Source organism: Salipaludibacillus sp. HK11, assembly GCF_047795645.1.
Classification (GTDB): domain Bacteria; phylum Bacillota; class Bacilli; order Bacillales; family Salisediminibacteriaceae; genus Salipaludibacillus.
In genome coordinates this window covers 4,498,377-4,613,719 of sequence record NZ_CP181045.1, presented here as the reverse complement: position 1 = coordinate 4,613,719, position 115,343 = coordinate 4,498,377, and the positions used below count along the sequence as shown (strand labels likewise).

96 protein-coding genes and 4 riboswitches (1 of these 100 only partly in view) are annotated in these 115,343 nt (G+C 37.8%); of the genes, 21 read left to right on the top strand and 75 right to left on the bottom strand.

The genetic code is table 11. The features are described from left to right. On the top strand, positions 1 to 1,042 hold the 3' portion of the coding sequence (gene ytvI / locus ACM26V_RS21790; RefSeq protein ID WP_416148869.1) for a sporulation integral membrane protein YtvI. Its footprint begins 116 nt before the window's first position; only the last 1,042 of its 1,158 coding nucleotides appear in the window; its start codon lies off the left edge, out of view; it ends in the stop codon at positions 1,040 to 1,042. Between the two features lie 87 nt (positions 1,043 to 1,129). Here the strand turns inward: ytvI and ACM26V_RS21785 are convergent, their stop codons facing one another. Together ACM26V_RS21785 and ACM26V_RS21780 are read right to left on the bottom strand one after the other, a co-directional pair. Then, positions 1,130 to 1,282 carry a hypothetical protein gene (locus tag ACM26V_RS21785; RefSeq protein ID WP_416148868.1) on the bottom strand — a complete coding sequence of 51 codons (153 nt, stop codon included), beginning with the start codon at positions 1,280 to 1,282 and terminating at the stop codon, positions 1,130 to 1,132. A gap of 258 nt (positions 1,283 to 1,540) precedes the next feature. Continuing rightward, entirely contained in the window at positions 1,541 to 3,490 is a 1,950-nt protein-coding gene (locus ACM26V_RS21780; protein ID WP_416148867.1) for an ABC-F family ATP-binding cassette domain-containing protein, read from the bottom strand. A 185-nt stretch (positions 3,491 to 3,675) separates the two neighbouring features. Between ACM26V_RS21780 and ACM26V_RS21775 the strand changes: the two genes are divergently transcribed. Beyond that, positions 3,676 to 5,367: a hypothetical protein gene (locus ACM26V_RS21775; protein WP_416148866.1), complete on the top strand. Its 1,692-nt coding sequence runs from the start codon at positions 3,676 to 3,678 to the stop codon at positions 5,365 to 5,367. Positions 5,368 to 5,625: 258 nt separating this feature from the next. On the opposite strand, the gene ACM26V_RS21770 is transcribed toward ACM26V_RS21775, so the two are convergent. Together ACM26V_RS21770 and ACM26V_RS21765 are read right to left on the bottom strand one after the other, a co-directional pair. Then, positions 5,626 to 7,146: a DEAD/DEAH box helicase gene (locus ACM26V_RS21770; RefSeq protein WP_416148865.1), complete on the bottom strand. Its 1,521-nt coding sequence runs from the start codon at positions 7,144 to 7,146 to the stop codon at positions 5,626 to 5,628. A 232-nt stretch (positions 7,147 to 7,378) separates the two neighbouring features. After that, positions 7,379 to 10,663: an SNF2 helicase associated domain-containing protein gene (locus ACM26V_RS21765; RefSeq protein WP_416148864.1), complete on the bottom strand. Its 3,285-nt coding sequence runs from the start codon at positions 10,661 to 10,663 to the stop codon at positions 7,379 to 7,381. Between the two features lie 194 nt (positions 10,664 to 10,857). Here ACM26V_RS21765 and ACM26V_RS21760 point away from each other — a divergent pair, with 194 nt between their 5' ends. Continuing rightward, complete coding sequence (locus tag ACM26V_RS21760) at positions 10,858 to 12,111, top strand: TraB/GumN family protein (protein ID WP_416148863.1); 1,254 nt, start codon at positions 10,858 to 10,860, stop codon at positions 12,109 to 12,111. Positions 12,112 to 12,863: 752 nt separating this feature from the next. Here ACM26V_RS21760 and ACM26V_RS21755 read toward each other — a convergent pair. Continuing rightward, on the bottom strand, positions 12,864 to 14,000 hold the full coding sequence (locus tag ACM26V_RS21755; RefSeq protein ID WP_416148862.1) for a DEAD/DEAH box helicase: 1,137 nt from the start codon (positions 13,998 to 14,000) through the stop codon (positions 12,864 to 12,866). A gap of 121 nt (positions 14,001 to 14,121) precedes the next feature. On the opposite strand from ACM26V_RS21755, the gene ACM26V_RS21750 reads away from it, so the two are divergent. Then, the gene (locus ACM26V_RS21750) at positions 14,122 to 15,678 is read left to right on the top strand and encodes an ABC-F family ATP-binding cassette domain-containing protein (protein ID WP_416148861.1); all 1,557 of its coding nucleotides are present in this window, start codon (positions 14,122 to 14,124) and stop codon (positions 15,676 to 15,678) included. Between the two features lie 54 nt (positions 15,679 to 15,732). On the opposite strand, the gene ACM26V_RS21745 is transcribed toward ACM26V_RS21750, so the two are convergent. The 3 genes from ACM26V_RS21745 to ACM26V_RS21735 all read right to left on the bottom strand — a co-directional run bounded on the left by ACM26V_RS21745 (position 15,733) and on the right by ACM26V_RS21735 (position 18,147). Further along, positions 15,733 to 16,686: a diguanylate cyclase gene (locus ACM26V_RS21745; RefSeq protein ID WP_416148860.1), complete on the bottom strand. Its 954-nt coding sequence runs from the start codon at positions 16,684 to 16,686 to the stop codon at positions 15,733 to 15,735. 232 nt (positions 16,687 to 16,918) lie between these two features. After that, positions 16,919 to 17,521, bottom strand: coding sequence for a flavin reductase family protein (locus ACM26V_RS21740; RefSeq protein WP_416148859.1), 603 nt, complete (start codon positions 17,519 to 17,521; stop codon positions 16,919 to 16,921). 17 nt (positions 17,522 to 17,538) lie between these two features. Then, positions 17,539 to 18,147 carry an alpha/beta hydrolase gene (locus tag ACM26V_RS21735; protein WP_416148858.1) on the bottom strand — a complete coding sequence of 203 codons (609 nt, stop codon included), beginning with the start codon at positions 18,145 to 18,147 and terminating at the stop codon, positions 17,539 to 17,541. 334 nt (positions 18,148 to 18,481) lie between these two features. Between ACM26V_RS21735 and recQ the strand changes: the two genes are divergently transcribed. The 4 genes from recQ to thiE all read left to right on the top strand — a co-directional run bounded on the left by recQ (position 18,482) and on the right by thiE (position 23,260). Then, the gene (gene recQ, locus ACM26V_RS21730) at positions 18,482 to 20,641 is read left to right on the top strand and encodes a DNA helicase RecQ (protein WP_416148857.1); all 2,160 of its coding nucleotides are present in this window, start codon (positions 18,482 to 18,484) and stop codon (positions 20,639 to 20,641) included. 113 nt (positions 20,642 to 20,754) lie between these two features. Next, positions 20,755 to 20,855: riboswitch (TPP riboswitch) on the top strand. 94 nt (positions 20,856 to 20,949) lie between these two features. After that, positions 20,950 to 21,765 carry a hydroxyethylthiazole kinase gene (gene thiM / locus ACM26V_RS21725; RefSeq protein ID WP_416148856.1) on the top strand — a complete coding sequence of 272 codons (816 nt, stop codon included), beginning with the start codon at positions 20,950 to 20,952 and terminating at the stop codon, positions 21,763 to 21,765. Positions 21,766 to 21,767: 2 nt separating this feature from the next. Next, on the top strand, positions 21,768 to 22,607 hold the full coding sequence (gene thiD / locus ACM26V_RS21720; RefSeq protein ID WP_416148855.1) for a bifunctional hydroxymethylpyrimidine kinase/phosphomethylpyrimidine kinase: 840 nt from the start codon (positions 21,768 to 21,770) through the stop codon (positions 22,605 to 22,607). Next, positions 22,601 to 23,260, top strand: a complete 660-nt coding sequence (thiE, locus tag ACM26V_RS21715) for a thiamine phosphate synthase (protein ID WP_416148854.1) — start codon at positions 22,601 to 22,603, stop codon at positions 23,258 to 23,260. The genes thiD and thiE overlap by 7 nt, the downstream gene beginning before the upstream one ends. A 114-nt stretch (positions 23,261 to 23,374) precedes the next feature. Here thiE and ade read toward each other — a convergent pair whose 3' ends face one another. From ade to ACM26V_RS21690, 5 genes are all read right to left on the bottom strand, one after another. Beyond that, positions 23,375 to 25,117, bottom strand: coding sequence for an adenine deaminase (gene ade, locus ACM26V_RS21710; protein WP_416148853.1), 1,743 nt, complete (start codon positions 25,115 to 25,117; stop codon positions 23,375 to 23,377). A 148-nt stretch (positions 25,118 to 25,265) separates the two neighbouring features. Then, on the bottom strand, positions 25,266 to 27,107 hold the full coding sequence (locus tag ACM26V_RS21705) for an ABC transporter ATP-binding protein (RefSeq protein WP_416148852.1): 1,842 nt from the start codon (positions 27,105 to 27,107) through the stop codon (positions 25,266 to 25,268). Further along, positions 27,097 to 28,833, bottom strand: coding sequence for an ABC transporter ATP-binding protein (locus ACM26V_RS21700; protein WP_416148851.1), 1,737 nt, complete (start codon positions 28,831 to 28,833; stop codon positions 27,097 to 27,099). Before ACM26V_RS21700 ends, ACM26V_RS21705 begins: the two co-directional genes overlap by 11 nt. A 202-nt stretch (positions 28,834 to 29,035) precedes the next feature. Next, positions 29,036 to 30,040: a DoxX family membrane protein gene (locus ACM26V_RS21695; RefSeq protein WP_416148850.1), complete on the bottom strand. Its 1,005-nt coding sequence runs from the start codon at positions 30,038 to 30,040 to the stop codon at positions 29,036 to 29,038. Between the two features lie 232 nt (positions 30,041 to 30,272). Then, complete coding sequence (locus ACM26V_RS21690) at positions 30,273 to 31,466, bottom strand: PLP-dependent aminotransferase family protein (RefSeq protein ID WP_416148849.1); 1,194 nt, start codon at positions 31,464 to 31,466, stop codon at positions 30,273 to 30,275. A 392-nt stretch (positions 31,467 to 31,858) separates the two neighbouring features. Between ACM26V_RS21690 and ACM26V_RS21685 the strand changes: the two genes are divergently transcribed. Beyond that, positions 31,859 to 32,800: a nuclease-related domain-containing protein gene (locus tag ACM26V_RS21685; protein WP_416151943.1), complete on the top strand. Its 942-nt coding sequence runs from the start codon at positions 31,859 to 31,861 to the stop codon at positions 32,798 to 32,800. 37 nt (positions 32,801 to 32,837) lie between these two features. On the opposite strand, the gene ACM26V_RS21680 is transcribed toward ACM26V_RS21685, so the two are convergent. The 16 genes from ACM26V_RS21680 to ACM26V_RS21605 form a co-directional block, all read right to left on the bottom strand. Further along, entirely contained in the window at positions 32,838 to 33,062 is a 225-nt protein-coding gene (locus ACM26V_RS21680; RefSeq protein WP_416148848.1) for a hypothetical protein, read from the bottom strand. Between the two features lie 225 nt (positions 33,063 to 33,287). Then, a complete protein-coding gene (locus ACM26V_RS21675; protein ID WP_416148847.1) occupies positions 33,288 to 33,623 on the bottom strand; it encodes a hypothetical protein in 336 nt (111 codons plus the stop codon). Between the two features lie 338 nt (positions 33,624 to 33,961). Continuing rightward, positions 33,962 to 34,408 (bottom strand): bifunctional adenosylcobinamide kinase/adenosylcobinamide-phosphate guanylyltransferase, encoded by a 447-nt coding sequence (locus tag ACM26V_RS21670; protein WP_416148846.1) that lies wholly within the window; start codon positions 34,406 to 34,408, stop codon positions 33,962 to 33,964. Then, positions 34,360 to 35,133, bottom strand: coding sequence for a histidine phosphatase family protein (locus tag ACM26V_RS21665; protein ID WP_416148845.1), 774 nt, complete (start codon positions 35,131 to 35,133; stop codon positions 34,360 to 34,362). The genes ACM26V_RS21670 and ACM26V_RS21665 overlap by 49 nt, the downstream gene beginning before the upstream one ends. Continuing rightward, positions 35,085 to 35,726, bottom strand: coding sequence for a histidine phosphatase family protein (locus tag ACM26V_RS21660; protein WP_416148844.1), 642 nt, complete (start codon positions 35,724 to 35,726; stop codon positions 35,085 to 35,087). The genes ACM26V_RS21665 and ACM26V_RS21660 overlap by 49 nt, the downstream gene beginning before the upstream one ends. After that, positions 35,678 to 36,442, bottom strand: a complete 765-nt coding sequence (gene cobS, locus ACM26V_RS21655; protein ID WP_416148843.1) for an adenosylcobinamide-GDP ribazoletransferase — start codon at positions 36,440 to 36,442, stop codon at positions 35,678 to 35,680. Before cobS ends, ACM26V_RS21660 begins: the two co-directional genes overlap by 49 nt. Next, on the bottom strand, positions 36,439 to 37,032 hold the full coding sequence (locus ACM26V_RS21650; RefSeq protein WP_416148842.1) for a bifunctional adenosylcobinamide kinase/adenosylcobinamide-phosphate guanylyltransferase: 594 nt from the start codon (positions 37,030 to 37,032) through the stop codon (positions 36,439 to 36,441). The genes cobS and ACM26V_RS21650 overlap by 4 nt, the downstream gene beginning before the upstream one ends. Continuing rightward, the gene (cobD, locus tag ACM26V_RS21645; protein WP_416148841.1) at positions 37,029 to 38,120 is read right to left on the bottom strand and encodes a threonine-phosphate decarboxylase CobD; all 1,092 of its coding nucleotides are present in this window, start codon (positions 38,118 to 38,120) and stop codon (positions 37,029 to 37,031) included. The genes ACM26V_RS21650 and cobD overlap by 4 nt, the downstream gene beginning before the upstream one ends. A 15-nt stretch (positions 38,121 to 38,135) precedes the next feature. Beyond that, the gene (gene cbiB, locus ACM26V_RS21640) at positions 38,136 to 39,104 is read right to left on the bottom strand and encodes an adenosylcobinamide-phosphate synthase CbiB (RefSeq protein ID WP_416148840.1); all 969 of its coding nucleotides are present in this window, start codon (positions 39,102 to 39,104) and stop codon (positions 38,136 to 38,138) included. Beyond that, on the bottom strand, positions 39,101 to 40,573 hold the full coding sequence (locus ACM26V_RS21635; RefSeq protein ID WP_416148839.1) for an adenosylcobinamide amidohydrolase: 1,473 nt from the start codon (positions 40,571 to 40,573) through the stop codon (positions 39,101 to 39,103). Before ACM26V_RS21635 ends, cbiB begins: the two co-directional genes overlap by 4 nt. A 4-nt stretch (positions 40,574 to 40,577) precedes the next feature. Then, positions 40,578 to 41,639, bottom strand: coding sequence for a FecCD family ABC transporter permease (locus tag ACM26V_RS21630; protein ID WP_416148838.1), 1,062 nt, complete (start codon positions 41,637 to 41,639; stop codon positions 40,578 to 40,580). Continuing rightward, positions 41,605 to 42,660: an ABC transporter substrate-binding protein gene (locus ACM26V_RS21625; RefSeq protein WP_416148837.1), complete on the bottom strand. Its 1,056-nt coding sequence runs from the start codon at positions 42,658 to 42,660 to the stop codon at positions 41,605 to 41,607. The genes ACM26V_RS21630 and ACM26V_RS21625 overlap by 35 nt, the downstream gene beginning before the upstream one ends. 172 nt (positions 42,661 to 42,832) lie before the next feature. Next, a riboswitch (cobalamin riboswitch) is annotated at positions 42,833 to 43,044 on the bottom strand. Positions 43,045 to 43,119: 75 nt separating this feature from the next. Beyond that, complete coding sequence (gene cobT / locus ACM26V_RS21620; protein ID WP_416148836.1) at positions 43,120 to 44,157, bottom strand: nicotinate-nucleotide--dimethylbenzimidazole phosphoribosyltransferase; 1,038 nt, start codon at positions 44,155 to 44,157, stop codon at positions 43,120 to 43,122. Positions 44,158 to 44,180: 23 nt separating this feature from the next. Next, on the bottom strand, positions 44,181 to 45,695 hold the full coding sequence (locus tag ACM26V_RS21615) for a cobyric acid synthase (protein WP_416148835.1): 1,515 nt from the start codon (positions 45,693 to 45,695) through the stop codon (positions 44,181 to 44,183). After that, positions 45,688 to 47,061 carry a cobyrinate a,c-diamide synthase gene (locus tag ACM26V_RS21610; RefSeq protein WP_416151942.1) on the bottom strand — a complete coding sequence of 458 codons (1,374 nt, stop codon included), beginning with the start codon at positions 47,059 to 47,061 and terminating at the stop codon, positions 45,688 to 45,690. The genes ACM26V_RS21615 and ACM26V_RS21610 overlap by 8 nt, the downstream gene beginning before the upstream one ends. Positions 47,062 to 47,084: 23 nt before the next feature. Further along, complete coding sequence (locus ACM26V_RS21605) at positions 47,085 to 47,630, bottom strand: cob(I)yrinic acid a,c-diamide adenosyltransferase (RefSeq protein WP_416148834.1); 546 nt, start codon at positions 47,628 to 47,630, stop codon at positions 47,085 to 47,087. Positions 47,631 to 47,793: 163 nt separating this feature from the next. Further along, positions 47,794 to 48,006: riboswitch (cobalamin riboswitch) on the bottom strand. Between the two features lie 227 nt (positions 48,007 to 48,233). On the opposite strand from ACM26V_RS21605, the gene ACM26V_RS21600 reads away from it, so the two are divergent. Further along, positions 48,234 to 49,904, top strand: a complete 1,671-nt coding sequence (locus tag ACM26V_RS21600) for an alpha-glucosidase (protein WP_416148833.1) — start codon at positions 48,234 to 48,236, stop codon at positions 49,902 to 49,904. Positions 49,905 to 50,151: 247 nt separating this feature from the next. Here ACM26V_RS21600 and ACM26V_RS21595 read toward each other — a convergent pair whose 3' ends face one another. The 3 genes from ACM26V_RS21595 to ACM26V_RS21585 form a co-directional block, all read right to left on the bottom strand. Then, the gene (locus ACM26V_RS21595) at positions 50,152 to 50,598 is read right to left on the bottom strand and encodes a GNAT family N-acetyltransferase (protein WP_416148832.1); all 447 of its coding nucleotides are present in this window, start codon (positions 50,596 to 50,598) and stop codon (positions 50,152 to 50,154) included. A 94-nt stretch (positions 50,599 to 50,692) separates the two neighbouring features. Next, complete coding sequence (locus ACM26V_RS21590; protein WP_416148831.1) at positions 50,693 to 51,658, bottom strand: calcium/sodium antiporter; 966 nt, start codon at positions 51,656 to 51,658, stop codon at positions 50,693 to 50,695. A 117-nt stretch (positions 51,659 to 51,775) separates the two neighbouring features. After that, entirely contained in the window at positions 51,776 to 53,461 is a 1,686-nt protein-coding gene (locus ACM26V_RS21585) for an aspartate:alanine exchanger family transporter (protein WP_416148830.1), read from the bottom strand. Between the two features lie 195 nt (positions 53,462 to 53,656). Here ACM26V_RS21585 and ACM26V_RS21580 point away from each other — a divergent pair, with 195 nt between their 5' ends. Both ACM26V_RS21580 and ACM26V_RS21575 read left to right on the top strand, forming a co-directional pair. Then, on the top strand, positions 53,657 to 54,286 hold the full coding sequence (locus ACM26V_RS21580) for a spore coat protein (protein WP_416148829.1): 630 nt from the start codon (positions 53,657 to 53,659) through the stop codon (positions 54,284 to 54,286). Positions 54,287 to 54,395: 109 nt separating this feature from the next. Next, on the top strand, positions 54,396 to 54,566 hold the full coding sequence (locus tag ACM26V_RS21575; protein WP_416148828.1) for a hypothetical protein: 171 nt from the start codon (positions 54,396 to 54,398) through the stop codon (positions 54,564 to 54,566). Between the two features lie 161 nt (positions 54,567 to 54,727). Here the strand turns inward: ACM26V_RS21575 and ilvA are convergent, their stop codons facing one another. The 5 genes from ilvA to ACM26V_RS21550 all read right to left on the bottom strand — a co-directional run bounded on the left by ilvA (position 54,728) and on the right by ACM26V_RS21550 (position 59,467). Then, entirely contained in the window at positions 54,728 to 55,936 is a 1,209-nt protein-coding gene (gene ilvA / locus ACM26V_RS21570) for a threonine ammonia-lyase (protein WP_416148827.1), read from the bottom strand. Positions 55,937 to 56,160: 224 nt separating this feature from the next. Beyond that, positions 56,161 to 56,574 carry a DUF3052 domain-containing protein gene (locus tag ACM26V_RS21565; RefSeq protein ID WP_416148826.1) on the bottom strand — a complete coding sequence of 138 codons (414 nt, stop codon included), beginning with the start codon at positions 56,572 to 56,574 and terminating at the stop codon, positions 56,161 to 56,163. 5 nt (positions 56,575 to 56,579) lie between these two features. Continuing rightward, positions 56,580 to 58,580: a PAS domain S-box protein gene (locus ACM26V_RS21560; protein ID WP_416148825.1), complete on the bottom strand. Its 2,001-nt coding sequence runs from the start codon at positions 58,578 to 58,580 to the stop codon at positions 56,580 to 56,582. Between the two features lie 308 nt (positions 58,581 to 58,888). After that, positions 58,889 to 59,056 carry a hypothetical protein gene (locus ACM26V_RS21555; protein ID WP_416148824.1) on the bottom strand — a complete coding sequence of 56 codons (168 nt, stop codon included), beginning with the start codon at positions 59,054 to 59,056 and terminating at the stop codon, positions 58,889 to 58,891. A gap of 72 nt (positions 59,057 to 59,128) precedes the next feature. Further along, on the bottom strand, positions 59,129 to 59,467 hold the full coding sequence (locus ACM26V_RS21550; protein WP_416148823.1) for a winged helix-turn-helix transcriptional regulator: 339 nt from the start codon (positions 59,465 to 59,467) through the stop codon (positions 59,129 to 59,131). Positions 59,468 to 59,636: 169 nt separating this feature from the next. Here ACM26V_RS21550 and ACM26V_RS21545 point away from each other — a divergent pair, with 169 nt between their 5' ends. Continuing rightward, on the top strand, positions 59,637 to 60,479 hold the full coding sequence (locus ACM26V_RS21545; protein ID WP_416148822.1) for an NAD-dependent epimerase/dehydratase family protein: 843 nt from the start codon (positions 59,637 to 59,639) through the stop codon (positions 60,477 to 60,479). 120 nt (positions 60,480 to 60,599) lie between these two features. Here the strand turns inward: ACM26V_RS21545 and ACM26V_RS21540 are convergent, their stop codons facing one another. The 10 genes from ACM26V_RS21540 to ACM26V_RS21495 form a co-directional block, all read right to left on the bottom strand. Beyond that, complete coding sequence (locus tag ACM26V_RS21540; RefSeq protein WP_416148821.1) at positions 60,600 to 61,160, bottom strand: hypothetical protein; 561 nt, start codon at positions 61,158 to 61,160, stop codon at positions 60,600 to 60,602. A 3-nt stretch (positions 61,161 to 61,163) separates the two neighbouring features. Next, positions 61,164 to 61,796: an SCO family protein gene (locus ACM26V_RS21535; protein ID WP_416148820.1), complete on the bottom strand. Its 633-nt coding sequence runs from the start codon at positions 61,794 to 61,796 to the stop codon at positions 61,164 to 61,166. Positions 61,797 to 61,854: 58 nt separating this feature from the next. Then, positions 61,855 to 63,534: a cbb3-type cytochrome c oxidase subunit I gene (locus ACM26V_RS21530; protein WP_416148819.1), complete on the bottom strand. Its 1,680-nt coding sequence runs from the start codon at positions 63,532 to 63,534 to the stop codon at positions 61,855 to 61,857. 13 nt (positions 63,535 to 63,547) lie between these two features. Further along, a complete protein-coding gene (locus ACM26V_RS21525; RefSeq protein ID WP_416148818.1) occupies positions 63,548 to 64,015 on the bottom strand; it encodes a cytochrome c oxidase subunit II in 468 nt (155 codons plus the stop codon). A gap of 12 nt (positions 64,016 to 64,027) precedes the next feature. Continuing rightward, positions 64,028 to 64,180 carry a hypothetical protein gene (locus ACM26V_RS21520; RefSeq protein WP_416148817.1) on the bottom strand — a complete coding sequence of 51 codons (153 nt, stop codon included), beginning with the start codon at positions 64,178 to 64,180 and terminating at the stop codon, positions 64,028 to 64,030. Positions 64,181 to 64,502: 322 nt separating this feature from the next. Beyond that, positions 64,503 to 65,444, bottom strand: coding sequence for a heme o synthase (gene cyoE, locus ACM26V_RS21515; RefSeq protein WP_416148816.1), 942 nt, complete (start codon positions 65,442 to 65,444; stop codon positions 64,503 to 64,505). Between the two features lie 304 nt (positions 65,445 to 65,748). Continuing rightward, entirely contained in the window at positions 65,749 to 66,333 is a 585-nt protein-coding gene (locus ACM26V_RS21510; protein ID WP_416148815.1) for a nitroreductase, read from the bottom strand. Positions 66,334 to 66,411: 78 nt separating this feature from the next. Further along, positions 66,412 to 67,431 carry a FecCD family ABC transporter permease gene (locus ACM26V_RS21505; RefSeq protein ID WP_416148814.1) on the bottom strand — a complete coding sequence of 340 codons (1,020 nt, stop codon included), beginning with the start codon at positions 67,429 to 67,431 and terminating at the stop codon, positions 66,412 to 66,414. Then, on the bottom strand, positions 67,431 to 68,417 hold the full coding sequence (locus tag ACM26V_RS21500) for a FecCD family ABC transporter permease (protein ID WP_416151941.1): 987 nt from the start codon (positions 68,415 to 68,417) through the stop codon (positions 67,431 to 67,433). The genes ACM26V_RS21505 and ACM26V_RS21500 overlap by 1 nt, the downstream gene beginning before the upstream one ends. A 273-nt stretch (positions 68,418 to 68,690) precedes the next feature. Beyond that, positions 68,691 to 70,694 carry an AraC family transcriptional regulator gene (locus ACM26V_RS21495; protein ID WP_416148813.1) on the bottom strand — a complete coding sequence of 668 codons (2,004 nt, stop codon included), beginning with the start codon at positions 70,692 to 70,694 and terminating at the stop codon, positions 68,691 to 68,693. A gap of 230 nt (positions 70,695 to 70,924) precedes the next feature. Between ACM26V_RS21495 and ACM26V_RS21490 the strand changes: the two genes are divergently transcribed. Next, the gene (locus ACM26V_RS21490; protein ID WP_416148812.1) at positions 70,925 to 71,935 is read left to right on the top strand and encodes an ABC transporter substrate-binding protein; all 1,011 of its coding nucleotides are present in this window, start codon (positions 70,925 to 70,927) and stop codon (positions 71,933 to 71,935) included. A 98-nt stretch (positions 71,936 to 72,033) separates the two neighbouring features. Here the strand turns inward: ACM26V_RS21490 and ACM26V_RS21485 are convergent, their stop codons facing one another. The 4 genes from ACM26V_RS21485 to ACM26V_RS21470 all read right to left on the bottom strand — a co-directional run bounded on the left by ACM26V_RS21485 (position 72,034) and on the right by ACM26V_RS21470 (position 76,010). Then, positions 72,034 to 72,858: an ABC transporter ATP-binding protein gene (locus ACM26V_RS21485; RefSeq protein ID WP_416148811.1), complete on the bottom strand. Its 825-nt coding sequence runs from the start codon at positions 72,856 to 72,858 to the stop codon at positions 72,034 to 72,036. 17 nt (positions 72,859 to 72,875) lie between these two features. After that, positions 72,876 to 73,919, bottom strand: a complete 1,044-nt coding sequence (locus tag ACM26V_RS21480) for a FecCD family ABC transporter permease (protein WP_416148810.1) — start codon at positions 73,917 to 73,919, stop codon at positions 72,876 to 72,878. Further along, complete coding sequence (locus ACM26V_RS21475; RefSeq protein ID WP_416148809.1) at positions 73,916 to 74,929, bottom strand: FecCD family ABC transporter permease; 1,014 nt, start codon at positions 74,927 to 74,929, stop codon at positions 73,916 to 73,918. Before ACM26V_RS21475 ends, ACM26V_RS21480 begins: the two co-directional genes overlap by 4 nt. A 76-nt stretch (positions 74,930 to 75,005) precedes the next feature. After that, positions 75,006 to 76,010 (bottom strand): ABC transporter substrate-binding protein, encoded by a 1,005-nt coding sequence (locus tag ACM26V_RS21470; protein ID WP_416148808.1) that lies wholly within the window; start codon positions 76,008 to 76,010, stop codon positions 75,006 to 75,008. Between the two features lie 256 nt (positions 76,011 to 76,266). Between ACM26V_RS21470 and ACM26V_RS21465 the strand changes: the two genes are divergently transcribed. Next, on the top strand, positions 76,267 to 77,259 hold the full coding sequence (locus ACM26V_RS21465; RefSeq protein WP_416148807.1) for an ABC transporter substrate-binding protein: 993 nt from the start codon (positions 76,267 to 76,269) through the stop codon (positions 77,257 to 77,259). Positions 77,260 to 77,377: 118 nt separating this feature from the next. Here the strand turns inward: ACM26V_RS21465 and ACM26V_RS21460 are convergent, their stop codons facing one another. The 8 genes from ACM26V_RS21460 to ACM26V_RS21425 all read right to left on the bottom strand — a co-directional run bounded on the left by ACM26V_RS21460 (position 77,378) and on the right by ACM26V_RS21425 (position 88,029). Next, on the bottom strand, positions 77,378 to 79,684 hold the full coding sequence (locus ACM26V_RS21460) for a putative bifunctional diguanylate cyclase/phosphodiesterase (protein WP_416148806.1): 2,307 nt from the start codon (positions 79,682 to 79,684) through the stop codon (positions 77,378 to 77,380). Positions 79,685 to 79,781: 97 nt separating this feature from the next. Continuing rightward, a riboswitch (cyclic di-GMP riboswitch) is annotated at positions 79,782 to 79,863 on the bottom strand. Positions 79,864 to 80,022: 159 nt separating this feature from the next. Further along, complete coding sequence (locus ACM26V_RS21455) at positions 80,023 to 81,396, bottom strand: MATE family efflux transporter (protein WP_416148805.1); 1,374 nt, start codon at positions 81,394 to 81,396, stop codon at positions 80,023 to 80,025. 247 nt (positions 81,397 to 81,643) lie between these two features. Next, complete coding sequence (locus ACM26V_RS21450; protein WP_416148804.1) at positions 81,644 to 82,288, bottom strand: SDR family oxidoreductase; 645 nt, start codon at positions 82,286 to 82,288, stop codon at positions 81,644 to 81,646. A gap of 225 nt (positions 82,289 to 82,513) precedes the next feature. Further along, positions 82,514 to 84,565, bottom strand: a complete 2,052-nt coding sequence (locus tag ACM26V_RS21445; protein WP_416148803.1) for a CocE/NonD family hydrolase — start codon at positions 84,563 to 84,565, stop codon at positions 82,514 to 82,516. 86 nt (positions 84,566 to 84,651) lie between these two features. Beyond that, positions 84,652 to 85,293 (bottom strand): ABC transporter permease, encoded by a 642-nt coding sequence (locus tag ACM26V_RS21440; protein ID WP_416148802.1) that lies wholly within the window; start codon positions 85,291 to 85,293, stop codon positions 84,652 to 84,654. 14 nt (positions 85,294 to 85,307) lie between these two features. After that, complete coding sequence (locus ACM26V_RS21435; RefSeq protein ID WP_416148801.1) at positions 85,308 to 86,219, bottom strand: glycine betaine ABC transporter substrate-binding protein; 912 nt, start codon at positions 86,217 to 86,219, stop codon at positions 85,308 to 85,310. A gap of 37 nt (positions 86,220 to 86,256) precedes the next feature. Further along, complete coding sequence (locus ACM26V_RS21430; RefSeq protein ID WP_416148800.1) at positions 86,257 to 86,898, bottom strand: ABC transporter permease; 642 nt, start codon at positions 86,896 to 86,898, stop codon at positions 86,257 to 86,259. Next, entirely contained in the window at positions 86,899 to 88,029 is a 1,131-nt protein-coding gene (locus tag ACM26V_RS21425; RefSeq protein ID WP_416148799.1) for a betaine/proline/choline family ABC transporter ATP-binding protein, read from the bottom strand. Between the two features lie 261 nt (positions 88,030 to 88,290). On the opposite strand from ACM26V_RS21425, the gene ACM26V_RS21420 reads away from it, so the two are divergent. After that, the gene (locus ACM26V_RS21420; protein WP_416148798.1) at positions 88,291 to 88,839 is read left to right on the top strand and encodes a GbsR/MarR family transcriptional regulator; all 549 of its coding nucleotides are present in this window, start codon (positions 88,291 to 88,293) and stop codon (positions 88,837 to 88,839) included. 213 nt (positions 88,840 to 89,052) lie between these two features. Here ACM26V_RS21420 and ACM26V_RS21415 read toward each other — a convergent pair whose 3' ends face one another. From ACM26V_RS21415 to ACM26V_RS21375, 9 genes are all read right to left on the bottom strand, one after another. After that, complete coding sequence (locus ACM26V_RS21415; protein WP_416148797.1) at positions 89,053 to 90,276, bottom strand: MFS transporter; 1,224 nt, start codon at positions 90,274 to 90,276, stop codon at positions 89,053 to 89,055. 162 nt (positions 90,277 to 90,438) lie between these two features. After that, positions 90,439 to 92,298, bottom strand: a complete 1,860-nt coding sequence (locus ACM26V_RS21410; RefSeq protein ID WP_416148796.1) for a DUF2264 domain-containing protein — start codon at positions 92,296 to 92,298, stop codon at positions 90,439 to 90,441. A 118-nt stretch (positions 92,299 to 92,416) separates the two neighbouring features. Next, positions 92,417 to 94,141, bottom strand: coding sequence for a glycoside hydrolase family 35 protein (locus tag ACM26V_RS21405; RefSeq protein WP_416148795.1), 1,725 nt, complete (start codon positions 94,139 to 94,141; stop codon positions 92,417 to 92,419). A gap of 45 nt (positions 94,142 to 94,186) precedes the next feature. Continuing rightward, a complete protein-coding gene (locus ACM26V_RS21400) occupies positions 94,187 to 95,320 on the bottom strand; it encodes a glycosyl hydrolase (RefSeq protein ID WP_416148794.1) in 1,134 nt (377 codons plus the stop codon). Positions 95,321 to 95,334: 14 nt separating this feature from the next. Next, entirely contained in the window at positions 95,335 to 97,176 is a 1,842-nt protein-coding gene (locus tag ACM26V_RS21395) for a hypothetical protein (RefSeq protein ID WP_416148793.1), read from the bottom strand. Positions 97,177 to 97,285: 109 nt separating this feature from the next. Then, positions 97,286 to 97,921 (bottom strand): YesL family protein, encoded by a 636-nt coding sequence (locus tag ACM26V_RS21390; RefSeq protein WP_416148792.1) that lies wholly within the window; start codon positions 97,919 to 97,921, stop codon positions 97,286 to 97,288. A 190-nt stretch (positions 97,922 to 98,111) separates the two neighbouring features. After that, a complete protein-coding gene (locus tag ACM26V_RS21385) occupies positions 98,112 to 98,942 on the bottom strand; it encodes a carbohydrate ABC transporter permease (RefSeq protein ID WP_416148791.1) in 831 nt (276 codons plus the stop codon). A 2-nt stretch (positions 98,943 to 98,944) separates the two neighbouring features. Beyond that, positions 98,945 to 99,967: a carbohydrate ABC transporter permease gene (locus tag ACM26V_RS21380; RefSeq protein WP_416148790.1), complete on the bottom strand. Its 1,023-nt coding sequence runs from the start codon at positions 99,965 to 99,967 to the stop codon at positions 98,945 to 98,947. Between the two features lie 85 nt (positions 99,968 to 100,052). Further along, entirely contained in the window at positions 100,053 to 101,492 is a 1,440-nt protein-coding gene (locus ACM26V_RS21375; protein ID WP_416148789.1) for an ABC transporter substrate-binding protein, read from the bottom strand. Positions 101,493 to 102,097: 605 nt separating this feature from the next. Between ACM26V_RS21375 and ACM26V_RS21370 the strand changes: the two genes are divergently transcribed. Together ACM26V_RS21370 and ACM26V_RS21365 are read left to right on the top strand one after the other, a co-directional pair. After that, entirely contained in the window at positions 102,098 to 103,087 is a 990-nt protein-coding gene (locus ACM26V_RS21370; RefSeq protein ID WP_416148788.1) for a LacI family DNA-binding transcriptional regulator, read from the top strand. Positions 103,088 to 103,175: 88 nt separating this feature from the next. Further along, positions 103,176 to 104,036, top strand: coding sequence for a hypothetical protein (locus ACM26V_RS21365; protein WP_416148787.1), 861 nt, complete (start codon positions 103,176 to 103,178; stop codon positions 104,034 to 104,036). Between the two features lie 52 nt (positions 104,037 to 104,088). Here ACM26V_RS21365 and ACM26V_RS21360 read toward each other — a convergent pair whose 3' ends face one another. The 3 genes from ACM26V_RS21360 to rlmD all read right to left on the bottom strand — a co-directional run bounded on the left by ACM26V_RS21360 (position 104,089) and on the right by rlmD (position 108,744). Then, positions 104,089 to 105,546, bottom strand: a complete 1,458-nt coding sequence (locus ACM26V_RS21360; protein WP_416148786.1) for a family 43 glycosylhydrolase — start codon at positions 105,544 to 105,546, stop codon at positions 104,089 to 104,091. Between the two features lie 113 nt (positions 105,547 to 105,659). Next, positions 105,660 to 107,063: a prolyl oligopeptidase family serine peptidase gene (locus ACM26V_RS21355; protein WP_416148785.1), complete on the bottom strand. Its 1,404-nt coding sequence runs from the start codon at positions 107,061 to 107,063 to the stop codon at positions 105,660 to 105,662. Between the two features lie 304 nt (positions 107,064 to 107,367). Beyond that, positions 107,368 to 108,744 carry a 23S rRNA (uracil(1939)-C(5))-methyltransferase RlmD gene (gene rlmD / locus ACM26V_RS21350; RefSeq protein ID WP_416151940.1) on the bottom strand — a complete coding sequence of 459 codons (1,377 nt, stop codon included), beginning with the start codon at positions 108,742 to 108,744 and terminating at the stop codon, positions 107,368 to 107,370. A 123-nt stretch (positions 108,745 to 108,867) separates the two neighbouring features. On the opposite strand from rlmD, the gene ACM26V_RS21345 reads away from it, so the two are divergent. Next, positions 108,868 to 109,899, top strand: a complete 1,032-nt coding sequence (locus tag ACM26V_RS21345; protein ID WP_416148784.1) for an SEC-C domain-containing protein — start codon at positions 108,868 to 108,870, stop codon at positions 109,897 to 109,899. 47 nt (positions 109,900 to 109,946) lie between these two features. On the opposite strand, the gene deoC is transcribed toward ACM26V_RS21345, so the two are convergent. Both deoC and ACM26V_RS21335 read right to left on the bottom strand, forming a co-directional pair. Then, a complete protein-coding gene (gene deoC, locus ACM26V_RS21340) occupies positions 109,947 to 110,618 on the bottom strand; it encodes a deoxyribose-phosphate aldolase (RefSeq protein ID WP_416148783.1) in 672 nt (223 codons plus the stop codon). 91 nt (positions 110,619 to 110,709) lie between these two features. Then, a complete protein-coding gene (locus ACM26V_RS21335; RefSeq protein ID WP_416151939.1) occupies positions 110,710 to 111,981 on the bottom strand; it encodes a NupC/NupG family nucleoside CNT transporter in 1,272 nt (423 codons plus the stop codon). Positions 111,982 to 112,251: 270 nt separating this feature from the next. Between ACM26V_RS21335 and ACM26V_RS21330 the strand changes: the two genes are divergently transcribed. Both ACM26V_RS21330 and ACM26V_RS21325 read left to right on the top strand, forming a co-directional pair. Further along, positions 112,252 to 112,593: a DUF5665 domain-containing protein gene (locus ACM26V_RS21330; RefSeq protein ID WP_416148782.1), complete on the top strand. Its 342-nt coding sequence runs from the start codon at positions 112,252 to 112,254 to the stop codon at positions 112,591 to 112,593. Between the two features lie 151 nt (positions 112,594 to 112,744). Further along, positions 112,745 to 113,176 (top strand): DUF948 domain-containing protein, encoded by a 432-nt coding sequence (locus ACM26V_RS21325; protein ID WP_416148781.1) that lies wholly within the window; start codon positions 112,745 to 112,747, stop codon positions 113,174 to 113,176. An 85-nt stretch (positions 113,177 to 113,261) separates the two neighbouring features. On the opposite strand, the gene ACM26V_RS21320 is transcribed toward ACM26V_RS21325, so the two are convergent. Beyond that, a complete protein-coding gene (locus tag ACM26V_RS21320; protein ID WP_416148780.1) occupies positions 113,262 to 114,227 on the bottom strand; it encodes an ABC transporter permease in 966 nt (321 codons plus the stop codon). Positions 114,228 to 114,230: 3 nt separating this feature from the next. Further along, positions 114,231 to 115,190, bottom strand: a complete 960-nt coding sequence (locus ACM26V_RS21315) for an ABC transporter ATP-binding protein (protein WP_416148779.1) — start codon at positions 115,188 to 115,190, stop codon at positions 114,231 to 114,233. Between the last annotated feature and the right edge of the window lie 153 nt (positions 115,191 to 115,343).

Sequence of the window (115,343 nt, the reverse complement as noted above, 5' to 3'; positions counted from 1 at the left end):
TGCTGTACTAGTATGGATGTTTTATCCACTGATTCGATTTTTTAGATATAAAGCTAAATTCCCTAACCCTTTAGCTGTTCTCGTCACCCTTCTTCTCGGGTTAAGTACATTAGCAGGGGCCATCACTGGACTTGTTTTTTTAATCATTTTTGGGGTCAGAAGAATTGCAGATTTTGTTCCCCAGTGGATTCAAACAACATCGATCCAAATGCAAGATTTCTTTAATAATTCTATTTTTCCAATTTGGCACACAGTCACGGGTGCCATGGACTCTCTCACACCAGAACAACAGGTTACGTTACAGGATGGTATTGCGACTCTAGGTAACCGATTAGCTGAAAGTCTGACAGATGTTGGACAAGGAGTCGCTGATGGGTTAACAAATGTAATCATCTTTGTGCCAACATTTTTGCTTGTTTTTTTACTTGTTTTTATTGCCTTTTACTTTATCGGGAAAGATTGGGAGAAACTGTTTAAATCGATGTATCAAGCAGTACCTGCGCCAGTTATGAAGAAAGCAAAAGCCTTTAAGACGATGTTTCAATTTCGAGTAATAGGTTTTATACAAGCTCAGTTAATTTTAATGTTAGTAGCCTCTATCGTTGTCCTTGTCGGATTATCCATATTACGTGTTGAATATGCATTGACGATTGCCATGATCGTTGGTATCGCTGAGATATTACCTTATTTAGGCTCTGGAACAATCTTAATTCCATGGTTTATTTATATGTTTTTCACTGGAAATGTTAGCATGGGGATTGGCCTAGCAATTGTTTATGGAGTCACTGTTGGAATTCGACAAGCCCTTGAACCGAAAATTTTATCTTCAAGTATGAATTTAAATGCTCTCGCTGTGTTAGTTTCTCTTTTCGTTGGCTTTCAAATTTTTGGTGTTATCGGTGTTTTCTTAGGTCCACTCATTCTCGTTATCCTCGTTATTTTTAAAGACATCGGAGTCGCACAAGACCTTTTCACGTTTATACGAGATGGCTTTAAAGGGGATGATGATAAGGTAAACAAAATATATTTCAAAAACAAATAAACATGACACTTTGATTAAGCTTAAAAAGCACATTTCTAGTAATAAAGAAATGTGCTTTAGTGCCTATATTATGAACTGTACTAGTAATTACCTTGGATATTGATCCGAATAGAAATCCACATGAGAGTTTCTTTCCGCTTCTGCTATTCGAAACTCCTCAATAAATGTATAGATAATTCTAAGTTCAGTTTCTGATAAATCATCAATTTTTCGAAGGACATCTTGTTTTGTAATTGTCATTGATGCAACCTCCTTCTACTACTTATTTCTGTAACTATTATAACTTTACCCACTCTCAGGACTTTTCAACCTTCTTTCCGCAAAAAAACTCTTAGTGTACACATGTTATCTCAAACAAAAATCACCATTATTTTTTCAAGAAATAATTATCCGTCTATAAGCACAAAGTAGCAGTTCTGAATATATCCCAAAAAACTAAAAAAAAGTGTGTCTTTTTTGCAACCAGTTTAATTGGCTACAATTAGACACACTTTTCTTTTACTTGTTTCTTTCCGCTTCAATTTCTTCAACAATAACAGATAACTCTGTCCATCTGTCCATTGCTTTTTCCAAAGCTTGTTGTACTAGTTTTTGCTCTTCCAAAAATTCTTTCGCTTTCGCAAAATCACTTCCCGAATCTGCAATACTTTTCTCTATCTGTTCTTGTTTTTCTTCAAGTTCTGCAATTCGGTCTTCGATTGTATCCCACTCTTGTTGATCTTTGTAGGATAACTTTTTCGCTGTAGATTTTGCTGATTTAGCTGGTTCTTTCGTTTGTTTACTTTTCTGTTTAAATGCAAGATTTTGCTGTTTGTTTTCTTCATTTTTTACCTGCTGTAATTTTGCTTCTTTCGCTTTTGCTTCGTCAAGCCATTCAGAATAAGAACCGTAATAGCGTTCAATAGGGCCGTCTTTTTGGAAAACCAACAATTTCTCAACGACTCGGTCAAGGAAGTATCTATCATGGGATACAGTGATAACAACACCAGGAAATTGATATAAGTAATCTTCAAGTATTGATAACGTCTGTGTATCGAGGTCATTTGTCGGTTCATCTAAAAACAAGACATTGGGTTCTTCCATCAATACTTTTAATAAATATAAACGGCGTCGTTCACCACCAGATAATCTTCGGATATGTGTCCACTGCATCGCACGTGAAAATAAGAACCGCTCCAGCATTTGCTCCGCAGTGATCATTTGACCATCTGAAGTGTGCACTACCTGCGCTGTATTTTTTATATATTCGATCATCCGAAGGTTTTCATCCATTTCTTCATGATTCTGCGTATAGTAGCCAATCTTAACTGTCTCTCCGACATGAATTGTTCCTTCATCTGGCTCAATTCGACGAGCCATCATGTTTAATAACGTCGTCTTTCCGACACCATTCGGTCCAATGATACCTAATCGTTCACCAGGAATAATTAAATAATCAAGTTTCTCAATAAAGGTTTGCCCTTCAAATGATTTTGACACTTGTTCTAACTCGATTACTTTTTTTCCTAAACGAGACGAACCAATTGCAAAATCTACATTGCCTAATTTTTCTTGTGGTGTATCATCCTGAATCGCTTCTACGCGTTGTTTTCTCGCCTTCTGTTTCGTCGTTCTAGCCTTTGCACCTCGTCTTAACCAAGCGAGTTCACGGCGAAGTAAATTTTGTCTTTTATCTTCTTGTTGGTCTTGTTCTATTTCTCGCTCTGCTTTTTTCTCTAAAAACAATTCGTAATTTCCATTATATTGATGCAATTTCCCATGATCCAACTCAAAAATTCGCTGTGTTACTCGATTCAAGAAATAGCGATCATGTGTTATCAACATAATTGCCCCGCGATATTGTGCTAAGAAACCTTCTAACCATTCAATCGTTATATTATCCAAATGGTTCGTAGGCTCATCCAGCAATAACAAGTCAACAGGTTGAATTAGTGATTTTGCAATCGATACTCGCTTTCTTTGTCCTCCGGATAAATGATTCACTTTTTTAGAGAAATCTGTTACCCCTAATTTAGTAAGAACCGTTTGTGCCATTGTATTTGCTTCCCATGCATTGTGATCATCCATTTTTTCTTGTGCATCGGATAATTTTTTCTGACAAGCTTCATTTAAATAGTCTGCTTCTAGTTCCAAAAGAGCCTGTTCATAAGCTCTCATCGTCCTCATCACAGGGGAATTCCCATAGTACACTTGCTCAAGTACTGTGAGATCTTCTTCTAATTCTGGATCCTGCGGCAAATATTCTATCGTAAAATCATTTGCATGAATTAACTCGCCAGATTCTTTCCCATCTATTTGAGCGATAACTTTTAGCAACGTCGATTTTCCCGTTCCGTTCACTCCGATAAGACCAATCCGTTCTTTCTTTTCAATCGAGAACGAAATATGATCAAATAACGTCTTTTCTCCAAACGTTTTGTGTAATTCTTCTACGCGAAACATACTCATATATCATCATCCTTCATTTTGATACTCTAATTCCTTATTGTATCTGAAAAAATCAAGCAAGGATAGCCCCGATCTCTTCTTTAGTGTGATAAAATGAACTTGTCAATTAGTGAAACATTTTGTTGACTCTATTCGTAAAGAAAGATAGGACAATATGCTCCTATATCATTTAATGAGGTGAAGACATGTTACAGATGGTTTTAGCAAGTGCATTATTAGCTCTTTTATTCCTTCCTTTACAATTAAGTTGGTGGAAAATGGCTTACTTTCGTAAATGGATTCCAGTAAGATACATACTTGGATTTGTTTACGGATTACTACTTTTTTATATAGGTTTATTAGATCAAAGTATTACTGCTTTTATTTCCGCTTATTTACCGGTTATCGGTATTGGATTAATTGTCGATAATACGTTAGTTTTCATGTTTATGAAAACCTTCAGAAAGAAACAAGCAACAACAGGTGCAGGAATTGGCGTCATCCTATTAGTGACTTTCGCTGTATTTTGGATAGTCCAACCGCTTTTCTTAGCAGATGCGAAGTTTAACATCGCTGATGGAGAAGAATTAACAGTTGATGATCTCGATCCAGTCAATGAGGAACATATTCCAGTAGTCCCTCGCGACTATGCTGAATACCGATCCAACATTATGATGGGTCAATTGGATAATCCTGCTTTTTATAATTTAGGAAATACTCGTATCCAGCGAGTTAACGATTCTCTTTACTGGATATCCCCAATTGAATATGACGGAATTTTCCGTTGGTATCGAAGTAATAATGCCCCTGGATATATTATGGTCAGTGCCGAGAATCCTAGGGAAGATCCAGAACTTGTATTAACAGAAATGAATTATGTACCTTCTGCGTTTTTTCATGAAAACTTAGAACGTCATGTTCGATCACAACACCCTGAAGTGATCATGCTTGATACGACTTTTGAAATTGACGGAGAAGGTAATCCATACTACATTGTCAGTTATGGTCATTTCACTGAATTCCGTCGAGTGGCTGAAGTAGACGGAGTAATTATCGTAGATCCTGCTTCAGGTGAAACGACGAAATACGATAAAGAAGAAGTTCCAGAGTGGGTGAATCGTATTTATCCTCCTCATATTGCTACAGAACGAAATGATTGGTTTGGTATTTATAAACAAGGGCTGATAAACCGATTCTTTGGACGTGAGGGTTTAACTCAAACTACACAGTGGGGACAAACAGATCCAGTAACCGGGGTTGTTAACCAAGACCTTCAGTTAAGCTGGTTCACTGATCATATGCGTTTGCAAAGTGAAGGACAAGAAGCTGCTAATTCAATGGTAGGATTTACATTATTTGATGCAAGAAGTGGTGAGTTAAGTTATTTCCGTGACGCTAGTGGATCTTTAAATGGACGAACGGCAATGGATTTAGCTGAGCGAACATTCCGCCGCGATGATTATGTTGCAGGTACACCATCGCTCTATAACATATATGGACAATACACATGGGTCATCCCTGTAATGGATAGAGATAGTGTACTTCGACAAATAATGCTTGTTAGCGCACGTGACGAAAATATCTACGGTTATGGTGATACAAAACGAGATGCTTTTGGTGCTTATCAGCTAGAACTCGCTTCTAGAACAGATGATGATGTTGTTCCAGGAGAATTTACCGATATGGTTGAAATAACTGCCACCGTTGACAGAGTTTATCAATGGGACCGCGAAGAAAATGTTACCGTAAGAATTTTAATAGAAGGCGATGATCGAATTTTCACCGTAAATGCTACCTCTTTTCCAAGGGCTGTGTTTATTGAATCTGGTGATGAGATAACTATTTCGTTTATGGATTCTGGTGAAGACGTTCAGCCGATTGAAGAATTGGATTTTTAGACTTAAGTAGAGCCGGCCTATTTTCATGGGCCGGCTTTTTTTGGTGTTCTGAATCTACTTTGGTGGTCTTGTGCGCCCTCTTCGTCTTGCTCCTTCTCTGGTATAAACTCGGGCTCCTTCCCTTCATCTTCTGCCCTCTATCCAAACGTCGCTCATCTCACCATCAGCAAACCCAATTGTTTTCATTTGCTATCTTAACCGCCAAAAAAAGACTGACCCTGGATCTTCAGGAATCAGTCTTTTTCTATCAATTACTACTTAGTTGTTTTTAAACGCAAGTGATTTAACTTTCGCAGCTGGCTTTCCACCACGACTACGATCTTGACTAGGTCGTCCTCTGCCGCCACGATCATTTTCAGGACGCTTTCTTGCTGATGAGGAATTTCGGTTTGATGAACCTTTACCTTTTTTACCGGCATAACCGCCACCATAGCCACCGCCGCCTCCGCGACGTTTACCATGAGTAGGTGATTCTCCAGTTAGACGAATCGGAGTAGTGTCAGGTTCTTTAGTCATTGTTTTCAAAGCAGCAGCAACTAAAGTTTCTGGATCATGTTCTGCTAACATCGATTTTGCTGCTCCCATTAGGTGCTCAAAGTTACCGTCTCTTAGTGATTTCATCAAGTGGTTCACTGAACGGTCTTGGCGACCAGCTAGTGCTTCTTCATATGTTGGAATAGATTGTTGTTTCATTGGTTTCTTAGTTGTTTTTTCGATCATTTTTAAATGATCGCGTTCTTTTGGTGTTACAAAGCTAAACGCAATTCCGCTTTTACCAGCTCGACCTGTTCGACCAATACGGTGAACATAACTCTCAGAATCCTGAGGTAAGTCAAAGTTGAAAACATGCGTTACGTCGTTCACATCTAAACCACGTGCAGCAACGTCTGTAGCTACAAGAATGTCGATAGCACCACGCTTGAATTTACGAATAACCGCATCTCTGCGCTCCTGTTTCATATCTCCATGTAAGCCTTCTGCTGCAAAACCACGAATACCAAGTGATTCAGTAACTTCGTCTACACGGCGCTTTGTACGACCAAAAACAATCGCAAGTTCAGGAGGATCAATGTCAAGTGTATGACATAGAGCATCAAATTTTTGCTTTTCATGAACTTCAATATAACGTTGTTCGATATTTTCGACAGTTATTCCCTTTGTTTTAACCGCAATCGTTACCGGATTTGTCATAAACGATGAAATAACAGATTTCAAACGTTTCGGCATTGTTGCAGAAAATAACATCGTACGTCGATCTTCAGGAACTTCCTTCAAAATCGTTTCTATATCTTCAATGAAACCCATGCTGAGCATTTCATCAGCTTCGTCTAACACGATTGTGTTCATATATTCAGGTTTAATTGTTTTACGACGCATATGGTCCATAAAACGACCTGGAGTTCCGACAATAATTTGTGGGTTCTTTTTTAAACCGCGAATTTGCTTCGAAATATCTTGTCCTCCATAAATTGCAAGGCAAGTAACTCCTTTTTCACGACCTAATTTATTTAATTCTTCAGCAACTTGCATCGCCAGTTCGCGTGTTGGTGCAAGTACTAAACCTTGTGGATGACGAGCATTCTTGTCAACAGACTCTAATAACGGAATACCAAACGCAACTGTTTTTCCAGTTCCTGTCTGTGCTTGTCCAATAACATCTTGTCCATCTTTTGCTGCCGGTATTACTTGCTCTTGAATCGGTGTTGCTTCAGTGAATCCCATTTTCTCAATTGCCTTAAAAATAGGTTCCTCAATGTTTAAATCTTTAAAAAGTGCCAAATTTAATATCTCCTTTTGATTCATACTTTCCAGGTGACGTGAGCCACTTGCTCTACGTCAAAATCATATATAAAGAAAACAGCCCATTCCATTAAAAGTATCAGGGAACAAGCTGCTTAGTGTATCCTTGTTCTGAAGGGCTTCCTCTTTATCTTACACGAAAAGGATGAAACTCATATTTTAGTGTTTGATTTTTAAATCAACTTATTTACTTTACCATAGTTTACCCTCATTAGCTATGATTATTACGTTTTTTTTCCTTTTTATTTTCTAAATCGAGTAAATCTGCAATATCATCTTTCCCTAAAGAAGTTATCATAGTCTCCCCCGGTTGAATAACTCGATCTAATAAATTTCGCTTCTTTTCTTGGAGTTTATGAATTTTCTCTTCAATCGTACCTGTTGTAATCATTTTTGTTACATGAACGACACGCTTTTGTCCAAAACGATAAACACGATCTGCTGCCTGTTCTTCTACAGCTGGATTCCACCATGAATCAAATAAAATCACGGTATCACCACCAGTTAAATTTAAACCAGTGCCACCAGCTTTTAAAGAAACGAGAAATAAATTTTTCTCTCCTGCATTAAATCGCTCTGACATTGCCAATCGGTCTCTCCCAGGTGTCGACCCATCTAAATAGTGATACTCCCAACCGCCTTCATATAACCGTTCTTTAATTATAGATAGCATTTGCGTAAACTGACTGAATAAGACAATTCGTTTACCAGCACTGCGAGCTTCCTCTAAGTACTCGATAAGGCGGTCTAATTTACCTGATCCGCCGTCATACTCCTTCATGAACATTCCGGGATGACAACAGATTTGTCGTAGTCTTGTTATCCCGGCGAGGATTTTTATCCGATTTTGTTGAAGTGTATCGGTTTCAATTGCTGTATTTGCCTCATTTTGCAGTAATTGAAGTTGTGCAAGGTAAACTGTTTTTTGTTTATCTGTTAACGGTGTGTACTCGATAGACTCAATTTTATCTGGAAGTTCTTTCAGTACATCTTGCTTCATTCTCCTCATAACAAAAGGTTTCACTCGCTTTGCGATTTTTTCTTCTCCCATATTTTTATACACTTGCTTATTTTTAAACATACCTGGTTGAACGAGAGAGAATATCGAGTACAATTCTTCTAATGAATTCTCAATTGGCGTTCCACTTAAAGCAAAGCTACGAACAGAAGAAATCAACCGCACTGCCTTCGCAGTTAACGTACCTTCATTTTTCACATACTGCGCTTCATCTAAAATCATCGTCGAAAACATTCGATCCTTATAATGGGTGATATCTCTTCGAATAAGCGGGTAAGACGTAATCCACACATCATGCTTTTCAGCAGCTACGATAGTTTCGGATCTCTCAACAGACGGTCCTGAAATTATTGCCGTAGATAAATTTGGAGCAAACCGTTCAATTTCTTTTTCCCAGTTGTATACTACGCTCGATGGGCAAATGATTAGTGACGGACCTTGATCTGGTTGATTCAGTTTCATCGCCTGCAAATAAGTAATCGTCTGCAATGTTTTCCCTAATCCCATGTCATCCGCTAATATCCCACCAAAACCGTAGTAAGATAGCGACATTAACCATTGAAACCCTCGCTTTTGATAATCTCTTAGCACATCATCAAGGTGTTCTGGAATCGGGAAATCCATCTCTTCTGGATCGGTTAACCTTTCGACCAATTTTCTAAATGCGCGATCTTTTTTCACTTGCACGTCTGTAGCGTCATTAAGCTGAAAAGCACGATAAAGCGGAAGTGTCGAATGTTGTTTCGTTTCAGCAGAAGACATATCCAATTCTTCCATCATCTTTTTCATTCCGGTGAATTCTTCATTTTGCAAATGAATATATTGACCAGAAGCTAATCGATAATATTTTTTATTATCAAGCAGACTCGCTAGTACTTGAGCTAATTCTTCATCTGACACACCATCTACTTCAAATGCAACATCAAGCAAGTTCAACTTTTCATTCGTTTCCACTTTCATGGACGGACGTTCGACTGGCTCATGGACGATATTTCTCAAGGAAGAGGTTGCATATAAATGGAACAATTCTGAAAGTTTCGGTACATCTTCTGAAACAAAATCCAAAATATCCTCTACCTCTTCCAAATATAATTCTGTTCCATTAAATTTAAATGGCACATCCTCGATAAACGACAGCAAATAATATTCCTTTTCCATATCACGGACTACTAACTGACTACCCTCTGTTGCCTCCTGACGAAATGGCGATAGTTTCGTCTCTCCGTATTGGAAAATCACTTCCGCGGTAACCCTATCTTCCTGGTAATCGACATACAGTTGTGGAACAAGCGGCGACATTTGTATATTTTCTCGGATTGACTCGCTCAATTCCACTTCGCCGATTTTGTTTAATTGTGGTAAAACAATGGAAGCAAACGATTCAAGTTGTCGTTCCTCTAACAGCATTTCCGATGGGTCTTCCATAGCTAATTGAAAAAATAACGAATCAAATGCCTGTAATTGATCTCCATCAAGGACATAAAAGATCCCTTGTAAAAATAAAAGACCATATTTTTTCCCGAAATAAGTCGCATGTCCTGCGTTCTCCCATGATAGTCGATACACACCAGCTTGATCTAAATGGTCTTCAATTTGAAAAGATAATGGTGGCTTCCCTTTAAGAATATCGAATCCTTCGAACTCACGCGAGTGATCATCAACAATCACATCTCTCCCCTTTAGTTGAGAGAGGAATTCATGAGCATAGGCAGGTGGAACGTCGAAACTTCGGTCATCGTCTTTTGACCGACGTAAATATTGATAAGAAAAAGAAAAAGTCTCTGTGTATTTGATATCCAATAATATTCCCATCAACTTGAAAATTTCAATGTCTTCTTCTTCGAAATAATAATCTGATGGATGATAAGTGAATAATTTGGAAAATTTCAAAGCTTGCTCCTCTTCAACTGCGTGAAGTAATTCTGATACATTTTTCACGACATACAGTCTTTTCCTCCCTACTCTCATCTCCAATTCAATCGAACCTCTCATCCGTTCACTGAAAGTGGAAGAAACTTTCAGTAAATATTGCACTTTAAGTGGTTCTCTTTCATGGTACGTTTCCTGTTTTTTTACATATAGCTGTTCAAAAGATTTCATTAATTTATTCGTTCGTTCCCTTTCATTCCAAGGGATTTGTTTCTTTTTATCTATCGTGCCCTCATCGGTCTTTTTTTGATGCTTCTGTTGATCGCCTACAGATAATAATGTAGCGACAATATGCTTGCAATAGCCTATATATGATTCGAATGCGGGACAAGTACAGGTCATGTTGACCACGTCAACGTTATCTGTTGGGTCAGCAATGACTAAATAATCTTCCTCACCATGAACGACCGCACGAAAACTTCGATCTTTTTTACTCCAGATAATATCCTGAACATGATTCTCAAGATAGTAATCCATCCCTTTTTGAAAGGTTTTTGATGACGCACTACTGTTTCGAATATCTTTTTCTGTTAAATGATTCAGGTTCACTTTGACTCACCTGCTTTTCTATGTTTGGCTAACCAATTTAATTTAATCATACTCAATCTTCTATTTTAACAAACTTTTCAGCTGAAATCGAAAAATGCTTGTAAATTTTATTCCAAATCAAGGAACTTTTCTTTAGGACACTCGTAAATACACTATAGAATGCCTATAAATGCTGTAGAAAAGAGGTCTTTACTTTGCTTAAAAAATTAATATTTTCAGGAGTCATATTAAGTTTATTTACAGCTTGTTCTTCCGATAATGAACAGAGCTATTTTGAAGATGAAGCACTTGAATTAGCTGTTCTTGAAGAAATGGATAACGCAGGTGGGAATTTAACAGAAGAAGAATTAGAGAAAATTGAGTCATTAGATGTATCCGATGCTGAAATTTCCAGTCTGGAGGGAATCGATGTTTTAAGCGAACTCCAGTACTTAAATATTAGTGGCAATGACATTGAGGATTTTTCGCCATTACAATCGCTAGATGAACTATCTGAAGTTCACTTAGGTGATATTTATTTCACAGGTGATATCGACGCACCTGTGTTGACAACAATTGAAGACTTTGAAGAAAGAGGCGTGGATGTCCATGCTAGAACAAGGCTATCGTTCGATGAGCATGACGGTCCATCAGAAGGTGTGTTTTATCGTGTCCAAGAAGAAGATCAAACCGTCTATCTACTCGGTTCCGTTCACGTTGGTGATGAAACGATGTATCCACTTCACGGTCAAATTGATGAAGCATTTGAAGAGGCAGATCACCTAGCCGTTGAAATTGATATGACTGAAATTAATGAAATGGAATCCGCACAGATGATGATGCAACATGCCATGAATGCGGACGGTCCAGCTTTATCTGACGTCCTTGATGAAGATGTATTTACCGAAATGGTAAATCAATTGTCCCCTCTAGGTTTGAATGGGGAAATGCTCGATCAATTTCAACCATGGTTTATCTCTATGCTCCTATCTGAAGCTGCAATAGGAGGAACGAACTTCACCGCAGATGATGGCATTGACTTGCACTTTCTTGAGCGAGCAAATGAAAAAGATCTACCGATCATTAGTCTCGAATCAATTGAAAGTCAGATTGAAACACTTAGTTCTTCTCCAGAGGAAGAGCAAATAGCTAGTCTTGAAAGTGCGATTGATTCACTAGATATTTATGAAGAAGAATTGACGCAAATGATTCGTATTTGGCGATCTGGGGATACTGACGTATTTGCGCAACTGCGGGAAATGGAACAAGACTCTGATGATTTAGCTATGGATGAAAGAGACTTGGCAATGACTGATCAAATTGAAGAGTTTTTAACTACTGATGATGGTGAGACATATTTCGTCGTTGTCGGCGCTCTTCATTTAGCTGGGGAAAATAGTATTGTCGATCTACTAGACAATCGGGGATACAATGTTGAACCGCATGATGATTTTAGGGCGGATGAGTAGTTTTCTAGAGTTAAGTTTAGATTAGTGATAATTTGAGTGGGCTCTTCATAAGACGCTTTGAGTCATTTTGAGAATTTTATAGATAAATAATGAAATTGACTAGAATAGATTCATCTTGTTTGGTATCTTGTAGCCTTTGGCGAGTTGATTTCGAATGGTAAGGGCACAAGTGCTTGCGACTTGTGCCCTTTAGCTTGTTCATTTGGGAAAGTTAGGGCTCAAGATGATTGCTCTTGTTACCTATGGCAAGCCGATTTCGATTCTTAAGGGCACAAGTGATGACGGCTTGTGCCCTTAAGCTTGTTGATTTGGGACGGATGGGGCGCAAGATGATTGCTCTTGTTACCTTTGCCGAGTTGATTTTGATTCTTAAGGGCACAAGCTATGGTAGCTTGTGCCCTTTAACTTGTTCATTTGGGAAAGATGGGGCTCAAGATGATTGCTCTTGTTACCTTTGACGAGTCAATTTCGATTCTTAAGGGCACAAGTGATGACGACTTGTGCCCTTTAGCTTGTTCATTTGGGAAAGATGGGGCGCAAGATGATTGCTCTTGTTACCTTTGACGAGTCAATTTCGATTCTTAAGGGCACAAGTGATGACGACTTGTGCCCTTTAGCTTGTTCATTTGGGAAAGTTAGGGCTCAAGATGATTGCTCTTGTTACCTTTGCCGAGTTGATTTCGAAGTTAAACATTCTTAAAGTATAAAAAAGTAGTACAAACCCTGGCCTGGGTCTGCACTACTAAGTATGTTTAATTCAATTCAACTAACTCTCCATGCGAAAGTGTTCGCTCAGTCATTTGTAGTCCTAGCTTTTTTGCAATTTGTATCAATCTTTCTTTTTCACCTTCCGTGACAATAGATACGACGGTTCCTGACTTACCTGCTCGTCCCGTTCGGCCAGAACGATGCACATATTGTTGAATATCATTTGGCAAGTCCAACTGAATAACGTGAGTTAACCCTTCAATATCAAGTCCTCTTGAAGCGACATCCGTTGCAATTAATACTGGAACGTCCCCACTTCTAAACTGATTAATCGCTTTTTCTCGCGCTTGTTTCGTTGTCGTTCCATGAAGAACGCCGACATGTTTCCCCCTAAATTCAAGACGCTCAGCAAACGTTTCTAACTCGTGAATGTCGTTTGAAAAAGCTAATCCATATAGTCCCTCAACGTTAACGAGCTTCCTAAGAATTTTTACCTTGTCTCGTCGTTCTGCGACAAGGTACGTATGATCAACACGCTCTAAATGATCAAGATCCATATTAATTCGAATTACTGATGGTGATTCGATTCTATCCTTTGCCTGTTTTTCTATATGCTTTGGAATGGTAGCAGAACATACAATAAGTTGAGTATCTTTCAAGACTGCTTTGATGAGATCATCAACTTCTCTAATATGCTCCTTAGCAAAAAGTTGGTCAGCTTCGTCTAGCACAACGGTCTTTACTTCATGGAGTTTTAATTTCTTACTTTTTACAAGTTCAATTAAGCGCCCTGGAGTCCCGACAATGATTTGCGGTTTTTTCTTTAATTTTTCTTGTTGACGTTTCACGTTTGCTCCACCGATAAGGGCAGCACCTAAGATACCGCTACCTTGCGACCACTTTTGAACTTCATCTAAGATTTGCATGACGAGTTCTCGTGATGATGCGACGATAACGATTTGCGCCTGCTTTATATCCATATTTACTTTTTGTAAGGCTGGTAGTAAGTAAGCCAATGTTTTTCCAGATCCTGTTGGTGCTTCCGCTATGATATTTCTACCTTCTATAGCTACTGGAACCATCTTTGTCTGAATCTCTGTTAAATCTGTAAAACCCGATTTTTCCCATGCCTCTTGTAAGAAGGGAGGTAAAGTCGGTATGATAGATGTTGAATTGCTCATTGATTTCTCCTTTTTTTTGAGAGGGTATAGTGTTACGAAGCTCTCATTTTCTGATTGTTATCTAGATTTTAACCTATTTTATGCAAAGAAACCAAATTTATATTTAGAGGTGTCTTATATTATGAGTATTTTAACCGTAAAAAATTTAAGTCATGGCTTTGGCGATCGCGAGATTTTTCATGATGTTTCTTTCCGACTTCTTAAAGGAGAACATATTGGACTGATAGGCGCAAACGGTGAAGGAAAGTCTACATTTATGAATATCATTACTCGTCAGCTTGACGCAGACCAAGGAAAAGTCGAATGGGCTAAAAATGTCCGTGTTGGCTTTCTTGATCAACATACCGTTCTTGAAAAAGGGCAAACGATGCGTGATATTCTAAAAACTGCATTTCAATATTTATACGACATGGAAGCCGACATGAATAGCATGTATGAAAAAATGGGTGACTGTTCCCCAGATGAAATGGAAACGCTACTTGAAGAAGTCGGTGTTATTCAAGACATGTTGACGAACAATGACTTTTACATCATTGATGCCAAAATTGAAGAAATTGCACGAGGGTTAGGTTTAGATGAAATCGGTCTCGAACAAGATGTGAATGATTTGAGTGGAGGACAACGAACGAAAATTTTGTTGGCGAAACTATTGCTTGAAAAGCCTGATATCCTCTTGTTAGATGAACCAACAAACTTTCTCGATGAACAGCACATTGAATGGTTAAAACGATATCTACAGGAATATGAGAATGCCTTCATTCTTATTTCGCATGACATTTCATTTCTTAATTCAGTCATCAACTTAGTCTATCATATGGACAATCAGTCGTTAGATCGTTACGTCGGTGATTATGATCATTTCAAACACGTCTATGAAGTCAAAAAGCAACAAGTCGAGTCAGCATATAAAAAGCAGCAAAAGGAAATCGCTGGTTTGAAAGATTTTGTTGCACGCAACAAAGCACGGGTAGCAACGAGGAATATGGCGATGTCAAGGCAAAAAAAGCTCGATAAAATGGATATGATTGAATTGACACAAGAAAAACCTAAACCTGAATTTAACTTTCTATTTTCTAGAACACCAAGTAAATTAATTTTCGAAGCAAAGGACTTGGTAATCGGATACGACGAACCGCTATCAGCTCCTCTGAACTTGCGGATGGAACGTGGACAAAAACTTGCTTTAACAGGAGCAAATGGGATTGGGAAAACGACATTGCTGAAAAGTTTATTAGGTGAAATCCCTTCGTTAAAAGGTTCCGTAGAACGAGGGGACAACTTGCACCTTGGTTATTTTGAGCAAGAAGTTAAAGAACAAACGAACAATACCTGCCTTGAAGAAATATGGGAAACCTTCCCTCATTTTTCACAAAAAGAAGTCCGCTCTGCTTTAGCAAAATGCGGATTAATGACGAAACATATTGACAGTAAAGTATCTGTATTAAGTGGTGGTGAGAAGTCGAAAGTTAGGTTGTGTAAGCTGATCAATAGCGAAACGAATCTACTAGTTCTTGATGAGCCTACCAATCATTTGGATGTCGATGCAAAAGCTGAATTAAAACGAGCACTCCAATCCTACAAAGGAAGTATCCTTCTTATCAGTCATGAACCTGAATTTTACCAAGACATCGTCACTGATATATGGAATGGCGAAACATGGACAACGAAAGTATATTAATTTTTTCTCCTCTCTGACTTAATAGTTGATTTCAGAGAGGGGACATTTTCAATTTTAGGTACCGACTACTTGATTCTCCACGTCGTTTCTCCCATTATTTTTGGCCGAATATAACGCATCGTCTGCTTGTTTAATAAGATGCTTACTTTTCATTGAGTTTTGTGGTGAAATAGACGCCACGCCCAAACTAATCGTTACAGATTTAAGTACACTTGATTTTTCGTGAGGTATTCTTAATTGTTCGACCGCTTCTCGTAGTTCTTCTGCCAGATCGTATGCATCTTTTTCTGAACTGTTCGGTAAAATTATTGAAAATTCTTCCCCACCATATCGAGCAAAAACATTTGAACTGCTTATTTTTCTTTCTATCGTTGCTGTAACTAACTTCAAGCAATCGTCTCCTGCATGATGCCCATAGTAATCATTAAAATCTTTGAAATAATCCAAATCAAGCATAATCAAAGAAAGCTGCTGTTGATGTTTTGTTGCTTCTCTCCAATGGTACTCCAACTGCTCATCAAAATAACGCCTATTAGCCACTCCTGTTAGCCCGTCTTGTTCGGACAATTTTTTAAAAAGATTATTTGCTTTCATCAACTTGTCTTGATTTTCTGTTAATTCTTGTTCGTAAAATTTACGTTGTGTAATATCTTGAAATTGAGAGATAAAATATATTGGTACTTCCTTGCTATTTTTAACAATCGATACATTTAAAAGGCACCATATCACCTTGCCGTCTTTATGAATGTATCGTTTTTCTATTTGATAATTATCAATAGTCCCATCTAATAGTTTCTCCGCCTTATACTTACTCTTTTCAACATCGGCACTATGAGTCAGATCTTCGAAAGATAGTTCTTTAAATTCATTTTCAGAATATCCTAGCATCTCTGATAACATTGGATTTGACAACATAAATTTACCTTCGATAGACACGAGTGCGATACCGATGGAGGAAAAACGAAATGCTTGTTCAAATAGTTGAGATGTATCTATATTACTTATCATCAGTCCCCCGCCTCCTATTTCTATGCTGCACTTCTGTATTATCGACTTAAATAAGTTTCTTCTAAACAGGTCATCATGTTCAATCACAAAGTCCTATTCCCTCTTTACGCATCTTATAACATGGTATTTTTTTACTATGCACATTACGTCCTTTAAAGTTAGAAACTTCTTTAACGGAAAAATGCCCGTCAATTGACGGGCACAAGTATATGATTTTTAATAACATTCCCTTTTATGGTCGATCCAATTCAAAGATCTTGCCTAGTCGCGAGTACTGTTTGCCACCTAACCTAGCTATTGGCATGAGCTTATCCGTTTGAACGACACCATCATTATAAAGATCATCATTGACTGTATAACTGACGATACGTCCAATAATAAAATCTGTCGCAGAATCTCCTTCTTCAAAAACAAGGTGTTTTTCCAATTTACACTCAAATCGCACCTTACTTTCTTTCAAAGAAGGAACACCGACTACCTCACTAACTATAGGAGAAAGCCCTACTTTTCCTACTTCACTTTGATCAGAAGGTAAGTTCATCGCTGTCTGATTCATCTTTTTCACGTTGTCCTCATCTACTCCATGAACGACAAACTCTCCCATTTGCAAAATATTTCTCGCCGTGTCCTTTTGCTGTCCTTCTTTTCTACCAATAGAAACAGCTAAAAGAGGAGGTTCTGCGGAAATTACACTAAAATAACTAAATGGTGCTGCATTTAGAACACCTTCTTTAGAGATCGATGTAATAAATGCGATAGGCCTAGGTGTAATTGCTGATGTGAGCAGACGATAATTATCTTTTTTCGACAATTGTTTCGGGTCGAGGGTTGTCATGGTTACCGTTCCTCCCCTTATTTTGTGTTGTTATCATACCAAGCTTTTGCGTTATCAACTTCTTCTCTTGTAAGTTGATGTCCTTGGTTTGCCCAGAAAACTTCTACTAATGCACCGGCTGCGCTTAATGTTTTCTCAAGCTCATCCGTTTCTTCAGGAGAACAAATTGGGTCATTCGCACCCGCCCCAATAAAGACAGGGAATCCTGTCATCTCAGGCAAGTCAATTCCTCTACGCGGAACCATAGGATGCAGAAGGATCGCATCATTCAACGGCTTTTCGAAATGATAAAGCAGACTTGCAGCAATATTAGCGCCATTTGAGTAACCTATTGCAGTCATGTTATTTCTATCAAATCCATGTTCTTTAGCTGCTTCATCAATAAACTCGTGTAGTTCCTTCGTTCGAAAAATCAAATCTTCCTCGTCAAAAATCCCTTCTCCTAGTCGTCTGAAAAAGCGATTCATTCCATTCTCATCAACATTTCCTCGCACGCTTAATACAGATGCCTCTGGATCAATCATCTCAGCGATAGGAAGCAAATCATTTTCGTCTCCACCTGTGCCATGAAGTAATAATAATGTATGATCGTTCCCCTGTTTCCCTTGTTTAAAAATATGTTTCATTTTGTCACGCTCCTTTTAAGTATCGGTACACTTGCAATATCATTTCTCCACTTTCAAAAAGTAAGTACTATCATTATAATACCTCCCCTAGCTTTTTTCAAAACATTTGCTTTTTACTTAAAAAAAACTACCTAAATCAATCACCTGCTTTAACAGCGTCTTTATTAACAACTTAAAATAAAATTTTTCACGATTATCCCCTAGTATTCACTTAAACAAATCCTGTACACTTAAGTAAGTGCAAATCGTTAAAAAGCAAAAAAATTCCATATAATAGAATAACTGAGCCTTTATTTAAAATATAGAATATAATCTCTATCTACGGAGGAAAACCATGCTGAATCAAGCAGAAGAAAAATTAAAAGAACACTTTGGCTACGATGATTTTCGCAAAGGTCAAAAGGATATACTTGAAAAAGTCTTTGATCATCAAAATACAATGGGTGTCATGCCTACTGGTGGAGGAAAATCAATTTGTTATCAAATCCCTTCACTACTTTTCTCTGGAGTCACACTTGTCGTCTCTCCGCTCATTTCACTAATGAAAGATCAAGTCGATGAGCTTCAAGAAGTTGGGATTGACTCGACATTTATTAATAGCTCGCTCCATCACGAAGAAGTTCGTGAAAGAATTGATGGAATCCGCCATGGAATTCACAAGCTTGTTTATGTCGCTCCCGAGAGATTAGAATCAGCTGGATTTTTACAAATGCTTCAATCTTTACCTATTTCATTAATCGCTGTTGACGAAGCTCATTGCTTATCCCAATGGGGTCATGATTTCCGACCTAGCTATCTGAAAATTCCAAGTCTGATCCAGCAACTGCCTGGTCAACCAGCAGTCTTAGCCCTAACAGCGACGGCTACGCCAGAGGTCACAGAAGACATATGCCAAGCTTTATCTATTTCACCAAAAAACGTTGTTCAAACGGGATTTGCAAGAGAAAATCTTTCATTTCATGTCGTTAAGGGGATGGATCGTGACAAATACATTAAAGATTATATGAAACGAAATAATCGTTATTCAGGCATCATCTATGCTGCCACTAGAAAAGAAGTCGAACGTCTCCATGAAAAATTGACACGCTTGGGAATCTCCGTTGGCAAATATCATGGGGGATTAACAACAGACGAACGCCGACAGATGCAAGAGTCATTCGTTTATGATGAAACGCAAGTCATGGTGGCAACAAACGCCTTTGGTATGGGGATTAACAAATCCAACGTTCGCTTCGTCATACATGCACAAATGCCAAGGAACATCGAAAGTTATTATCAAGAAGCAGGTCGTGCAGGCCGTGATGGTGAAGACAGTGAATGTATCCTCTTGTTTACACCTCAAGATATTCGCATCCAACAATTTCTCATCGATCAATCAACAATGGCAGACGACCGAAAAGAAAATGAATATACTAAACTTCAAGCCATTGTCAATTACTGCCATACAGAAAATTGTTTGCAAGCTTATATCCTCGAATATTTTAGTGACAGTGATATCAAACCTTGTGGACGTTGTTCAGAATGTGTCGACAACCGAAACACGGTAGACGTCACAAAAGAAGCACAGATGGTTTTCTCTTGTATTAAACGGATGAACGAGCGTTTTGGTAAAACAATGGTAGCTCAAGTTCTCGTAGGCTCCGCGAATAAAAAGATGAAAGATTTCTCTTTCACTAAATTATCTACATACGGATTGTTGAAAGATCGCACACAAAAAGAGGTTAGTCAGTTTATCGATTACCTCGTTGCCTCTCAATTTTTAAAAATGAGTGGTGGAAATTACCCAGTCTTACAGCTTACTGAAAATACTATCCCGGTGTTAAAAGGCGAAATCAAAGTCGAAAAGAAACAAGCGAAACAGACGACGGTCCTTGCCAAACAACACCCTCTTTTTGAGACGCTACGAGGGCTTCGTACTTCCTTAGCAAAACAGCATCAAGTTGCACCATACATGGTCTTTTCAGATCAGACTCTAAATGATTTATGCGCAAAGCTTCCTGAAACGAAAGAAGATTTACTGGAAGTAAAAGGTGTCGGTCAAATGAAAGTAGATTCGTATGGCGAACACTTTTTGCAAGCTATTGCAGAATTTTTGCATGCAAATCCAGATGAAAAGAAATCGTTCGACTTACCAAGTCGTTTAAAAAATTACGAACAAAAGCAAACTGACGGAATTGGCAACAAAAAAGATAAGACTCCTAGCTTTTTGAAAACAATCGAATTATTTAATGAAGGTTACACCATCGAACAAATCTGTGCAGCTCGCAATGTGAAATACACAACGATTCAAAGTCACCTTCTCCAAGCGGCAGACGATGGAATTGCCGTCGATTTCGATCGCCTAGTCAAACCAGAGCATATAGCTCAAATAAAGGAAGTAGTAGATCAAATCGGACTTGAAAATGGTATGAAACCAATCAAAGAAGCTCTCTCAGAAGAAATTGATTACTTTACGATTCGCGTGTTTGTTAATGATTACTTAGTCAAGGGATAGACAGGAAAGCCTATACGGCAGCTCCTTCCTACTGATAATTCGCTACCTACCATGCGTTCTCCATGATTTACCGTTTTATTTGTGATAAAATGAAAATAAGAAATAAGTAAATAGTTAACCACTAGGGGTGCCAATTGGCTGAGACAAAGCTTTGCTTGATCCCTTTGAACCTGATCTGGATGGTACCAGCGGAGGAAAGTGGAACACAGCGATAAATTGATCTAGTAGGTCAAATCAGCGCGGTTCCATTTGGAGCAGCGCTTTTTTATTTTCTAAAATCTCACTTTTTTTCAGAAAGGAAGACGATTATGCTACCGATTCACACGTTACGAACGAAAATTCAAGACACCTCACCGCTCATACACAATATTACGAATGTCGTTGTTACTAACTTTACAGCAAATGGACTTTACGCGATTGGAGCTAGCCCTGTTATGGCTTATGCCAAAGAAGAAGTTGAGAATATGGCAAAGGTTGCACAGGCATTAGTTTTGAACATAGGAACACTTACGAAGCAAGAAGTAGAAGCGATGCTCTTAGCCGGAAAAGCTGCAAATCTAGCAAGTACGCCAATTGTACTTGATCCCGTTGGAGTTGGTGCCACGCCATTTAGGACCGAATCTGCTAAAAAATTACTAACCGAATTAAACATCGCAGTTATTCGCGGAAACGGTGGGGAGATTGCCAATTTGATTGATCATTCTGTTGAAATGCGTGGCGTCGACTCTACCGCCAAGATGAATGACACCGTTGCAATTGCTAAAGAAGTTGCGAAAACATGGGGTACAATCGTCGCTTTGACCGGCGAATCAGATGTTATTACTGACGGTGACAGAGTCTATACCGTCGACAACGGTCATTTTCTCCAATCAAAAATAACAGGAGCAGGTTGTTTATTAAGTTCCGTTGTCGGAGCTTTCATCTCTGTTCACGATGATCTATTGGAGGCAGTCACTTGCGCAGTCGCATTTTATGGCATTAGCGCTCAGGTTGCGGCTGAAAAAGAACCCAATATGGGACCTGGTCATTTCCAAGTCCACTTTATCGATGCCCTATACCAATTAACTTCTGGACAAATCGATCATTGGGCTAACTTCAACAAGTCCATCATGGAGGGAAAATGACTATGACACCAAAAGTATTAACAATTGCCGGTTCTGACAGCGGAGGCGGTGCTGGTATTCAAGCAGATATAAAAACATTTCAAGAATTAAACGTGTTTGGAATGTCCGCGATCACTGCAATTACGGCTCAAAATAGCGTTGGAGTTCAAGGAGTTTATCCCGTTGATCCAAAGGGTGTTGCACAACAAATCACTTCAGTAATGGAAGATATCGGTGCTGATGCGGTAAAAACAGGAATGTTGTTTGATAAGGAACGAATTAATATCGTCGTAGATAAAGCGATTGAATATAAGTGGTCATCACTTGTTGTTGACCCTGTTATGGTATCAACTTCAGGCGCCAAATTATTACATCCAGAAGCTATGGACGCGTTAATTAATAATTTAATTCCAAAAGCGACAATTATTACACCAAATATTCCTGAAGCAAAAGAGATCACAAATATGCCGCTTACGACTTTAGACGAAAGAAAAAAAGCTGTGAAGGAAATGTTCAACATGGGTGCTCAATCCGTTTTACTCAAAGGTGGGCACAGCGAAGATGACACTGCTGAAAACATTGTTGATATCTTTTATGACGGACAAAATTTTCACTTTTTTTCTGTTCCATTTATCAAAACAGAACATACTCACGGAACAGGGTGCACGTATTCCGCAGCAATTGCTGCCAATTTGGCAAAAGGACTTCCATTGAAACAAGCTGTCCGTGAAGCAAAGCGATTTATTCATATAGCGATTGAACACGGTTATTCTCTAGGAAAAGGTCCAGGGTCCACCTACCATGCTGCTCATCGTATTTACCAAGAATCTCTAAATGAAATGAAGGTAGAAACAGAATGGTAGATCGAAATAATCTTTTTATAAAAAACGCGCTGAAGCTCTACTTCATAAGTGGAACAAATAATGTTAACAAACCGCTACCAGAAGTGTTATCCGAAGCTATTTCTGGTGGGATCACTCTTTTCCAATTCCGAGAAAAAGGGGACGCATCGCTAACAGGCCGGTCCAAACGGGAGATGGCTCTTAAATTGAAACAGATTTGTCAAGCTAATCAGATTCCTTTCATTATAAATGATGATGTTGAATTAGCATTGGAAATTGGAGCTGATGGCGTTCATGTCGGACAAACTGACGCAAACGGGCCTTTCGTAAGGGAGAAAATAGGCGATAATAAGATCCTTGGTATTTCAGCTCATACAATTGCTGAAGCAAAGCAGGCCGTCAAAGATGGGGCTGATTATATTGGAGTAGGTCCCATGTACCCAACCAATTCCAAGGCAGATGCTGAAGAGGCATGTGGACCAGAGATGATTTCTGCAATGCGTGAAGAGGGGATTACTATTCCAATCGTTGCGATTGGTGGCATTGATATTCACCGTACTAGAGGGATCGCACAGGCTGGGGCTGACGGTGTTTCAGTTATTTCTGCGATCGCTTCGGCGACTTCAGCAAAGCATGCTGCTGAACAGTTTAGGTTGGAACTAGAAGACCTTTAACTAAATCATTAAAAAGCCTAACAAAATATCTGTTAGGTTTTTTGTGCATAGCCACCCCTAAAATGCCAAAAATGGCTCATCTTCAGCAAAGAAGATGAACCATTACGTCGCCAGCTATAATTTGACTTCCAACGGGATATGTTCCCCAGCAATGCCATCAAAGTAACCTAGATCGGTTAATTTTAATTCTGGAATAACTGGTAAGCACATGAATGATAACGCGGAAAAGGGGTTAAAATCACCTTCAAATCCTAGCTTTTTCAGCCCTTCGTCTAATTGCTTCATCCCTTTATATGCATCGTTGGTAATTCCTGAAGACATAAGACCAGCAATGTTTAGTTGCAAACTCGCAACCACTTCGCCCGCTTTCACTAGCACCATACCTCCACGTATTTTCGCTACTTCTTCTATTGCTTTAAGCATGTCTTCATCATTAGTACCCGCTGTAACTAAATTGTGTGAGTCATGGGCGACGGTTAACGCAATAGCCCCTTCTGAAAAACCGAGTCCTTGAATAAACCCCAAACCGATATTTCCTGTGTAATGGTGACGCTCAATGACTGCCATTTTCATCAAGTCATTTGTCTCGCTTGCGATAAATACGCCACGATCTTGGGCAGGCTCGACGATGACTTTTTCCGTTACAAGACTGTTTGGTATCAGCTTAATCGCATGAACTTTCCCCGTTCCCGAAACAGTGATTTCCAAGCTCTCTTTCGTCACTTTCGGGAGATGAATTGTATTTAACAAATGCTCATCAGGCGTTACTACGGATTCTTCTTCCATCAGCATCTTTCCATTTTGTGCGACTAATTCACCATCCTTATATACATCTGTTATTGAGAAAGTAGTTAAGTCATCTACAAGCAAAATATCCGCTTCGTATCCTGGTGCTATCGCTCCCTTTGTTTTTAACCGATAACACTCTGCAGCATTCAAAGTAGCAAGCTGTATCGCCAAGATCGGGTCCAATCCCTGTTGAATCGCTAACCGAATGTTTTCATCAATACTGCCATGCTCAATTAGCTCGTCTAAATGTTTGTCGTCTGTACAAAAGAGAAACCTTCTTGCATTTTTTTCATTAACGAGTGGGATCAGCGCTTCTAAATCTTTCGCTCCGGACCCTTCACGAATCAACACATACAATCCTTTTCTTAATCGTTCCCTTGCCTCTTCTAATGTTGTACTCTCATGGTCCGTTGTGATCCCAGCTGTTCCGTAAATGTTCATCGCATGAGCATCTAATCCAGCTCCATGACCATCGATGACACGCCCTCGTTTCCTGGCATCATATAATTTATTTATCATTCCTTCATCTGCCTGAGCAGTAGAAGGGTAATCCATCACTTCCGCTAAACCTAATACTCGATTATGCACATAAAAAGGAGCCAAACTTTCTGCCGCTAACTTAGCACCCGAATTTTCAAATGGTGTTGCCGGCACGCACGAAGGTAGCATGAACAACGCATCTAGTGCGATTCCATCTGAGTCATCCAACATAAATTGAATGCCCGCTTCTCCTGATACGTTTGCAATTTCGTGTGGATCTGTCACGATCGTTGTGACACCATGTGGCACAACGACGTGAGAGAAATGACTAGGTGGCACCATCGAAGATTCAATGTGAACATGCCCATCAATCAAGCCTGGTACAATGAATTTCCCTGTTGCATCTACTTCTGTCGTTCCCGAGTACTCTCCTATACCGACAATCATTCCGTCATATATCGCTACATCACCATTCTCTATCTCCATCGTAAAAACGTTGACTATTTTTCCATTTTTTATAACTACATCAGCTGGAAGCAGTTTATTCGAAACTTGTATACGTTCCGATAATTTCGTTTTTTCATTCATCTTATCGCCTCCATTTATCTTTGTTCGAAAAAACTCCAAGGACAGTGAACCTTGGAGTTACTAGTTGTAAAGTAATTCTATTATAACGAGTTACTCGTCAGACGTCTATTCGTTTCCTGTAAATTGTCAGGTTACTTCACTGAGTTTATTATCCAACTTCTCGCTTTAATTGACTGAAATACAAATCTGCATAAAAGCCATCTTGAGATAAAAGCTCTTGATGAGATCCCTGCTCAATCAATTTTCCTTCTTGTAAAACAAGTATTTTATCTGCTTGTTGAATCGTATTTAATCGATGGGCTACGACAAAGCTCGTTCTCCCTTTCATTAATCGCTGTAAGGCCTCTTGAATTTTCAATTCGGTGACTGTATCGATGCTACTTGTTGCCTCATCCAAAACGAGAATAGCCGGATCTGCTAATAATGCACGAGCAATGGAAAGTAATTGTTTCTGCCCCTGACTAATACCGCCACCTTCAGCATCAATCTCTGTATCATACTGATTTGGCATAAAATCAATAAAAGAATGGGCATTAGCCATTTTCGCCGCTTGCTCAACTTCATCGTCAGTAGCATTTAATCGACCATAGCGGATATTTTCTCGTATCGTTCCTTGAAAAAGGAAGGAATCCTGGAGCACAAAAGCCATATGCTTTCGTAATGATTCTCTCTTAACCGTCGACGTATCGATCCCATCAACCGCAATCACACCTTGATCTGGATCGTAGAATCTTGATAACAAGCTAATCATTGTTGTTTTTCCGGCACCGGTTGGGCCGACAAAAGCGATGGACTCTCCTACAGAAGCATGAAATGAAATGTCATGTACCGTTTTTCCTTCTTGCTCATAGGAGAAGGATACATCATCAAATGTCACCTCTCCTCTTACGTTCTCTAACTCATCCATCTCGATTTCATCACTGATTTCATCTTGCTCATCCATAATTGAAAAGACACGTTCAGCACCAGCAATTGCAGAGAGTAATGTATTAAATTGATTCGCTAAATCATTCAATGGTCGTGTAAACTGTCTCGCATACTCTGCAAATATCACAATCACACCAATCGAGATCGCCCCGTTTAGGACAAAGATACCACCGACACCCGCAATAATCGCAAAACTTAAGTTATTAAGCATGTTCATCAATTTAGGAATAAATCCAGAAATCGTTTGCGCCCAAAATCCAGCTAGTTTCAATTCTTTATTTCGCTGGTCAAAACCATCCATCACTTTTTCTTCTTGTGAAAAAGTTTTGATGATTCGTTGCCCAGACATAGATTCTTGGATATATCCATTCAGTTCACCTAAATTTTTCTGCTGAGCCTTAAATAGTTTCCCCGTTCGATTTGTAATCCATTTCATCCCAATAACCATTAAGGGCACGATTGTTAATGTTATTAATGTCAATAATGGACTTAAGTAAAGCATAACTGAGATTGTCCCAACTAATGTCAATATACTAGCAAAAATCTGTATGACAGAACTATTTAACGTATTACTTACGTTCTCCATATCATTCGTCAACCTACTCATTAAATCTCCATGCCTCCGTTTGTCAAAAAACGGAATTGGAAGTTTATGAAGATGGTTAAATAACTGCGTTCGCATCGTAAACACTGTTTTTTGTGCAATCCGAATCATCCAAAAATGCTGTAAGAATACGGATATCGAATGAAGAAGATAAATAACTCCTAATCCAAGTAATACCCAAATAAGCGCAGATGTATCCTGGTCAACGATAAACTCATCAATCGAAAGTCCAACAATAAATGGGCCTAATAAAGCAAAGAAGGAGCTTAAAAAGATCATTAATAAAACGAGATATAACCGACCTTTACTTTCTGATAAGTAGTTCCAAATTCGTTTCAGTGTCCCTTTCCAGTCTTGAGCTCTTTTGCTCGTCGGCCCCTCATTGATTTGTTTGTTGTACTCCGTGTCTTCTTTCGGGATTTTATCATGCTTAAACGGGTCAAATAACTTATCTAACATCAGTAACCTCCTCCTTTCCGAACTGAGAATCGAATATTTTCTGGTAAAGAAGTGAGGTTTGCATTAATTCATCATGTGTTCCACTGGCGACGATCCTACCCTCTTCCATTAATAGGATTTGATCTGCATTCATCGTCGTGCTCATCTTTTGCGTGATCATGATCGTTGTACACGAGTAGTTCTTTAATGCTTGAAATAGTTTCTTCTCTGTTTTTACATCTAATGCACTTGTACTGTCATCAAAAAGTAGAATTTTTGGTTTGCGAATAAGTGCTCTTGCAATCGAAAGACGCTGCTTCTGCCCCCCAGATAAGTTCACACCTCTTTGGCCAATTATTGTTTCCGAACCATGTGGAAGTTCAACAATTGTGCCATGTATTTGTGCGTCCTTTAAGGATTGATTAATCTCCTCTTTTGAAGCATCTTCCTTCCCCCACAGAAGGTTCTCTTCAATCGAACCGGTAAATAACATCGCTTCTTGAGGGACATATCCAATCTGTCGCCGTAAATGCTTTAACTTCATTTTTCGTATATCGTGTCCATCGATCCTAATCGTTCCACTATCAATATCATAAAGACGAGGTATAAGTTGAAACATCGACGTTTTCCCAGAACCTGTCGCGCCTAACACGGCGACATTTTCGCCAGGTTTGACTTGAAATGAAACATCGTCTAATACAAACCTCTCTGTATCAGGATAGCGAAACGATACGTGATCAAACTCAATTTGTCCTTGCGTAACCGTAGGCATATTTGGTTCGTCATCTGCATCGTTTAAATCTACTTCTGCATCTAACACATCCATTATTCGTTCAGATGAAGCGCGTGCTCGCGAAAACATCATGATAATCATTGAAAAAATCGATAATGCTCCCGTCATACGGGTCACATAGTTAATAATCGCAACTACTTCCCCGACGGTCGCTCCACCAGTATTCACACCAAAACTCCCGAACCATAAAACGGCAATAATACTTCCATTCATTACGAGCAGAATAACTGGCATCGTCGTTTCGATTAATCGCAGCGCCTTCACTGTTTTGGTACGAAGTTCATTTGAAGCAATCGTAAAACGACTTGATTCATATTTACGACGAATAAATGATTTAATTAACCGAATCGCAGTTAAGTTCTCCTGAACTACATTGTTTACTGTATCCACACGCGACTGTACAGCTTTAAACAGACCTCCAGCTTTTTGCATAATCAACACTAAGAAAACGACAAGAATTGGAATTGTCACAATCAAAATAAGAGCAAGTTGGACATTGACAAGTAAGGCCATAATAACCGATCCAAAAACGAGAAGCGGTGCTCGTAACATGATTCTTAAACTCATAAATATCGTATTCTGAATGAGATTGACATCGTTGGTCATCCGCGTCATCAGCGTAGACGTCGGAAATTGGCTAAAATTTGAAAATGCAAACGCCTGAACTTTCTCGAATAACTTACTTCTCATGTCAAAGCCGGCATTTTGACTTACATGTGCAGCGTAAAAAGAATTCGTTACTCCGGCAGCGAAAACTAGTAATGATAATCCAATCATTACTCCTCCCCATAACATCACAACCGATAAATCTTCTTGCATGATACCATCATCTATAATTTTCGACATCAATAACGGTTGTACGAGTTCAACTGATAACTCGACGATTGTTAAAGTTAATGCCACGGTTACCGCCAGGCGATAAGGGCCTAAAAAAGAAAATATAGTATTTTTCATTTAACTTCGTCCTCTTCATTTGAATCACTGATAGATTCATTTGTTCTCTATTCTCGACATAATTTAACAATTCTGTTTATCACTCTATCATATTTTTAAGAAAAACGGTTGGTATACGAGTTGATAATTTGAAAACGCTTAAATATAGTTGAACAGCGACAAGCAAAAGCCTGTCGCTGTTGATAGTTCATTCCAGGTAATTTTATGCAAATCGGTAATAGATCAATAAAATTGTTGCTAAGACAAACAAAAAGTTTAAAAAGATAAACACGATTTTTTCCCAAGGAGATCGGTGCATGTTGATCGGTGGCTCATAAAACGAAACTCCTTCGATAATAAACGTAATGAGAATGATATGAATCATAAAATGCCCGATGATTTCTGTCATACCAAATAACATTGTCGTCGATATGAAAATTAATGTTAACACGAGTGCCAATAAGCGATTTAGCAGTCCGACAACCAGTAGATAACCTACAACAAATTCAATATAGGCAGTTAATATGACAAACGTTTCTGGGTTAAATCCAAACGTTGGAACACCGTGATTTATGATTACATCTGTTGCCATCGTTGGATAAACGAGTTTTTCTACTGCTACCCAACAAAGGGAAAGTCCAGTTGCCAAGTATAAAACAGGAAAACTCCAAGGCTGAAGCTTTGTGCTTTGAAAAAGTAATACAAAAATTACAGCAAGATAAAAAGCATAGTCAAGCATATGAAAGAGCCCATACTCCCATGTTGTGATTCCAAACAAGAGCAACAGAAGCACTCCCGCTCCTCTAGAGGCAATCTTATGCGGGATTAATAACAAGACAACAGCAACCCAAGGTGCAATAGCCCAAATGTCAGATGGGGCCATCAACTCTGGTGCGAAAAGTCCGCCTGTAAGAATTTGAATGATGATTGCGATAGCTGCACCGTATTTTATAATTGGGAACGTATAAGGCCTAAATTCAGCTAAGCGTTTTTCCACTTTTAAAAACGGTTTATATGCCATGATTTTTGGCATGATCTGTGGTAAAACAGCGATGATTCCTGCTGTCACAATCGCTAATGAGATAAACATTGGGCTAATTATTTGTTCGATTGGTGCTCTCTCTGGTTCAACTTCAGTAAACCATTTCACGTGTGCATGAGCAATAATGGTTGGAACAAATAATAACCCCATTAACAATAAGGTAAATTTAATGATAAACGATTTCAACGGTCGAACATCTCCTTCTTTTATGTATTTCTCCGACTAGACAATTATCGTAACTTTCTTGTCTTTAGGATTACTCTCTTCAGCTATTATAACCCAATTCTTATTGTTGTTGAATAATGGAAACACATTCGGATTGCGGGAAAAAGTTAAAAAAACGCTCAAAATATATGAGCGCTCTTTTCATCAATCGATCGCTTGTTTTATTATTAACCCATATTCACAAGGATTTAACTTAATTATTTTCGTCAGAATCCACTTCATTAATGACTGAAACAAGCCGCTCCATGCCTAATTTTATTAAGTCTGGTTTTGCATTAGTAAAGTTTAAGCGAAGCGTATGTTGATTTGGTTTTTTCACATAGAATGGTACACCTGGAACATAAGCGACACCATTATCGACAGCAGTCTTAAGCAACTTTGTTGCGTTAACATGTTGAGGCATCGTCACCCACAAAAACATTCCTCCGCGCGGTTCCACATAACTTACACCTTTATTTTCAACACTGTCAAGAATTCCTTTCATCACATGCATTCTTTCTCTATAAGCAGAGATCAATGTTTGTATATGACCATCGATATCAAAATCATTCACTAAATGAATCAACGCATGTTGCGATAATGAGTTCGTGTGTAAATCTGTCGCTTGCTTTGCCTGAGCCATCAACCTGATAATTTGATGAGGCCCGACAATCCACCCTGTTCTCAACGCCGGAACGACTGTTTTAGAAAATGTACTCGTGTAAAGCACAAATTCATTGTCATCCATCGAAGCAAGTGGCGGAACTTTCTCGGCAGCATCAAATTGAAGGTCACCATATGGATCATCTTCGAAAATAACGACATGGTATTTTTTAGCTAATGCAAGTAAATGTTTTCGTCGCTCGAGTGACCACACTTTTCCGTCTGGGTTAGAGTATGTCGGAACAACATAAATACACTTTGGCTTTAATCTCCAGATTTTGTCCTCAAGGTCATCTTGAAGCATTCCGTCATTATCCGATTTCACTGGTACGATATTGACCTCATAAGAATTAAACACTTGCAAGGCAGCAAGATATGTTGGATTCTCTGTTAACACAATATCACCAGGGTTGAACATAATCCTTGAAAACAGATCTATCGCTTGCTGAGAACCGGAAGTCACTAAAATATCTTCCGCTTTTCGATCGATTCCCTTTCTCAGCATTCGTGTAGCTAAAATCTGACGGAGCTCCGTCACGCCTTCTGTTTCCGCATATTGTAGCGTTTTATTTCCAGATGTCAGTGCTTTATCGAATGCCTGACGTACAGCTTCAACTGGAAAAAGATCCTCATCCGGGAGTCCCCCGGCAAATGAAATTACATCTTCTTTATTTACAACTTTTAAAATATCTCTAACAGCCGAAGATCGCATGTAACGAACTCGTTGTGCAAAACCATATTTCACGAAATTCCCCATCCTTTGTAATGATATAATACTAAATTAGTATGAAAAATCAGACAATAAATATCATAACATATTCACTTGGGTTTTTGCTGTGAAATTTGAGATTGAGTGAACAATTTTAAGAGGGACTGTAACTAGATAAATGATGGTGTTGATGCATATATTTGGACTATTTGAGGCAAATGAACTTACTAACAATGCACGAACATTAGTTCGTTAAAAATCTTTGTATGTTCTCTTGTTTTTTGAAAATGAATTTTATATGATTAATTCAGAACAAACGCTCTGTTGCGAAACAGTTCTCACTACGATCTCTTCCTCGATTTATTCGAAGTACTTTAACCACCTCATTTATTGCTTTACATAGCAGCAGAGCAATCCCTTTGAATGGAATGATATTCATGCTTTTGTATAAACGTTCCGAACCTTTTGAATTACAAACCCTTCGCTCTCTAAAACCACGCATCGATTTTTCAGAAACATTTGAAAGACATTTTGAATCTCTAGTGAGAGGATATGAAGGCGAACAACTTTTTGATGACATGTTGGGTCAATTATCAATTAATTCTCTGCTTTTGCCAGACTTGAATTTAGAATCAAATCGAAGCTTTTTTCAAATCGATACGCTCTATTTTACCGCCACTGCGACTTACCTTTTTGAAGTGAAAAATTTTCAAGGGGAATATTATATTGAAAAAGACAAGTGGTACGCTTCTTCGGGGTATGAAGTTCAAAATCCCCACCTGCAAATAGAACGTGCCGCAACTTTATTTAGGCAAGTATTGCAATCGATGAGAGTTAATATCCTCGACTTAAAGTGTTATATCATCTTTCCAAATCCTCAATTCACTTTGTTTAATGCCCCTCGAAACACAATTATGATTCTTCCAAGTCAATTGCCAAGCTTCCTAGAAAAAATCAATCACCAATCCCAGATTGTTAGCAAACAAAAAATCAATATTGGGCATCAGTTACTGTCTAAACGTTTAGACAAATCACCTTATATGAGAATTCCAGAATTTGAGTATGATCAGCTTAAAAAGGGAATTTTTTGCCCTGGTTGTCTTTCTAGGATGGGGAAAAGTAACCGTGTAAAATTTATTTGCTCTCGATGCACTTACTCTGAGTTTGCACAAGATGGGGTGATTCGAAGTTTAAAAGCTTTTGAGTTACTTTTTCCAAATAAAACCTTAACTACAAAAGATATATTTGATTGGTGTGGACAAATGCCTTCTAAGAAATTAATTCAGAAAGTTTTTTCTCTCTATTATAAGCCAACAGGGCAAACTTGGAATACCAATTATATTAAACAGCGCTCTTTCCCTAAAGAATAAGAGAATGCTAGCTTCGTTTAGTCCAAATCTTTCCGTTTTACTCTCTACTCCCTTTCGTTGCGCTTCGTTCGGATCGAATTTCCTTGTTTCGCGCTCTATCCCCTTTCGTCACGCTTCGTTCGGATCGAATTTCCTTGTTTCGCGCTCTACTCCCTTTCATTGCGCTTCGTTCGGCTCCAATCTCCTCGGTTCGCGCTCTACTTCCTTGCGTAACGCTTCGTTCGGATTGAATCTTCTCGGTTCGCGCTCTACTCCCTTTCATCGCGCTTCGTTCGGATCGAATTTCCTTGTTTCGCGCTCTACTTCCTTTCGTTGCGCTTCGTTCGGCTCCAATCTACTTGTTTTGCGCTCTACTCCCTTTCGTCACGCTTCGTTCGGATCGAATTTCCTTGTTTCGCGCTCTATCCCCTTTCGTCACGCTTCGTTCGGATCGAATTTCCTTGTTTCGCGCTCTACTTCCTTTCGTTGCGCTTCGTTCGGATCCAATCTACTTGTTTTGCGCTCTACTCCCTTTCGTCACGCTTCGTTCGGATCGAATTTCCTTGTTTCGCGCTCTATCCCCTTTCGTCACGCTTCGTTCGGATCGAATTTCCTTGTTTCGCGCTCTACTTCCTTTCGTTGCGCTTCGTTCGGATCGAATCTTCTCGGTTCGCGCTCTACTCCCTTGCGTCACGCTTCGTTCGGAACGAATTTCCTTGTTTCGCGCTCTACTTCCTTTCGTTGCGCTTCGTTCGGATCGAATTTCCTTGTTTCGCGCTCTACTCCCTTTCATTGCGCTTCGTTCGGCTCCAATCTCCTCGTTTTGCGCTCTACTCCCTTGCATCTCGCTTCGTTCGGATCAAATCTCCTCGTTTCGCGCTCTACTCCCTTGCGTCACGCTTCGTTCGGATCGAATTTCCTTGTTTCGCGCTCTACTCCCTTGCATCTCGCTTCGTTCGGATTGAATCTTCTCGGTTCGCGCTCTACTTCCTTGCGTAGCGCTTCGTTCGGCTCCAATCTACTTGTTTTGCGCTCTACTCCCTTGCATCGCGCTTCGTTCGGCTCCAATCTCCTCGTTTTGCGCTCTACTCCCTTGCATCTCGCTTCGTTCGGATCAAATCTCCTCGGTTCGCGCTCTACTCCCTTGCATCGCGCTTCGTTCGGATTGAATCCACACCCACACTACTTCATCCGCCGCGAAAGTCCGTGCCATACGTAAACTACTTCGTCTGATAAAGCAGCCGCATCTTGCTGAATCCATCCTGCCAAATCTCGCAGAAGACGGTCTTCTGCTGCTATTGGAACGATGCCTTTGCCCATCTCTAGCATGATCAAAATAACTTGTTTGTTTTTGCGAGACTCTTCTTCTATAAAATCTCTAAACATCAGACGATATTTTTCACGAATATCGGTGAGAGGCTCTGACTTCGCCATGGAGCGTAAATCCTCGCGCAACCAATTCTCCCAACCTTCAACAACTAGAAAAGTATTTTGTCCATTCCAGAAATCTCTCCAACTATCCAATGTTTCGCCGTCGTAGCTAGACAGCCAGCTCAAACCAACATCATCAAATTGATCTTTTACGATTTTTCTTTTTCCTGCGAAGGCACCACCGATAACGAGTTGCATTTCCATCTCTCCTCTTCATATGTGAATCTAACATGAACGCCCTCACCGTGAGTGATTTTCCAATCCCAAAAAGACTGCGATCGCTCCAGTGTGGAAAGGAGGTATCTAATCACTCCACCATGTGTAACAGCAAGTACAGTCCGATGATTCACGTCTTCTTTTGCCGCTTCAACGCCAGCAAATAGCTCATCTTTCCACTGCTCGACTCGACCTATAAAATCCTTCCAAGATTCTCCGTTCGGCACTCCCAAACCTTTCCAATCATCTAGCCACTGTCGATAGACATCTACGGCCTTTAAATCATCATATGTCTTTCCTTCCCAATCACCGAAATGAAATTCTCGTAAACGTTCATCAATTACATACTGTTTATTAGGAAGTAGGAACGCTAACGTCTCTCCGCAACGCCGAAGATCACTCGTGCATATTTCATCAACTTGTTTGTTTTTGCGAGACTCTTCTTCTATAAAATCTCTAAACATCAGACGATATTTTTCACGAATATCGGTGAGAGGCTCTGACTTCGCCATGGAGCGTAAATCCTCGCGCAACCAATTCTCCCAACCTTCAACAACTAGAAAAGTATTTTGTCCATTCCAGAAATCTCTCCAACTATCCAATGTTTCGCCGTCGTAGCTAGACAGCCAGCTCAAACCAACATCATCAAATTGATCTTTTACGATTTTTCTTTTTCCTGCGAAGGCACCACCGATAACGAGTTGCATTTCCATCTCTCCTCTTCATATGTGAATCTAACATGAACGCCCTCACCGTGAGTGATTTTCCAATCCCAAAAAGACTGCGATCGCTCCAGTGTGGAAAGGAGGTATCTAATCACTCCACCATGTGTAACAGCAAGTACAGTCCGATGATTCACGTCTTCTTTTGCCGCTTCAACGCCAGCAAATAGCTCATCTTTCCACTGCTCGACTCGACCTATAAAATCCTTCCAAGATTCTCCGTTCGGCACTCCCAAACCTTTCCAATCATCTAGCCACTGTCGATAGACATCTACGGCCTTTAAATCATCATATGTCTTTCCTTCCCAATCACCGAAATGAAATTCTCGTAAACGTTCATCAATTACATACTGTTTATTAGGAAGTAGGAACGCTAACGTCTCTCCGCAACGCCGAAGATCACTCGTGCATATTTCATCAAATTGTAGCTCATTCAATTCTTTTTTTAACACAAATAAGTCTTCAAGTCTTTCAGCTACAACGGGTTCATCTGTATGCCCCAAATACCGCTTCTCTTGGTTCCATTTCGTTATCCCGTGACGAATGAGATATAAATCCAGACAAGCATAAGTGCCCATAGTTCCCCTCCTTCGATCGCCGTTCCAATCAAATCGCCATTGACGCCTTTAAATGTTCTCACCACCCATCCCCCATAAATTACAACAGACAACAGGAATATAGGAAAAATCACGAGGTATTCTGGTACAAAAAACATTACGACTGCAATCGGAATCAATCCGCAAATGACATCAACGCTACCAATATTCTGTTTCCAATGCCAAGCGAGACCTTGTTTCTTTGCTGCAGGTAAAAATACGAGCAAGGCAACACCTGCAAATCTAGCCAACCCTAGAACAACGATAAAAGCAAAAAGATGATCTGTTGAAAAAGCATCCAATAACAAATAAATAAACACTACTTTCCAAACGAGCAAAAAGAAGAGAGCAATGACTCCAAAGCTACCTACATGAGGGTCCTTCATGATCTCCCATTTCTTCTTCAGAGGGGCATTGGAACCAACTGCATCCGCTACATCCATCAGACCATCTAAGTGAAGGCCCCCCGATAGCCATACCCAAAGACTAATCAGCACAAGTGCCAATAATTCAGTCGGAACATAAGGAGCAAACAGCACACCAACGCCTAGTAGGATCGCACCTAATAACATACCAATAAGCGGATAAAACCGTATAGCCCACCGGCTCGTCTTCAGACTCCATGGACATTCGATAGGAACGGGAAGTCTTGTAAGAAATTGCACCGCTAATAAAAATCCGTATAATACTTCTTTCACAACGACTTTTCCCCTTTCCAATCGATTGGGATTCCAGCAATTACCTGTACTGCTGAATCGGCTCGATCAACGATATGTTGATGAATTTTTTCCAATACGTATATGTATTCGCTGACCATCGCATCCACAAGAGTTTGTTCTCCTTCATTTAGATCATTGGTGACGAATATTAATGTCTGCTGTTTCACTTTCGCTAAATCGATAAAGCGATCGATTAAGTTGATTAAGTAGTATGATTGATTCGATTCTCCCTTCATAGTCGCAGAGAATAAATAGCTGTGTGGATCCGTTTGATACAGCATGTTGCTCAACCAAATCGTCAGGCAATCAACTAAAACCACATCACCCATCCCTGTTTTTAATGGAACAGATGTTAAGTCGAACGGTTCTTCTATCGTCTGCCAACTTTCAGACCGGTCCTCCTGATGGAAACGAATCCGTTCAATCATTTCATGATCCGTTTTCCGTGAAGTAGCAACATAAACTAATTCCGCAGTCGCAGATTTCTGTTCCCGATAAATTTCTAACGCTTTTTCTTCTGCAAAACGGCTTTTCCCAGACCTTGCAGCACCTGATACAAATACAATCATCGCTGCCGTCTCCATGCAGAAAGCGCATCTAACAGCAAATCGTTTTCTGATTCAGATCGAATTGCAAAACGAAGGTAATCTCCGTCCAGTTGTTTGAAATTATCGGTATGACGAGCTAATATACCGTGATGCAAAAGAAATTCAAATAAATCACTTGTCGCATTAGGATTCTCATTATCTCGTAATAGATAAAAATTAGCAGAAGAAGGTGACATATAATAATTCATCCCCTCTAGACGCTCTCTAAGACGGATTAATTCCGCATGAAAAAACCGACGAGACTTGGCAACAAAAGCTTGATCTTCTAGCATCAGAGGAATGATTGCACCTGCAATTGCATTGACACTCCAAGGGATTTGCGCCTGTTTTGCCACTTTAATAATCTCTTTATTCGCCAACATATAGCCGACGCGAAGCCCTGGAACAGCAAACATTTTCGTCATCGATCTTAGTAGAATAAGCTGATGATATTCTTGCATCACGCTCACCAAATCACTACAATCTTCATCCTCATCTAAAAAGTCAACGAACGCTTCATCAACGACAAGATACGTACCAGTTTTCTTTGCAGCATCTAATATCAAACGTATTTCCGTTTCTTTTACGACAGTTCCTGTTGGATTATTTGGACGACAAAGATACACCACATCTGCCCAAGATAGTTGATCAATTATTTCATCTAACGGAAGTCGCAATGCATCTGCTTTATCTAAATAAACATGTTGGACATCGAGGTGATAATGCTGACAAGCTCGCTCGTACTCGGAAAAAGTTGGCTGGATGATCAGCGCATTTCCCCCCTCAAAATACTTTGCAGTTAAAAAGATCGCTTCTGCTCCACCGTTTGTAACCAGTACTTCATCCTTGTCAACTTGACAAAACTTTGCCAATGCATTCGTTGCATCAGGATAGCTAGGATCTGGATAGTGACTCATTCGATCGTAACTATCGTTTAACACTTGTTTCATCCAATTAGGAGGACCAAAGGGATGGATGTTTGCACTGAAATCGATCACGTTATTATGTATATGAAACTGCTTTTTAACCATGGCAGGTTGTCCTCCATGACTTGGCCACTCTATTCCCATTTCACTAACCCCTTCCTAATTAAATATAATCCATAGCAAAGCTAAAATCATAAAAAATACGAACCATCCTCCATGCATTAACCGTATCGATTGATTAATATGGATACATGATAATGGGTTCTCTGAATTTCCCATTTCAGCACGGTGGGAAACCTCTCCTTGATAATAATTTCTTCCACCTAATTGAATTCCCATCAGTCCAGCGACCATCGCTTCTGACCAGCCACTATTTGGACTCGGATGTTTGCTAGCATCACGCAAAGTTATTTGCCATGCCTTTCTCTTATTCGTCCCCCGAACAAAAAATGCCCCTAGCCATAGTGTTATTGAAGTAAATTTAGCTGGAATCCAATTTACAACGTCATCTATCCTTGCAGAGCTCCACCCGAAATCAACATATCGTTCGTTTTTGTATCCTACCATGGAATCTAACGTATTGATTGCGCGATAGGCCATCGCAAATGGTGCCCCACCAATAAACGCCCAAAATAGTGGAGCGGTAATCCCGTCCACTGTATTTTCAGCTACTGTTTCAACTGTACCACGGACAAGCTCACTCTCTCCAAGGTTTTCCGTGTCTCTGCCGACAATCATACTCAACTGTCGTCTTGCTTCAAATAAATTACCCTGCGCTAATGGAACTGCTACTTGCAGCGCTGCTTGTCGCAACCCTTTGACCGCGATCGTTGAGGAAATCAAATATACTTCCACTAATACCCCAGCAATCATATGAAGCTGATATAAAAAATAAATAATAGCAAATGTACTCGCAAACGCGATACCAACAACGACAGTCAATAATAATACACCTTGCCGTTTTTTTTGACGGCTAGAACCTCGATTTAACTTCTTTTCCATAAAAGTAATTAGCTTACCAAAGCCAATCACAGGATGAGGCAACCATTTCGGATCGCCGATGAGCAAATCCAATATAATAGCTGCCACAATAATCATCACTCTCGTATCTATAAAAAATTCCATCATAACTTATCTAACCTTGCCTTAGATTTGCTCGTGGCTTTCATTGTTGCCTCGTAAACAGCTGCTCCAATCGCTTTTCCAACAGCTGTTCCTGAACCTGCATACGGCGTTTTCTCTCCTATTTGCGTCGCTCCAATTAACAAGCTATCTGTTGATGTTCCTGTCGCTTGTGTCTCTGTGAATGGATCGATTACACCTAAATCATGTAACGCCTTCGTCTTCGCTTCCGTCGCTGACATGCAAGCATTGACAAGTGCACCATCTGTTAGATGAGCATCAATAAATACCATTGTATTAATTGTTCCGATTTGGCTAATTCTTTCGTCCATTTTAGTATTAGTAATATCCACTGCATTTCCAACTCCCGCGGTTACCATCACAACAATTTGCATGTTTTGCTGATTCTTAGTATGTAATTCCATATCTTCAAGTTGAACAGCAGTCATCATCCCCGCTGACATTTCAGTAGGGATTCCCCAATTATTCATCCAACTTTCCATATCATCGATGGGATCACCGCCATCATAATTTTTATTCACATGGAAATTACAAAAATGCTTTAACCATTGGATCCCTTCACCGACAACACTATTTGAAATCGTTCGTAAAGGTTGCTCAAATTCCAGATGAATAAACCCTTCATTTTGTTCCAATCGAAAGGAATTTTTCAAATCAGTTGGCACCTGTTCTACATCATCGTAAGGAGTCATTAATAACTGTGGTTTTGGAACATACGGGTGAGATTGCGCCTTTACTTTCACTTCATAAACATCTTGTAGAAGCTGTTCATTCCGTAAAATATCGACACCACCAACTCTTTGAAACTTCCCTTCATGAAGCAAGGCAACTCTGTCGGTATAAAGTGCCGCAACGTTCAAATCATGCAAGATTGCAAATATCGTTAACCCATGCTCTTTTTGCCATTTTTTCAACAAATCAAGCATGTAGAAAGAATGCTTCACGTCCAAATGATTTGTCGGTTCATCTAATAAAAGAACTTTCGGTTGCTGAGCCAATGCTTTGGCAAGCAGAACTCTTTGTTTTTCACCGCCACTAAGTAGTCGAAATTGTTTATTCCTATAATGATCTACATTAGCTAGTTCCATCACCTCATCAATGATTTCTCTATCAGCTTTCGAAATCGTCTTGAGCACACCTTTTTGAAACGCATAACGACCAAGACTAACAATTTCTTCTACGGTAAAATCAAAGGAAACTTGCGCTTCTTGAGCCAAAACTGCCACTTTTCTCGCTTTTTCAAGGTGAGACAATTTGGATAGCAGTTGACCGTCAATTGTAATTTCTCCTTGTTTGATAGGTAGACCACCTGTTATCAATTTAAACAGCGTCGTTTTTCCACTGCCATTTGGACCAAGCAGTCCAAAGAATTCACCTTTAACAATGTCGAAGTCAACTCCGTCAATAATAGGTTCTTCTGAATAGCCGCCTACGAGATTCTTGACATGGATCATACCGTTACCCCTTCCCAAGCCGATTTCTAATCAATAATAATGCAAAAACAGGTGCCCCAATCAAAGCAGTAATTACACCAATTGGAAGTTCTTTCGGGGCAATAATCATTCGTGAGACTAAATCAGCTATAATTAGAAACCCTCCCCCAACAAGGAACGATAAAGGTAACACATGCCTGTGATTTGGTCCAATGATGAGGCGGACCAAATGAGGGATTACTAACCCAACAAATCCAATGGAACCAGAAACAGCAACAGATGCTCCTGTTAATAAAGATGCTCCAACTAAAATATAGTATTTGCCTCGCTTAACATTCACACCGATATGTTCGGCTGCCTCTTCCCCTAAAGCCAACGCATTTAACTCCCGATAATGGACCAATAGAATAAACATGCCTATGATCATAAACGGAACGATGAGTTGAACGTGACTCCATCCTCTCATACCAACACTTCCGTAGAGCCAATAGATAATTTGCGTCATCGAATCTTGATCACCAAGCGATATCACCAAAGAGATGATTGCACCAATAAAAGAACTCATAATAATTCCTGCTAAAATAATCGTTTCAATCGCAAAGCTTCTGCTGGCAATTCTAACAAGACCAAACACGAGCATCAATGAAATGAAACCACCAATTATTGCTACAATTGGAAGTGTAAAACCGCCTAAACCAACAATCGTCACTTGAAAAAATATTACGATAACAGCTCCTAATGCGGCACCAGATGACACACCAATCGTATAAGGATCTGCGAGTGGGTTTCGAAGCAACCCTTGAAAAGCTGCACCCGCCAAAGCTAATGAAGCTCCTACACAAAAAGCCAATAACACGCGTGGTAAACGAATGTTCCAGATGATTCTATCTTGAACTTCGGGAAAGTCCGAGAGCAATTGCCAGCCAAATACATTGTCAATGATGATGTGGAAGATGGTTGGAACAGGGACTGTCACACTGCTCATAAATAGACCAAAGAGGATTGTACTAAGTACAAATCCTCCACTGAAAACATAAATCCAAAAGATTCGATTACTCAAAAATTTCTGGATAGACCAATTTGGCAAGAGTTTCCACTCCCTCAATTAATCTCGGTCCTGGTCGAATGACCGTATCGTTATCCACATCATGTATTCTTTCATCTTGCACAGCTGGTATGTCCGACCAACCATCACGTGATACCACTTCGTCAATTGGATCTTCCGCAACTCCATGGGTTGTAATAATCACATCAGGACTCAACATGACAATTTCTTCTTCAGTCAGGCTGACCCAACCTTCTTGATCTTCTGCCGCATTAGTTGCTTGAATCACTTCTAACATCTCATGCATAAATGTTCCTTGACCAGCTGTGAAAATATTTGGTGAGGGAGATATTTCGACCCAAACCGTCTTTCTATCTTCTTCAGAAATCTCTTCCGCTTTTTCTTCAATCTCAGCTAATGCGTCTTTCATTTCAACAACAATCTCATCCGCACGTGAACTAGTACCTGTAGCGCTACCAAGCATTTTGATCGTGTCATAAGCTTCATCAAATGATTCGCCACCTTCAATTACAAGCACATCGATACCAGATTGCTCATATTGATCCAAAATTTCTGAATGATTCTCGTAATGATATCTTTGAACAAGAGCCATATCAGGCTCCAACGACAATATTAATTCAGGATCCATATCCTGCCCACCTACATTTTGGATATCTTCTGCTTCTGGTGGATAATTACAAAAATCCGACACACCTATTAATCTGTCTCCAGCTCCAAGTTCAAAGACAATTTCCGTGTTACTAGGCAACAATGAAACGATCGTTTCAGGTTCTTCGTCAATTGTCACTTCCCGATCTACTTTATCTGTCAAGGTGATTGGAAATTCTCCACCAGTTACTTCTTCATTTGCTGCTTCGTTCTCTTCGTCCGCCGCATTCTCAATTTCATCATTATTATTTTCTGTTTCATTCGTGACTTCGTCGTTATCGTTCGCTTGATTATTTTCATTTACCTCTTCTTCATTTGTTCCACAAGCCGTCATTAATGCCAACGACAATGTTATTGCTGCACCTAATTGTCCCCATTTAATTCTCTTTTGCATCTTTTTGTTCCTCCTACATTCTTTTTATTACATAATAAAAACGCCATTCCTTTAGGAAAAGCGTTGAATGTAACAGTCACATAGAAATAAGTACCTATCATAATATAGATGACGGTTTGCATTCTAACACGTAGTAGAATTTTCTATGAACATGAAACATCCCTTTCCTCGAAGGTGTTACGAACAACTTGGCAGGTCTCCTGACTTACGCTTCATCGGATCAGCTTCCCTTCCCATGCTTTTATGTAAAAGCACAGTGGGCTTCTTTCAGCTTTCCTAAACGCTCACAGTGGCGGGACCGTGTCGGCTTTTACCGACTTCCCTTTTAACATGAATTCGTCAACGTATCGACGTGAATCATGAACCAAATTGTATCTATGAAATTGGGTTTTATTAATAGATTTAGTATAAATCAGTTTTCAAATAAAGTAAATTTATTTTTAATCTTTTTCAATATGACTAAGTCGAAATTCCTGCTGAAGTGAAAGTAGCCATGCCTTTTAAAATTTTTAGGGAAGATTCCACAATCGGAAAAGCAAGCGCCGCTCCGGTTCCTTCACCTAGACGTAACTCTAAGTCTAATAATGGATTTGCTTGGAGCATTTTCAAAGCTGTTGTGTGTCCTTGTTCTTGAGAGCGATGACTGAATATTAAATAGTCTCTCGCTTCGGGAACTAGCTTCGTTGCTAACAAGGCAGATACCGTGCAAATAAATCCATCAATAATGACAGGCTTTCGTTCAGAAGCTGCTCCTAAAATCGCCCCTGTCATACCAGCAATCTCCAGTCCACCTATTTTAGAAAGAATATCGAGGACATCCTCACGATTTGGTTTTCGATCCTCAAGCGCCTGGGCAATGATCTTTCGTTTCAATACACGCTGTTCAGCTGTGATTCCTGTTCCAATATCAACAATACCTTCCACATTCACTTCGGCTAATGTAGCGATGATTGCACTACTGCTCGTCGTATTCCCGATCCCCATCTCACCTAAGATAATCGAATTTGCACCTTGTTTAATTACTTGTTTTACAATATCGATCCCTACTTCAATTGCCTTTTGCGCCTCTTTCCTTGTCATCGCATCTTCCTTGGCAAAGTTAGCTGTTCCATAGCGAATTTTTTTATTAATAAAACCTGAACCTTCTATATCCGATGCAACACCTATATCAACGATCTCTAACATTGCATCTATTTGTTTTGTTAATACATTTATTGCCGCGCCACCTGCAAGGAAATTCGCCACCATTTGTGTCGTTACTTCTTGAGGAAATGCAGAAACTCCTTCTTTAGCGATACCATGATCGCCCGCAAAAACAATCGAAGCAGGAGGGGATACAGTTGGAAATGTATCTCCAGTTATTTCTGCTAACTGAACCGCTAGTTTCTCTAATCTACCTAAACTTCCTGGTGGCTTCGTTAAATTATTCAGGTGAGCTAGAGTTTGTTTCCCTACTTGTTTATTTGTCGCTGTGATTTTGTTTATTGTTGTTTCCATGCTGCTGTCCCTCTCTAAATATCTCAGTTTTTTTGAAATAAAGCCATTTTATCCTCGATCAATTCCATGTTGAGATGACTCTCAACCAGTTGAGCTAAGTGATGAAAGGATTGTTCTTTCAGTGCTTGAAAAGAAACCCTGTCATTTATTTCAGGAAGGCCTTTGCGTCCTCGTAAATCATTCAATATCACTTCTCTAAATCGATCATTTTCAAATATTCCGTGAAAGTACGTACCAATCGTTCGTCCATCTATACTAATAAACCCGTCTGTGCCTCCGTCTATCAATTGAACAAATCGATCCCCTTGTTCATCAGAAAATTGAGAGACACCCATATGAATTTCATAGCCTGTGACGGCTATCGTTTCACCACGATAGATAATCACACCTTCAGATAAAACAGTGCGTTTCTTATCAGTTAACGTCGTTGATAAATTTCCAATAAGACCTAGACCTTCCACCTTCTCAATTCCTGACTCTATACCATCTGGATCTGCTAACGTTTGACCTAGCATTTGATACCCACCACAAATACCGATTATTGGCGTTTTATTTTCCTTAACGAGCGAAATGATTTCTTCCGCCAGCCCCTCCTTACGAATATGCGCTAAATCTTCCAACGTATTTTTGCTACCTGGCAAGATAATCAAGTCTGGTTTGCCCAACTCTTCGTTTGTTCGGACAAATCGAACGTGACAATCCGGTTCCCTCATAAGTGGGTCGACATCGGTAAAATTCGATATTCTCGGATAAGAGATCACAGCAATATCTAAATCCTTTTCTTGATTTTTCCTAGAAGAATATTGTTCTAACGCAAGAGAGTCTTCTGCTTCAATGTTTAGCTTGTCTATGAAAGGAATGACCCCTAGCACTGGTAATCCGGTATAGTCTTCAAACCAATCCAAGCCAGGTTTAAGCAAACTCAAATCGCCTCGAAACTTATTGATGACGACTCCGATGACTCGTTTACGGTCAACAGGGTCTAGGAGTTGTAATGTGCCTACTAAACTGGCAAATACACCACCTTTATCAATGTCACCAACTAAAATGACTGGTGCATTTGCGATGTTTGCAACACTCATATTGACGAGTTCACGATCATTCAAATTTACCTCTGCTGGACTTCCTGCACCTTCGATAACAATACGCTCAAAATTCTCAGATAATCGTGCATAACTGTCTTTGATCAACGAAAGCCCTTCATTGTAAAAAACTTGTCTATATTGTCCTGCTTGCATATTTTTATAAGGTTTTCCATGAACAACAATTTGAGACTTATATTCACCAGTTGGTTTAATTAATATTGGGTTCATATAAGTTGTTGCTGGAATGCCTGCCGCTTCTGCTTGCACTCCTTGTGCACGACCAATTTCCTTGCCGTCAACGGTTATATAAGAATTCAAAGCCATGTTTTGCGATTTAAATGGGGCTGTTTTATACCCTTTTTCTTTAAAAATTCGACACAGTGCTGTGACTACAATACTTTTTCCTGCATCAGAGTGCGTACCTTGTACCATGATTGGTAACCCTTTATCCATTTGTTTTCCACTCCAAACATCGATTGACCCATCGCTCAGCGATGGAAGGACATGAAGCAAAATGAAGGTGCGTATAACCGGCGACAAGATTATTGTTAATCTGCCCTTCTTCTTTTGTACCCTTACGCCCTGTAGTTTGAAAGGCTGCCGTTATCATTTCAGAGGAAGTATGCGTTGAGTAATGAAATTCATGCCCCTTTACTGTTTCTCCTATAGGCAACAAGAAATTTTCATTAAGCCCTGTTACTTCCCGATAACCAATGGCCGCTAAACGATCTGTCATTGTCACAGCGCCTGGAAGAACACCAACCATCGAATACTGATCTTGATTCGACGTCGTGATTGACTCACACAAAAACATAAATCCACCACACTCAGCAAACGTCGGCATCCCTTTATCTATCGCTTCTGCAATGGACGTTTGCATCTCTTTAAACTGAGAAAGTTCCTCTGCATACTCTTCAGGAAATCCTCCACCTAGATAAAGACCATCTACATTGTCTGGGAGCGATTGCCCTGAAAGTGGTGAGAAATAAACAATCTCTGCGCCAGCCGCTTCTAATAATTCTAAATTCTCTTTGTAGTAGAAGTTAAACGCTTTGTCTTTCGCTACAGCTATTTTCACACAGGCATCTCGTTTCTGTTGAAATAACTCTGACTCATTTTTGATGACGGGGGAAGTCACAGCTAATTTATAAAGGTGATCCAAATCAATCGTTTCTGAGATAACATTGCCTAATTGCTCGAAATATGGTGCTAGTTCTCCACGTTCAATCGATGGAATTAAACCTAAATGGCGTTCAGGCATCGACAGATTTGCATCCTTCGTCATATAACCTACGACAGGAATATGGCATTCCTTCTCCACGGCTTCTTTCACAAGCAAATAGTGACCCTTACTACCTACCTGATTCGCAATCACTCCGACAATATTGGCCTGCTCATTAAGCAATTGAAATCCTTTAACTATTGCAGCTGCACTCCGAGCGAGTGCGCCACAAGGAACGACCAATAAAACAGGACTATCGGTAATAACACTAATATCAGCCGTACTTCCTTTATCTGATGATGGGTCTTTGCCATCATAGAAGCCCATCACACCTTCGATCAGAGATATGTCTGCTCCTTGACTGCCTTTATGAAGCACTTCTTTTAATGTCTCTTCATCAAACATCCAACTGTCTAGATTTCGAGCTTGCCGACGGGATACTTCAGTATGGTATGTTGGATCTATATAGTCAGGACCACACTTAAATCCTTGTATGGTGAGCCCTCTTTGTTTGAATGCAGCCATAAGCCCGACTGTTATCGTTGTTTTACCGACACCGCTAGCTATTCCAGCAATGACTAAACGCCTTGTTGTCATGCTGTCATCCTTCATCCCATTCATTAATATTCAATCCCTTTAATGGCAGGGATCCCCTCATCATAATAGTGTTTCTCTGCTTCAACAATAGAAACAAGGTCTGCGAGTTCTTTTATTTTTGGATGTGCATCTCTTCCTGTTAACAAAAGATGAACGTGCGCTGGTCTTTCTTTAATCACATCAAGTACTTCTTGGAGTGGTAACACATCATCAATCGGAAAGGCACTAATTGCTAATGCGTTATTAATCTCATCTAAAATAACAACATCATATTCTCCGCTCATGATCGCTTGTTTCACTTGAGGCCAGCCTTTTTTAAGCGCTTCTCTGTGTTCTTCCGGTGTCTTCGTCCAGGTGAACCCTCTTCCTAATTGAACCATCTCAATCCCTAACTTTTTCAAAGCGGTTTGTTCTCCATATGTTCTCTCAGGTGATTTAATAAATTGAAAGATCCGTACAGTGAAATCGTGTCCAGCAGCGCGTAAAGCAAGCCCTAATGATGCCGTCGTTTTCCCTTTTCCATTACCCGTATATACGAGCGTCATTCCTTTTTGATTCTTCTTAGCCATGTGAACATCTCCTCTTATAATTTATCTTAAAATTAATATAAAAAACGCCTCCCCAGTAAGGAAAGCGCTACATACGAATACGGCACGTATATCTCAGTAAATACACAAAAGGCTGTTGTTATCAATCGACAACTCGCACAGTCGCTCACCTTTTCCTCGAAGGTCTTTAATACGACAAACAGGCAGGTCTCCTGACTTACATCTCACCGGAACCATTGCACCTTCCCATACAATTTTGCACAGTGGTAATCACAACATTCCTAGACGTTTACAGTGGCGGGACCGTGTTGGAATCTCACCAACTTCCCTTTTCATTTTTAACAAACAACACTTAACCTCGGGTATTGTTAAAAGAACCTATTTGCTTTTATTTAATTAATACATATTTACATAGTATAATTGAGCAAACTTAGAAAGTAAAACGACTATTTAGAATACCGCTTCAAACTAATGGTAAGTTTCGACCCTTGCATACAAAATTCTCTGATATAATTGAATTATAAAACAAATTTCGATATGATTAGCAAAGCAATTGAAAAACCGTTTGCACAACTCTTGTGCTTAAGGTAACGTTCGAATATCGGAAATGACGAGGTGGAAAACATGGAAAGAACATGGTGGAAAGAGGCAATTGGATACCAAGTGTATCCACGAAGTTTTCAAGATAGTAATGGAGATGGTTTTGGTGATCTCCAAGGTATGATCCAACGTCTAGACTATTTACAAGAATTAGGTATCGACTTCATCTGGATATGTCCGATGTATAAGTCACCTTTAGATGATAATGGTTATGACATTTCAGATTACCAAGATATATTGGAGGACTTTGGTACCATGGCTGACTTCGATGAACTTCTTCGAGAGGTTCATAAGCGAGGGATGCGATTAATTATCGATCTCGTGTTAAATCATACGAGTGACGAACATCCGTGGTTTATTGAATCACGCTCAGCCAAAGATAATCCAAAGAGAGATTGGTACATTTGGCGCGACGGTAAAGATGATCAAGAACCAAATAATTGGGAAAGCATTTTCGGTGGATCTGCTTGGGAGTATGATAAAAAGACCGAGCAGTATTTCCTTCACGTTTTCTCCAAAAGACAGCCAGACCTCAACTGGGAGAATTCAGATGTGAGGACAGCTCTTTATGATATGGTCAATTGGTGGCTTGACAAAGGAGTGAATGGGTTTCGAATTGATGCGATTAGTCATATTAAGAAACGACCTGGTCTCCCAAATCTGCCAAATCCTGATGAGAAAAAATATGTCCCTTCTTTTGATATGCACATGAATCAAGAAGGAATCCATGAATTTTTGCAGGAATACAAAGAACAAACGTATGATAACTATCCAGATACGATGACTGTCGGTGAAGCGAATGGCGTTAGTGTTGACGAAGCACACTTATGGGTTGGTGAAAACGGCAAAATGGATATGGTGTTTCAGTTTGAACATCTCGATTTGTGGGATCATGAAGTAGGCGGTGGTGGTCTCAATATTATCGAACTAAAGAACGCGTTAACTCGATGGCAAAAAGGTTTGGAGCACGATGGGTGGAACGCCTTGTTCATCGAAAATCATGATAAAGCCCGCGTTGTATCGACATGGGGGGACGACAAACAATATTGGCGTGAGAGCGCAACAGCTCTTGGGGCAATGTACTTTCTCATGAAGGGAACTCCGTATATTTATCAAGGTCAAGAAATCGGTATGACAAACATTTATTTTAATAATATTGAAGAATATAATGACGTAGCAGCTAAAAATATGTATCGTGAGAAAATAGCAGATGGCGATTCTCCACAAGAAATTATTAATGTTCTTGCTCACACATCGCGTGATAATAGCCGCACACCGATGCAGTGGTCAGATGATGCCAACGGTGGTTTCACAACTGGAGAACCTTGGCTAAAAGTGAATCCAAACTACAAGGATATTAATGTTGAAAAGCAACAAGGCGATGATCGGTCGATTCTGCAGTTTTATAAAAAAATGATTCAACTAAAAAAGAAGCATGATATTTTTACTTATGGTAGCTACGATTTGCTAATGGATGAAGATACGCAAGTCTTCTCTTATAAACGTGAATTTAATGGTCAAACTGCACTTGTAATAACAAACTTAACAGCTGAAAGTGCTGTTTGGATCAAAGAAGAGAATTCCATAGCAGTTTCTAGTAACCAGCTTGTATTAGCAAACATCGATGTCGACGAGCACGATTCCTCAGCATCGATTACGTTAAAGCCTTTTGAAGCAAGAGTTTATTTATATTAATCATATTTTGAAAGCCCGGGCGGATTGATCGCTCGGGCTTTTTCATGTGAGGGGATAACGAGCACCTTCATCTGAAAAATGGACTTTTTGTGATCGCTCATTAGAGTGTACAAGCTCCGAGTGTCTCGCATCTAGCTTTTTCTAGACACTCTCACGACTTCTTCACCTCTCAGTGGCTCGCACTTAGTTTTTTCTGGACACTCGTATGACTACTTCTCTTCTCAGTGTCTCACATCTAGCTCTTTGACTAATGGTTACTCCACACCATATCCAAGTGTGGAATGTCATCTTCCAAATACACCTCCGAGATAGGCTCAAATCCAAATGATTGGTAAAAACGCAACGCGTACTCTTGAGCTTGAATTTTAATCTCTTTTTCTAGTAATTGTTCGCTCAGAAATGCGATCGATCGCTCCATAATCTCTTTCCCTAACCCAGTTTTCCGTAATGGCTCTATTACTAAAACTCTTCCTATTGATGCTTGTCGGTATGCGACACCCGCTGGAAGTAGTCGAGTATAGGCAACTATGTCATTGTTCTCCTCCGCAAAAAGGTGATAGGATTGTGGATCCTTCCCATCAACTTCTGGATAAGCACAATTCTGCTCAACGACAAAAACATTAATTCTTTCCTGAAGTATTTTATACAGCTGATGTGTTGACAGTTCTTCAAATTCCTTTATGTAAAAATTCACGATACTCCCCCTAAAGTAAATGCTTCCGTTCATTTTATCATTACCTTTCTTTTTTTCAAAAAGAAAGGCTGACCAGTTAACATGATAAATTGATTTAGTTTCGATAGATAATATAGGCGAGATAAATCAGATAAGAAATTACTAAAATACTACCTTCACCTTTGCCTATTTTCCAATCCGTTCTTGAAAAAACAAGTAAAACAATTGTGAGAATAATCATAAATACCACATCAACAAATATTTTCGTTTCGATTTGAAGAGGAATAATAAGAGAAGTGATGCCTAAAACAAAAAGAATATTGAAAATACAGCTTCCAACAATATTACCTAATGCAATATCACTGTGTTTTTTTACGGCTGCCGTTATCGAGGTGACAAACTCAGGGAGAGAAGATCCTAAAGATACGACAGTAAGTCCAACAAGAGTTTCACTCATACCAAATCGAATCGCGATTTCTGTACTGCTTTCAACCACCCAATATCCTCCTAGAATAATACCTGCTAATCCTAACAAGGTTACGACACTATTTTTCCCTCCACCTGCTTTAGCATCAGATACTTTACCTTCATTTGAAATAATATCCTCTTCACGGTGAGTCATCGCTACTCCAAAAACATAGTACATAAATATTGCAAAAAATAATAATAAAACGATCCCATCCCCACGCGACAATAAGTTACTTGACTCTGAGTCCATTCCCACGTCCCATATTAATGCCATAAATGCAAGACTAGCCAATAAAGTAAAGGGGATTTCTTTACGTACAGTTTGATTTTCAACAGCTAACGGGAAAATAATGGCAGTCAACCCAACCACACCTGCAATATTGATAATATTACTACCTACAACGTTACCAATAGTAACTCCCGGGTTCCCCTCCAACGCGGCAATGATGCTAACTGTTGCTTCTGGAGATCCGGTACCGAAAGCAACAATAGTAAGCCCGACAAGGACAGGAGAAACCCGAAGTAGTTTTGCTATTTCCGAAGCGCCTGTCACAAACCAATCTGCTCCTTTAATAAGTAATAAAAATCCGGCCACCAACAAAAAATAAACCATACATTTCACCGTCCTTAATTTTGCTTAACGGTTCTATTATGCATGGTTTACTATTTGATTATTCGACTGGCTTTATTGGATAATGAACTACTGCGTATTCAAAGGTATCAAACTACATTAAAGCACAAACACAAGCAACTGAGCAGCAATGGCAACAAATATTAACGCAAATGGATATGCTGCCGCATAAGCAATTGCTGGTTCATCACCATCTGTCAGCTGATTTACTGCTCCCAATCCGGGTGTACTCGTCAATCCGCCACAAAGTGCTCCTAATGAATGAAGAATACTTAAGTGGAAAAGTTTCTTTGCCATCAAAAAACCAGCTAAAATCGGGAGTAGTGTAATAAGAGCGCCGCCAAATACAAGACCAATTCCCTCGGCCATAACTACTTCAACAAGACCTTCTCCTGCGGTTGTTCCGGCACCAGCTAGGAATAGAACAAGTCCAATATCTCTAATCACCTGATTTGAAGGTTGAAAAAATCTAGCACGTATCGGACCGATTTTCCCAAAGTGACCAACAATTAATGCGACAAACAACGGTCCACCTGCAACCCCCAAATTCATCGTACCAAGACCTGGTAAATAAATAGGCATCATCCCAACAAAAATCCCGATCAATAAAATTAGGCTAAGGGAAAAAATATGAATATTTGTAATCTGTAATTTTTTTTGTCCGAATAATTGCTCTACTTCAGACAAACGGTCTTCACTGCTTACCACTGTAAGAACATCGCCTCTTTCCAAACGCCATCCGGGATTTTGGTTGAACTCAAAACCGGCACGCTCCATTCTCGTTACAGTAACACCGTACTGGCTTCGTAAGCGTAAATCTCTGACGCTTTTTCCAATCATATCTTCTGAATCAACGGTAATTCTGCGCAGTTTAATATTATCAACGTTATCAACATTCGTAACTACTTCCTTACCAATTTGATTCCGTAGTTTTTCTAAGTCTGAAGGAATTCCGACTGCAACTAGCCGGTCTCCTTTTAATATGACTGTATCACTCAAACTAATAATATTACGATTTCCTCTTATTACTCGACTAATCACCGCAGTACTGTTTGGCATAAGCTTAAGCTCTCTTAGTGTTCTTTTATCGATGCTATCATTCGTCACTTCAATCGTCATCGACTCAGGTGACCCTTTATGTCGAACCGGACCAACAGAACGTTTCAAATCTTTTTCTAAATCAATATTTAATACTTTTGGCATCAATTGAACAAATAAAACAACAGCTACCACGCCAAACGGATAAGCTATCCCGTAACCAACAGATGCTAACGGATCATTCGTTGCTTGAAGAGCTGCTGCAAGACCTGGCGTACTCGTCAACGCTCCTGTCATCAACCCAATACTAAGAGCGGGAGACAGGCCAAATACTTTTGAAACAACAATCGTTGTCAACGCAGCTATTAAAACAATTAGTAAGCCAATAATTCCAAATATAATTCCTGATGTTTTCATCATTCGAAAAAAGCGTGGTCCCGCCTGTAAACCAACAGCGACAATAAATAAACTAAGCCCGAGATTTTGTACTACAGGAGAAACTTGAAATCCAAAATGACCAAATACCATCGCTATAAGAAGTACGCCTGACGTACCTAGACTTAACCCTTTGATTTTCGCTTGCCCAAACATTGACCCTAAGAACAATATCACGAATAGGAGAACTAAGGGATCATCTAAAAATTTCATCACGATATCCAATCCTTTCCCTCCATTTTTTAATACAACGAATAGCCTATTGGCCAAAAATCTAGAATATGTATAGCCAATTAATAAGTTAACTTTCATTATAAGCTTTTTATATATAAATAAAAGCGATTCTCGCTTCTGTCTGAAATGATTCACAGTTTATTTACAAAACGTTCGAATAGTTGTCAATGATCACGTTTTCAATTCTTTACAAATAAATTTTTATTCTAATACATTATTCCCGAAAAACAAATGGATAATAGAAAAGTACGAAAGTAAAAGGAGGAATTAGTTTTGCAAAATGAACAAAATAATTATATGGAACAACAAAACGGTAAAAAGTTGTCAGAGAGTATGCCTGCAAATAAAAGTCACGGTGGCCATGAACTTTATGATGCACATGAAGTGATTTCAGGAGTCATGGGTGTGCTAGATCACTACAAAATGTATGAGCAACACCTTCAAGATCAAGCGTTGAAAAAAATATTAAATCGACAAAGCAGCTTTTTAACTGAGCTTTACAACATAATGGTGGAGAGCTTGCAAACAGGAGAAAAACCTTCAAAATCGACGCACATTTATCATATGGAACAAAGTAACAACGTCATGTACGGACTGGAAACAACACAACCAAAAAAACCAATTCAGTCAGTTTCGGAAATTTCCGACGAAAATATCTCAGGGTTGATGCTTGGTCAAGTAAAAGGGCTCGCATCTCTCATGGCGATGACCGCACTAGAGATGACTAATCCAGTATTACGAAGGGTTACAGCAGATAGTGTCCCAAATCTCATTGAAATGAGTTTTGACGTATTCCTCTATCAAAATAAGCAAGGATATTATCAAGTACCTCAGTTGGCCGATCAAGAAATGACACATATGACTGAAGGTTTTGCCACTGCTCCAACAATACCTTTGAATTAACGGTTCCTGAACAACTTAAGAAAGTTGTTAAACCCTTGTAACAATCATTATTTTCTTATTCAGCAACCTCTTAATTAGCAGGGAATTATTTTTCGGAAGGATGGTACTCATGGATAAAAGAGACAAAGAAAAGGAACTCTTTTCAGCAAAGAATGAAAAGGTTGCTCCAGGACTCGATGAAGAAGACTCATATGGGAAAAATGCATCTAAAACTGATATGAAACAAGACAACACGACGAAAGTTACTCGCCTAATTAATGACGAATATGATCATTCATAGTCTCCATTCGTTTTAGAATTATTGCAAGTCCGTATAGGCTAGTGCTAGACACCTCTTACGATATTCCACACTTGAAGTTGGAAGAAAGAAAGCCGAAGTAAATAATCTTCGGCTTTCTATATTTCTTATTTGATTGCTAAACCAATTTCTGTTGCAGCTTTCTAGAAAAACTCGGTTATTTCATACCCTGATTTTTGCAATTCTTTTATAACCTCTTTAATATGTTCGCGGTCTTTCGTCTCCAAGGACATTTGTAATTGGGTCTGACCAGGGAACACTTTTACTCCAACTCGTTGTTGGTGAATATTAACAACATTTGCTTGCAACTTTGCGACAATTTCCAAAATATCTTGAAGCCTTCCTGGCTTATCTTGAATGAGTGTTTTTAATGTGAGGTAACGACCTGATTCCATTAATCCATGTTCTATAATTTTGGAAATAAACGACACATCGACATTTCCACCACTCAATATCACAGCAACCTTTTTATTCTCCAACGGAATTTTTTTATACATTAATGCCGCTAATGCTGCGGCACCAGATCCTTCAACGAGTTGTTTGCTTCTTTCAAGGAGTAACATCATTGTCCTTGCCATTTCCTTTTCATCAACTTCAAAAAGACCATCAACGTATTTCTCAATAATGTCATAAGTTTTCTTCCCCGGTTTTTTTACGGCAATCCCATCTGCCATTGTTGGTATTGATTCTATCAATGTGGGAACTTTCTTTTCAATCGATTGACGCATACTCGTACAAGCGCTAGCTTGCACGCCATATACTTTAACATGGGGATGAGTTGTTTTAATTGCTTTAAGCGTACCCGCCATCAACCCACCACCACCAATTGGACAAACAACTGCATCGACATCTGGAAGTTGATCAAGAATTTCTAGTCCCATTGTCCCTTGCCCCGTAATCACCGCGTCATCATCAAAGGCATGGATAAACGCTGCTCCTGTCTGCTTTTGAAGCTCCAACACATAAGCAAGTGCATCATCAAAACTATCTCCATTTAATTCGACTGTCGCCCCATAACCTCTCGTTGCTTCAACCTTACTCAAGGGAGCACCTTGTGGCATGATAATCGTACATGGAATATGTAACATTCGACAGGCATAAGCAACCCCTTGTGCATGATTTCCAGCAGATGCAGCAATGACTCCGTTTTTTCTTTCTTCTCCACTCAAAGAAGAAATTTTATTATATGCTCCTCTGACTTTAAAGGAGCCTGTCTTTTGTAAATTTTCTAGTTTTAAATACACATCGTTATTAGATAAATCACTAAACAAACTCGAATAATCTAATGGTGTTTCATGAATCACTTCTCTCATATGCTCTCGTGCTTTTAGAATATCTTCATAGTGAATCATACTTCATTCCACCTTTCGTTATCTACCGTAATTAGGTGTTCACACAAAAAAATCGCCCCGCTCATCCCTAGGCGATCAACGACAGATTATTCTCCAAATTAGCTTTGATTAATTTAACTTTTTATTCCATGTTCATACTATCTCCACTATAATGGTATTCATTCAAAAACGTTTAGGGTGAGAGACGAAAGAATGTTTCTGAAGGAGAGCAATGTATCTTGAATTTACTTTTTCTTTTTCACTGAAATATAGTCGACATGTCTGAAACGAAGAGCTGACCAATCCTCATCTATTGCCACTTGCCTAACCCCTTCATATCCACACTCCTGAATAGAGGACCACCCATAATCACGGTTAATCTCTACTTTATACTTTTTAGAAGTTTTTTTTGGGTAAACGAACCAAAGTAGCCCATTTTCCGCTAGTTGATTTTGAATGAAAGCACAGTGACTAGCGATATCATTTTCACTTTTCACAAATACAATGATACAATCATAAATAGAAGTTGAGACAGGCGCCAATTCTACTTTTGTATAGCGACGTAAATCTTCTAACGTTTCAGTAAATTCTTCAGGATGGTTTATGACAGAAGTTATCTGAGGCTCTTTAATTTGCATCTTTTTCAATATTGGATTCATCGATTTCATCCCCAACAGTACATATTTTTCCCCTTATGTTTTGCTGTGTATAACGCTTGGTCCGCTTTTTTTAATAGTGATTTTTTGTCGTCTTCTCCATAGCTTGTAACAATGCCAACACTTAACGTCACCAAAAAATTATCTTTTTGATAAGTATAAGGGTTCTCCATGCACTGAATAATTCGTTCAACTATTATTGTTACAAGCTCTTGATTATCTATATCTTTAATCAGGATGGTAAATTCATCGCCACCAATCCGACTAACGACGTCCTTTTCACGTACACAGTTTGTAAGACGATTTGCCAAATCCTTCAGAAATTCATCTCCGGCATCATGTCCCCATTGATCATTGATCCTTTTAAAATTATCGCAATCTAAAAACATTACAGCAAAGTGCTTCGTCTTTTCTTTCTTAAGTTTTATCGCCTCTTCAATATGATTGTCCATGTTTATTCGATTAGGAAGACCTGTTAAAGCATCGTGATATGCTAAATGATGAATTTTCGCTTCATAATCTTTTCGTTTCGTAATATCTTCACCAACGAAAAGGACATTTATTATTTCATCCTCGTCATCCTTAATTGGTATAAGATCAACATGAACCCATATCCACTGTTTGTTGTAATGATTTACTTTCACTTCAATGGAGCGGTGAAGTTTCGTTTTGATGACGAGATCCAATTCTTCCTTAAACCGACTAATATCTTCTTCTTGAACAATCTTTTCAATGTTATTGCCTCTCAACTCATCCACATGATATCCAAGGACTCTAGGATGTGAAGGCGACACATACGCCAATTTTCCAGAAGGTGTTACCAATTGAATCAAGTCTCGCGAATTTTCAGCAATAAGACGGTACCTTTCTTCACTTTTTACTACCGCTTCCTCCATTTTTTTCCGGACCGAAATATCTCTCATAATCGAGTGGACCCCAGGCATCCCTTTATAATCAGTCTTCACGCTTGATACCTCTATGTACTTCTCCGTGCCATCAAGTGTAATAATTCTAGCCTCCGTAAGTCGCTGGATTGGATTAATTGCATACAATTGATCTATTTCATTTTTAACCGCAGCACGGTTAACTAATGGAAAGAAATCATAAACCGATTTGCCGTCAAACACTTCTCGACTCGGCGCACCAAATAACTTTGCCGCTGCACGATTGGCAAATTTGACAACCCCATCACAATAAATCATCATCGCGTCGGGCGACTCTTCTATCAACTTGCTGTAACGCTCTTCGCTATTCTTTATTGCTTTCATCATTTTCTTTTCTCTAGAAATGTTCTTAATAACACCGTATACGCCTGCCATTTTATCGTCAACGACCATCGGTACTTTTTTCACGGTACAATCAAGCAATTCCCCTTGTTTTGTTGTCAATTGAAGTTCAAACTCATGTGATTCACCTTCTGAAGTTTTACGATCAATCTCATCTGCATATTGTCCATATAATTTTGTATATAATGAGCCACTTTTTAATTCAGCTTTCGAATAGCCAGTTAACTTGACTAGAGCATCATTAACATCACGTACATTTCCTTGGTTGTCGAGCGTGTATATCCCATCTGAATTTAATTCAATAAGGGAGGCATACTCTTTCTCCTTTTTCTCTTTCTCCATCTCGGCCACTTTTCTATGTGTGATATCCCTCGTTATCGTAACAATAAAAACGATATCATTATTGTCGTTCATAATCGGCGTCAAAATAGACTCTTCATACTTACCAGGTCGACTTTCAAACTCAAATCTCAAAGACTCTTTTTGTTTCAATACCTTCCGATAATGTGAAATTAATATATCAGATTTAACTTTTGGAACAACATCATCAATTTTTTTACCTATTATTTCCTTTGTGATGCCTGCAAGTTCTATTCCTTCTTTATTCACACTAACATATCTAAAACAATCAACTTCAACTTCCATCACATAAATAGCATCTGTCATACTGTCAATAAATGTTTGAAACTCACCATTACTTCCGTAAAATAAAGATTGAAACAAGCGGCTCACCTCTTTAATTTATAATGCACTTTCACGACTAATTCTCTGCTTCTATCATTATCACACTACTACTATAAATAGAAAAGGAAAAAATCTAAAAAGTCAGGTTTTCTCGCCAATTATTTATACTATAAGAATGTTTAACTTCATCAAAGGATTAAAATATAAGATAAACTTAGACTTTCGGCATGAAGCCTTGGCGACAAGCCAAGTTTTTCTAATAGATTTGAAGTTATTTTTGTAATATATCCACTAAATTAAAACCACCCATGAACTCTTTAGATTAGAATTCATGGGTGGTTTCAAAGTCATTCATATTCTGTTCGTTCATCAGATTTTTGATTGGTATATTCGTTCGGTGTTTCGTCACTATTTTCATTGTGATTTTTAAATTGACTTAACCGTCCGTTACGATGCTCTCCATGATTCTTATTTTCCTTGAATTGACGATTCGATTTCTTTCTATTGTTATCCACTTGTTTGTTGGCCTCCTAACCTGCTCGGTATGCCTTAGTTTGTGGAATACTCCATGTCTTATACCTATTAAATTAAGTCCATTTTGCTCCCCAAAGCTTCATTTCTTTGAGTATCTTATGAAAATCCTTCCCTTTTTCCGTCAATGTATACTCAACGGTTACTGGTACAGTTGGGAAGACAGTTCGAATAATAATTTCGTTCTTTTCAAGATGTCTCAATGTATCGGTCAGCGCTTTGGAACTAACGCCTTGAAGTGCTTTTTTCAATTCTCCAAATCGTTTTTTTTCATCAAATAATTCTTTCATAACTAAGAATGACCATTTACCTCCGATGATATCCAGTGCCTTTTCAATGGAGCATTCAACTTCTTTATCCAATACTTGCTGATTTATTTCATCTGAATTTTCCATCTGTTGACCTCCGTTCTTTCTTTGCATTCTTCTATAATAAAGTTAGTAAGTATACATAAGGTTACTTTATATAAACATTGTCACTCCTTTAAGTATGTGACGATATCGCTTATAATTTCAAGTAACAACTATAAATATAATAAAAAATAATTTGAAGGATGGTGCTTAGATGAAGAAAGTAGTCGTAACAGGTGGTAGTGGCCTTCTTGGAAAATGGGTAGTGAAAGAATTTGTAGAGCAAGGATATGAAGTAGTGAATGGCGATGTTAAAAAACCTCAAGATCCATTATGTCAGACTAAAATTATCGATTTGAAAAATTTAGGCGAAGTTTATGGATTATTGCAAGAGGCCGATGCAGTTGTTCATTTAGCCGCTATTCCCGTTGCTTATTCTCATGCAAACGAAGTGACATTCCAAAACAATGTTATGTCTACATATAATATTTTGGAAGCGGCTTCAGGATTAGGTATTAAGAAAGTTGTGTTAGCTTCTAGTGAATCGTCTTATGGAATTTGTTTTGCCCCAGAACGCTTTGACCCTAAATATGTGCCGATAGACGAAGATCACCCACAACTTCCTGAGGATGCTTATGGGTTATCAAAAATTATTAATGAAGAAACAGCTAAGATGTTCCATCGGAAATCGGACATGCAAGTTGTCTCATTGAGATTAGGAAATGTCATTTCTCCTGAGATGTACAGTAATTTCCCAGGATTTATTCATAATTCAGCTGAAAGAGATCGCATTCTTTGGAGCTACATTGACACTAGAGATGCCGGAACTGCCTGCCGCCTAGCGATTGAAAAAGACGGTCTTGGAGCTGTGGAGCTTAATTTAGCAGCTGATGATACGAGTATGGATATCAAGAGCAGACAGTTAATGTCCGAGCAATTTCCAAATGTAACAGATTTCCGTTCGGACTTAACGGGGTATGAGTCACTTCTTTGTAATAAAAAAGCTAAAAAATTACTTGGATGGAAACCAGTTCATTTTTGGCGAGATAACGTCTAGGGTCGCCGCATCAAAAAATGGTATTTTCAAAACGAAAAGGACCTCACCTATGTAGTGATGAGGTCTTTTTTGGTTTTTTTCTCCTTTTTTTATACTGCACAAGGCCGCTCCTCTTACAGGCTATCCTTCATACGCAGTTCGGTCTACAAATGTGTCGTATATCAAATAAATCACCATACAGACTGCCATTGTTAGAAATCCCCATCCTAGAGTGACTTGCTCAATGATCAAATAATTATTACATAGTTGCTCTGGCCATTTAATATATAGCCATCCCATCACAAAGAAAATAATTGTAAAAATAATAATGACGGCATTTTTCATCTGTAAATTTATTTTTTGCCAACTATCTCTTAAAGGAACCCCAGCTAAAAATGGGAGACTAATATATTTAAATATTTCTACTGTTTGATAAGTCAATGCATCATCCATCGCTCGTGGAATCATCCAATAGATCATAATAATTGAGAATAGTAAAATACCTGGAATGCCATTTAGATTCCAATTAACAAAAAACTTCGGAAATTTGTCTTGAAATAAACGAGCCATTAGAAACCCAGCAATCACTAACAATGGCATTTGCATATGCATATGAACAATCATGATAGATTCCAATAAATAAGCAACCGGAGGGAGGGCTAAGAAAATTAGCAATAGTAATCCAAAAGTAAATTGATTCATCACTTATTCCTCCTTCAGATTCGATAGAACAGCATTTACTCTTTCGACAGCTTCATCTACTTCTGTAAAATCCATAATATCGCTGAGACGACCTTGTTTATCAACTAAATAAAATGCTGAATTATGTGCAAAATCTCCTTCTCCATCAGGAATTACTGTCACACCATACGTGTCTAATAATGAATCTAACTCCGTTTGATCATTAATTCTTGCCATTCTCCATGTATCTCCATCAGCATGGAAATGATTTTTGTAATGATCCAAAGTCTCGGGGGCATCTCGCTCTGGATCAAAACTAATACTTAAAAAAATGATATCTTCTCCTATATGTTCAGGTGGGATCTGATCATAAACTCTCCCCATATTCATTTCTAATAACGGACACTCATCCACACAAGCTGTATACATAAACGTAATAAATATATATTTATCTTCTAATATTGAAATTGGATATTCTCGCGCCTTACTATCTTCCAGTATCACATCAGGTAATGCAGGTTTTTCATCCAAAAGATGATATACTCTTGCAGTTTCAGCCGTATATGCTTTGAATCCATCTGTCCCAACATAGAACAAGGCAAAACCAAATAATAATACGAGTAAACAAGCGAATGATGTTTGTCGTTTTTGGATCATACTGATCACTTCCTATGCACTATCTTCTGTTTCATATTAAGGGCAGCACCCCCTATTTTTACCAAGGACTGTATGGTGGCGATCCTGGTGGTGCATTGACGATCATTTCAACTAACGGAATCACGTAACCCATAGCAATGACGAGTAACATTATTACGATAATAACTCCCCAACGTTCTGTCCAATAAGGAGTTTTCGTTGCATTATCTTCTACTTGAGCAATCGGAAACTCAGTTTTTCCCTTTGGCGCAAAGAACATAAGATGCATTACAGCATAAACTTGAATGATAATACCAATCATTAATAACGTTCCGCCGATGGCTAGGAAAAACAAATATGGGTCCCAACTTAAAGCTGTTGCATTATCAGAATACGTTGTATAGGAAGTCCTTCGTGGCGATCCTAAAAGTCCCACCCAATGCATAGCTCCTGCCATAAATATCATTCCTGCTGTCCAAAACATCGTTTGAATTACTCCGAGTTTATTGATTGCAGGTGTCAACACGCGTTTTGATAGATAAGGAACTAACCAGTAACTGATTCCGAAGAAAGTTAGAACAGCCGTTGTTCCAAGCGTTAAGTGAAAATGACCAACAACCCACATCGTATTATGAGCTACTTGATTTAATTGGTTTGTGCTTTGCACGATCCCTCCGGCTCCACCTGGTATAAAAGCAATCATTGCGATCATCGGAGCTAAGAAGCGAACATCACCCCATGGTAGTTTTTTAAACCATCCGAATATTCCTCTTCCACCTTTTTTCTTAGCTGTCTTCTCAAAAACAGAGAACATCGCATAAGCAGTCATGAGTGAAGGAAATCCAATTGCTAAACTCATAAATACGTGTAAAAATTTAACTGATTCTGTAATTCCAGGGTCTATAATTTGGTGATGAAATCCTCCAGGAATGTTAAGAACAACGAGCATGATAATAACGAGACGGGTTAATGTGTCACTAAATCGTCTTCCACCAATAACTTTTGGAACAACGACATACCATGCTGACACGGCTGTTAAATACCAAATATTTACGAGCGTGTGCCCAAAAGCCCAAAAGAGCGTTCTAGAAACCATGACATTGATTGTATCCACCCATCCAAGTGCCCAAGGAATAATAGTGAAAACTTCTATGGCAACTGGAACACTACCAAAAAATAATAGTACAAAGACACCTGTAGCAAAATAGGAAAGAATCGGAACGTGTTCTCCTTTGTTCTTTTTCCTCCAGTTTGCCACTTGAATAAATGCCCCGAATGCACACATCCATACACCTACGACAATGAAAACTAATCCGAAATAAAATACAGGATGAGCTGCTAATGGTGGATAAAATGTAAACATCACAGATGCTTCATTCATAATGATTGGAATTACTGCTAATACGAATCCAAATATTTTTAGTCCAAAACCGATCCACGCCATCTTTCTTACCTTAGGAAGTAGTCCACCTAGAGTATGTGAAAGTACCGCATAGAAGTAACCAATCGTAAAAAATGCTGTAAACACTAAAATGAGAAGGATTCCATGAGCCGTTAATACTTGATAATAATTAAGCCATGATGGTAATTCAAATAAACCTGCTCGGTTTAACCCTTGTATTAACCCTAATACACCACCAACTAGTAATGCTACGAATGATACGAATAGATATGATTTTGATAATACCGCGTCTTCTGGACTTATTCCAAATGCATGATTTGCTTTTTCTTTAAATGATAATTTGTTTACTGTTTCCAATGTGGTCCCCCCCTTAATTAACAGTTATCGTAGTAGACATATGTTGATGACCAACCCCGCAATATTCATTACATAGCACTAAATATTCACCTGGTTCATTAAATGTTTGACTAATTTTTTGAATGTGCCCTGGCATAACCATTGCATTTAGATTTGTTCCCGTTACTTGAAACCCGTGTGTAACATCTTTAGAGGTCATCGTGAAATGAACGGTAGACCCTGCTGGTATTTCAATATCCCCAGGGTTAAAACTAAATAATTCTAATGTCATAATAACTTCGTATTCATCTTCTCCAACTTGTGTAATGCCTGGCTCATTAAATGGTGCTGTTTCATCGACTTGCTGTGGATCAATTGTTTCCATGTGACTAGGTGGTCCCATACCTAATACAAATGTTTGATAACCAGTAAAAAGCATCATGCCCATAATCATCCCAAAACTCAAGATCAGCCATATTTTTTCATCAAGATGCATTTTCATCTCTAATCCCCCTTATAATCTAGCAAAATAAATTGAAAACATGAGAATGAATGTTGCTAAGATAACTGCGCCAAGAATACCTAAAGATACCCACGTACCAACTGACGCTCCATATTTATGATCTTCAAGCCCTTTTTCTTCTTTTTTTACTTGTGTACTCTCCATCGAAATCAGCCTCCTTCTTGTTTTTTCTTACTTCTAGCTTAGTTGAGAAAGATTATCGACGAAGTGAGCTGCATCACACAAACCAAAAATATTTGTGTTGAAAGTCACTAAAATTTTTAAAACAGGAATAAACAGCCCGGGCAGGTAAACAAAAAAAGCTACCCCGTTTAGGTTTACAATTTGCTTGCAAACTTTTGGAGTAGCTTTCTTTAAATACTATTTTATACTTTAAGAATGTTGAAGATTAACTAAGGCTTTCGCCATGAAGGGCTTGGCGACAAGCCAAGTTTTTATAATTTATGAATCACCTAATTCTTTAAAGCTAACTAAACGAAGGTAATGTGCCAATCACCATCGTCACAAATAGTAACGTAAGATAACCAACGGAATAAATGAACATGTTTTTCGCCCATAACTTATCATCTTTCGTGAAAAATCCATACACACTCATCACTAACCATAAAACATTTAGAACTGTCGCTACTATGATAAAGACCATTCCTAACGACGTTAGAAAAAACGGTAAAGGTATCAAGCACGCCACATAGAGAAAGGATTGCCATTTTGTCACTCTGAACCCACGAACGACTGGAAGCATTGCCACTTTAGCCGCACGATATTCCTCATACTTTCTCATCGCAATTGCAAAAGTATGTGGCATTTGCCATATGAAAATGATAACAGCTAAGATTATCGGTACGATATGAAATGCAGAGTCAATTACAGCCCAACCAATCAACGGTGTCACTGCCCCTGAAACACTACCTATAACAGTATTAAATGCGTATCTTCGTTTAGCCCACATCGTATAAAGAAAAACGTAAGTGAACCATCCAATAAATGCATAAATAGAAGCTTCGATCGACGTGAAAAATAACAAGACAAAACCAACAATCGTAAGCGATATCCCCATTGTCAAAACAAGTTGAAGAGACATACTTCCAGTGACCGTCGGACGTTTCTTTGTTCTTTCCATGATTCTATCAATATCTACGTCGTACCAATTGTTTATGACTAGTGCACCACCCATAACAAACGTACTTCCAAGTAATACGAGGAAAAACAGTCCTATATTAGCAATGAAACTCGTATTTGTATAATAAAGGGCTAACCAAAATCCAGTAAAAACCGGTAGGACATTTGCCATCAGCACAGGCAGTTTTAAAAGTGTTTTTATATCCGTTATCAAGCTCTTCGATTTTTGTTCATTTATCGACGCGAGATCCCCTTCGTTTTGTAAAGAAGGGATTTCATCAACCATCATATAAAACTCCCTCCCTAAGAAAGAATATATATTAAAATTATCATTTATTATAATTCACCATATATACTATATCATTTTTTTTAGGAAATAGCCCCAAGAAGAACTTACCTTTGTCAGTTAAACATATGACATCACTTACCAAACAAAAAATGAACTAATAAAAACGCTAGAGGAGTGATATGCTCCCATAGCGCTTAATAGTTTTAGTTTTATATAGAAGTTATATGCCTTCACCTTAATTTCAAATCATTAAATCAGGTTTCAGTCTTCTTTAAATCTCCAACAATAACTCTTCATAAGTATTTTAAAGTTCAGGTACAATTGTTAATTTTTTTTCAATATCTGTCCTTGGTTTTGCCTTAGGTTTCTTATCAAAGTAACCAACATGAAGCGTACCAACTATTTTTTCACCAGGCTCTATTCCTATTGCCTTGTGGAAACGTGGATCAAAGTTATAACCGTTTGTTTTCCATACTACTCCGATATTTTTTTCCCATGCTAGTAATTGAAAATTTTGGATTAATGCTGAAGTTGCTGAAAAATCCTCTTCCCACTGCTTTTGTCTAGGGTCTTCTTTCATGACAACGACTAAATGAATCGGCACATTCCTATAATACTGAGCTTTCATTTCACCCCATTTTTTTATTTGCTCAGCAGTTGACGCCTCACTTACGGCTTCAATAAATTGTTCCTTTGCTTCACCCTGAAATAAAATAAATCTCCAAGGCTCTCTAAATCCATGGTTTGGTGCCCACACTGCATCATTTAAAATGTCTGTAATAGCTTCAACAGAAACTGGATCTGATTTGAACTCTCGTATTGTTCGACGTTCTCTAATAGTTTTTGCAATACTCGATACTTCTTTCATAGATTCTGTCTCATAAGTCATCTATTTACTCCACCTTTTCAAAATGTATTTGCTACCGGTAGTTTTAGTGAATAAGACCATAATCTTTCCCATTCTTTTTCACTTCACTTTGATTAATAAGTAAATAAAGTATGGCGCTCCTAATGCTGAAACAACCAACCCTACTGGTATTTCTGATGGTGCGAGAAGATTACGTCCGATCATATCAGCAAGAAGTAATAACAATCCCCCGATCAACGCGGTTACTGGAAGCATTACTTGATGCTTTGATCCAACTAATCTTCTTGCTAAATGAGGAGCTACCAATCCCAAAAAAGAGATTCCACCTCCAACAGCTACACATGCTCCGGCTAAGGCAACGGAAGTAAGCAGCAAGATTCTTCTTTCTCTCTCCACGGCTATCCCTAATCCTGTTGCCATTTCATCACCTAAGTTCAAGATATTTAAATTCCTAGCCTTGTAAACCGTAAAAGGTATGAGAATAAGAATCCATGGTAGAACTGTCAAAACAAACTTCCAATTCGCCCCCCAAATGCTTCCTGAAAGCCAAATCGTTGCTTGCATGAAATCATTTGGGTTCATTTTCAATTGAAAAATAATCAAACCCGCTCCAAAGGCAGCATTAACCCCGATCCCTACTAAAATCAGCCTGACAGGTGTCACACCGTTCTTCCACGCAAGTGTATAGATAAGAAAAGCGGCAAATACCCCACCAATTAATGCGGAAATCGGCATGACAAATATTGACAAGGTACCAAGAGAAGACATTGATCCTTGGAAAAAGTAAATAAAAAGCACAACAGCAAAGCCGGCTCCCGCGTTAATCCCTAAAATTCCTGGATCAGCTAAACCATTTTGCGATACACCTTGTAATATCGCACCTGAAATTCCTAATCCTGCTCCTATTAATAAAGCTATCACCATCCGCGGCAAGCGGAAGTCAAATAATACAAGCTGGTCTTGCTCTGTTCCACTCCCAATTAATGTCCTAATAACATCTAGAGGGGCAATTTGTATATATCCAAGATTAAGGCTCAGAAAAAATATAATTATTATTAATACTAGCAGACCTATCATTACTACTGATGGGCTTTTTTGAGTCTTTTTGGTCGTCTCCATTAAAATCCTCTCCCTTCTCGTCTAGCAAGATAGAGGAAAAATGGAACCCCGATCATAGCAGTGATTGCTCCAACTGGGGTTTCAAATGGTGGATTTATCATTCGTGCTCCAAGATCAGCTAAAACAAGTAACAAAGCTCCTAATACGGCTGCACAAGGAATAATCCATCGATAATCAACACCTACTAAAAATCTAGTAATATGTGGTATCACAAGCCCAATAAATCCAATTGTTCCCGCTACAGAAACTGCTGCACCAGTGAGTAGTAAAACGACAATGGTACCGATTATCTTAACAATCGCAGTCCGTTGTCCTAATCCTTTCGCAATATCGTCACCTAAACTGAGTAACGTAATCGAACGGGCAAGCAACATTGCAAGTATCAACCCAACAACTGCAACAGGAATCATTAATTGAATCATCGTCCACCTTGTTCCAGCCACACCACCAGCGTACCAAAAAGTAATGTCTTGGGCGACGTTGAAATGAATCGCAATCGTCGTCGAAATTGACTGCAGTAAAGCAGTAACCGCGACTCCAGCTAAAGCTAATTTGACAGGCGTTAACCCACCTCTAGATAAACTCCCAATTGTAAATACAAGTCCGACTCCTAAACCCGCTCCAACAAATGACCAAATCATTAAGCCCATATATGAAGTAGCCGGAAAAAAAGCAAACGCGATGGCGATCATGAATGCTGAACCAGCTGTTACACCCATAATGGAAGGGGAAGCAAGAGGATTTCTTGTCATACCTTGCATTATTGCTCCAGAAACAGCTAAAAAAGCTCCAACTAATGCAGCGGCAATAACTCTTGGCATTCGCAGTTCCTGAATGATTTGATGAGCTGTTAGATCTGGATCAAATTGAAAAACACCTGTCCATACTGTTTTAAAATTAATATCAGCAGCCCCAAAAGTTATCGATGCTGCGCCCCCAAGTAGAAGTGCGATCAGCCCTCCAAAAAGAATAATTGTAGCCATCATAGGGCGTGATGTAATTTTTTTATTTTCTTCATCGAGTGATGATTCTTGTTCGTTTAATGCCATATTTTTCATCCCTTTACATCATTCAGTTAATAATTTTATTGATATTTTAAAATGAAATATCAATTACATGATAGGACACTTATAAGGAGTCACCCTCAATAGTTGAGAATGACTCTCGTTTTCATTATAGACTAAATTTTTCTTTTTGGCATGGATAAGTGAAAGAGATTTTGTAGAGAATTGTGTTTTAACATAACAACTGGATGATGATTATTCATTTGTTACTGCTTGAATGACATCATTGATTTTGCTTTCATCAGCATAAGGGCCTGCCAGCATCCAGTTTTTAGCTGATACTTGATACACATTTCCTTCTTGAACAGCTGGAATAGACTGCCAAACTTGCAACTCTTCTATTTCAGCAAGTTGTCCCCAACTCTCCTCGTAATCTTCAGCTGTTCCACCTGATGCTCCGGCAGTCACGAAAATATAATCAGCTTTTATTTCTGGCAACATTTCAAGAGACAATTGAACACCCCAATGTTCATCCGGGTTTTCTTCCATCATCTCAAGAATGAATGGATCTGGTTTAAAACCAAGACTGTCATAGATTAAGCCAACATACCCCTTGTCATAAGAATCTTCTGGAAATGGGAACCAAAGGTACGCCATATTTTCGCTCAGTCTAATAAAAGCAACGGTCGCATTTTCACCTACCACATCCGTAATTGTCGTTTCCGCTTTATCTAATTGTTCATGAAACGACTCAACCTTTGCTTCTGCCAAATCTTCCATATTTAACAATTCACCCAGTCTAACTATCTCTTCTCGCCAATTTTCCCGATTTAACAGGATTGTTGGAGCGATTTTTGTTAATTCTTCGTATACTGACTCGTCCGTTGACGGCCCGTCACTGATAATAATTAAATCTGGATCTGCTGCAAGAACAGCTTCATTATTCACTTGTCCTCCTCCAACAACATCTGTTTCCACACCCTTTTCATGAAGCTTCGCCTCCAAGTAATGATTTTCACCATGGAGCGTCGCATAAACAAGAGGTACATCTAATGCCAACGTCATATCTTCCAATCCTAGTGAGACAATTCGCTCTGGGTCTTTAGGAATTACCGTTTCTCCAAATCTATGTTCTGCCACTTTTTCACTAGTATCTTCCGAAGCAGCATTTTCCGCTACGTCTATACTGGCATCTTCATTCTCTTGCATATTATTCGCACCACCTGAGCAACCACTTATAAATAGTGCCATACAAAGAATGAAATTAAATCTAATTAAGTTTGAATAAGTATTCATGTCTACTGTCCCCCAAAAGTTATATTGATAATGATAATCATTATCAATATAACTTTTCGCTTCTCTAGGATCAATGGACAATCCTCTTACATAACCAAGAGAATCATCTGATTGTCTCCGATTTTCTTTCCTATATTGGGCCGGTGTTACTCCTTTGTTCTTTTTAAAAAGCCTACTAAAATAATGCGCATCCTTATACCCGACCTTAACAGCAATCTCATGAACCTTTGCATCCGTTTCTACAAGAAAATTCGCAGCTTTATTTAGTCTTTCACGAATTAAATAATCAATTGGACTACTCCCTGTTTGGTCTTTAAACAACAGTGACAAATGAGATGGACTATAGTTTATGCTTTTTGCCAATGACTCCAATGAAATGACTTCTGCATAATTGTCATGAATATAACGAATAGCCTTTGTCACAGGATCTTTGTTCTTTTGTATTTGTTTTTGATCTTGGACTACTTTAAAAAAGCAAGAAATAAATTGAAGGAATAATGTTTTGACATGAAATTTTTTAATCGAATCTTCGGATTGCCAAACGTGATCCATTTCTTTTACAATATCGAAAAAGCTTAATGCCCCCTCATCAATAGCCACGTTATACGGTGAGTCAAATGGCTTATGTTTTTTGAACAATGTCTTTATTCTCAAACTACTCGTCGCAGGCATAATGCCTTTGTAGAAAATCAAATATAACTCTACCACATTACTTTGGGGGACAATATTTAATAAGGCACCTTTTCCCCCATGTAAAATATGTGTCCCTCTCGTAGAAGATGCTCTCTCATTTATCGATACGTTCGTTTTACCGCGAAAAAAGTAGATAAAAGCACTCGCTGGCAATCGATATTCACAAAGGGCATCACCACGTCTAATAGTCTCTCGCCTAACATCCAACACGTTCATATTCGCTTCATACCAAAGCAACATTTGCTCTTCCAAATTGAATTCTTCCTGCACGCTAACTCGCCCCTCAAGCTCTTCTACTTACACCCGTTTGTTTGAAAATGATTCTCATTATCACATAATTGTATCCTATTTACTATTCCTACTCAATAAATATTTATAATTAATACTATCTTCATTCATTTTATTTCCTATAAACTAAAATAACTCTTGCCATTGACAATGATAATCGTTATCATTGTTTTTGTGCAAAGTACTTATTTTATTCAAGGAGGAAAGTTATTATGGATCATTTATTCAACAAAAGTTTACTAGGTGTTAGTTTACTAGCACTGTCTTTAGCACTTACAGGGTGTGGAGAAAATAATGAAGATAATTCAAATAATGAAGGAAATTCAAGTACTGAAGTTAATTCAAATAATGAAAACACAGCTGAGGCAGATGAAAGGTCCGAAGAGCAAACGTTAACTGATTCACTTGGAAACGATGTCGTTATTCCTGCAAACCCAGAACGAATTATTGCTTCTTATTTGGAAGATTATTTAGTCGCACTTGACGTCACACCTGTTGCGCAATGGTCAATATCAGAAGGTGCAGGGATTCAAGGCTACTTGCAAGAAGATCTTAATGGTGTTGAAACAATTCCTTTTGACCTTCCATTTGAAGCGGTCACTAGTTTTAATCCAGACTTACATATTGTCGGTTCTGGTGATACGGTAAGCGACGGTAAATACGAGCAATACGCCAAGATTGCTCCGACTTACGTTGTGGCTACAGAAAATAGTGAAAATTGGCGTGAAAATTTAACAGAAATCGCAGAAGTTCTAAATCTAACTGATAAAGCAGATCAAGTTTTAGAAAATTATGATAAAAAAGCAGAAGAATCTCAAGAAAAAATAAAGAATGCGATTGGAGAAGATCCTGTTGCTGCAATTTGGCTAACTGGCGATCAATTTTTTGTAGTAAGTGAAGGGTTGTCCAGTGGTGCTGTTTTATATGGTGATCTTGGGCTTTCATCTCCAGAAGTTGTAAAAGAAATTTCAAAAACTGCTACAGCAGACTGGTCGCCTATTTCTTTAGAAGAACTCGCCGAACTTGAAACTGAGCACATCTTTTTAATAAATAGCAATCAAGAAGATGGCCTTGAATTATTAGAAGACCCTCTATGGCAAAACATACCTGCGGTAAAAAATAATCACGTATATGAGTTCGAATCGACCTCAAGCTGGTTATATAATGGTCCAGTTGCAAATGAACAAATTATTGATCATGTATTAGACAGTGTGGTTGAATAATTAACTTATTAAAAAAGGTGTCCTACAGTTCTTTCTTGAACTTTTAGGACACCTTTTTTCTGTAAAATGTTTACCACTATTTAGACGAAGTTTTTGATTCACTTAACAGACATAATGGCATTATCTTTTCCGGTGATTTTTCTTCCTTTTCCAAAAGGTATGCAGAGAGGTGTACCAAATATTGGATCCGTCATAATTTGACATTCCATTTGAAAAACTTCCCACAACGTTTCTGTTGTAATAATATCTTCTGGTCTCCCGTGAGCAAATATCGTTTTGTTTTGCAGAGCGACAATATAATGTGCATACCTACAAGCTAAATTAATATCATGTAAAACCATAACAATAGTTCTTTCCTCTTTTTCGTTTAAATCGAATAGTAAATCAAGGACTTCTATCTGATGAGCCAAATCAAGGTAGGTCGTTGGTTCATCTAATAATAGCGTCTCTGTTCCTTGCGCAAGTGTCATCGCGATCCACGCTCGCTGTCTTTGGCCGCCTGATAATGAATCAACAGAACGATCACTAAATTCGGTCATATTAGTCGATGCCAACGCATCTTGAACCATGCGTTCATCTTCAGTCGACCACTGCTTTAACCAACTTTGATGGGGATATCTTCCTTGTTTGACTAATTGTTCAACTGTCAACCCCTCTGGAGTAGAAGCTCCTTGTGGGAGGATCGACATTTTTTTCGAAATTTCTTTCGTCCGTAGCAAAGCTATTTTTTCATTTTCCAAAAATACCGTACCATTATCTGGCTTCAGCAATCGAGCCAAAGTTCTTAACAGTGTCGATTTTCCACAGCCATTTGCACCTATAAAGACGGTTATTTCTCCCTTTGGGATCTTTAAATTTAGATTTTCAATAATTGGTTGTTCATCATAACCAAATGTTAAATCAGAGGCTTGTAAACTAATCATATCCCTAACCTCCCATTTCAAAATTGATTCCGATTTTTAAATAATAAGTAAAGAAAAAACGGGGCGCCAATTCCCGCAGTAAACACACCAGCTGGAATATCAATCGGATAAAAAACAGTTCGTGCTATCAAATCAGCAAAAAACACAAGTAATCCCCCGACTAAAGTAGAAGCTAAAATCAAACTGGCGAATTGCCTTCCGATTAAGGCACGAGCAATATGAGGAGCAATCAGTCCAACAAATCCTATTGCTCCTGCAACTGATACAGCAACTCCAGCTAATATAACGCTGAAAAGAAGTAACGCCATTCTATGGAACTCTACCTTCACACCAAGTCCCGATGCCACACCATCACCAAATTGTTGCGCATTAAGACTTCTCGAGAAGAGTAATACAAAGGGTGTTATTACGATAATAACCATGGCTATCGTATAAACATTCTCCCAAGAAGCGCCATATACGCTACCTGTCAACCAGAGATAAGCCTGACCAGCTGATGATGACGGACTTAATACGAGCATAAAAGTCGTCCCAGCACTCATCAAAGCAGAAACACCAATACCTATTAAAATAAGTCGAATCGGTGTCACACCATTTTTCCATGACATAAGATAAATAAAAACTGAAACAATAATCCCCCCACTAACAGCAGCTATCGGTAAAAAAGAGATACTTATCGTACCTGATAAATAAGTAATAAAACCTACCGCAGCTAGTGAAGCTCCTCCAGTAACACCTATAATATCCGGTGCTGCAAGTGGGTTTCGAATAACCCCTTGAAGAATAAGTCCTGACAGCCCTAATGCTGCACCAGTAAGTATTGAAACAAGTGTCCGAGGCAACCTTGAATTCATGACGATAAACTCATTTCCCCCTGCACTTATTCCTGCAATCGTCCTAACTACTTCTAATGGACTAAGTAACTTATTCCCCAAACTAGGTCCAATAATTAAGGCTAGTAAAAGACATACGCTTAATAATATAAGAAGTAAAAAAGATTTTGTCTCTATTTGAAATGATACAAATTCTTTCGGGTGTCGCCACGTAATGTATTTTTTCACAGTTTAGTCACCCCACGTTTCGCAATATAAATAAAGAAAGGGGCGCCAATTATCGCTGTCATAACTCCAATAGGTACTTCTTGGGGCATGATTAGTAATCGTGCGACCACATCTGCCATTAACAATAATACTGCTCCAAGAATTGCAGCGAAAGGAAGTAACCAGCGATAGTCATTTCCGGTAAACGCTCTTGCAATATGCGGAATAACCAGACCGATAAATCCTACAGATCCAACAACAGCAACAGAACTCCCTGCTAATAACACGACAATGACACCCATTGTCACTTTTACTAACCATACTTTTTGTCCCATTCCTTTAGCAATATCGTCTCCAGTTATTAACAAGTTTATCGCCCTGCCCATGAATAACACGACAATTACTGAACCAATCATAAAAGGTAACACCGGGAGCAACATGTCTAACGTTCTTCCACTGATAGACCCTGCAAGCCAAAATAAGACGTCTTGTAGGCCTGCTTCATTCATGACAAGAATTGCTTGAGTATACGACTGAAACAAAGCGCTGATTGCGGCTCCTGCCAAGACAATTTTAATCGGAGTCAATCCATCTCTACCTAATGAACCTAGAAAATAAACAAGCAACGCAGCAATTGTTGCTCCTAAAAAAGCGAACCACATTAAATGTTGTAAAGAAGAAATCGAGAAAAATACAACACCTACTACGACGAAAAAAATCGCCCCTGTATTTATACCAAATATACTTGGCGAAGCAAGAGGGTTTCTTGTCAATGCTTGCATCAGCGCCCCAGAAATAGCTAGACATGCCCCAATGACTGCACCAATCACAACCCTTGGGAGACGATCATTTCGGACGACTACATGTTCCGTGACCGATTCGTTGTAATTCAAAAATGAGCCTACAGCTTGTCCCATAGAAATCGGTGTTTGCCCGACGATAATACTCGAAATGAATGCAACAACAAGTATTAAACACAGACCAGCTAATACAAATATTTTCATCCTACTAGTTACTAAATATCTACTCATATCATTACACTTCCATCACTATAGGTGGTTTCAAAGTCAACTACTACAATTTTTTCTACCGATTAAAGTGTGACACTTACTCTTCAATATCAAAAATTTCAAAAAGATCATCTACCATCATATGAGCAGAGATATAACCGCCAGCGCTATTCCACGGCACTTCTTCTACCATAACTACTTGATCATTTTTTACCGCTTCGAGGTTTTCCCACAATGGATGACTTGTCCATTCTTCAAACGTTTGTTCAATTTGTTCTGTCTCTGTTCCAGAGTTAAAATTAAATATCATTTCAGCTTCTGCTTCAGGAATGCTCTCTTTAGAAGATAATTTAATTCCCCACTCTTCTGGATCATCGTGTCCCTCTGGCCTCGTAAATCCAGCATCTTCTAAAATACCTCCTGCATATCCCATGTAAAATATACGTGCGTGGTCGGCTCTGAAATTAGTAATAGAAACTTCCATAGGTAGTTCGTCACCCATCTTCGCCTTAAAATCTTCCATTCTATTATAATATTCTGCTAGTAATTCTTCTGCTTCTTCTTGTTTATTTAAAGCTTGTCCCATAATATCGAGGGTATCTTTCCAATCATAGACATTTTCTCCGACTATCGTTGGCGCAATATCAGTTAAATGGTCATATATCTCCTCATGCCTTGTTCTAGAGGCGATAATAAGATCTGGATTAAGTTCTGATATTGCCTCTAAATTTGGTTGGGTTTCCTCTCCTACTATTTCTATTCCTTCCAAATCATCTCTCAGATATTCATAAATAGGTTTCTCTGTCCATGATTCAACTATCCCAACAGGTTGTATCTCAAAAGCTGTTATCACATCGTTTGCTCCTTGATATAACGTCACAATAGTATCTGGCGTCCCCTCAATTTCTGTTTCTCCCAGGGCATGTTCTACAATACGTACATCATCATTTTCAACATCACCATTGTTAACATTCTCACTTGCCAACGTATTTTCTTCAATGACCTCCATGCTATCTGCTTCGTTATTTGTTCCACACGCTGATACAATTGCCAATAAAAAAAGGCCTGAAAATAGACCAATAGTATTTTTGGAACTTCTCATAATTTAATCTCCTCCACTTTTAAATGATAATGATTTTCAATATCATTTACATTGTATTGGAGTTTTTCTTTGACGTCAATACTATTAAAGAAATATTAAGAGAATTTGCACTAAATTTCTTATAGTCTATTTTTCTAATAATAATTCTTGCATAATATATTGATAATGATTATCATTATTAACGAGATAGAGAGAGGCAGGTACCATGTTATATTCTAATTCAGAACGAATTTCAATCAATGGGAGGACAATCAATATGAAGTTTAAGCAGTCAATTACCGGAATTTTTATAGTGATATTTTTAGTTGGGATTCTAGCAGCTTGCGGTAACAACAATGAACGTAATGAAGAAACTGGAGCTGAAGATGTCAATACCGAAGAAATTGAAGTAACAAGTGAAGAGACGCGCATTTATACTGACACAGAAGGAAATGACGTCGAAATCCCTGTAAATCCAGAAAGAGTTGTAACGACACAATATTTAAGTCAAATGCTAACTCTAGGAATAAAACCTATCGGTGTAGGTTCACACGTGCTGGACAATAATTACCTAGGAGATCTGCAAGAGGGGGTAGAAGATATCGGAAATCCCTTTAGCATCGAAAAGGTGATAGACTTGGAACCTGATTTAATTATTACGGCAAACCCTGATGAAGTTGACCAACTAAGTAAAGTCGCACCTACTGTAGTAGTACCATGGATGTATGGAGATGTTTTCACTCAATTAAATGAAATTGCATCGATACTAGGTAAAGAAAAAGAAGCCGAAGAATGGATTGCTTCTCATGAAGAAGCAGCAGCTGAAGGCAGAGATAAAATACAAGATAACATCGGTGAAGATGAAATAGTTACAATATTTATGGCTTGGGGAAAAGATGTTCTTAGAATTTATGGTGCTCGGAACATCGGCCATTCAATTTATCGTTCTTTAGAATTAACCCCACCAAATTTCATTCAAGAAATACTTGACGAAGATCCGGAATTTAGCGAGTTTGTTAATGAAGAAATTTCAATGGAAATGTTACCAGAATATGCAGGAGATCATATTATCATGTTAGTTTATGGTGAGGAAGCTGCAGAAGAGGGTGGCATGTTTCACCAAATTGAAGAAAGCTCTTTATGGAAAAATCTTGATGCTGTAAAAAATGACCAAGTTTATTTTGTTAATGTAGATCCTTGGTTTAACTACGATCCATTAGCTGTTGAACAGTCTTTAAATGAAGCAATTGAACTTTTTTCAGGAGAATAACACATTTATGTTGAGAAAGAGGTATTCTGTTTGCACGGAATACCTCTTTTTCATTTCGATATAACCGATTCTTTTATCGAAATTATGTGTAAATTAACCTTTAAAAAGACCCAAATTACTAAATGTTATTCACCATGTTACAGTCCTTAAGATATTTCTCAAATCCTTCAGCATGTATTGGTCTCAAAAATAAGTACCCCTGCCCAAAACCACAGTTGTATTTTGTTAAAATTTCCACTTGCTTCTCATGTTCTATGCCTTCCGCAACAATACTAAGATTTAAATTTGACCCAATATCAATAATCGTTTTTACCATTGATTCATCGGAGCCCTCGATAATATCATCAATAAATGACTTGTCTATTTTAAGTGTATCGATTGGCAATTCCTTAAGTATATGAAGTGATGAATAGCCAGTACCGAAGTCATCGATTGATGTTTTTACCCCAATCTCTCTTAGACCGATCAACACTGCCTTAGACTCTTCCACATTTTGTAAAATACTTTCTGTAATCTCTAACTCTAGAAACTCAGCTTTCAATCCAGTTTCTTGCAAAGCATTTCTCACAGTTTCTATAAAATCGCCATGCTGAAATTGCCGAACAGATACATTAACTGAAACGCACAATGATGGATATCCAATTTCTTGCCATGCCTTGTTTTGTTTACAGGCCACTCTAATAACCCATTCACCAATTGCTATAATTTGACCTGTCTCTTCTGCTACCGAGATAAATTCAACAGGTGAAATACGCCCCAACTCTGGGTGATCCCATCGTAATAAAGCTTCCATTCCTACTAGTTTTTCCGATTGTAATTCTATCTTCGGTTGATAGTAAAGAGTGAATTGCTTTCTGTCAATCGCATGTCTCAATTCCGTCTCTATTAACATTTTGCGCGCCAATTGATCATGTAAACCTGAAGAGAAAAAGTGAAATCCATTCCCGCCTCTCCCCTTTGCTAAATACATTGCGGCATCCGCATTTTTAAGTAATGTCTCACTGTTCGTACCATGCTCCGGGTAGGAACAGATTCCGATACTGGGGGTTATTGTTATTTCGTTCCTCTCTACAAAAAATGGCTTTACAAATGCTTTTTTTATCGATTTCGATAATTCAATGCATCTTTTTTTAGTAGAATTGGATAGGATTAGAACAAACTCGTCTCCTCCTAACCTATATAAACTTTCATCTGTTCCTAATACACTACTCAATCGTTCCGATGCCTCTTTTAGTATATTGTCTCCAATATGATGACCCAGCGTATCATTTACAATTTTAAAGCGATCTAAATCTATTAAGAGTAACGCTAAATTTTTATTGTTTTCAGCAGCTTGATTGACTATTTGTTCTAAATCGTTCTGAAAGCTAGTACGATTGTTTAATCCCGTTAGCGAATCATGATAGGCCAATTCTCTGTATTCATTTACTAAGTATTCATTTTTTCGAATTATCACGTAATGGCGCACAAGTATCAATACGAAGATAACAATTAAACCAATACTTAGCGCATTTAAATCCCAATTATAACTATGAGTTACTAAAACAATTAAAATAATACTACTTAAATAAGGGAATACTGCCTCCTGCCCATTGAAGATATTTCTAATTTCCCACTTTGGTTTGCGTTGATTTCCTTGGGCAAACTTGCCAGATAAACCAATCAGTATTAAAGCCGTTAACCATATTGGATCAATATAGTTTCCTGGTGCGTGAACCTGTCCAATTAATTCAAAGTAAGCATAACTCGTGTCAGAAATCACTTGTAAGAAGAAACCAACGACAATAAATAACATAATTCGTTTTTCGTTACTGAATTGAGAAAAATAATACAAGCAAGTAATAACGAATAAAATGCTGAGTGACGTTATAGGATAGGCTAAATTTATTATTGTATAATAAAAGGAAAATTCTGAATGGAGTATGATAGGTTCCATTAAATAATGTACACTTATCGCTGCTGCTGAAATCATAAAAATAATAATGTTGAAAAGATAATGGTTATTTTTAATGTAAATACTTATTAATTTTACTTTATATGTTAATGCCGTCAAAAAAAAGATATAAGCTAAGAGCCAGAATAGATAGGTACTGCCAGGGAAATGAGTCTCCCCTTCCAAGATAAAGTATAAAAACCAGAATGCATCAGCAAAAATATAAAATAGAATACCAATACTTAATAATAACCAAAAATACTTCTGCTTCCCTGTGATTGTCCGGTAAGCTTTAAAAATCCAAAAAAAACTCAAAGATCCCCACAAAACTGGAAAAACGCTTGCACCGAATACTCTCATCCATTCATTTTCTCTAAAAATATAAAACCAGCTATAAAAAAACAAAACACTTCCGATAAGGAACAATAACGTTCGCCATTTAGCTATGATCCACACCTCACATTCTATCAAACATTTTTGAAAAATTGACATTTTAAAATAGCAAATATTATAAAGACAGAATTTCTCTATAAGATACATAAAAAGGCTATTCCCCCCCATGGAAATAACCTTTAAACAACTAGTTATTCCTGGTAACCCAGCCGCCATAGTTCATCCTTAGGCCTGTAGCTTTGCGTCCTTGTTTTTCAACAAGTTTGCTCTTAACGGAATACACCTATACATTTATTAACTTTACATTTTATAGTTATATTATAACACAAAAAACAACATCACTAGTACTTTTTTCTAAAATATTTATCAAGTTATAGTCTATAAGACCCAAAAATTGTGAAGTCCATGTTGACAAAACCCTACTACTTAATTTTATATTACTTCAATCTATCCTCACTTAGTCCTATTTCCACGCGACGTTGAACAATTTGTAGTCGAACATAGAAACCAATTGCAGCACAAGTTAAACCTAACGTTATTCCAACCCATAATCCGAATGGACCTAGTTCTGTATAAGCTGAAAAATAATATCCCGCCGGAATCCCAATAATCCAATAAGAGATAAAAGCAGTAATAAATGGTACTTTGACATCTTTATAACCTCTTAACACACCTTGTAATCCTGATTGCGCCGCATCAGAAAGTTGATAGACAATCGCAATAATAAAGAATTGTCCTGCCATCAACACAACTTCACTATCATTTGTATAAAGATACGCAATTTGTTCTCTGAAAAAGAAGAGAAAAACTGCTCCGACTGCTAAGATGCCAATTCCACCCCAGACGCCAAGACGTCCATATTGTTTGGCAGCCCGAATCTTTCCCCCTCCCACAGAAAAACCTACAACAATTGTTAAGGCCATCGAAATACTTAATGGAATCATGAAAATAAGCGAAGTAAAACTTAATGCAATCTGATGCGCAGCAATGGTTACCGTAGTAAACATAACTCCCATCAATAGTGTTACAACTGAAAAGATGCTCGCCTCAAAGAAAATAGATAGACCTATCGGAATTCCAATCGAAAGCTGCTCTTTCCATGTTTTCCAAGATGGTTTCACCCATTTTACAAGAATTTGGTAATGTCTAATCACCGGTACTTTAAATGTCATCCATACACTAAAAAACAGAATGATCCAATACGTCAGTGCAGTTGCATAACCAGCACCAATACCGCCCAATGTTGGTAATCCAAAGTTACCAAATATAAAGCCATAGTTTAACAAAACATTAAAAGGAACTGCTGATACTGTAATAATCATTGTTATTCGTGTGAACCCTTGTCCATCAAAGAAATTGCGAAGTACATTCGCCAAAAATAACGGAATGATACCTATTGATAAGCCGACTAAATAGTGCAAAGAAATATGGGTTACAGCATCGGTTAAATTCATGATCGATAAAATTGGTTCAAGTAAAAATACTCCACCAACGACAACGATAAGAGCAAGAACAATTGATAAATATATCGCTTGTGTCACCGATTCGGAAATTTTATCTTTTCGACCACTTCCCACTAGCTGCGCTACAATTGTAGTTACAGCTAATAATATACCGTTAATTCCAGTGAACACCGGTAACCATAAACTAGAACCAATCGCAACGCCAGCTAAATCATCCGTACCTACCCGGCCAGACATCATTGTATCTACTAAATTCATTGCAAAAAAACTAACTTGTGTCACCATAATCGGCCATAATATTCTTGAGAATAGAAGTACTTTTTCTCTGCTTGTCTCTACATGTTCCATTTTTTCACCTATAATTTCATCGTTAAATTTTTAACCATATTCAGACAAGACTGCTGAAAATATACATCATCCTATTCTATCAAAAAAAGTTGAATAAATCCTTATCTTTTCATTTCAAAAACAACAAAAAAGTCATCGCATAGATTTCCCCCTATGAGATGACTTTTTTTATTTCTACTCCTTCTAAATTAAAACAAATTCAAAAAGCTACAATTCCAAAACTGAAATTGTAGCTTCAGTAATTTCATTATACCTTCTCAATAGCTTCGTCAATAGAGACATCACCATTTAATATTTCAAAAATTTTGCCATACGTATTTTTCTTGTCTAATGTTTCTACTACAACATGGCCAACATCAGCACGAGTAATTGTCGTATTCCGATGACCGATTTTCTCTTCAAGTAGTATTCTTCCAGTTGGTTCATCGTTCGTAAGTCCACCAGGCCTTACTATCGTATAATCTAGCCCACTAGCCTTAAGGTGATCATCTGCAAGTTTTTTTGCTACAACATAATGACGCATTTTTTCTGGAGCACTTTCCGGATCATCTACGTTGATGGCACTCACCATGACAAAGCGCTTTACACCTTGCTTCTTAGCTTCATCCACTGTTTTCATCGCTCCCCACAAATCAATGAGAACGGTTTTGTCAGCGCCTGTATGGGGCCCAGAACCTGCTGCAAATACAACGGCATCTACGTCTTTAAAAGCATGAGAAATATCACCTTCTAAGTCTGCAATAACTGTATCTGTAGCACCCAAATTTTTAAGCTCAGCTCCCTGTTCTGCTTTTCTAACCATCGCTATAGCCTGATGTTCTTCAGATTTCCCAAAGTGCTTAAGACTATGTCTAGCAACTTGTCCATTTGCACCTACAATTAGTACTTTCATGTTGATCCACTCCTTTATGTTTCAATGGTTATTATTCCCACTATTAAAGAGTATCAAACATGCAGGTGATTTAGCTATTCATTCGCTTTATCTAATGGGGAGCCAATCTAAAACTCTCCGAATCATTGCATCCCAATACGCCCATTAGTGACCACCGTGACCTTTATCATGAGTTTAAATCCATAACAAATTCCACGGTAGATTAATCATACCGCGGAATTTTTATCATACTAAATCTCTTGAAATATCTGTCTTCCAAGTTTTCTTAAAAATCTCTTTCTCACTTTCAAAAGCTGTCAGCGTGTTTGTTAAATAAAATGTAGTCTCGTCGCTAGTCATTTCACTTTGGCTTATTAGTTTCGTCTGCCATTCTTTTCGACCAACTGTCAACTCCCATTCGCATTTAACGTGAGCGGATAACGGATCATTCTCTTTTATTGTGTACGTGTTTTTATTTATGCTCCCATGCTCTAAACCGTTCACAAGTAATTTCCTCTCACCTTCGTCTGATAAATCGTCTAATGTCCAAATCCCATTTATCAAATCATGCGACACACTTCTCGTTCTATTTTCTGTTCGTTTAATTTCTTTTTCAATGACCTTGGCTACTTCCGGCCGTTTAAAATGGCCACATGTTTCATCTTCAGGTTGGGGCGTTCTAACCGGCAATGCAATATTTGTGTCTTCTCCAGAATAAAGTGTTAGAGTCACAGGTTTAGGAGATGGCCAAGCTTGTGGCCAATAAGTTGGTGAGACGGCGACTTCCAATCGATGCCCCTTAGGTACTTGTTGCCCCAACACATCGAGTTGCACAGATATTTTATATTTTTCCCCTGGTACTAAAGGTTCTGGGTGCTCATGCGAATTTCGATGTGTCAGATTTAACATTCCCCAACTGATTAGAGTTGATTCGCCTGTTGGTGCTTTATCAGACAACCTAACTGCTAAGAATGCATTTTCTTGATCTGCAGATAATTCAGCGTTTAAAACTGGATAACCTAATAACTCTACTTTTTCCTGCAAAGGGTCCGATGTAAATACAACAGATTTCCCATTCTCTAACCGTTGATCAGCTGGCAAATCACCTGGTTGGCCGAATGGACAGAATACTCCTGAGTAAAAACCGTGTTCCTGTACACTCGGGATAGTAACCGTTTCTCCATGTTTCACTTCATCTACAAGCTTGTTTTCTGCAAGCCAAAGTGATTGTTCCTTGACATTTTTTGATGGCCAAGAGTGATCAGCTACCCATTTCCCTGGTCTCTCATCATAATTAACTGCAGGTAATTCACTATCTTGAATCCATGTGATCAATTTTGGTTCATTCATAATACCGGTTTCTTCACCTTTTAACCAATGATCCCACCATCTCAGGCACTCTTGTAAAAATCCAATAGCAGGATCAGGTGTTGCAACTTCAGGATATTCATGTGCCCATGGGCCAATCAATCCCTTGCTTTCATTCGGTAAGTTTTCCAATAGTCTAAGGACCGCATTCGTATAACCATCTTGCCAACCGCTAATCGCAAACACCGGTACTTTGATATTAGAATAGTCCTCACCAATTGATCCATGTTTCCAATAGGAATCCCTGCGCTGGTGCCTCATCCAATTTTCGACAAATGGCGGCGTGTTTTCGAGTCTGTCTAGCCAATTTTCTTTCCAACTTGAACCAACATTCATCGGGTCTTGTGGTCTTGCGTTATAGACAAACATTGTCGAAGCCCACCAAAGCATGTCAGATGCTAATATATTTCCACCACGATAGTGGACATCATCTGCATAACGATCATCTGTTGAGCACAAAGTAATAATTGTTTTCAGCGCTGGGTGTTGTCTAGCGGCAACTTGAAGACCATTAAATCCTCCCCATGATTTCCCGATCATTCCAACTGATCTAGTCGACCATGGTTGTTTTTCTATCCAATCTATCACTTCAAGCGCATCATCTTGTTCCTGCTTTAAATATTCATCCAGTAAAATACCATCAGAATCACCGGAACCTCTAATATCAACACGAATGCTAGCATAGCCATGCCCTGCAAAGTAGGGGTGTCGAATCGAATCTCGGATCGCTGTGAAATCATTTTTTCGATATGGAAGATATTCCAGAATTGCTGGTACTGGGTTCTCTTCTGCGTCATTTGGTAACCATATCGTTGCAGCCAATTTTGCACCGTCAGACATCGGAATCCAAACATCATCAATCTTAATAATTTCTCTCGGATATTCCGTTTTTACTTTTCTTTCCTTGGAATCTTTTATATTAAATACCAATATAGACAACCTTTCTATCTTTCTTTTTAGCTTTTTTCGTAACCTTTGTTTTTTAAAATTGAGTAAGAGAAGCAAAAAACACAAATCTACGCGATTCGTTGTTTCCCCTTTTTTTCGAGTTTACCTAATATAAAGTCCGCTACAATAGCTAAGATTGTTGCAGGAATCGCACCGGCATATATTTTAACGTCGGATTGAAGGCTAATGCCTGAGATAATTTCTTTACCTAGGCCTCCAGCGCCTATATATGGACCGATACAAGCAACTGCAATAGCGATAACGGCAGCAACTCGTAATCCAGCCATTAAGAAGGGGATGGACAAAGGAAATTGCACTTTAGTCAACAATTGCAATGGCGTCATTCCAGACCCTATCCCTGCCTCTACAATGCTATCGTCTACTTCTTTTATTCCAACATAAGTATTTCTTACTATTGGAAGTAATGAATAAAAGAATAACCCTATCACCATTGTTTGAAAACCTAATCCCAAATAGAGCATGAGGATAGCTAACATCGCTAAACTTGGAACCAATTGAAGGATATTTGTTAAAGAAATAATAAACGGTGCGAATTTTTCATATCTAGCAGCAATAATACCTAATGGAATTCCTACTAGAAGCGCAAGTGCGATCCCATAAACCACCATTAATATATGTTCCATTGTTAAAGATAATAATTCAGCATAATTTTCAACCATATACTGACTTAGTTCAATGATAAAGCTCATACCAAATCACCCCATTATTCTAGCATGCCTTTTTCTTGTAAAAATTCTCTAGCTACTTCTTCTGTACTTCGTTCATTAATATCTACTTCGTGAATTAAAGCGGTCATCTCTTCTGTGCTAACTAAGCCAACAATAGAATCAAGAATTTCACTAACATCTGAGTGATTATCTAACACTTGATTTCTGGCTACTAGTGAACCATCGTAGGGTGGGAAGAACTTCTGATCATCTTCAAGTAATTTCAAATCATATTCTAAAATTTGTGGGTCAACTGTGTATGCTGTAACAACATCTAAATCATCACTCTCAATACCTGCATACATTAAAGCTACGTCCATTCCTCTAGCATCGCCAAATTCATATCCGTAAGACTGTTGATAACCTTGATATCCATCATTCGAGCGTTCAATCCAAGAATTATCTGTACCTAAAGTAAGGTCTTCGGCAAATTCGCCTAAATCAGTCATCGTTACGATGTTATTTTCTTCTGCAAACGCTCCTTGAATAGCAATACCGTATTGGTTACTAAATCCAACGGAATCGTACCAAGTCATGTCATACTCTTCACCAAACAGTTCTTGTGCTTGCATAATTGTGTCTTGAGGATCGGTGGAATACTCTACTTGATCATCATCAAAGTGATTATTGTACACTTCACCAGAGTATAGTAAAGCAAAGTCAAATTCTTCTCTATCGATTGCTGCCATTATTTGTGGGCTAGCAGGAATATCTTCAGTAATATTTACTTCATGATCTGTTTGATCTTCTACTAATTGTTTCACAACTTCCGCCATTATTTTTGGATCCGTATTTCTCTGCGCTCCAAATTCAAATACTTCTGAGTCATCTGACGAACCACTATTGCCACATGCTGACATGGTAAGTAAAACTCCGGTAACTAAACTCGTAAATATCATCTTTCTCATAAATAAAAATCCCCTTTTCTTCTATATAATATATTTATTAAACTTTAGAAAACTTTTTTTCGATTTTTCCAAAGATCAAATCTAAAATTAATGCAATTGCAATTGCCAGGATTGTCCCTGTGAAAATCATATGTTTATCGTTATATCCAATACCGGCTAATACTAAGTCACCTAAACCACCTGCACCGATTAAAGCAGCAAGTGTCGTCCAACTTATAATATAAACCGTAGTTACGCGTATTCCAGACATAACATAAGGAAGAGCTACAGGAAGTTCGACTTTAAATAGCCGTTGAGTTGTGCTAAACCCCATACCTTTAGCTGATTCAACAATAGCTGGATCAATTGATTGTACACCTGTGTAGGTGTTTCGTAATAATGGCAAAAGGGCATATAAAAACAATGCCGCAACCGCTGGCTTGAATCCAATTCCCAAAATTGGGATCATAATTGCTAATAAAGCAACCGTAGGAATCGTTTGGAAGATGTTAGCTATATTAAAAATCAGGTTTTTTACCTTTTCGCTTTTCATTTTTGTCATGTAGACGGCTAGCGGAACAGTTACTATTACAGATAAAAAGATAACGAAAAAAGAAATAACAATATGCTCATAGGTGTACCCCAAAATAGATTCATATCTTTCCTGCCAAAATATCAGGTAATCCATGATTAATTCCATTTAAGCCCCACCACTCTTACTCTCATAAATTTGGTGTAAAGCTTGAAACAACTGACTTCGATCTACAATGCCGACCAATTTATCAGTTTCCGAAATAACTGGTAATACTGATGAAGGGTTAGGGTTCTTGCTAATTTCTTTCATCACCGTATTTATATCTGTGTTTTCCACTATTGAATTATTTTGACGATTTATTAAGTCTAGTAGCTTACCTTGTTTATTTGCTAAAGTTTTATAAAGACTAACTACCCCTTCATATTTACCATCCGAATCTACAACAGGAATTTCCGCCATATTATTCCTAATCATTATCTCAATAGCTTCATCGCTCGATATTGTATGCGAAATAGATGGACAATCAACTTCGATAAATTCACTTAGTGCAGGTATTTTTTTAGCGCTTTCTAATCGTTCTGTTCCAATAAACTCTTTCACAAAATCATTGGCTGGATTTGCTAATAATTCACTTGGTGACCCCTTTTGAATGATTTCGCCATCTTTCATTAAAATAATTTGATCGGCTATTTTTATCGCTTCATCCATATCATGCGTAACAAAAACAATTGTTTTATTAATCTCTTTTTGAAGACGAATAAGTTCATCTTGTAGTTGTTCTCTACTAATTGGATCTAGCGCACTAAAAGGCTCGTCCATAAGAATTGTAGAAGGCTCAGCAGCTAATGCTCGAATAACACCAATTCGCTGTTGCTGACCACCACTTAATTCAGATGGATAACGATTTCTAAACGTATCAGGTTCAAGATTAACCATTCTTAGAAGTTCATCGACTCTTTGTTTTATTCGCTGTTTGTCCCATTTTAGTAGTTTAGGTACAGTAGCGACATTGTCGAAAATAGTCAAATGTGGAAATAAACCAATACTCTGGATGACATAACCCATTTGACGACGTAGTTCTATTGGATTCATTTCTTTTAAATTTTTCTCGTCTATTAAAATTTGACCACCTGTGTACTCCGTTAATCGATTTAATAGTTTCATCGTAGTTGTTTTCCCACAACCACTAGGACCAATTAGAACATTGATTTTTCCTTCTTCAAATATGAGATCTATATCTTTTAACGCTTGAAATCCATCATCATAGATCTTATTAATATTCTTTAGCTGTATCAAAAGCCTTCCCCCTTAAAATACCGAATGATTCATTTATTCCAACAACATTTAGTCTACCTAAACAACAATCATATTAAAAATGTCGTATAAACGTAAAATAGTATAAACTTCGTACAATTTTAAGTTTACGTTGTGTATAAAGTTTATCTTCTTAGATATACGCCAATTTGCGACAATTTCCTTCATATTTACTAACTTTTAAAGATTTTCTTTATGTGATAACCTTAATCATAGATAATAAAGTTAGGGGTTAGGTGATATATGAATAGTAAAGAAAAATTAGAGGCTGTAGATCATAAAATAATTGAACAAATTGCTGAAAATATGAAATCTTATGGGTTTCCAGGTACTATCGGAAGAGTGATAGCTTTTATCTACTTTGAAGGTAAACCGTTAGATTTAGATACACTCGCAGAAAAGACAGGCATGAGTAAAACTCGCATGAGTCAAGTTGTAAGAGAGATGGTTCATTTAAACATCGCAGAAAAAACGTTTGTCAAAGGGTCTCGTAAAGATTATTACACTGTTGAAAGAGACTATTATCAAATATTCATTTCTCTCTTTACGTCCAACTGGAAGGAGGTAATCACAAAAAACAGAAACATTGAAAGAAAAATCCAAAAAAATCTTCAAGAGATATTAGCAGATGACGAGGCTAGTGATTCCCTAAAAGAAGAAACTAAAATATATATGGAAAATTCAGAACGATCACTTGACTATTTTGATTGGATTAATAGATTAGTAGATTTCCTAGAAAGTCAAGAAATTTTCAAACATGTCCCTAAAGCGGAGGACTTAAAAAATAAATAACTAGTAACACTTCTAACTCCATATTTTCATTTAAAACCTTAATTTGATGGATTATGAAGTGTAAATTTATCTTATGATTTTTAATTCCTCCTCAGTTAATCTAAGGGTGCACATTGCATGTGACACTGGGGGAGGATTTTTTGTTTTTCTTTAATGGGGATCGGTTACAAATTAAGGAAATCTTTCAGCCAGCAGGCGTCTTCCATGTGGTTTTTAAATTTTAACCTCTGCCTCAAGTTTTCCTTTAGGGTGATTCCCTTTTCTTCTATCTGTAGAAATAATTAACACCAATAATACTAACTGCAGACTAGCAAATAACCACAAAGTGACTTCTGTCGAAAACATTTCCATGCTCCACCCTGTAAGAAGCGGAACAAGCGCACCGCCAACACCACCTGATGCGATAAGTAAACTAGTGATTTTTTCGGTCTTCAAGCTGAGAAGCGCATTGGCATAAGTAAGTGAAATTGCAAAAGTACCCGACATAAATAGTCCAATAATCAAAATAAATACGAAAAGACCAACTATTCCGCTTATAAATGAAAAAGCAATTAGTGTCAAAAGTGTAGCTATGTTTGTCCATAAAAGATATTTATAATAAGTCACTTTTTCAGCAATCACACCAGCAAAGATTCGACCAACTGACATAGCAATCCAAAAAAACGTGACACTTAAAGAAGCAACAGCGGTACTGACACCACTTAGCTCAATAAGTATTGCAGGAAGAAAATTAGCAATGCTCATTTCAACACCTACATAAGTGGCAAATAAAATAACAAACAATATAAATAGAGGAAGTTGAGCCCCACTTTTATATGTACCTTCATTTAACAATGAAGGCTGAATTATTTTATCTTTTTTATTCGGAATGTCTTCTGTAGGACTGTCAATAAATGCATCCACCTGACCAATCTTTATCCATAAGAAGATCATTATCAATGAGAAGAATGCTAATACAAAGAAAGCCAGGTTCCAGTAATTAATAACAATAAAAATACTAACTATTAAGGGCATAAGCATAGCTCCTATACTGAAAAACACTTCGACTTTGCTCATAACTACTGCTTTTTTCTCTTTGACAGAGTCCAGTATTAACGCACCAATTATTGCCTCGACTATCCCGAAACCAAATCCAGCAAAAGGCGCCGCAACAATGATCCATTCCCAGGAAGGTAAAAATCCGTAGACCATTTGCGCCATGAATAGCATAGACAATGCAAATAACAATGCGTTTCGGTGCCCTAATCTTTTAACCCACAATGGGGTCATAATGACACCTATTAAAAACCCAGCAAATTGCATTGAGATAAGCAGACCACCCTCACGATAATCTCGACTATAATAGCTTAAGAGTTCAGGGAGACTTGCACCAATGATGACATTTGCAAATCCAATAAGTAAATAAGAAGCATAAAATAGCCAAATCAAACGTTTCATTTTGTTTTCCTCCTGCGTAGAAAGTTTATATGTTTTAATAGGCAATATACGCAATATACACTATTTTCTGTCGAACAGATAGGATTAAAATGAGGTTAAGAGATATTAATTACAACTATAAAACATGTACCTCAATTTTGAGATACATGTCATTTTTAAAATTTACATTTTTTGTTCAAAAATTACCGTCTTTTTATCTTCTGAATAAACTTTTATCTCCTTATTGTTAATTTCTACATAAGGCTGATGATTCCAACTATCCGACGATTCACCGCTACTCGGTTCTCCAAAAAATGCAGACACTAAATAGCTAGTTCCAATATCAACTTTTGCCTCAACCATTGGAATCACAGTCCGTGAGTTTATCAGATTTGTATTCGAATTAGGGTGTATGAGAGTTGGCTTTCCATTTCCATAAATACTTTTTACACCAGTTATACCTAATGAATTCTTAGCCGATATCGTATGCTCGTCATCTATCACTTCTAGCTTCTCTTCTTGAAAACCATTATCTGTTTTCCCTAAAGCGAATCCCCCGTCAGCAACGTCTAATTTTCTTTTCGTATCAATCTGATGGATACGTATATGCCAGGGGGCGCCTACGATTAACCATGTCTTAATAACGACATCATTCCAAGGTTTCCATTTAGTATAGATAACATTTTCACCGATGTCGTATTCTTCTACTTTCCTCTTCATTCGATAGATGTTATCCTCTTCACTTAATGCAAGCGTGGAATCAAATGCCCCTTGCCCAAGTCCCCATTCCGCTCTTGGGACACTAAACCCAAAATAATTAGAGTAGACAAATTTCTCATATTTAGCAGAAGTATGTGTGTGGTCATTTGTAGAAGGATGGCCTGAGTTAAAAGCCAGCACATGATTCGTTTCTTCCTGACGACATATAACTAAATGAGGCGGACGTTGAACAGCAACTTTCTTTAATGAAGGAAGTGGAGCCTCTTCTGATTGCCAAAACGGATGATCGTCTTTTAATGCTAATATTAAGAACGTCTTCAATCCCCAATAGGGTGATCCGGAAGAATTATAATTCTCACCCATCACTAAGTTAGGATACGTATAGCCAACACTTAATGTCCCATCCGCATGAAAAATAGGTTGCTTTAACCACCAACGTAAATTATTCAAGACAATTGCTTTCATTTGGCCATAGGAGAACGTTCCCACTTCAGCATAAATCATTGCACTCCAAAATGAAGATTGCGCAAACCTATATGTAAGGCTTCTTCCATAAGGAAGAGCCGAACCATCATTTGAGAACCAATAAATAAAGTCTTGAGCAAATAAACTAGCTCTTTCTTTATATAGTTTTGATCGTTCTGGATCGTCTGACTCCATGAGTTTTGCATATAATAGACAATAATAATGTATTGCAAAAGAACTATAGTAATCACAATGAGCATCCACACCGTCAGAGTACCAACCATCTGAGATATAATAATCATTAATCCTATCTAAATTATTCTCTATTTTTTCCTTATCATAAGAAACTCCCACATTCTTAAAGCCCATGTTTACGACAACAGCAAACAGTAACCAATTACAATCGTGTGCTTTATAAGTATTTATCTGAGAGAGCCATGAAATAAGATTACTTTTTTCCTTTTCATTTAATGGCTCCCAAATTTTATCCGGTACAAGTGCTAGAGCAAAACCATATACAGCCATCTCAACAATTCTTTGGTCAAAATCGTTGATATCGCCCCAATATTCCTCGTGATCAGGATTTGTACCATTTTTTACTCCTTGCAAGGTCGTTTCCCATTGACTGTACTCCCTTCCTCCGGCTAAAAGGGGAACGATTCCCCAAAGCAATCTCGAAAATCCCTCTAACTCTGCCACAGGATCTGGGCAGCCTGCACTCGTATTTCCAACATGAAGCGAAGCATAACCATCACTAAATTTACTCTCTAATGGCTGACAAATTTGCTCCAATGCTACATTAATGTCTTCTCTCGTTTTAAGAGGATTCTGATAAATTGGTAGATCAAAATTTTTCATTTAAATACCTCCAGTTTGTAAAGTGTAAGTTTTAGATTATCTTCATTTCACCTATAACAAAGCGCCAGTATAATTATTACTTTACTGGCGCTTCAAATGACAAGTAATCAACTTTCTATTACCCTAATTTCGGTTTATCTTCTAATCTTATTTCATTTGTTGATGTGTTTTCTAGCTCAAGTATTGTAACGACATTGTTTTTTTCTTTTAATAAAGGACCTGGTAAGTATAATCTCTGCTGAGGGCCCGCTGCATTCCAATATCTTCCTAAGTTAAATCCATTTATAAAGATATTCCCTTTGCTAAACCCTTCTGTATCTACAAACGTGTCGTGTTGTTCCTTTGCATCAAATGTTCCTCGAAAAAATTTAGGATAACGGCCGTCTTTTGCTAGTGAATAATCCTTTGGTAAATGATTCAATTCAATAGAATGCATTACCCAATTAAACCAGTACTGTCCTCCTAACCAAATGTTTTTCGTTAATCCTTTTTTATCTATTAAATGTTTCCCATAATTTGCTCTACCCATATTCTCCACTAAAATTTCTAATGTATTTGTATCTTTAGGGAAATCTAACAACACTTCTTCCTCTTCATCATTTATATAAACCGTCGTTTCATACTTTCCATTAATATAGATATAAGCCCGATCACGAATTGGTTCCGTATCTAATTTTAATAGACCTTTTTTGTTAACGTTTGTGCTGTAGAGAATATAGCCATATTGTTGCCCTACATCTTCCATGCTTTTCGGTGTTAAATTCTCGGTAACTGTCCCAACCTCGTGCAATGTATCAAATAAACTGACCGATTCATGCAGAGTCACTGTACCTAGGTTTTTCGTCTCTATAACGTTTTCCACATCTTCAGGTACTTCCGTATACTTCCTTAATACATTTTTTACTTCTTTATATTTTTCGGTTATTTCTCCATTTTCAGATAGCAGACTATCATAATCATAACTCGTTATCGTTGGATAATATTTATCGTAGTGGTTTGCACCATTCATAAACCCAAAATTGGTTCCTCCGTGAAACATATAGAAATTTACAGAGATTTTCTGTTTTATTAATTCCTCGAAAACTTCTGCTGCCTCTTTCGGATCTCTCGTATGGTGCTTCCCTGACCAGTGATCGAACCAGCCGATCCAAAATTCAGCCACCATTTTAGGAGAACCTGGTTTATATTTCTCTAACGTGGCAAATGATTCTTCTACCCTTGAACCAAAATTCAATGTCGTCGTTATGTCAGGTAACGACCCTTGTTCGATAAAGTTTGGTCCATCTGAGGTGAAAAGAAACGTATCCATCCCATGTTTAGCGTACTGCTCTTTAAAAAACTCCAAATAAACTTGATCGTTACCATATGCACCATATTCATTTTCTATCTGCATCGCAATGATAGGGCCTCCATTTTTCTGGAGAAACCTTTCTAACCTTGGCAATAATTCATTGTAATACTCTGCGACATGTTTTAAAAAGACAGGATGACTAGATCGAATCGTTATATCCTTTTCAGCCAATAACCATGCTGGTAATCCACCCATTTCCCATTCGGCACAAATATATGGAGAAGGACGCACGATAACATAGAGGTCTAACTCTTGCGCCGTTTCAATGAATTTCTCTAAGTTAGCCAACCTTGTAAACTCGTATTTACCCTTCTTTGGTTCATGAAAATTCCATGGTACGTAAGTTTCTACAGTATTCAACCCTAATGCTTTTAACTTTTGAAGTCGATCTTTCCAATATTCTGGTACGATTCGAAAATAATGAATAGCGCCAGATAGAATTTGAGTTGGTTTGTTATTTAAATGAAATTCTGCATTTTTTGCTTGTAACATTGTGTTCGCCCCCTGAATTATTCCAACTGTATTTTCTTATGTAAATTACTTTTGCCAAAATAAATCTGTATACCCTTTTAATCTAGCAATTCCTTCTACAAAAAAGTAGTCGCCATAAATAAGTGGGTTATTCAAATTTTTCTGCTCTGGATAGTGACCTGTTCCGTGAAGTATTACACCATCTTCATTCGGATTATCCCAAGCACCATAGTTTTCATATAAAGATTGCAAGATTTTTTCTCCAGCATTCTTATATATATGTGCTTCTTTTTGGGGAACTTTTTCCGCTAATAACAATAACCCAGGTGCGGCAATTGCTCCAGCAGATGAATCGCGATACGATGTCACGTCTTCTGGAATTCGAAAGTCCCAATGCGGAACATAGTCTTCTGGTAAATTTGCTATAAAAAAATGCGCTACGTTTTTGGCAGTCTGTAAGTATTTATCTTCTCCCGTATATTCATAACATATAGTTAAGCCATATATTGCCCAAGCTGTCCCTCTAGTCCATGCAGAATCTGAAGCATATCCTTGACCACCAATAAACTCGATTCGTTCTCCCGTTTCTGGATTAAAGTTAACGATGTGGTGAACAGATCCATCCGCTTCAATAAAATGTTCAAGAATCGTATCGGCATGCTTCATTGCAACTGATTTAAAGCGCGGATCCCCGGTTTGTTCCGAAGCCCAAAATAGAATCGATAAATTCATCGCACAATCGATAATCGCATAACCTCTATTTTCATCACCTTCGAACCAAGGATTCCAAGCACGAATATAGTTTCCATTCACATTAAATCTCGCCATTAATAAATTTGCCGCTAACAGTCCACGACGTTTTGAATCTTCATCTCCTAGAAGCTTATATCTTGCAATACTCGTTAAAGTCCACATAAATCCAATATCATGGTCTAATCGATAGTAATCTGTAATAACATTATCTAACTGTTCTTCACATTCTTCGGCTATTTTTCGAAGCGATTCTTCTTTTGAATCACGATATATTAACCAAAGCTGCCCTGGCCAAAAACCTGCCGTCCACCAATGGGGGGCAGCAAATTCATACTCACCACCTACACTTGCATGAGGAAAATTCGCACCTATCTTTTTACTTGTTCTCAATATTTTGTTTGTTATGTCGCTCCAAGCTTCATCTATCCACTCACGTTCATTAACCATTTTCCCACCCTTTCCTACTCAAATTCAAACTCTAACTTGATTGTACAGCTCTTTTCTAGCTTTTTGACAATAAAATCAAGAGCCATATATGCTTCTTTTTCACCCTTATGATTGCGGAAATACATTTTATTTTGTTGGAATTCCAGTTGATTTCGTTCAAATATAATCTTTAATTTCTGACCAGCACTACCTATAAGAAAAACACAATTCCCATCTTCTTCTATTAATAAATTCGGTGTTATTAATCTTTCAACAATAGCGCCTGGATGTTCTGAAAATATATAATAATCTTCTAAGATTAGTCTAGGATTTCCATGCTTTTCCCAGGTGAACTTCCTCACTAACTGCTTTAAACTAGCAATATCGTAGGCAGCAGAAATATCAAGTTTCCATTGCTCATATTCTTTTTCCTTTACGATCTCTTTGTTAAAAGCGGCAAATGTCTTCCCTGCCTGTTGGTGTTGATTATTAATGATTGGAACTGAGTGGCCTTGTGAACCATTACATACAATATTATATCTTTCCGGACCAAAATATTTACTTGTATATTCCCCACTCCCTAAATCTTTTAAAAATAATTCATTCTTTCCATAAAGCATGAATTGACCGATGTCATTATGATTATGCGGCTCAGCATTATGTCCTCCCTTTGCAGCGAAAGCAAACCTCCCCTGCATTGAAGAATATCTCGAAATCAACCATTGAGCATCCGGAAGATAATAGCTTGCTTCCTTCCAAGGTTGTCCTTCCACTCGCTCATCAAACCATAGCAAATTTCGAATCGCCGGAGCCCATCTACTGCAGTGGTCATCTGTATATTTCGTATGTAACTCTACTTCCGGAATTTCTACATCTGGATAGAGCTTATGTAAGTAATGACTAAGCCCTGGAAAAACTTGAGCTTTAGGTACAGAATCAGAGAAATTAACAATCATATCTTCACCTAAAAAACTTTTTTGTTGGAAAAGAGCAATTTGATGAACTTTTTCCGATTGAAACAAATCAATTTTCCTACTAGACTTTCTCTTCAGCAAGTCTGCAAAATAAACATAATATCCAAAACCATATTGCCAATATCCGTACCCTTCCAAACAAGCACCATCGTCATTAAATCCCTCTAAATAGTATGTCATCGTACGTACCACACGTTCTAAGACGACTGCTAATTCCTCTGAATCATCTATTAAGTGAATCGCTGCCGAACCAATAGATCCCGCACATACCGATGCCCAATTATGAGTAGCCGTCTCCCATCCGAACTCACCGTTTTGAAATGGCCAAAAAATTCTTCTATACACTTCTTCATGGATTCGTTTACCTATCAAAGGATCAATTAAATGCTCTGTTAATTTTAAAATTTCACTCAAAGCAAAAGCTGTTTCGGCAGAAAATAAGTCTATTGTAACCCTCAAATTTTCTCGGGTTGTTTTCTGATAAAGAGAAAAATTGTGTCCTGATGATGTTTCTGGATTATTCGCCAAGTGAGCAGGCAAACACCAAGTATATTCATCACAAATCGACCATATTGTATTTTGTAATGCATCTCTGTATTGTAAATGATTCGGTTCTAGTAACAGCATAATTGCAAATGTATTCAAACGTCTTCGTCTAGCAAAATAAATAGTTTGATATTCCATACGTGATCCTGTTTCTTCATATAATTTAAATAATGAATAGGTTAGTTCAGGATCATTTTCGCTAATAAACCTTTCAGCTTCCATTTTAATTTCTTTTAACATCGGCGAATTTTGGTTTAACCTTTCAAACCAGTTACATTGTTCATCTTTACTCGAAAATAAAACGGACCCTTCTAGGGGCATGGAGCCCATCAATGATTTAATTTGAGTTTGATTCATCGTATCCCTCTTTACATAGGACTAATCTCTGAAATGAAACAAAATGAAGTGGAGTTCCGGAGGTCCAACTCTAATTAATCCTTACAACCATTTACTTACTAGAATGCCACTATTGTTCCGCTGTTTCAATTATCGCCCTCGATTCTTTCTTTTTTTCTATTTTTTCAAATGCCGTGTAAGCAAAACGCATAATCACTAAGCTAAGGAAGCTGCCTGAGAAAAATAAGAAAATTACAGGAACCCAAGTTGTTACATAAAAAATGACATAAATACTTAGTCCAATATAAATTGCATGAAGTGGATAGGATGAACTAATAATAAATGCATATTTAATATACTCGGTAGTTTTAATATCGTAATGAACAATAACAGGAATTAAAATAAATGCTGTCATTAAATAGAAGAGAGCTAAGACAATAGAAAGGAAAAATAACACGAATCCAATAGGACCACCAAAATCTCGAAAAAACAGTAAATCCCAAAACAATACAACCCCTGCAATCGCAAAAATTATTCCTAGGATATTCGCTCTCAAGAAGTATTGTTTGTAGGTATTCCAAAAGGTAGAATAAATCGGAATGTCACTATCACCTCTTATCCAATGGCGAACAATTGTAAACATTGCTACAGTTGCAGGGAAAAAGCCCAAAACAACAAAACCTATGATGGTAAAGGATATCCATAATATATTTACAAATGCCATCCGCATAATCCATGTTGATATTTTATATAAAGCAGATTCCATTCGTCTCACCACTCCCTTTTGTTGCCAATAATGAATAACACACTTCTCATACATACTATTTCTAAAACTTACATTTATAATCAGCTAATACATGATCACTAGTATTATCCCCTTATAAACAAAAGATATAGTCTATGAAAAGGGGATAACCTGTAACCCTAAATAAGACACTAATAACCATAAGAAATCCTTAGCTTTTTACTGCCCCTGCAATTCCTTCAATAAAGTATCTCTGCATAACAATAAACACTAGCATTACTGGCACTAAGGAAATCGTAGCTGCTGCTGCCATCCCTGAGTAATCAGCTGCATACGTTTGAACAAAACTTTGCATTCCAACAGCGAGTGTTCTTATTTCCGGACGACTTAGAGAAAGTACCAGAGGTATCAAAAAAGAACTCCATGTCCAAATAAATTGCATAATCGCAGTAGTTGCTACTATCGGCATACTTAATGGAAGCATCACCCTTGAAAAAACTGTCAAAAATCCTGCTCCATCAATTTCAGCAGCTTCTTCAAGTTCTTTTGGTATATTTGCAAAAAATGATGCAAACATTAATATGAAAAGTACGTGAGCACCTGATCCTTCCGCTACAATCATTCCAAGAATAGAGTTTGATAGTCCCATTGCACTTACTATTTGAAATAATGGAATTATGGTATACCCTTTAGGTATAAACATAATTGCAACAACTGTTATTAAAATAACTCTTCTCCCTGGAAAGTCTATTCTTCCTAACGCATAACCTGTTAAAGAAGACAGAAAAATAACAATTGCGACGACAGAAACAGTAAAAATAATTGTATTCATAAAATACCCTGCGAAATTAGCTGTAACCCATGCTTCCGTGTAATTTCCCCATTGAGGTGTCTCTGGAAGTATTGTTGTACCGCTAGTTAAAAACTCACTATTTGTTTTTAGTGATGATAGAACCATCCAAATAAATGGATAAATCCAAATAAGTCCAATAAAAAGCAAGGAAATGTGAATTATAAGTCGAGATGATTTTGTAGTTATCATAATTAAATACCACCCTTACTTTTCTTCTTGCTCTTATTTCGCATTTTCAATAAATCTTTTCCGAATGTACCAGCACCAAACACCATACTAATCGCAAATGTAAATAAACCTAATAGAACACCTGCAGCTGAAGCATAGCCCATCCTTGTACTACCTCCACCAAGTTGAGCTGAAAAAGCATAATTATAAATAAACAAGTCTAATGTTTCCGTGGCAAAGTTAGGTCCACCATCTGTCATCGTTTTGACTAGGTCAAATGCATTGATACCACTAACTAATGATAATAATACAATGACAGCAAGCATAGGCTTTAGAAGAGGTAGAGTAATGTATCTAAGTGTCTTCCAAAAACCCGCCCCATCTAACTGAGCTGATTCATATAAGTCATTTGGAATTGATTGTAATCCAGCTAACCAATAGACCATATTAATGCCTAGACCTTTCCATGCACCCACAACAATTAAAATCGTGATTGCTAACGTGCCGTTTGTTAACCATGGTATTGAAGAATCTATTAGATTTAGTGATTGCAATACAGTGTTGACTAAACCTCGAGTCCCAAAAATACTACTCATAATAATACCTACAATCGCAGTTGTAGTTACTACAGGAAGAAAATAAACTGCTCTATAGAACCCTTTACCTTTAAGTCTCGCATCATTCAAGATAATAGCTAGAATTAGCGCTACCCCAACTCCAATAACTGTAGTTCCAAGAATGTAGTAAATTGATACTAAAAAAGAATTCCAAAACCTTGGTGAATTCAGCAGCTGAATATAATTCGCTAAGCCAATAAAGTTGTTTAATGGACCAACTCCCGACCAATCATAAAATGAATACACATAACTCATTACAATTGGGTAGGCCGAAAAGATAAAAAAGACGATTATCTGAGGCATAAGGAAAATATACGCCCAAACTGCTTTTTTTCTTTTTTGTTTATTTACACTTGGGATTTCCGGTTTTTTTTCAACACTTTCTGTATTAGGTCTGTTCTGTTTAAGATCGTTTTGCTCTCTAGCCATACTAACCTCACCCTCTAATTGAAGATTTAAAAGCCCATCACTTAGATCTTCTAGACCTAAGTAATGAGCCTAGCAATGCAGTTACCTATCTTAGTTCTTCATAATCTTCTTCAGTGAAAGGCTCGTTTGTGTCCCAATTAGGAAAACTAAAATCATCTTGTGAAAGATCTGGATATTCTTCTAAAGTATCAAAAAATGCTTCTGTATACGCCTCATTAATTTCTGAAAGTTCTTCTTCTATATCGTCGATATTATTTGTTAAATATCCAACTATCGCATCACCGATTCCCCCGACTTCTAATTTACCTGACAAATCTCTATCGAACTGAACTATCTCTTGATTTAATTCTTCTGGTCGAGGTACAGGTAAAGTTAGTTCTTCTTGAAGTTCAAGAATTGAGTTATATTGCTCATATGGTGGAGTTCCCTCAACATCCATTTTAGCCGGAAGCCCTGCTCCTGTATCAACAAGAACTTCTTTATAATAATTTTCTAGTGCATATTCTAAGAATAGCTTAACTTCTTCCCAATGTTCTGTATTCTCAGCAACGTGGATCCCAGTAGCTTCAGAGCCAGCAGGATAAAAATAAGATCCCCCGGTTTTTGTTGGAACTGGTGCAACTTCCCAATTCTCAAAATCATTATCATTAATTAATTGTCCGCCTACCCAATCACCACTAAATAAAAATGCACTGTTTCCGACTGCAAAGTTAGCTATCGCTGTTCCGAGTCCAATTTCTACACTTTCGTCTGACATAATTCCATCATCTAGTAATTGTTTCAAAAACTGAGCACTCTCGACATTTCCCTGCGAATTCAAATTCGGAACACCTTCCTTTAAGTTATAATACCAAGGTGTTTCAGGTGTAATTGCTGTTCCTATCATTTGTACGAGCTGCGCGTTTGCCCATCCTGGATTATTCCACATCAACGGGGAAATACCGCCGTCCGATTCTGCTAATATACGATTACCTACTTCGGTTAATTCTTCCCAATCAGTAGGAACATCATCTTCCGTTAACCCTAAATCTTCTAATACATCTAAGTTGTAAAACATCATCATTGCTTTACTTCTTGGAGACATCATTGGAAATGAGTAGACTGAACCTTCGATTGTTGTGCCATTTTCGTACCAAGTACCGGCGTGAAATTGATCTCTAACTTCATCTGTAAATATCTCGTCCAAATTTTTTATCGCACCTAGATCTACAAGTTCTTTTATTGCCATTGTATCGGTGAATAAATCGGGGAGGTCATCCTCTGATAAAGCTGTTCTTATTTGCGTTTCTGCCTCACCACCAGGAATTTCTTGCCAATCAATTGTAATATGAGGATGTTCCTCTTCAAATCCTGCAATGAATGATTCTAATCCGTCTCTTAGTTCAGCATATCTATTCCAAAATGTTAATGTAACTTCTTCTTCATTATTTTCACTTGCATTGCTATTTGCATCATTTCCTCCACAAGCGATAAGTATTAAACTAGCTAATAAAAGACCAGTAAGTAAATAAATTGTTTTTTTCATGATAATCTCCTCTCAAATTAAAGTTATATATATATTCAAATTCTAAATTAAACTTTTTACCCCCCCTATAAATAATTAATTTTTATAACACAATTTTAATTCTCTTACAGTAAAAGAATTTAGAAAAATTAAAATTGTAAGCGCTTGATGATTATTTTAGTTTAATATATTATTTAAGTCAACATAAAATTTTACCTTTTTTACCTACTTATTTTTATTTATTTTATACATTTATAAATGAATCTAAAAAATGACAAAGGAAATTAATTCTAACCTCCTTTGTCTAAAATCTTGTATAAAGCTGTAAAATAAAGATTTTATACCGTTATTATACAAATAAAAGTATTAGTTAAACTCAATAAATCACGCCAAATATTGTTTTAAGGGTTTTACAAACGCCAATAAATATTGTAGATTTAAAACAAATCAAGTAAAAACTAAGTTAAGTTTTACTACTTTTAAAAATGTATTATTTTATCAATGATCGAAAACAACCAACATATATTTAGTTCTCAATAATTTTTATCCTACATGATATACTAAGGATATATGCTTATGAACGTTATTATCATATTAAGTAAATAGGAAAATTTGAGGTGAAATTTGTGACTACTATAAAAGATATTGCAGATAAAGTAGGAGTTTCCATTGCAACGGTATCGAGAGTTTTAAACTACGACACTAAGCTATCTGTTAACGATAAAACTAAAAATAAAATTTTTGAAGTTGCAGAGGAGCTTTCTTATACAAAAAGACGTAAACGGAAACCGGCATTTCGAAGAATTGCTTTTCTTCATAATAAAACTAAGGAAGAAGAATTACATGACATTTATTATATGGCTATTCTTGTTGGGATAGAAGAGCGTGCTAATAACTCTAAAATTCAATTGCTAAAATTCTTAAAAGAAGACGACAAAAAAATCCCAAGTGATATCGATGGAATAATAATATTAGGAGACATTTCACAAAAACAAGTTGAATTTTTAAAAACGGTTTCTTCAAATCTCGTTTTCATTGATTGCTATCAAGATTTTGATAACTGTGATGCGGTATTAATTGATTTTGAAAAAGTTACAAATCAAATTTTAAATTATTTTATTAGCAAAGGTCATAAAAATATAGGCTATTTAGGTGGGTATGAGACTTATCAAGGTCTTATTCCCCCCATTCAAGAAAAGCGCGAAAAACACTATAGAAACTTTATGATTGAAAAAAACTTATTAGATGAAAAGAATATATATATAGGCAAATTCACTGACAAATCCGGCTATACTTTAATGAAACAAGCAATAATAGATTTAAAAGATGAACTTCCAAGCGCATTTTATGCTGGGAGTGACCCTATAGCAATTGGGGCACTAAAAGCACTTCAAGAGGAAAAGATAGATTTACCAGAAAGGGTTAGTATTATCGGTGTTAATGATATTAGTATTTCTAAATACATTTATCCGTCACTCAGCACTGTCAGAATAGAAACAGAGCTAATGGGAGAAACAGCTGTCGATCTTATTATAGAAAAATTTTCGAATGAAAGAAAAATTGCAAAAAAAGTCTACATAGACACTAAATTAGTCATTCGAGATACCACAAATTAGTTTTTTAATTTATATTTATTTCATTTAGCTATTCCCACTAAAAAAGGGCGCTAACAGGTGAGTTGGATAAAAAGGACGTGAGTTTCAAATGGATTTAAATAAAGCCTACGAAATAATGGATGTCGATGAGGATGTAACGTTAGAAAAACTTGATGAGCAATACATGTTATGGATTAAAATTAAAAAAGCAGAACGAGACAATGAACAAGAAAATACTCGTTCAATTGATTACATTGATCTCGATAGAATCACAGAAGCATATCAACTTATTAAAAATCATATTCTACCAAAAAATACTAGTCATAAAGAGTCCAAAAATGATGTTAAGGCAAAAATCAGGCACTTTTTTTATTATTATAAATATCACACAATTGGCGTTATCATTCTCTTTTATTTTTTTGGAGTACTCATGTACAATTTCATTGATCACAGAATAGAACAATCAAGGCTAGCCAATCTCCCCACTCCTGATATTGAAATTCTAATGTTAGGTGATTTTCACACAGAAAATATTTCACCACTTGAAGATTCAATCAATAGAAAGTTTCCAGAGTGGGAAAACGTACAAATCAATGTAGAATACTTCCCTAGCGAAACACTTTCAGAAACAGGACATGTTTCGATGGAAAGTTTGCAAGTCACCCTATATGATCAGGAGCCAGACATATACATTATGGATCAACAGCACCATGATTTACTTGTTGATTATGACTTATTTTCCCCTGTAACCATACAAAATAATCTGAAAGATAAAGTTGAAGGTGATTATATGAATTTTTATGAAAAAGATGGAGAGAATCATCTGTATGGAATTGATATAGCTAGAAGCGAAGTACTCAGTGAAATGGATTCTACTGGGAATGAGAAAATAGCCTCGATTCGAAACCATAGTCCAAATCATGAAAATGCATTAGCATTTATCGAAAAATCCATCCTTGAATTAGAATAGCCTATAAACATATTAATTTTTCACATGAATGAAACATTGTGTTTTATTGGAATCATGTTAAAACAAACGACATAAAATCTAACTTTCCAGAACCTTTATATGTGAAATATAGCGCTTGTTTCCCTTTTTCCAAGTTAACTTCTGCGCTATAATACGTATCGTTTTTATTCGGTTCAATCGGGATTTTGGCAAATGGTTCTGAATCTAATGTATTAGATATGAGCATATAACCAGAAGCACTCCCACGAACACACACCGCTATTTCCTGCAAGTCTGTTATCAGAAAATATTTAAATCCTGCAACCGCTCCCTCTCTCATATTTGCAATATACTGGTTTGGATTATCTTCCCTGTCCTTGCCAGTTTGTGTGAAATAGGGGTGATTTTTAAATGTTACATTGCCAAAATATGTTCCATATCTACCTGCACCTTCTTTTGACATTAGATGGCAAGCAATTCGGGCTTCATACTCTCCCTCCCCACATAATGGCCCATTATTTAGTCCACAACTAGTCAGTTCTACTTGTGGAATATATCCATCACCCTCTATCTGGATCGGCTCTGCAAGAGCTTGTCTAGAATAATGATGCCTATTCGTTTGCCTATGATAAAACACGTACCATTTATTTTTAATCTCGACAATACTTCCATGATTGTTCCCGATATAGTTATAAGCTGCTTTATCTGAACTGTAACCATTTATATAGAGATCTCCATTACTTACAATTGTTCCACCGTAAACAAAATCACCAGTTGGACTTTTGCTCGTAGCATAACAAAGCTCATGACCGTTTATCGAAGAGTAGATAAAATAATAGGTATTACCTATTTTTCTCAAAGAACTTGCTTCAAAAAACTCATGTCCTTCAAATCCCGTACCTGTTGCTTCGTCTACTTTCGAAAAGATAAGCTTTGGCTCCCTAATAACTGTCTTCATATCTGATGCTAATTGGATAACATGCCCTCCTTCACATGTTCGTTTCTTCCACCCTGTAAGAAAAGCAGGAACTCCACCCTTTCGTGCAAATCCAGAATACAAGTAAACACTTCCGTCATCATCCACAAAAACACCGGGATCAAACAATAAAGGATCACCACTTTTATTCCATAGTAGTTCGCCATCAGGAAGACTAACATAACCGTAGAACTCATATTTACCTGCTGGTGTGTCACAAACAGCCACTCCGATCACACTTTGAAACGCTGGTGTATAGTACAAGTAATATCTTCCATCTACACCAAGGGCAACGTCGGGTGCAAACATTTGATATAACCCTAATTTATTGATTGGATCCTGTTTCTTTCTATAAATAACCCCTTCATATCTCCAGTCGCTCAAATCGTCTACAGGAGCAGACCAACAGACATAATCGTTCATACAAAATAGTTTTCCATTAAATCTATCATGGGAACCATAAATATATAATCGATCTCCAAATACATAGGGTTCCGCATCCGGAATATATTCATAGCTTGGTAAAAATGGGTTAAAAACTTGCTTTTTCATCATTAAAACCATCCTCATTTGCTAAAATAGGGAGAGAACACATACCTCTTTTAAGTTGTAGTAATTACGTCATTTATTAAGCGAGTTTTCAACTATCAACACTAAATTGACATGAGTTAAGTATTTATTTTACGTTTATGCATGATTACGAATACAATAGTACCACCAACTAGTAATAACATACCTAGTATCAATATATTAAATATGCTTGTTGCTGTATCTGGGTTTTCTTTAGTAGAAACCCATTCTAAAACTGAAATTTCTTCTCCATCTATTACTGTAGAAGGATCATTATTGTATAGGTGAATCCATGACGAATGTCCAGGATATTGGTAAGGGGATCCATCTTCATTTGTATATAAACCTGACAAATCATGAACATCATCATAGTAAGTTAAATGTACGTCAGCACCAGCATCAACTAAACGCTCGTATGTTGGTAATACAGTTGTTTCTGGATCAACAATAGAATCATTTGCAGCATGTACAAACCACAATGGTGTTTTTGCGATGTTGTTTATGTCTTCATCAGAAATTAGTTCATCTTCTAATGATTCAGCAACTGCGATAGCAGCAGCAAAATAATCTGGATAGTCACGGAGCATAAGCATTGTCATGTATCCACCATTTGACAAACCACCAATATAAATTCTCGTTGGATCAATATCAGGGTTATCTGCAACATAGTCTTTAATCAAAGCCATAAGAGCATCTTCATAGATAGAGGTTCCATCACCTATAGAAGCAAAACCATCCATCCAAAATGTAGGTGTTTGTACCGATAACACATAAGCGCCATCATAGAAGTCTTGAACTTCATCTGTAATAAAATTTGTAGCTTTATTAGCTCCTAGTGTTACTGTTGGATCTGTACCACCTTCCGCCATGCCATGTAACCAAATAATTAATGGGGTTTTATCGTCATCTCCTGCAGGAACATAGTCAGCATATGTCAATCTTACACCGTCATACGTTGCTTCACCAGTAGAAAACTCATCGACTAGTTCGCGAATTTCACCTGAAGATTGATCAATTACTAGGCCTGAATCAGTAACTTGAGTAATTGTATAATCGTTCTCAGTCCAAGCGTTTTTTAAGGTATGTACATCAATGTTCATAGCAGAACCTAACGAAATAGTCGGTCCAATTTCCAGTTCTAAAACAATAAAATTAGAGATTCCATTAACTGGATTACCCGCTCTATCTGAAATATATGCGTTAGTAACTTTACGATACCCTTCCTCTAATAACGGTTCTTCTAATCTACTATCACTCCTTGATACAAATACATCATATAAATCCTTAGTTACTTCTTCTTCTGATACTTTTTCGCCTAAGTTAACAATTAACTTTGTAATAGACGGACCCCAATCGTCAACCTCAATAATTTTTTGATATGTATCTGGAGAAAATTCTATTTCTTCTGCTTGTACAACATTTGTTGTTTGTGGTAGAACCATAGAAAAAGCCAATACAACAATCAGTAATAGGGCTGTCAACTTTCTTAATTTCGATAGCATTGTAGTTCTCCTTTTATAAGTTATGTATCTAATAGTTTAGTAAAAGAGTATGAATAATATGAGTTTACTAACTCTATTAACTGACAAATTACGTTTACAATATTTAAGCAATAACAGTATTTCACTTGTGTTTTTCGTTGTTTTGATAATCCGTGTATACAGTAGACAGTAGAGAGTGTCCTCTATATGATAGCGAATAATGACGGAGATAATCAACTATCAAATAAAAACCATAGAAAAAAGGGCTCCGAAGAACCCTTGTGACAAAATTTTATTCTCGTTGCAACAAGTGTTTATTATTAGGTTACATTTCCCTCTCAATCAAAGCAACATTTTCTATATGTGCCGTATGTGGAAACATATCTACTGGTTGGACTTCCTTCGTTTTGTATCCGCGTTCCTCTAGATACTTCAAGTCGCGTGCCAACGTTGCTGGATTACAGGAGACATAAACGATCCGTAGTGGCTTCATCGCTGCCATCGTTTCCAGTAGCTTTTCATCACATCCTTTTCTCGGTGGATCGACGACAATCACATCTGCTTCGATCCCCTGCGCTTGCCACCAAGGAATGACGCTTTCCGCTTCACCGACGACAAAATCAGCATTGTCAATATGATTAATCTTCGCATTTCGTTTGGCATCTGAAACCGCTTCTGGAACAATCTCCACTCCGTATACTTGCTTTGCTTCTTGCGCTAAAAACAAACTGATCGTACCGATTCCACAATAAGCATCGATAACTGTTTCTTTTCCAGTTAACTTCGCATACTCAAGTGCCTTCTCATATAACACCTTTGTTTGCTCAGGATTCACTTGATAGAACGATCGCGCTGAAATCGCAAATTTAATGTCCCCGATAAAGTCATTTATGACATCTTCTCCCCATAGCTTTTCAGTACTCTCACCGAAAATCACGTTCGTCCGTTTTGGATTAATATTTTGCATGATGGATTTCAGATTAGGTAACTGATCCTGTAATGCTTGAACAATATTTTTCTTATTTGGTAACGCTTCTCCTTTTGTGACAAGGACGACCATTAATTCGTCTGTATGCTTGGCATGACGAACGACAACGTGACGAAGCGTACCTTTATGAGTTTTGTCATCATAGCCTCTTATCCCGTATTGTTTTGCTAGTGATTTCACCAATTGAACAACTTTGTCATTATCCTCGTGTTGGATAATACACGTATTCATATCAACAATTTTGTGGCTGCGTTCAGCATAGAATCCTGCCACAAGCTGCTTTTGTTGCTCACCAAACGGGACTTGCGATTTGTTACGGTAGCGCCACGGATCATCCATACCAAGTGGAGAATGAACTGGAACTTTGTTAAGTCCACCGATTCGAGCTAACGTCTCACGAACTTGATTATGCTTATGTTGCAATTGTCCTTCATAGCTTAAATGCTGAAGTTGACAGCCTCCGCACCATTTAAAAATCGAGCAAGGTGGCTCAACTCGTTGCTCACTTTCCTTTTTTACATTTATGAGCCGAGCGAAACCGTAGTTTTTCTTTACTTGGACAACTTTCACTTCTGCTTCTTCACCTGGTAAACCACCTTTTACAAACAATGGATAGCCATCCTTCTTGGCCACACCTGCTCCTTCATGTGTTAAGTCTTCAAAAGTGACTTGAATCGTCTCATTTTTACTAACAGGGGCTTGTTGCTGATTCATCGTATCTCGATCCTTTCCGTTCTCCATTTGTCTGCACCTGATTGTACCATATAAAAGAGTTTGAAAAAATCAGCAAGGCTGATATGATAGTAAAGATGATTTTAATCAATGAGGTGAATATGAATGGCGATACTAAAACGGAATGAACCATGCCTTTGTGGCAGCGGGAAAAAATATAAGAAATGCTGTTTAAATAAAATTCAGACGAAACAGAATTTTGATCTGTCAGATCAACGAGCTTATAACGAACTACTTCCAAAATTATTTGACTATAGCAAAGAATTCGACTATCAAATCCAACCAATTTATGAAAAATACGTTGCATCTTTTGACCGATTATCAAAAGCAGATGCACAAGCATTTTCACAATTGCTGTTTCATTGGATGATCTTCAACTATCCGGTAAATGAAGAGAGTGAAACGATTTTAGTAAATTATATAAAGCAGCAAGGTCCAATGTATTCTGAAAAATTCCAACAGTTTTTACAAGAATGGAATGATTTACAGCCGAGGATATTCAGAATTACCGCATCAGATAATAAACAGATCATCGTTTATGACATATTTCACGATCAATCGATAACGATAGAAAAAACGCCAGCATCTGCGAATTTAAATGAAGGTGATCGAATCATCGGTTATTTGTATCCGACACCAACAGGCCATTCTCTTGGTAATGACGCTATTGCGATTCCAGAAAAATTAGAGGAAGCTTTTTTAGCTCATTGGAATAATATGAAAAAAATAACTGAAAGGCGTTTTGCCACTGATATAAAATCTGAGCAAGACTGGTTTTCAGATCACTTTCATGATGCGCTAGACGTACTTGGATTAATGTTTGTTTCTGGGAAAGACCTTTTAGCAGAGGATAAACTCAGTGAACCTAGTAAGCACGTACTGCAAATCCTTTCTGAAAAAATCGAATTGGAGCCAAGTAATTATACTAGCTTTATGAACGCAAAAATAAGATGGATTTCATACACACTGAAGCATGCACCAAGAATACAAAAACCTGAAGCTTTCGCTGCGGCCTTGGAATATTGGGTTAGCAAACAAGCTTCCAATAGCCATATATCGCAGAAGAAATTGGCTGAAAAGTATCATGTTTCAGTTAGTACTATTTCGAATAAATACAAAGACATAAATGATTTTTAAATAGAAGAAAAAAGAGCTCAGAAGTCTGAGCTCTTTTTATGTACAATTTAGTAGTCACTATCTACTTTTTCACCTTCAACAATTTTCACACCAGCACTTGCTCCGATTCGAGTAGCACCTGCTTTCACCATTGCTTGTGCATCTTCAAGACTACGTACACCACCTGAAGCTTTCACACCAGCTTTATCACCAACTACTTTTCTCATGAGAGTTACGTCTTCAATCGTTGCATTGCCTGTCGAGAAACCAGTCGATGTTTTAACGAAATTAAGTCCTGCTTTTAAGGCAATTTCACAAGCTACTGTTTTTTCATCGTCAGTAAGAAGGCAAGTTTCCAAAATTACTTTTGTTAATGCTTTACCTTCTGCAGCTTGCACAACTGCACGCATATCTTCTTCAACTAAATTATTGTTTCCATCCTTTAACGCACCAATATTCAAAACCATATCAATTTCTGTAGCCCCATTATCAATTGCATTTTTTGTTTCAAATGCTTTTGTTTCAGGTGTAGTCGCACCTAAAGGAAAACCAACAACGGTACATACATCAACTTCACTTCCTTTTAAAAGCTCTGCTGATTTTTTAACCCAAGTCGGATTAACACAAACAGATGCAAATTGATATTCCTTCGCTTCTTCACATAACTTGACGATTTGTGCCTCTGTTGTATCAGGCTTTAATTGTGTGTGATCAATAATTGATCCAATTGTTTGACTCATAACTATCATCCTTTCGTTTATATCATATATTCTACCTTATTTTTAATATTTCAGCATTAGATAGTATTCTTATTGATTAAGTAAACACCTATTAGAAAAACATTCCTGCAATTGATGCATTTAATAACGAGGCAAGCATCCCCGCCATTACTGCCTTTATTCCTAAACTCGCAATATCTCCTCGTCGACTTGGCGCCAATCGACCGAGGCCACCTAATAAAATTCCTAAAGACGATAAATTAGCAAATCCACATAGAGCAAAACTTATAATCAGAACAGTTTTCGGATTTAGAGTATCAATATTAGGTGCGAACGCAGCATAAGCTACGAACTCATTTAAGATAAGTTTTTGTCCAATATATGACCCAGCCTCAAATGCTTCGGCCCACGGAACACCTATTGCAAATGCTAGCGGGGAAAAAATCATTCCAAAGATATTCTGTAATGTGATTCCTTGAAGATTAATCAAAGCCTCAGAACCAAATAATCCTAAAAAGAAATTAACGGTTCCATTTATTATGTTTTGCGCCCCTCCTAATAACCCATTAGCTAAAGCAATTAAAGCAATAAATGCCAATAACATAGCCCCTATATTTAGCGCCAAATAAAGACCCGTACTAGCTCCTCTTGCAGCGGCATCAATCACGTTATACGATTCTTCATCATCCTCCATTTTAAATTCTTTTTCATCAGAAGTTGCTTTTGGATCAGTTTCAGGTAACATAATTTTTGCCATGACTAAACCGGATGGTGCCGCCATAAAGCTTGCTGCAAGTAAATATTCTAGGGGAACTCCTAATAGTGAGTAACCGATTAACACGGACCCTGCTACAGAAGCTAGTCCACCTGTCATGACTGCAAAAAGTTCGGACCGTGTCATTTTCTCAAGAAATGGTTTTACTACCAGTGGTGCCTCCGTTTGTCCAACGAAAATATTTCCTGCTGCAGATATTGACTCTGGTTTACTTGTTCCGAGAAATTTAGATAACGCCCCTCCTAAAAATTGAATGATTTTTTGCATAATTCCTAAATAATAAAGAACAGAGATAAGTGAAGAGAAGAAAATTACTACTGTAAGCACTTGAAAGGCAAAAATCATCCCTACACCTTCAGCTTCAAATAGACCACCAAATAAGAAATCAATCCCCTCGTCGGTGTAGCCTATAATATTGTTTACTAGAAACGTGAATTCTTCTAAAACTTTTCTTCCCAAATCCCACTGCAACACAACAAAAGCAAATGTAAACTGTATCGCAAGTCCACCAATAATCGTTCTCGGCTTAATTGCCTTACGGTCATTGGAAAATAAAAATGCGATGGCTAATACGACAACAACACCAAACAATCCCCATATAATATTCATCACAACTGTCACTCCTAACGTTAATTCCTATTTATCCATTTGTTCCGACCTGACATCTAAATAACTTAGCAACACCGGCGGTTATAATATGGTTTCCTAAAAACGCCATTATATGATGATCTCTCTTAACCTTTTAGGTTTATAATACCCTTTTTTTAGAGATCATCGGTTTTAACTAGTACAGAGCTTCTGAATGGTTTACAATACTAAATAAGAGGGTATATTTAGCACATAGATTAATATGAGGTCACATATTTAGGAGTGCTTTGATTGCCTTTAACAAAAGATCAAGAAAAACGAAAGCTCCCCTCGAAATCTCGAGGAGATGAAAAACGTCATGATGAAAACGAACGATTTGAAAAGCTTCTCGACAAACTTGAGGACATGACAACCAAGGGGCACATGAAAGATATAGCCTATCACTTTACAAATAAAAAAGAAGTGATTAAAGTCAATTTACTAGCAGGTGTTGCCCGCGGGGTTGGATTAACACTTGGTACAGCGATTTTCTTAGGGATTCTCTTCTTTATTCTTTCGCAAACAGTTTCGCTTCCCTTAATTGGTGATTATATTGCACAACTTTTAGAGGTGATCGATGCTCAACGTGAATAACTACAAAAAATAGTTTTGCACATTATTAAAAAAACTTAGCTTGTCGCCAAGTCCTTCATGGCGAAAGTCTTAGTTTATCTTATACTTTAATCCTTTAGCGAAGTTAAACATGCTTAAAGTATAAAACCAAATTTAAAACGAGGTGATACATATGGATTGGTTAGGAATAGGCGTATTTATTTTATCTATCGGTTTTGCAGTTCTCGTACTCATCCTTATTCCGGTTATGAAAAAACTCACGGAAACGTTAGGTCATACAGCTAACACTGTAGCGACAGTCAACAAGAGTATCGGGGAAGTAACAGGAGAAACAACAGTGATTCTGTTTAATGCAAACGAAACATTGGTCGATGTGAATAGCAAAGTTACAAAGCTTAACCCACTCTTCGATATCATTCATGATACTGGAAAATCAGCTCACCATTTAACAACAACAATGGCTCGCTACACTTCAGGAAAAGCAGATAGCGCTCAAACTAGTGCAGAAATTCTCGACAAAAATAATATTGAAGGAATTTTGCGTGGCGCAGCGTTCATCTATTACTTACGTAAAGCAAAACAAGAGTTTAGCAAAACTAACTAAGCTCACAGAAAAACCGTTGAAAAGCAATTGCTTTTCAACGGTTTTTATTAGTTCAGGAAAAGCTTTCCCGAATAATTTATCACCTTTACATTAAATCTTTCTTTTGAAAATAGACGCCACTTGTTCCTAAAAAAGCAATCGCATAAACCGCTAGAATAGCTAACGAAAATCCTATTCCTACCCCAGGTAAAAATTCATCAACCACTGCATATGAAGGAAGCTCCAAATGAGCGATAAAGATAAATTTATACCAAGCAGTATCTGCTAGTAACATCGAGAACCCTTGTGCCATGCTTGTGAAAAACAGAATAAATATCCCTATACCAACCGCTAATGTTTGGCTTTTAAACAAGATAGAAAGGGAAAAGGAAATGATGACAAACATCATCATATTCAAGAAATACAACCCTACTTTTGCAGGGAAAATATCCGATACTGTTGTATAAAGAACGTCGCCATAGAAACTATGTTCCACGATTGGTGTTGAGAAACTACCTGACCCAAAGGCGATTGTACCCATAAGTAAATTACTCAGTAGCAGTACAAGGATCATCATAATCGAAAATCCTACAACCGTGATAAATTTTGCAAGAAGCACTTGCCAGCGCTCGAATGGTCGAATTAATAAATGTTTCATTGTCCCATTATCAATTTCAGAGGAAACAATCGAGCTTGCAACAATCACACTGAAAAGCGTTACAAACGACGCAATACCTAGAGCTGTATCATTCATGAAAATTGCATTATTCATTTCATTTGGATTTATGCCTGCTTCTAACATCTCTTCGTTCTCTTCAATCCTTCGCTCCGCATCCTCTTGAATCCATTCTTCTTCTGTCTCGTTTTCTAAAATCTCCTCTTGTTCAGCAATTTCTGTTTCTAGTGTTACAGTCCAGCCGTCATCTCCAGAAGCCGTACTATCCTCATTAACTATGATTGTGCTATAGATAATGGTCAAACCTAGCATTAAAATTACGATCGCACCTAAGAAAATCCAAGTTTGCTTTTTATTCCAAAGCTTTATCCACTCATTTTTCAATAATGGTATCATCGATTATTTTCCCTCCTTCTGTAGTTCTTTATCTTCCGATGTCAGAGCAAGGAATTTATCCTCAAGAGAGGTCTTCTTCGATTCAATTCCATAAACGTTCACATCTGCTTGGACAAGCTTACGATTCATTTGAGGAATAAGATCATGTGTCATTTCTATCAGGAGCTGATGATCATTCTCACGCTTTAGAGTAGTCACACCTTCAATAGATTCAATCACCGCTTCAGCACCCTCTATTCCTGCTTTATCTAAGTTCAACGCAACAACCAACTTATCGGAACTGCCATTTTCATTTAAAGCTGCAATATTTGTCTCATCAATGATATTACCATTTTCCATAATTACAACTCTGTCACACATCAACTGCATTTCCGATAGTAAATGAGATGAGACCAACGTCGAAATCCCTTGATTGGCAAGTTGTCTTAAATAGTCTCGTAGCTCACGAATCCCTTTTGGATCAAGGCCATTCGTTGGTTCATCAAGGATAAGTAATGCCGGTTTATGTAAGATGGCTTGAGCTACCCCTAAACGTTGTTTCATCCCTAAACTGTATTTCTTTACCTTGTCATTAATAGCATGAGTTAACTTAACGAGCTCAATTACTTCATTCATTCGTTCTTGTGTAATCCGTTCATTTATTGACATTCTCGCATATTGTTGCAAATTTTTATATCCACTCATATGATCGTAAAATGATGGATTTTCGACAATTGCACCGATATCTGATTTACATGATTTCCCTTCTGTATCTATATCATTTCCATTGATATAAACTTTTCCTTCTGTTTTTTTAATCAGACCAACGATCATGCGAATCGTTGTCGTTTTACCTGCCCCATTCGGTCCCAATAATCCAAGGATTTCGCCTCGTTTCATTTGAAACGACGCATCTTGTACAATTTTTTTATTACCGCTTACCTGTTTCGTAAGCCCTTCTACTTCCATGACAAAATTACTCATAGACTCTCTCCTTTTCTTAATTCATCTCATTTTCAAAAATTTATTTTCTTGCTACCAACTTCACTTAAATCGTTAAGGAATACTCTAATTATTAATACGATTCAACTGGAAGATAGTTTCAATAAATTGAATTTTTTTGTACAAATTCCTTTG

What these genes read in the sequence shown, in the direction of transcription:
- ACM26V_RS21785 (WP_416148868.1), bottom strand. Translation starts at nt 1,282, where the DNA reads ATGACAATTACAAAACAAGATGTCCTTCGAAAAATTGATGATTTATCA.
- ACM26V_RS21780 (WP_416148867.1), bottom strand. Translation starts at nt 3,490, where the DNA reads ATGAGTATGTTTCGCGTAGAAGAATTACACAAAACGTTTGGAGAAAAG.
- ACM26V_RS21775 (WP_416148866.1), top strand. Translation starts at nt 3,676, where the DNA reads ATGTTACAGATGGTTTTAGCAAGTGCATTATTAGCTCTTTTATTCCTT.
- ACM26V_RS21755 (WP_416148862.1), bottom strand. Translation starts at nt 14,000, where the DNA reads ATGAGCAATTCAACATCTATCATACCGACTTTACCTCCCTTCTTACAA.
- ACM26V_RS21750 (WP_416148861.1), top strand. Translation starts at nt 14,122, where the DNA reads ATGAGTATTTTAACCGTAAAAAATTTAAGTCATGGCTTTGGCGATCGC.
- ACM26V_RS21745 (WP_416148860.1), bottom strand. Translation starts at nt 16,686, where the DNA reads ATGATAAGTAATATAGATACATCTCAACTATTTGAACAAGCATTTCGT.
- ACM26V_RS21740 (WP_416148859.1), bottom strand. Translation starts at nt 17,521, where the DNA reads ATGACAACCCTCGACCCGAAACAATTGTCGAAAAAAGATAATTATCGT.
- ACM26V_RS21735 (WP_416148858.1), bottom strand. Translation starts at nt 18,147, where the DNA reads ATGAAACATATTTTTAAACAAGGGAAACAGGGGAACGATCATACATTA.
- recQ (WP_416148857.1), top strand. Translation starts at nt 18,482, where the DNA reads ATGCTGAATCAAGCAGAAGAAAAATTAAAAGAACACTTTGGCTACGAT.
- thiM (WP_416148856.1), top strand. Translation starts at nt 20,950, where the DNA reads ATGCTACCGATTCACACGTTACGAACGAAAATTCAAGACACCTCACCG.
- thiD (WP_416148855.1), top strand. Translation starts at nt 21,768, where the DNA reads ATGACACCAAAAGTATTAACAATTGCCGGTTCTGACAGCGGAGGCGGT.
- thiE (WP_416148854.1), top strand. Translation starts at nt 22,601, where the DNA reads ATGGTAGATCGAAATAATCTTTTTATAAAAAACGCGCTGAAGCTCTAC.
- ade (WP_416148853.1), bottom strand. Translation starts at nt 25,117, where the DNA reads ATGAATGAAAAAACGAAATTATCGGAACGTATACAAGTTTCGAATAAA.
- ACM26V_RS21705 (WP_416148852.1), bottom strand. Translation starts at nt 27,107, where the DNA reads ATGTTAGATAAGTTATTTGACCCGTTTAAGCATGATAAAATCCCGAAA.
- ACM26V_RS21700 (WP_416148851.1), bottom strand. Translation starts at nt 28,833, where the DNA reads ATGAAAAATACTATATTTTCTTTTTTAGGCCCTTATCGCCTGGCGGTA.
- ACM26V_RS21685 (WP_416151943.1), top strand. Translation starts at nt 31,859, where the DNA reads ATGATATTCATGCTTTTGTATAAACGTTCCGAACCTTTTGAATTACAA.
- ACM26V_RS21680 (WP_416148848.1), bottom strand. Translation starts at nt 33,062, where the DNA reads ATGAAAGGGAGTAGAGCGCGAACCGAGAAGATTCAATCCGAACGAAGC.
- ACM26V_RS21675 (WP_416148847.1), bottom strand. Translation starts at nt 33,623, where the DNA reads ATGCAAGGGAGTAGAGCGCAAAACGAGGAGATTGGAGCCGAACGAAGC.
- ACM26V_RS21670 (WP_416148846.1), bottom strand. Translation starts at nt 34,408, where the DNA reads ATGCAACTCGTTATCGGTGGTGCCTTCGCAGGAAAAAGAAAAATCGTA.
- ACM26V_RS21665 (WP_416148845.1), bottom strand. Translation starts at nt 35,133, where the DNA reads ATGCAACTCGTTATCGGTGGTGCCTTCGCAGGAAAAAGAAAAATCGTA.
- ACM26V_RS21660 (WP_416148844.1), bottom strand. Translation starts at nt 35,726, where the DNA reads ATGGGCACTTATGCTTGTCTGGATTTATATCTCATTCGTCACGGGATA.
- ACM26V_RS21650 (WP_416148842.1), bottom strand. Translation starts at nt 37,032, where the DNA reads ATGATTGTATTTGTATCAGGTGCTGCAAGGTCTGGGAAAAGCCGTTTT.
- cobD (WP_416148841.1), bottom strand. Translation starts at nt 38,120, where the DNA reads ATGGGAATAGAGTGGCCAAGTCATGGAGGACAACCTGCCATGGTTAAA.
- cbiB (WP_416148840.1), bottom strand. Translation starts at nt 39,104, where the DNA reads ATGATGGAATTTTTTATAGATACGAGAGTGATGATTATTGTGGCAGCT.
- ACM26V_RS21635 (WP_416148839.1), bottom strand. Translation starts at nt 40,573, where the DNA reads ATGATCCATGTCAAGAATCTCGTAGGCGGCTATTCAGAAGAACCTATT.
- ACM26V_RS21625 (WP_416148837.1), bottom strand. Translation starts at nt 42,660, where the DNA reads ATGCAAAAGAGAATTAAATGGGGACAATTAGGTGCAGCAATAACATTG.
- cobT (WP_416148836.1), bottom strand. Translation starts at nt 44,157, where the DNA reads ATGGAAACAACAATAAACAAAATCACAGCGACAAATAAACAAGTAGGG.
- ACM26V_RS21615 (WP_416148835.1), bottom strand. Translation starts at nt 45,695, where the DNA reads ATGGATAAAGGGTTACCAATCATGGTACAAGGTACGCACTCTGATGCA.
- ACM26V_RS21610 (WP_416151942.1), bottom strand. Translation starts at nt 47,061, where the DNA reads ATGACAACAAGGCGTTTAGTCATTGCTGGAATAGCTAGCGGTGTCGGT.
- ACM26V_RS21605 (WP_416148834.1), bottom strand. Translation starts at nt 47,630, where the DNA reads ATGGCTAAGAAGAATCAAAAAGGAATGACGCTCGTATATACGGGTAAT.
- ACM26V_RS21600 (WP_416148833.1), top strand. Translation starts at nt 48,234, where the DNA reads ATGGAAAGAACATGGTGGAAAGAGGCAATTGGATACCAAGTGTATCCA.
- ACM26V_RS21590 (WP_416148831.1), bottom strand. Translation starts at nt 51,658, where the DNA reads ATGGTTTATTTTTTGTTGGTGGCCGGATTTTTATTACTTATTAAAGGA.
- ACM26V_RS21585 (WP_416148830.1), bottom strand. Translation starts at nt 53,461, where the DNA reads ATGAAAGTTAACTTATTAATTGGCTATACATATTCTAGATTTTTGGCC.
- ACM26V_RS21575 (WP_416148828.1), top strand. Translation starts at nt 54,396, where the DNA reads ATGGATAAAAGAGACAAAGAAAAGGAACTCTTTTCAGCAAAGAATGAA.
- ilvA (WP_416148827.1), bottom strand. Translation starts at nt 55,936, where the DNA reads ATGATTCACTATGAAGATATTCTAAAAGCACGAGAGCATATGAGAGAA.
- ACM26V_RS21565 (WP_416148826.1), bottom strand. Translation starts at nt 56,574, where the DNA reads ATGAATCCAATATTGAAAAAGATGCAAATTAAAGAGCCTCAGATAACT.
- ACM26V_RS21550 (WP_416148823.1), bottom strand. Translation starts at nt 59,467, where the DNA reads ATGGAAAATTCAGATGAAATAAATCAGCAAGTATTGGATAAAGAAGTT.
- ACM26V_RS21545 (WP_416148822.1), top strand. Translation starts at nt 59,637, where the DNA reads ATGAAGAAAGTAGTCGTAACAGGTGGTAGTGGCCTTCTTGGAAAATGG.
- ACM26V_RS21540 (WP_416148821.1), bottom strand. Translation starts at nt 61,160, where the DNA reads ATGAATCAATTTACTTTTGGATTACTATTGCTAATTTTCTTAGCCCTC.
- ACM26V_RS21535 (WP_416148820.1), bottom strand. Translation starts at nt 61,796, where the DNA reads ATGATCCAAAAACGACAAACATCATTCGCTTGTTTACTCGTATTATTA.
- ACM26V_RS21525 (WP_416148818.1), bottom strand. Translation starts at nt 64,015, where the DNA reads ATGAAAATGCATCTTGATGAAAAAATATGGCTGATCTTGAGTTTTGGG.
- ACM26V_RS21520 (WP_416148817.1), bottom strand. Translation starts at nt 64,180, where the DNA reads ATGGAGAGTACACAAGTAAAAAAAGAAGAAAAAGGGCTTGAAGATCAT.
- cyoE (WP_416148816.1), bottom strand. Translation starts at nt 65,444, where the DNA reads ATGATGGTTGATGAAATCCCTTCTTTACAAAACGAAGGGGATCTCGCG.
- ACM26V_RS21510 (WP_416148815.1), bottom strand. Translation starts at nt 66,333, where the DNA reads ATGACTTATGAGACAGAATCTATGAAAGAAGTATCGAGTATTGCAAAA.
- ACM26V_RS21505 (WP_416148814.1), bottom strand. Translation starts at nt 67,431, where the DNA reads ATGGAGACGACCAAAAAGACTCAAAAAAGCCCATCAGTAGTAATGATA.
- ACM26V_RS21500 (WP_416151941.1), bottom strand. Translation starts at nt 68,417, where the DNA reads ATGATGGCTACAATTATTCTTTTTGGAGGGCTGATCGCACTTCTACTT.
- ACM26V_RS21490 (WP_416148812.1), top strand. Translation starts at nt 70,925, where the DNA reads ATGGATCATTTATTCAACAAAAGTTTACTAGGTGTTAGTTTACTAGCA.
- ACM26V_RS21485 (WP_416148811.1), bottom strand. Translation starts at nt 72,858, where the DNA reads ATGATTAGTTTACAAGCCTCTGATTTAACATTTGGTTATGATGAACAA.
- ACM26V_RS21475 (WP_416148809.1), bottom strand. Translation starts at nt 74,929, where the DNA reads ATGAGTAGATATTTAGTAACTAGTAGGATGAAAATATTTGTATTAGCT.
- ACM26V_RS21470 (WP_416148808.1), bottom strand. Translation starts at nt 76,010, where the DNA reads ATGAGAAGTTCCAAAAATACTATTGGTCTATTTTCAGGCCTTTTTTTA.
- ACM26V_RS21465 (WP_416148807.1), top strand. Translation starts at nt 76,267, where the DNA reads ATGAAGTTTAAGCAGTCAATTACCGGAATTTTTATAGTGATATTTTTA.
- ACM26V_RS21460 (WP_416148806.1), bottom strand. Translation starts at nt 79,684, where the DNA reads ATGTCAATTTTTCAAAAATGTTTGATAGAATGTGAGGTGTGGATCATA.
- ACM26V_RS21455 (WP_416148805.1), bottom strand. Translation starts at nt 81,396, where the DNA reads ATGGAACATGTAGAGACAAGCAGAGAAAAAGTACTTCTATTCTCAAGA.
- ACM26V_RS21450 (WP_416148804.1), bottom strand. Translation starts at nt 82,288, where the DNA reads ATGAAAGTACTAATTGTAGGTGCAAATGGACAAGTTGCTAGACATAGT.
- ACM26V_RS21440 (WP_416148802.1), bottom strand. Translation starts at nt 85,293, where the DNA reads ATGAGCTTTATCATTGAACTAAGTCAGTATATGGTTGAAAATTATGCT.
- ACM26V_RS21435 (WP_416148801.1), bottom strand. Translation starts at nt 86,219, where the DNA reads ATGAGAAAGATGATATTTACGAGTTTAGTTACCGGAGTTTTACTTACC.
- ACM26V_RS21430 (WP_416148800.1), bottom strand. Translation starts at nt 86,898, where the DNA reads ATGGAATTAATCATGGATTACCTGATATTTTGGCAGGAAAGATATGAA.
- ACM26V_RS21420 (WP_416148798.1), top strand. Translation starts at nt 88,291, where the DNA reads ATGAATAGTAAAGAAAAATTAGAGGCTGTAGATCATAAAATAATTGAA.
- ACM26V_RS21415 (WP_416148797.1), bottom strand. Translation starts at nt 90,276, where the DNA reads ATGAAACGTTTGATTTGGCTATTTTATGCTTCTTATTTACTTATTGGA.
- ACM26V_RS21410 (WP_416148796.1), bottom strand. Translation starts at nt 92,298, where the DNA reads ATGAAAAATTTTGATCTACCAATTTATCAGAATCCTCTTAAAACGAGA.
- ACM26V_RS21405 (WP_416148795.1), bottom strand. Translation starts at nt 94,141, where the DNA reads ATGTTACAAGCAAAAAATGCAGAATTTCATTTAAATAACAAACCAACT.
- ACM26V_RS21400 (WP_416148794.1), bottom strand. Translation starts at nt 95,320, where the DNA reads ATGGTTAATGAACGTGAGTGGATAGATGAAGCTTGGAGCGACATAACA.
- ACM26V_RS21395 (WP_416148793.1), bottom strand. Translation starts at nt 97,176, where the DNA reads ATGAATCAAACTCAAATTAAATCATTGATGGGCTCCATGCCCCTAGAA.
- ACM26V_RS21390 (WP_416148792.1), bottom strand. Translation starts at nt 97,921, where the DNA reads ATGGAATCTGCTTTATATAAAATATCAACATGGATTATGCGGATGGCA.
- ACM26V_RS21385 (WP_416148791.1), bottom strand. Translation starts at nt 98,942, where the DNA reads ATGATAACTACAAAATCATCTCGACTTATAATTCACATTTCCTTGCTT.
- ACM26V_RS21380 (WP_416148790.1), bottom strand. Translation starts at nt 99,967, where the DNA reads ATGGCTAGAGAGCAAAACGATCTTAAACAGAACAGACCTAATACAGAA.
- ACM26V_RS21375 (WP_416148789.1), bottom strand. Translation starts at nt 101,492, where the DNA reads ATGAAAAAAACAATTTATTTACTTACTGGTCTTTTATTAGCTAGTTTA.
- ACM26V_RS21365 (WP_416148787.1), top strand. Translation starts at nt 103,176, where the DNA reads ATGGATTTAAATAAAGCCTACGAAATAATGGATGTCGATGAGGATGTA.
- ACM26V_RS21360 (WP_416148786.1), bottom strand. Translation starts at nt 105,546, where the DNA reads ATGATGAAAAAGCAAGTTTTTAACCCATTTTTACCAAGCTATGAATAT.
- ACM26V_RS21355 (WP_416148785.1), bottom strand. Translation starts at nt 107,063, where the DNA reads ATGCTATCGAAATTAAGAAAGTTGACAGCCCTATTACTGATTGTTGTA.
- rlmD (WP_416151940.1), bottom strand. Translation starts at nt 108,744, where the DNA reads ATGAATCAGCAACAAGCCCCTGTTAGTAAAAATGAGACGATTCAAGTC.
- ACM26V_RS21345 (WP_416148784.1), top strand. Translation starts at nt 108,868, where the DNA reads ATGGCGATACTAAAACGGAATGAACCATGCCTTTGTGGCAGCGGGAAA.
- deoC (WP_416148783.1), bottom strand. Translation starts at nt 110,618, where the DNA reads ATGAGTCAAACAATTGGATCAATTATTGATCACACACAATTAAAGCCT.
- ACM26V_RS21335 (WP_416151939.1), bottom strand. Translation starts at nt 111,981, where the DNA reads ATGAATATTATATGGGGATTGTTTGGTGTTGTTGTCGTATTAGCCATC.
- ACM26V_RS21325 (WP_416148781.1), top strand. Translation starts at nt 112,745, where the DNA reads ATGGATTGGTTAGGAATAGGCGTATTTATTTTATCTATCGGTTTTGCA.
- ACM26V_RS21320 (WP_416148780.1), bottom strand. Translation starts at nt 114,227, where the DNA reads ATGATACCATTATTGAAAAATGAGTGGATAAAGCTTTGGAATAAAAAG.
- ACM26V_RS21315 (WP_416148779.1), bottom strand. Translation starts at nt 115,190, where the DNA reads ATGAGTAATTTTGTCATGGAAGTAGAAGGGCTTACGAAACAGGTAAGC.